At 61.2% G+C, this 115,343-nt stretch carries 106 protein-coding genes, 4 tRNA genes and 2 pseudogenes (2 of these 112 cut by a window edge); 58 read left to right on the forward strand and 54 right to left on the reverse strand.

Annotation, left to right across the window (positions count from 1 at the left end):
• Window positions 1-96, forward strand: partial view of a hypothetical protein gene (locus KIT79_10100; protein ID MCW5829653.1) — the final stretch only. Its footprint begins 165 nt before the window's first position; only the last 96 of its 261 coding nucleotides appear in the window; its start codon lies beyond the left edge, outside the window; it ends in the stop codon at window positions 94-96.
• 560 nt (window positions 97-656) lie between these two features.
• On the opposite strand, the gene KIT79_10105 is transcribed toward KIT79_10100, so the two are convergent.
• A complete protein-coding gene (locus KIT79_10105) occupies window positions 657-1,535 on the reverse strand; it encodes a succinylglutamate desuccinylase/aspartoacylase family protein (protein ID MCW5829654.1) in 879 nt (292 codons plus the stop codon).
• Between the two features lie 1,115 nt (window positions 1,536-2,650).
• Here KIT79_10105 and KIT79_10110 point away from each other — a divergent pair.
• The 3 genes and pseudogenes from KIT79_10110 (at window position 2,651) to KIT79_10120 (ending at window position 4,495) form a co-directional block, all read left to right on the forward strand.
• Window positions 2,651-3,133, forward strand: coding sequence for a hypothetical protein (locus KIT79_10110; GenBank protein ID MCW5829655.1), 483 nt, complete (start codon window positions 2,651-2,653; stop codon window positions 3,131-3,133).
• A 1-nt stretch (window position 3,134) separates the two neighbouring features.
• Window positions 3,135-3,506 carry a helix-turn-helix domain-containing protein gene (locus KIT79_10115; protein MCW5829656.1) on the forward strand — a complete coding sequence of 124 codons (372 nt, stop codon included), beginning with the start codon at window positions 3,135-3,137 and terminating at the stop codon, window positions 3,504-3,506.
• A gap of 11 nt (window positions 3,507-3,517) precedes the next feature.
• A pseudogene (locus KIT79_10120) lies at window positions 3,518-4,495 on the forward strand (site-specific integrase).
• A 221-nt stretch (window positions 4,496-4,716) separates the two neighbouring features.
• On the opposite strand, the gene KIT79_10125 reads toward KIT79_10120, so the two are convergent.
• Window positions 4,717-4,803 (reverse strand) — tRNA-Leu (locus KIT79_10125).
• An 85-nt stretch (window positions 4,804-4,888) separates the two neighbouring features.
• Window positions 4,889-5,326 carry a DoxX family membrane protein gene (locus KIT79_10130; GenBank protein MCW5829657.1) on the reverse strand — a complete coding sequence of 146 codons (438 nt, stop codon included), beginning with the start codon at window positions 5,324-5,326 and terminating at the stop codon, window positions 4,889-4,891.
• Between the two features lie 103 nt (window positions 5,327-5,429).
• Here KIT79_10130 and KIT79_10135 point away from each other — a divergent pair, with 103 nt between their 5' ends.
• From KIT79_10135 to KIT79_10165, 7 genes are all read left to right on the forward strand, one after another.
• Entirely contained in the window at window positions 5,430-6,272 is an 843-nt protein-coding gene (locus KIT79_10135) for a 1-acyl-sn-glycerol-3-phosphate acyltransferase (protein ID MCW5829658.1), read from the forward strand.
• Window positions 6,273-6,440: 168 nt separating this feature from the next.
• Window positions 6,441-7,331, forward strand: a complete 891-nt coding sequence (gene radC / locus KIT79_10140) for a DNA repair protein RadC (protein ID MCW5829659.1) — start codon at window positions 6,441-6,443, stop codon at window positions 7,329-7,331.
• A gap of 35 nt (window positions 7,332-7,366) precedes the next feature.
• Complete coding sequence (locus KIT79_10145) at window positions 7,367-8,110, forward strand: hypothetical protein (GenBank protein ID MCW5829660.1); 744 nt, start codon at window positions 7,367-7,369, stop codon at window positions 8,108-8,110.
• Window positions 8,094-9,266 (forward strand): DUF58 domain-containing protein, encoded by a 1,173-nt coding sequence (locus tag KIT79_10150; protein MCW5829661.1) that lies wholly within the window; start codon window positions 8,094-8,096, stop codon window positions 9,264-9,266. Before KIT79_10145 ends, KIT79_10150 begins: the two co-directional genes overlap by 17 nt.
• A gap of 35 nt (window positions 9,267-9,301) precedes the next feature.
• The gene (locus KIT79_10155) at window positions 9,302-9,973 is read left to right on the forward strand and encodes an adenine nucleotide alpha hydrolase (protein ID MCW5829662.1); all 672 of its coding nucleotides are present in this window, start codon (window positions 9,302-9,304) and stop codon (window positions 9,971-9,973) included.
• A 103-nt stretch (window positions 9,974-10,076) separates the two neighbouring features.
• Window positions 10,077-11,252 carry a 1-deoxy-D-xylulose-5-phosphate reductoisomerase gene (gene dxr, locus KIT79_10160; protein MCW5829663.1) on the forward strand — a complete coding sequence of 392 codons (1,176 nt, stop codon included), beginning with the start codon at window positions 10,077-10,079 and terminating at the stop codon, window positions 11,250-11,252.
• A gap of 47 nt (window positions 11,253-11,299) precedes the next feature.
• Window positions 11,300-11,608, forward strand: coding sequence for a hypothetical protein (locus KIT79_10165; GenBank protein MCW5829664.1), 309 nt, complete (start codon window positions 11,300-11,302; stop codon window positions 11,606-11,608).
• Between the two features lie 18 nt (window positions 11,609-11,626).
• Here the strand turns inward: KIT79_10165 and KIT79_10170 are convergent, their stop codons facing one another.
• The 4 genes from KIT79_10170 to alr all read right to left on the reverse strand — a co-directional run bounded on the left by KIT79_10170 (window position 11,627) and on the right by alr (window position 16,074).
• A complete protein-coding gene (locus tag KIT79_10170) occupies window positions 11,627-13,285 on the reverse strand; it encodes an MCE family protein (protein MCW5829665.1) in 1,659 nt (552 codons plus the stop codon).
• A 96-nt stretch (window positions 13,286-13,381) separates the two neighbouring features.
• Entirely contained in the window at window positions 13,382-14,125 is a 744-nt protein-coding gene (locus KIT79_10175; GenBank protein ID MCW5829666.1) for an ABC transporter ATP-binding protein, read from the reverse strand.
• 14 nt (window positions 14,126-14,139) lie between these two features.
• Entirely contained in the window at window positions 14,140-14,937 is a 798-nt protein-coding gene (locus tag KIT79_10180; protein ID MCW5829667.1) for an ABC transporter permease, read from the reverse strand.
• A gap of 3 nt (window positions 14,938-14,940) precedes the next feature.
• A complete protein-coding gene (gene alr / locus KIT79_10185; GenBank protein ID MCW5829668.1) occupies window positions 14,941-16,074 on the reverse strand; it encodes an alanine racemase in 1,134 nt (377 codons plus the stop codon).
• Between the two features lie 123 nt (window positions 16,075-16,197).
• Between alr and KIT79_10190 the strand changes: the two genes are divergently transcribed.
• The 4 genes from KIT79_10190 (at window position 16,198) to KIT79_10205 (ending at window position 23,745) form a co-directional block, all read left to right on the forward strand.
• Window positions 16,198-18,321, forward strand: coding sequence for a response regulator (locus tag KIT79_10190; GenBank protein ID MCW5829669.1), 2,124 nt, complete (start codon window positions 16,198-16,200; stop codon window positions 18,319-18,321).
• An 87-nt stretch (window positions 18,322-18,408) separates the two neighbouring features.
• Window positions 18,409-19,119: a glycosyltransferase family 2 protein gene (locus KIT79_10195; protein ID MCW5829670.1), complete on the forward strand. Its 711-nt coding sequence runs from the start codon at window positions 18,409-18,411 to the stop codon at window positions 19,117-19,119.
• Window positions 19,119-21,845: a methyltransferase domain-containing protein gene (locus tag KIT79_10200; GenBank protein MCW5829671.1), complete on the forward strand. Its 2,727-nt coding sequence runs from the start codon at window positions 19,119-19,121 to the stop codon at window positions 21,843-21,845. The genes KIT79_10195 and KIT79_10200 overlap by 1 nt, the downstream gene beginning before the upstream one ends.
• Window positions 21,829-23,745 carry a hypothetical protein gene (locus tag KIT79_10205; GenBank protein ID MCW5829672.1) on the forward strand — a complete coding sequence of 639 codons (1,917 nt, stop codon included), beginning with the start codon at window positions 21,829-21,831 and terminating at the stop codon, window positions 23,743-23,745. Before KIT79_10200 ends, KIT79_10205 begins: the two co-directional genes overlap by 17 nt.
• 13 nt (window positions 23,746-23,758) lie before the next feature.
• On the opposite strand, the gene lon is transcribed toward KIT79_10205, so the two are convergent.
• From lon to KIT79_10220, 3 genes are all read right to left on the reverse strand, one after another.
• Entirely contained in the window at window positions 23,759-26,209 is a 2,451-nt protein-coding gene (gene lon / locus KIT79_10210) for an endopeptidase La (GenBank protein ID MCW5829673.1), read from the reverse strand.
• 177 nt (window positions 26,210-26,386) lie between these two features.
• Window positions 26,387-27,925 carry a Do family serine endopeptidase gene (locus KIT79_10215; GenBank protein ID MCW5829674.1) on the reverse strand — a complete coding sequence of 513 codons (1,539 nt, stop codon included), beginning with the start codon at window positions 27,923-27,925 and terminating at the stop codon, window positions 26,387-26,389.
• Between the two features lie 120 nt (window positions 27,926-28,045).
• Window positions 28,046-28,990, reverse strand: a complete 945-nt coding sequence (locus tag KIT79_10220; protein ID MCW5829675.1) for a zinc dependent phospholipase C family protein — start codon at window positions 28,988-28,990, stop codon at window positions 28,046-28,048.
• Window positions 28,991-29,188: 198 nt separating this feature from the next.
• Between KIT79_10220 and KIT79_10225 the strand changes: the two genes are divergently transcribed.
• The 3 genes from KIT79_10225 (at window position 29,189) to KIT79_10235 (ending at window position 32,917) form a co-directional block, all read left to right on the forward strand.
• Window positions 29,189-29,437, forward strand: coding sequence for a hypothetical protein (locus KIT79_10225; GenBank protein MCW5829676.1), 249 nt, complete (start codon window positions 29,189-29,191; stop codon window positions 29,435-29,437).
• Between the two features lie 2 nt (window positions 29,438-29,439).
• Window positions 29,440-29,958 carry a 3-dehydroquinate dehydratase gene (locus tag KIT79_10230; protein ID MCW5829677.1) on the forward strand — a complete coding sequence of 173 codons (519 nt, stop codon included), beginning with the start codon at window positions 29,440-29,442 and terminating at the stop codon, window positions 29,956-29,958.
• 136 nt (window positions 29,959-30,094) lie between these two features.
• Window positions 30,095-32,917, forward strand: a complete 2,823-nt coding sequence (locus KIT79_10235; GenBank protein ID MCW5829678.1) for an EAL domain-containing protein — start codon at window positions 30,095-30,097, stop codon at window positions 32,915-32,917.
• Here the strand turns inward: KIT79_10235 and KIT79_10240 are convergent, their stop codons facing one another.
• From KIT79_10240 to KIT79_10260, 5 genes and pseudogenes are all read right to left on the reverse strand, one after another.
• Window positions 32,918-33,760: a 1-acyl-sn-glycerol-3-phosphate acyltransferase gene (locus KIT79_10240; GenBank protein MCW5829679.1), complete on the reverse strand. Its 843-nt coding sequence runs from the start codon at window positions 33,758-33,760 to the stop codon at window positions 32,918-32,920.
• A gap of 70 nt (window positions 33,761-33,830) precedes the next feature.
• Window positions 33,831-34,640, reverse strand: coding sequence for an SDR family NAD(P)-dependent oxidoreductase (locus KIT79_10245; GenBank protein ID MCW5829680.1), 810 nt, complete (start codon window positions 34,638-34,640; stop codon window positions 33,831-33,833).
• A gap of 64 nt (window positions 34,641-34,704) precedes the next feature.
• Window positions 34,705-36,975, reverse strand: a complete 2,271-nt coding sequence (locus tag KIT79_10250; GenBank protein MCW5829681.1) for a hypothetical protein — start codon at window positions 36,973-36,975, stop codon at window positions 34,705-34,707.
• 82 nt (window positions 36,976-37,057) lie between these two features.
• Window positions 37,058-37,483, reverse strand: coding sequence for an FKBP-type peptidyl-prolyl cis-trans isomerase (locus tag KIT79_10255; protein MCW5829682.1), 426 nt, complete (start codon window positions 37,481-37,483; stop codon window positions 37,058-37,060).
• A 45-nt stretch (window positions 37,484-37,528) separates the two neighbouring features.
• Window positions 37,529-37,948, reverse strand: a pseudogene (locus KIT79_10260) (FKBP-type peptidyl-prolyl cis-trans isomerase).
• Window positions 37,949-38,169: 221 nt separating this feature from the next.
• Between KIT79_10260 and KIT79_10265 the strand changes: the two are divergent.
• Both KIT79_10265 and KIT79_10270 read left to right on the forward strand, forming a co-directional pair.
• A complete protein-coding gene (locus KIT79_10265; GenBank protein ID MCW5829683.1) occupies window positions 38,170-38,991 on the forward strand; it encodes an NAD(P)-dependent oxidoreductase in 822 nt (273 codons plus the stop codon).
• Window positions 38,992-39,004: 13 nt separating this feature from the next.
• Window positions 39,005-39,532, forward strand: coding sequence for an AhpC/TSA family protein (locus KIT79_10270; GenBank protein MCW5829684.1), 528 nt, complete (start codon window positions 39,005-39,007; stop codon window positions 39,530-39,532).
• 1 nt (window position 39,533) lies between these two features.
• Here KIT79_10270 and KIT79_10275 read toward each other — a convergent pair whose 3' ends face one another.
• Genes KIT79_10275 through KIT79_10305 form a run of 7 tightly spaced genes read right to left on the reverse strand, consistent with a single transcriptional unit; the run spans window position 39,534 to window position 48,309 of the window.
• Entirely contained in the window at window positions 39,534-42,764 is a 3,231-nt protein-coding gene (locus KIT79_10275; GenBank protein MCW5829685.1) for a cyclic nucleotide-binding domain-containing protein, read from the reverse strand.
• Window positions 42,765-42,812: 48 nt separating this feature from the next.
• A complete protein-coding gene (locus KIT79_10280) occupies window positions 42,813-43,940 on the reverse strand; it encodes a GGDEF domain-containing protein (GenBank protein MCW5829686.1) in 1,128 nt (375 codons plus the stop codon).
• Window positions 43,941-43,983: 43 nt separating this feature from the next.
• Window positions 43,984-44,454 carry a hypothetical protein gene (locus KIT79_10285; GenBank protein MCW5829687.1) on the reverse strand — a complete coding sequence of 157 codons (471 nt, stop codon included), beginning with the start codon at window positions 44,452-44,454 and terminating at the stop codon, window positions 43,984-43,986.
• Window positions 44,455-44,466: 12 nt separating this feature from the next.
• Window positions 44,467-44,817, reverse strand: a complete 351-nt coding sequence (locus KIT79_10290; GenBank protein MCW5829688.1) for a hypothetical protein — start codon at window positions 44,815-44,817, stop codon at window positions 44,467-44,469.
• A 42-nt stretch (window positions 44,818-44,859) separates the two neighbouring features.
• Window positions 44,860-46,065, reverse strand: coding sequence for an ABC transporter permease (locus KIT79_10295; GenBank protein MCW5829689.1), 1,206 nt, complete (start codon window positions 46,063-46,065; stop codon window positions 44,860-44,862).
• A gap of 20 nt (window positions 46,066-46,085) precedes the next feature.
• Window positions 46,086-47,294, reverse strand: a complete 1,209-nt coding sequence (locus tag KIT79_10300) for an ABC transporter permease (GenBank protein ID MCW5829690.1) — start codon at window positions 47,292-47,294, stop codon at window positions 46,086-46,088.
• A gap of 22 nt (window positions 47,295-47,316) precedes the next feature.
• Entirely contained in the window at window positions 47,317-48,309 is a 993-nt protein-coding gene (locus KIT79_10305) for a BtrH N-terminal domain-containing protein (GenBank protein MCW5829691.1), read from the reverse strand.
• 169 nt (window positions 48,310-48,478) lie between these two features.
• Between KIT79_10305 and KIT79_10310 the strand changes: the two genes are divergently transcribed.
• Both KIT79_10310 and KIT79_10315 read left to right on the forward strand, forming a co-directional pair.
• Window positions 48,479-48,555 (forward strand) — tRNA-Ala (locus KIT79_10310).
• A gap of 45 nt (window positions 48,556-48,600) precedes the next feature.
• Entirely contained in the window at window positions 48,601-49,641 is a 1,041-nt protein-coding gene (locus tag KIT79_10315; GenBank protein MCW5829692.1) for an alpha/beta hydrolase family protein, read from the forward strand.
• Window positions 49,642-49,643: 2 nt separating this feature from the next.
• Here KIT79_10315 and KIT79_10320 read toward each other — a convergent pair whose 3' ends face one another.
• Both KIT79_10320 and KIT79_10325 read right to left on the reverse strand, forming a co-directional pair.
• Window positions 49,644-50,363 (reverse strand): hypothetical protein, encoded by a 720-nt coding sequence (locus KIT79_10320; protein MCW5829693.1) that lies wholly within the window; start codon window positions 50,361-50,363, stop codon window positions 49,644-49,646.
• 117 nt (window positions 50,364-50,480) lie between these two features.
• Window positions 50,481-50,843 carry a response regulator gene (locus KIT79_10325; GenBank protein MCW5829694.1) on the reverse strand — a complete coding sequence of 121 codons (363 nt, stop codon included), beginning with the start codon at window positions 50,841-50,843 and terminating at the stop codon, window positions 50,481-50,483.
• On the opposite strand from KIT79_10325, the gene KIT79_10330 reads away from it, so the two are divergent.
• The 3 genes from KIT79_10330 (at window position 50,836) to KIT79_10340 (ending at window position 53,984) form a co-directional block, all read left to right on the forward strand.
• Window positions 50,836-52,005: a tetratricopeptide repeat protein gene (locus KIT79_10330; GenBank protein ID MCW5829695.1), complete on the forward strand. Its 1,170-nt coding sequence runs from the start codon at window positions 50,836-50,838 to the stop codon at window positions 52,003-52,005. The genes KIT79_10325 and KIT79_10330 overlap by 8 nt on opposite strands.
• Window positions 52,006-52,164: 159 nt before the next feature.
• Entirely contained in the window at window positions 52,165-53,139 is a 975-nt protein-coding gene (locus tag KIT79_10335; protein ID MCW5829696.1) for a hypothetical protein, read from the forward strand.
• 110 nt (window positions 53,140-53,249) lie between these two features.
• A complete protein-coding gene (locus tag KIT79_10340; GenBank protein ID MCW5829697.1) occupies window positions 53,250-53,984 on the forward strand; it encodes a protein-L-isoaspartate(D-aspartate) O-methyltransferase in 735 nt (244 codons plus the stop codon).
• Between the two features lie 31 nt (window positions 53,985-54,015).
• On the opposite strand, the gene KIT79_10345 is transcribed toward KIT79_10340, so the two are convergent.
• Together KIT79_10345 and KIT79_10350 are read right to left on the reverse strand one after the other, a co-directional pair.
• Window positions 54,016-54,759 carry a phospholipase gene (locus KIT79_10345; GenBank protein ID MCW5829698.1) on the reverse strand — a complete coding sequence of 248 codons (744 nt, stop codon included), beginning with the start codon at window positions 54,757-54,759 and terminating at the stop codon, window positions 54,016-54,018.
• Between the two features lie 117 nt (window positions 54,760-54,876).
• Window positions 54,877-55,260: a hypothetical protein gene (locus KIT79_10350; GenBank protein ID MCW5829699.1), complete on the reverse strand. Its 384-nt coding sequence runs from the start codon at window positions 55,258-55,260 to the stop codon at window positions 54,877-54,879.
• A 508-nt stretch (window positions 55,261-55,768) separates the two neighbouring features.
• Between KIT79_10350 and KIT79_10355 the strand changes: the two genes are divergently transcribed.
• The 4 genes from KIT79_10355 (at window position 55,769) to KIT79_10370 (ending at window position 57,060) form a co-directional block, all read left to right on the forward strand.
• Window positions 55,769-56,020: a hypothetical protein gene (locus KIT79_10355; protein MCW5829700.1), complete on the forward strand. Its 252-nt coding sequence runs from the start codon at window positions 55,769-55,771 to the stop codon at window positions 56,018-56,020.
• A gap of 200 nt (window positions 56,021-56,220) precedes the next feature.
• Window positions 56,221-56,781: a hypothetical protein gene (locus tag KIT79_10360; GenBank protein ID MCW5829701.1), complete on the forward strand. Its 561-nt coding sequence runs from the start codon at window positions 56,221-56,223 to the stop codon at window positions 56,779-56,781.
• A gap of 68 nt (window positions 56,782-56,849) precedes the next feature.
• Window positions 56,850-56,925: transfer RNA gene (locus KIT79_10365), tRNA-Val, on the forward strand.
• 58 nt (window positions 56,926-56,983) lie between these two features.
• Window positions 56,984-57,060, forward strand: a tRNA-Asp gene (locus KIT79_10370).
• 104 nt (window positions 57,061-57,164) lie between these two features.
• Here KIT79_10370 and KIT79_10375 read toward each other — a convergent pair.
• The 5 genes from KIT79_10375 to KIT79_10395 are packed head-to-tail and all read right to left on the reverse strand — an operon-like array spanning window position 57,165 to window position 61,710.
• Entirely contained in the window at window positions 57,165-57,986 is an 822-nt protein-coding gene (locus KIT79_10375; protein MCW5829702.1) for a MaoC family dehydratase N-terminal domain-containing protein, read from the reverse strand.
• Between the two features lie 21 nt (window positions 57,987-58,007).
• Entirely contained in the window at window positions 58,008-58,817 is an 810-nt protein-coding gene (locus KIT79_10380; protein ID MCW5829703.1) for an SDR family oxidoreductase, read from the reverse strand.
• Between the two features lie 13 nt (window positions 58,818-58,830).
• Window positions 58,831-60,039 carry an acyl-CoA dehydrogenase family protein gene (locus KIT79_10385; GenBank protein MCW5829704.1) on the reverse strand — a complete coding sequence of 403 codons (1,209 nt, stop codon included), beginning with the start codon at window positions 60,037-60,039 and terminating at the stop codon, window positions 58,831-58,833.
• Between the two features lie 33 nt (window positions 60,040-60,072).
• Window positions 60,073-60,498, reverse strand: coding sequence for an OB-fold domain-containing protein (locus KIT79_10390; GenBank protein MCW5829705.1), 426 nt, complete (start codon window positions 60,496-60,498; stop codon window positions 60,073-60,075).
• Between the two features lie 6 nt (window positions 60,499-60,504).
• On the reverse strand, window positions 60,505-61,710 hold the full coding sequence (locus KIT79_10395) for a thiolase family protein (protein ID MCW5829706.1): 1,206 nt from the start codon (window positions 61,708-61,710) through the stop codon (window positions 60,505-60,507).
• 243 nt (window positions 61,711-61,953) lie between these two features.
• Here KIT79_10395 and KIT79_10400 point away from each other — a divergent pair, with 243 nt between their 5' ends.
• Genes KIT79_10400 through KIT79_10440 form a run of 9 tightly spaced genes read left to right on the forward strand, consistent with a single transcriptional unit; the run spans window position 61,954 to window position 71,622 of the window.
• Window positions 61,954-63,525 carry an AMP-binding protein gene (locus KIT79_10400; protein ID MCW5829707.1) on the forward strand — a complete coding sequence of 524 codons (1,572 nt, stop codon included), beginning with the start codon at window positions 61,954-61,956 and terminating at the stop codon, window positions 63,523-63,525.
• Complete coding sequence (locus KIT79_10405; GenBank protein ID MCW5829708.1) at window positions 63,518-64,309, forward strand: alpha/beta fold hydrolase; 792 nt, start codon at window positions 63,518-63,520, stop codon at window positions 64,307-64,309. Before KIT79_10400 ends, KIT79_10405 begins: the two co-directional genes overlap by 8 nt.
• 3 nt (window positions 64,310-64,312) lie before the next feature.
• Complete coding sequence (locus tag KIT79_10410) at window positions 64,313-65,110, forward strand: enoyl-CoA hydratase/isomerase family protein (GenBank protein ID MCW5829709.1); 798 nt, start codon at window positions 64,313-64,315, stop codon at window positions 65,108-65,110.
• Between the two features lie 42 nt (window positions 65,111-65,152).
• Window positions 65,153-66,157, forward strand: coding sequence for an acyl-CoA/acyl-ACP dehydrogenase (locus tag KIT79_10415; protein ID MCW5829710.1), 1,005 nt, complete (start codon window positions 65,153-65,155; stop codon window positions 66,155-66,157).
• Complete coding sequence (locus KIT79_10420; protein MCW5829711.1) at window positions 66,154-67,386, forward strand: acyl-CoA dehydrogenase family protein; 1,233 nt, start codon at window positions 66,154-66,156, stop codon at window positions 67,384-67,386. The genes KIT79_10415 and KIT79_10420 overlap by 4 nt, the downstream gene beginning before the upstream one ends.
• A gap of 7 nt (window positions 67,387-67,393) precedes the next feature.
• Window positions 67,394-68,518, forward strand: a complete 1,125-nt coding sequence (locus tag KIT79_10425; GenBank protein MCW5829712.1) for a zinc-binding dehydrogenase — start codon at window positions 67,394-67,396, stop codon at window positions 68,516-68,518.
• A 10-nt stretch (window positions 68,519-68,528) separates the two neighbouring features.
• Entirely contained in the window at window positions 68,529-70,001 is a 1,473-nt protein-coding gene (locus tag KIT79_10430) for an aldehyde dehydrogenase (GenBank protein ID MCW5829713.1), read from the forward strand.
• Window positions 70,002-70,024: 23 nt separating this feature from the next.
• The gene (locus KIT79_10435) at window positions 70,025-71,068 is read left to right on the forward strand and encodes an LLM class flavin-dependent oxidoreductase (GenBank protein ID MCW5829714.1); all 1,044 of its coding nucleotides are present in this window, start codon (window positions 70,025-70,027) and stop codon (window positions 71,066-71,068) included.
• Window positions 71,069-71,100: 32 nt separating this feature from the next.
• Complete coding sequence (locus tag KIT79_10440; GenBank protein MCW5829715.1) at window positions 71,101-71,622, forward strand: MarR family transcriptional regulator; 522 nt, start codon at window positions 71,101-71,103, stop codon at window positions 71,620-71,622.
• A 4-nt stretch (window positions 71,623-71,626) separates the two neighbouring features.
• On the opposite strand, the gene KIT79_10445 is transcribed toward KIT79_10440, so the two are convergent.
• The 4 genes from KIT79_10445 to KIT79_10460 form a co-directional block, all read right to left on the reverse strand.
• On the reverse strand, window positions 71,627-73,270 hold the full coding sequence (locus KIT79_10445; protein ID MCW5829716.1) for an acetolactate synthase: 1,644 nt from the start codon (window positions 73,268-73,270) through the stop codon (window positions 71,627-71,629).
• A 74-nt stretch (window positions 73,271-73,344) separates the two neighbouring features.
• The gene (locus tag KIT79_10450; GenBank protein ID MCW5829717.1) at window positions 73,345-74,271 is read right to left on the reverse strand and encodes a 4Fe-4S binding protein; all 927 of its coding nucleotides are present in this window, start codon (window positions 74,269-74,271) and stop codon (window positions 73,345-73,347) included.
• Window positions 74,268-74,564 carry a hypothetical protein gene (locus KIT79_10455; GenBank protein ID MCW5829718.1) on the reverse strand — a complete coding sequence of 99 codons (297 nt, stop codon included), beginning with the start codon at window positions 74,562-74,564 and terminating at the stop codon, window positions 74,268-74,270. The genes KIT79_10450 and KIT79_10455 overlap by 4 nt, the downstream gene beginning before the upstream one ends.
• A 256-nt stretch (window positions 74,565-74,820) precedes the next feature.
• On the reverse strand, window positions 74,821-75,216 hold the full coding sequence (locus KIT79_10460) for a hypothetical protein (protein MCW5829719.1): 396 nt from the start codon (window positions 75,214-75,216) through the stop codon (window positions 74,821-74,823).
• A 314-nt stretch (window positions 75,217-75,530) separates the two neighbouring features.
• Here KIT79_10460 and KIT79_10465 point away from each other — a divergent pair, with 314 nt between their 5' ends.
• Entirely contained in the window at window positions 75,531-76,235 is a 705-nt protein-coding gene (locus tag KIT79_10465; protein MCW5829720.1) for a hypothetical protein, read from the forward strand.
• A gap of 5 nt (window positions 76,236-76,240) precedes the next feature.
• Here the strand turns inward: KIT79_10465 and dapA are convergent, their stop codons facing one another.
• From dapA to KIT79_10495, 6 genes are all read right to left on the reverse strand, one after another.
• On the reverse strand, window positions 76,241-77,143 hold the full coding sequence (gene dapA / locus KIT79_10470) for a 4-hydroxy-tetrahydrodipicolinate synthase (GenBank protein MCW5829721.1): 903 nt from the start codon (window positions 77,141-77,143) through the stop codon (window positions 76,241-76,243).
• Window positions 77,144-77,162: 19 nt separating this feature from the next.
• A complete protein-coding gene (locus KIT79_10475) occupies window positions 77,163-78,272 on the reverse strand; it encodes a cupin domain-containing protein (GenBank protein ID MCW5829722.1) in 1,110 nt (369 codons plus the stop codon).
• Window positions 78,273-78,299: 27 nt separating this feature from the next.
• The gene (locus tag KIT79_10480; GenBank protein MCW5829723.1) at window positions 78,300-79,304 is read right to left on the reverse strand and encodes an ornithine cyclodeaminase family protein; all 1,005 of its coding nucleotides are present in this window, start codon (window positions 79,302-79,304) and stop codon (window positions 78,300-78,302) included.
• Complete coding sequence (locus KIT79_10485) at window positions 79,304-79,858, reverse strand: hypothetical protein (protein MCW5829724.1); 555 nt, start codon at window positions 79,856-79,858, stop codon at window positions 79,304-79,306. Before KIT79_10485 ends, KIT79_10480 begins: the two co-directional genes overlap by 1 nt.
• A 78-nt stretch (window positions 79,859-79,936) precedes the next feature.
• Window positions 79,937-80,455, reverse strand: coding sequence for a MarR family transcriptional regulator (locus tag KIT79_10490; GenBank protein MCW5829725.1), 519 nt, complete (start codon window positions 80,453-80,455; stop codon window positions 79,937-79,939).
• Window positions 80,456-80,521: 66 nt separating this feature from the next.
• The gene (locus KIT79_10495) at window positions 80,522-81,874 is read right to left on the reverse strand and encodes a hypothetical protein (protein ID MCW5829726.1); all 1,353 of its coding nucleotides are present in this window, start codon (window positions 81,872-81,874) and stop codon (window positions 80,522-80,524) included.
• Between the two features lie 254 nt (window positions 81,875-82,128).
• Between KIT79_10495 and KIT79_10500 the strand changes: the two genes are divergently transcribed.
• Entirely contained in the window at window positions 82,129-82,695 is a 567-nt protein-coding gene (locus KIT79_10500; GenBank protein MCW5829727.1) for a hemerythrin domain-containing protein, read from the forward strand.
• Between the two features lie 11 nt (window positions 82,696-82,706).
• Here the strand turns inward: KIT79_10500 and KIT79_10505 are convergent, their stop codons facing one another.
• A complete protein-coding gene (locus KIT79_10505) occupies window positions 82,707-83,192 on the reverse strand; it encodes a hypothetical protein (GenBank protein ID MCW5829728.1) in 486 nt (161 codons plus the stop codon).
• Window positions 83,193-83,353: 161 nt separating this feature from the next.
• Here KIT79_10505 and KIT79_10510 point away from each other — a divergent pair, with 161 nt between their 5' ends.
• On the forward strand, window positions 83,354-83,863 hold the full coding sequence (locus KIT79_10510; GenBank protein ID MCW5829729.1) for a hypothetical protein: 510 nt from the start codon (window positions 83,354-83,356) through the stop codon (window positions 83,861-83,863).
• An 8-nt stretch (window positions 83,864-83,871) separates the two neighbouring features.
• Here the strand turns inward: KIT79_10510 and recG are convergent, their stop codons facing one another.
• Window positions 83,872-86,343, reverse strand: coding sequence for an ATP-dependent DNA helicase RecG (recG, locus tag KIT79_10515; protein ID MCW5829730.1), 2,472 nt, complete (start codon window positions 86,341-86,343; stop codon window positions 83,872-83,874).
• On the reverse strand, window positions 86,340-87,065 hold the full coding sequence (locus tag KIT79_10520) for a hypothetical protein (GenBank protein MCW5829731.1): 726 nt from the start codon (window positions 87,063-87,065) through the stop codon (window positions 86,340-86,342). The genes recG and KIT79_10520 overlap by 4 nt, the downstream gene beginning before the upstream one ends.
• A 313-nt stretch (window positions 87,066-87,378) precedes the next feature.
• On the opposite strand from KIT79_10520, the gene KIT79_10525 reads away from it, so the two are divergent.
• The 14 genes from KIT79_10525 to KIT79_10590 all read left to right on the forward strand — a co-directional run bounded on the left by KIT79_10525 (window position 87,379) and on the right by KIT79_10590 (window position 100,830).
• Window positions 87,379-88,032, forward strand: coding sequence for a TetR/AcrR family transcriptional regulator (locus KIT79_10525; GenBank protein ID MCW5829732.1), 654 nt, complete (start codon window positions 87,379-87,381; stop codon window positions 88,030-88,032).
• Entirely contained in the window at window positions 88,029-89,666 is a 1,638-nt protein-coding gene (locus tag KIT79_10530) for a TolC family protein (GenBank protein MCW5829733.1), read from the forward strand. The genes KIT79_10525 and KIT79_10530 overlap by 4 nt, the downstream gene beginning before the upstream one ends.
• Complete coding sequence (locus tag KIT79_10535; GenBank protein ID MCW5829734.1) at window positions 89,663-90,814, forward strand: efflux RND transporter periplasmic adaptor subunit; 1,152 nt, start codon at window positions 89,663-89,665, stop codon at window positions 90,812-90,814. The genes KIT79_10530 and KIT79_10535 overlap by 4 nt, the downstream gene beginning before the upstream one ends.
• Window positions 90,789-91,490, forward strand: a complete 702-nt coding sequence (locus KIT79_10540) for an ABC transporter ATP-binding protein (GenBank protein MCW5829735.1) — start codon at window positions 90,789-90,791, stop codon at window positions 91,488-91,490. The genes KIT79_10535 and KIT79_10540 overlap by 26 nt, the downstream gene beginning before the upstream one ends.
• A 78-nt stretch (window positions 91,491-91,568) precedes the next feature.
• Window positions 91,569-91,940 (forward strand): hypothetical protein, encoded by a 372-nt coding sequence (locus tag KIT79_10545; GenBank protein MCW5829736.1) that lies wholly within the window; start codon window positions 91,569-91,571, stop codon window positions 91,938-91,940.
• Between the two features lie 112 nt (window positions 91,941-92,052).
• Window positions 92,053-92,784 carry an MBL fold metallo-hydrolase gene (locus KIT79_10550; GenBank protein MCW5829737.1) on the forward strand — a complete coding sequence of 244 codons (732 nt, stop codon included), beginning with the start codon at window positions 92,053-92,055 and terminating at the stop codon, window positions 92,782-92,784.
• Between the two features lie 19 nt (window positions 92,785-92,803).
• Window positions 92,804-94,114, forward strand: coding sequence for an adenylosuccinate lyase (locus KIT79_10555; protein ID MCW5829738.1), 1,311 nt, complete (start codon window positions 92,804-92,806; stop codon window positions 94,112-94,114).
• A 30-nt stretch (window positions 94,115-94,144) separates the two neighbouring features.
• Window positions 94,145-94,939, forward strand: a complete 795-nt coding sequence (locus tag KIT79_10560; GenBank protein ID MCW5829739.1) for a phosphoribosylaminoimidazolesuccinocarboxamide synthase — start codon at window positions 94,145-94,147, stop codon at window positions 94,937-94,939.
• Window positions 94,936-95,187 carry a phosphoribosylformylglycinamidine synthase subunit PurS gene (gene purS / locus KIT79_10565; GenBank protein MCW5829740.1) on the forward strand — a complete coding sequence of 84 codons (252 nt, stop codon included), beginning with the start codon at window positions 94,936-94,938 and terminating at the stop codon, window positions 95,185-95,187. Before KIT79_10560 ends, purS begins: the two co-directional genes overlap by 4 nt.
• Window positions 95,184-95,870 (forward strand): phosphoribosylformylglycinamidine synthase subunit PurQ, encoded by a 687-nt coding sequence (gene purQ, locus KIT79_10570; GenBank protein MCW5829741.1) that lies wholly within the window; start codon window positions 95,184-95,186, stop codon window positions 95,868-95,870. The genes purS and purQ overlap by 4 nt, the downstream gene beginning before the upstream one ends.
• 6 nt (window positions 95,871-95,876) lie before the next feature.
• Window positions 95,877-98,108: a phosphoribosylformylglycinamidine synthase subunit PurL gene (gene purL / locus KIT79_10575; GenBank protein ID MCW5829742.1), complete on the forward strand. Its 2,232-nt coding sequence runs from the start codon at window positions 95,877-95,879 to the stop codon at window positions 98,106-98,108.
• Window positions 98,109-98,161: 53 nt separating this feature from the next.
• Window positions 98,162-99,607: an amidophosphoribosyltransferase gene (locus KIT79_10580; GenBank protein ID MCW5829743.1), complete on the forward strand. Its 1,446-nt coding sequence runs from the start codon at window positions 98,162-98,164 to the stop codon at window positions 99,605-99,607.
• A gap of 21 nt (window positions 99,608-99,628) precedes the next feature.
• Window positions 99,629-100,180, forward strand: a complete 552-nt coding sequence (pyrE, locus tag KIT79_10585; protein ID MCW5829744.1) for an orotate phosphoribosyltransferase — start codon at window positions 99,629-99,631, stop codon at window positions 100,178-100,180.
• Entirely contained in the window at window positions 100,177-100,830 is a 654-nt protein-coding gene (locus KIT79_10590) for a hypothetical protein (GenBank protein MCW5829745.1), read from the forward strand. Before pyrE ends, KIT79_10590 begins: the two co-directional genes overlap by 4 nt.
• Window positions 100,831-100,857: 27 nt before the next feature.
• On the opposite strand, the gene KIT79_10595 is transcribed toward KIT79_10590, so the two are convergent.
• The 7 genes from KIT79_10595 to KIT79_10625 form a co-directional block, all read right to left on the reverse strand.
• On the reverse strand, window positions 100,858-101,478 hold the full coding sequence (locus KIT79_10595) for a hypothetical protein (GenBank protein MCW5829746.1): 621 nt from the start codon (window positions 101,476-101,478) through the stop codon (window positions 100,858-100,860).
• A 56-nt stretch (window positions 101,479-101,534) separates the two neighbouring features.
• The gene (gene pilQ / locus KIT79_10600; protein ID MCW5829747.1) at window positions 101,535-104,063 is read right to left on the reverse strand and encodes a type IV pilus secretin PilQ; all 2,529 of its coding nucleotides are present in this window, start codon (window positions 104,061-104,063) and stop codon (window positions 101,535-101,537) included.
• 87 nt (window positions 104,064-104,150) lie between these two features.
• Complete coding sequence (locus KIT79_10605; GenBank protein MCW5829748.1) at window positions 104,151-104,813, reverse strand: pilus assembly protein PilP; 663 nt, start codon at window positions 104,811-104,813, stop codon at window positions 104,151-104,153.
• A 3-nt stretch (window positions 104,814-104,816) separates the two neighbouring features.
• Window positions 104,817-105,455 carry a type 4a pilus biogenesis protein PilO gene (pilO, locus tag KIT79_10610; GenBank protein MCW5829749.1) on the reverse strand — a complete coding sequence of 213 codons (639 nt, stop codon included), beginning with the start codon at window positions 105,453-105,455 and terminating at the stop codon, window positions 104,817-104,819.
• A gap of 25 nt (window positions 105,456-105,480) precedes the next feature.
• Window positions 105,481-106,056, reverse strand: coding sequence for a PilN domain-containing protein (locus KIT79_10615; GenBank protein ID MCW5829750.1), 576 nt, complete (start codon window positions 106,054-106,056; stop codon window positions 105,481-105,483).
• Window positions 106,053-107,120 carry a type IV pilus assembly protein PilM gene (pilM, locus tag KIT79_10620; protein MCW5829751.1) on the reverse strand — a complete coding sequence of 356 codons (1,068 nt, stop codon included), beginning with the start codon at window positions 107,118-107,120 and terminating at the stop codon, window positions 106,053-106,055. The genes KIT79_10615 and pilM overlap by 4 nt, the downstream gene beginning before the upstream one ends.
• Before the next feature lie 45 nt (window positions 107,121-107,165).
• The gene (locus KIT79_10625; protein ID MCW5829752.1) at window positions 107,166-107,432 is read right to left on the reverse strand and encodes a helix-turn-helix domain-containing protein; all 267 of its coding nucleotides are present in this window, start codon (window positions 107,430-107,432) and stop codon (window positions 107,166-107,168) included.
• A 334-nt stretch (window positions 107,433-107,766) separates the two neighbouring features.
• Between KIT79_10625 and KIT79_10630 the strand changes: the two genes are divergently transcribed.
• Entirely contained in the window at window positions 107,767-109,779 is a 2,013-nt protein-coding gene (locus KIT79_10630) for a tetratricopeptide repeat protein (GenBank protein MCW5829753.1), read from the forward strand.
• 96 nt (window positions 109,780-109,875) lie between these two features.
• Here KIT79_10630 and KIT79_10635 read toward each other — a convergent pair whose 3' ends face one another.
• The 3 genes from KIT79_10635 to KIT79_10645 are packed head-to-tail and all read right to left on the reverse strand — an operon-like array spanning window position 109,876 to window position 114,078.
• Window positions 109,876-110,343 carry an energy transducer TonB gene (locus KIT79_10635; protein ID MCW5829754.1) on the reverse strand — a complete coding sequence of 156 codons (468 nt, stop codon included), beginning with the start codon at window positions 110,341-110,343 and terminating at the stop codon, window positions 109,876-109,878.
• Window positions 110,344-110,389: 46 nt separating this feature from the next.
• Window positions 110,390-113,272 (reverse strand): excinuclease ABC subunit UvrA, encoded by a 2,883-nt coding sequence (uvrA, locus tag KIT79_10640; protein ID MCW5829755.1) that lies wholly within the window; start codon window positions 113,270-113,272, stop codon window positions 110,390-110,392.
• Between the two features lie 56 nt (window positions 113,273-113,328).
• Window positions 113,329-114,078 (reverse strand): DUF1295 domain-containing protein, encoded by a 750-nt coding sequence (locus KIT79_10645; GenBank protein ID MCW5829756.1) that lies wholly within the window; start codon window positions 114,076-114,078, stop codon window positions 113,329-113,331.
• Between the two features lie 360 nt (window positions 114,079-114,438).
• Here KIT79_10645 and KIT79_10650 point away from each other — a divergent pair, with 360 nt between their 5' ends.
• Together KIT79_10650 and KIT79_10655 are read left to right on the forward strand one after the other, a co-directional pair.
• Window positions 114,439-115,110, forward strand: coding sequence for a MotA/TolQ/ExbB proton channel family protein (locus tag KIT79_10650; protein MCW5829757.1), 672 nt, complete (start codon window positions 114,439-114,441; stop codon window positions 115,108-115,110).
• Window positions 115,110-115,343 carry the 5' portion of a biopolymer transporter ExbD gene (locus KIT79_10655; protein ID MCW5829758.1) on the forward strand. It continues 204 nt past the right edge of the window, so 234 of the gene's 438 nt are visible here — the first part of the coding sequence; the start codon lies at window positions 115,110-115,112; its stop codon lies off the right edge, out of view. The genes KIT79_10650 and KIT79_10655 overlap by 1 nt, the downstream gene beginning before the upstream one ends.

Genomic DNA, 115,343 nt, shown 5'->3' on the forward strand with positions numbered 1-115,343 from the left:
CTACGGCAGGATCTGGACGACGAACAGGCTCTTGCGGCGGTGAGAGAAGTGGGGGGCGTCTACATTCGACGGACCTCTCGGCGATCGGCTGTTTAAACTACAGGACGGTCCGCGAGAACCCCGTTTTGGCGAGGACCTGGAAACGACGCGGCGTTTCGGGAAAAGTGCGAGGGTTCGCCCGTAGAGGAATCTGCCGAAATCTTCACGGTGATCCTTTCGGACCCGGATGGTTACTCGCTCCCGCGCGGAGAATCATTTTCAGCGCTCGCTGAGGTCGGAGAAAGATTCTTTGTTGGAATGAAGGCAGCGGTCGCAACCGGCAGGCGGCACTAAACCAGTTAATTTCGTTTGTCTCTGCCACCCGCCGAGCAAGGCGAAAAAATATTCGTTCCCTCAATATGCGTCAGAAATGTACGACGGGCCGTTCGCTTAATGGCTTGATTTTTGATGGGGGGGGGTATCGTCCCGATCTGACGAAAGTAATTCGGAGGATCGGGCATGCGTTCGCACAACCTGGTGGTCGCTGGCGATTGTGCCATTGGAGGCGAGGCTTTGGATTGGCACTGACGGAGCTTCAAGCACCTGTCGGCGAGTAATAGACTAGAGGCGGCATCCGTTGGTTCAGGTGCCGGGGTTATGGCTGAGAGCGCCCCGTTTTAAGGCAGTTCCGGCTCGATAATAAAAGAAAGCGCTTCGTTCTTGACGTAGGCGGCATCGGCGCAAGCAAACAGTCCGGTCCAGGGCCGTCTGGTGACGAGTTTCCCATTGGTGCGGATCTCAAACCAATCGGCAAACGGCTGCCTGCGTCCGCCGATGTTTACGGCCAGAGGTTTCTTGACGGATGCGTTCATGGCAATTCCGAGGGCGGTCCCTTTAGGAACTCTTTTCAGGTTCGCCAGTCGGTCAATATCCGCCCGGAAAATAACGTCCGCGTTCGGATCTGGAGCGAAGGCAAAACGGACCCCGTTACGGACACGGATACTGCCAGTAACCCGGTAAAGTGTGGGGTTCTTAGGCTCAGCGCGTTCTTTCGATGGCCTCGCGGACGCATGAGGAAAAGACCCGGAAAGCGATTTCCGGATCAGGCGAGAGCCGAACTGGATCCCTGCGGGATCATCGAAAAGACCAAGTTCGACCGTAAGGGACGGAACGCCGAGAGCGGGGCCCAGATCTCCACCCAGCGTCCCCCTTAAGTCTGTCTGGATCACCGGACATCCGATGAACCGGGCGAGAGCAAGTGTATCCGGGTCATGGCTGCGAATGATGGACACGACCGGATGCTGTCCCTCGCAGGCGTGCAGGTCGATCACGAATTGGGGTTTTACTGAACGAAGATAGCCTCGTACTCGAACCACTGCCGGCGACTGGCTGTTCCAGATCCGGTTTGGGTCAGGGACACCCCGGGTACCTCGCCTCAGGTTCCAGGCGTTGAAGACCATGAGCAACAGCGGTCGCCTTTGATTGCCACCGGTCATCTTGGCCATGGCGTTTCGGATTGCTTCCCAGCCATTCCGTTCGTTTCCATGAAGTCCCACGGATACAAACAGAGGCCGTTCATTGGTTGCGGTAAGATTTGGCGGCTGTACCCAGACCAGTAACGGCTGCTTTTTGCCACGACAGAACTTCCAGAGTTGCCTTGATGGGGTGGACCAGAACCGGGGTGGTGGTTCGGAGTAAATGACGAGCCCCGGAAAATGGCTCCACGGACCTTCCCGTGCCGGCACTGGAGTGGTGTTCCGCTTCACAGCATCAAACTTAGTTCCGGGTTCAAATGGCCACAAATGGCCTTCCAACTGAAAAGGCCGACCACCTGGATGGCTGTATTCTGGCCACTTCGCAGGTCTGTCTCACGGGTCGCCCCCGGCGTCCCCGTTCGTCGCACGCGGTTAACCAGTGGCGGCGTCTCCGGTCCCATGAGTCCTTCATGTGCCGTGTAGCGGTGCTGTAGGCGCTGGTTCACGGACTGGCGTGGCGCACTAGGTGCATGGCCACCACGGAGGCGGTTTGAGGGAAGGCAGTGAGGTTCTCAAGTCGGTAACCGGTTGAACGTCGCCGGTCTGAGCCTGTCAACCTTCTGATTCATCAAGATCTGACGTATAAACCGGCTGGGTCGGCTCGCTGCATCGATGTTCCACTTCCGGTCCGGACCAGTGGAACCTTAAAAGAACGCAAATGCACGAATTTAGCCTGAGCCCGCCACGACACAGCCAGCGAAACGGGGTAGGGCCACCTGTAATTCAGGGTAGGACCACCTGCTGAGCGAGGTAGGAGAGCCTGTACTTTGAGGTAGGACTGCCTGCGGAACAGGGTAGGGGTGCCTGAGCAAAAGGACGAACATGCACGAATCAGGTGTGCGTCAATGACTGGCCTCAATGAAGGAACCGTCAATATACCGTCGTTTTGAGGCCCGTACCCGCGCGGGTTTAACTTCTGGTCGCGTCATGGCTGAAGTTCCGGCGATTGTCGGATGTCACAGATAGACACCGATGCTCCCGGGATTATCCGCGACTATTGGTAGTTACATTTGGAGTCTGCCCGGATAATCGTCTGAAGCCCGGCGCAATCGCCTGCCTCGCCCGGTGCCGTATCTTTTTAGATAAAATAAATTGAACTAAAAAGAATGGCGTGATAAACGGTTAGTGGAGGTCAGATGACTAAACCGTTCCCCAAGCCGCCGGACACCATCGATAGCGAAGCCGCTGCCGAGCGTACTGGCATCTCGTACCCGCGTCTCATGCGGTTCCTGCGGAATGGATACGTCAAGCCTCAGGGCTATACGGGGAAGCCCCGTTCACCCGCCTGGTGGACCGACGATGACATGCACAGGGCCGAGATCGCCGACATGCTGCTGGAACTGCGGGTGGACCCGGCGGATATCCCCGGCGTCATTAGCAAGTACTGGGGGTTCTGGTCGGCGGGGTATCTCCCGATGTGGGCGTACGAGATGCGTCACCCGAAAACGGGCAAGCCGTACATGGGCTACATCGCCGTCTATCACGAAGACGGAGCCCGGCTCACCGGTAAAGAAAAAACGATCGAAGCCAACGGCACGAAGGGCTACCAGATGCAAGTCTATGCATTGCCATATGAATGGTCCCGCAAGCTGGTACCCTTAAAGAAGAGACGGGGCTGAAATGAATCCGGGCACACTGACGCTGGCCGATCTCCTGCAATCCCCGGAACGGATTGCGGACCTGCCGGTTGAATCGGTGCCGTCCTTTCTGGCTCAGCTGACCACGCTGCAATCCGGTCTGTATGCGAGGCTGCTGCTGCACCCGGCAAGACCACCGGTAGAGGCCGAGACGAATGAAGACGACCGGTGGCTGACTGCCGAAGAGGCGGCTCCGCTCCTCGGCGTGACGCCCCGGTGGCTCTATACTCGCTGGAGGCAGCTCCCGTTTTCCAGAAAGCTTTCCCACAAGGTGCTGCGCTTTTCGGAGAAGGGCATTCGCCGGTATCTGGCGGGAAAGGCCGGGAGACCGGTCGCTGTTGAGGTGAACCGGTGAGCGAACGCGGGATGGGGTCGGTGTACCGCCGGGGTAAAATCTGGTGGATTAAGTATCACTTCCGGGGGAAACCGTTCCGGGAGTCGTCGAAGTCGCCTGTTCGTAATGACGCCGTGAAGCTGCTTCGCAAACGTCAGGCGGACATGGGCAGGGGCCGGTTTGCTGGGCCGGACCCGGAACGAACCGTTCTCGGCGATCTCGCCCGGATGATGATCGATGATTACGAGGTGAACGGGCGAAAGTCGTTGAAGCGCGCCAAACTGAGCCAGGCCCATTTACTCGATTTCTTCGGCAACGCCCGAATCATCGATATCACCCCGGACACGGTCAAGGCCTATATCGCGCACCGGCTGCGGGAGAAGGCGGCGCATCAGACCGTCAAGACCGAACTCGTTACTCTTAAGCGGATGTTCCGTCTGGGCGAACAGGTCGGCCGCGTTGATAAAATCCCATATATCCCGACCATCAAGGTCGAAAATATCCGGCAGGGTTTCTTCAGCGACGCCGAATTTCGCGCGATCTGTTCAAACCTGTCCGACGACATTCAGCCGCTTGCGAAGTTCGCGTACCTGACCGGGTGGCGGCGCGGAGAAGTTCTGACGCTCACCTGGCGGCAGGTGGATTTCGACGCCGGGATTATCCGTCTCGAACCCGGCACGACCAAGAACAAGGAAGGCCGGATATTTCCGTTCTCGGTGTTGCCCGAGCTTTGCGACCTCATGGTTGAGCAACGGCAGCGTACCGACGCGATTGAGCATGAACTCGGCAGGATCATTCCTTGGGTGTTCCACCGTAGAGGGAAACCGGTCAAATATTTCTGCTCCGCATGGTATAACGCGGGCAAAAAGGCGGGGGTGCCGGGGAAGCTTTTCCATGATTTCCGCCGGACAGCCGTGCGCAGGATGGAGAGGGCCGGCGTTCCTCGAAGCGTCGCCATGAAGCTGATCGGTCACAAGACCGAAAGTATTTACAGGCGATACGCGATTGTGGACGAGGGCGACCTGGCAGCCGGAGTGGAAAAACTGGCGGTGCTCAGGGAAAAAGAAGCCAAACAGCCCCGCACGGTAGTGCCGATGGCCCCGGCGCGTCTGGCGGGGTCGGATCTGGGTTTGGGCACAATTTGGGCACAAAAGCCGGAAAAGATGAGGGAAAACCCGGCCCGCCGTGTCTGGAGTGACCGCGCACTCCGGCGATATTGTTCAGGGATTTATGGTGCCCCCGGACGGAATCGAACCGTCACGGCCGTGAAGCCAGCGGTTTTTGAGACCGCCCTGTCTACCAGTTCCAGCACGGGGGCATGGCGGGAAAAGACGCCGGTATGGAGCACGGCGCCGCACCCGGAGTCAACGATAGCCGGCAACAATGGCGGGAGCCGCCATGTGTCAGGCCCGCTCTCGGGCGATATCGGCCGGGGTGGACGGCAAGGGCTCGGCTTTCGTGTACCACCAGGCCCACAGGATGAAGATCGCCTGGAATGGCAGGCGTGCCCAGCGCTGGAGAGGCTCGGGCTGGTTCATCCATTCCGGCAGGCCCTCAAGCTGGACATTGCTCGTCGCCATGTAGATATTGGCCGGGAACACGGCGACCAGCAGTGCGATGATTCCCCAGGCCGAGAGCTGCGAGTAGCGGGGGAACAGCACTCCGGCGCCGAGAACGATCTCCGCCACCCCGCTCAGATAGACCAGTTCCAGGTGCCAGGGCAGCCAGGGCGGCATGATCTGGACGTAGAACTGCGGCACGACGAAGTGCATCACTCCCGCGAAGATGTATAGCGCCCCCATGACGTACCGGAGCGGTGTCTTGAAACGGCTGATGTTCATGGCAATCCCCCTGACTCCCCTGTGACAGCCGTATCATTGCCCGCCGTTCCGTTTCAGTCTAGGGATTTGGCGGACTGCCCTGACGACGAAAGGATGACCCGGGATGAGTGAACTGGCCAAATGGTACCGCACGTTCTGCCTTTACGGGGAACTGGCAGTGATGACGCCCGTCATGGGCGTCGGATCGGTACTGTTCGGCACGCTGGACAGGCTGGGGCTGAAACCCGAAGACCCGCACTTTTTCGGCAACTACCCGACCTACGGCTACTGCAATACTAACTTCTGGGCAGCGAACACGACCCACGAATTCATGGGCAAGAGGCCCGAAAAGCGTTCTCCCTACATCATCATGGCCAATCACCGCTCGCACCTGGACGGCCCCGCCATGCTGCTGGAACTGAAACCCATCACGTTCCGGTTCCTCGTCAAGCAGGAACTGCTGTACGTGCCGTTCATGGGACAGGCGTTCTGGGCCCTGGGTTTCATCTTCGTGAAACGGGGCAACAAGGAGTCGGCTGCCCAGTCGGCGGCCGAGGTGATCCAGAGGATCAAGGGCGGGGAAAACATCGTCGTCTTCCCTGAAGGAACGCGCTCGCGCACCGGCAAGATGCTGCCGTTCAAGAAGGGCGGTTTTCTCATGGCGATAGAGGGCGGAGTACCGATCCTGCCGGTGGGGATAGCAGGCTCGTCGCAAATGTACGGCTACGGATTCAGGGTTCGCGCAAACCGCGGGCATATCGTCGTCAACTGCGGAGAACCGATCGACACCACCGGCTACACCATCGATCGCGTGGATGAGCTGGTCAGGAAGGTCCGGGACCGGATTCGGGAGCTGGAACTGGAAGCACATATCGCCTGGCAGTCCCGTGCGAGAGAGATGAAGCTCCCCGTCCCTGAAGATATCATCCAGCGGATGCCTGGCGATTTCGCAGCAGAATCGGCCTGATTTTCCTGTTCGGAAACCGAACCGCTACCGAAGCGGACGATTGCCCCAAGTCACGGCTGGAAGCGGAAGAGCCCAAGCCAACTCTCTGATTTCATTTCGGTTTTTACCTTTTCCTCCTGGCATTGAAGCCAATCTGAAACCGGGCACCCAGTTTGCTCCTGTCAGGCCATGCCTCCAGCACCCACCACCGCTCGTGTGCTGCCGTTCCGCCAGAAAGGGCCAACGTCCGGGAATACAACAGATGACTCCGCACCTGATTTCGTCGAATGGCTAGAAACCCTGATCGAGCAACGAAAGGCGGCTAGGAAACCCGGCCAGAAAGCGGCCGGGCCATCCCGGCGACCCGCACAGCCGCCACCCACACCCAAACGCCCATCCATCCGGGAGTGGCCCGAAGACGACCGCCCCCGGGAACGGCTGCTCAGGTCCGGCCCGCAGGCGCTCAGCGACAGTGAACTGCTCGCAATCCTGATCCGGACCGGCGATGCCGCAAGGGGACTGAATGCCGTGGAGCAGGCCCGAGAACTGCTCCAGAAGGCCGGCTCGCTCGCCCATCTGGCGCGACGGTCCCCGGCTGAACTGAAAACCCTCGCCGGTCTCGGGCCGGCCAAAGCGGCGCAATTACTCGCGGCACTTGCCCTGGGCCCCCGGATCGACCGGTCGCACCTTGAGGACCGCCCGCAGGTGAGCGGCAGCGAGACTGCTTTCCGGATACTCCGGGAGCACTACGCCGACCCTGCCCTGGAGGAGGTCGTGACGCTTCTTCTGGACACCCGGAACCGGCTGATCCGTACCGTGCGGGCCGCCCGTGGTGGCACCAGCAGCGTCACCATTGAGCCGGCGGCTCTCTTCCGCGAGGCAATCCGCGAAGGGGCGGCGGCGATCGTGCTCTCCCACAACCACCCGTCAGGTGATCCCACGCCGTCAGCAGCCGACCGCCGGTTTACCAGCGACGCGCTGGCTGCCGGAAAAATGCTCTCTGTGCGTGTCCTGGACCACATCATCGTCGCAGGGCCCCGGTATTTCAGCTTTCTGGATGAAGGGATCATGGGCGGTTGACCCAGTGCCCTCCGGGGGCTGACAATGCATCCGGTATGCAGGTGGCCACAATTGCCGTTTATGCGGTTGTGCTTCTGACGGTAGCGCTCGCCGGGTGGTCGGCCGTCCGTGCGTTGCGCTACGGCCGGGGTTCCTCCCGTGCGCCGACACCCGACCCGTCCGTTCTGGCCCACCGTTACAGTCCCCGACTGGTCCGCATGAATGCCGGGCACCTGTTCACCATCCGGAGCGACAACAAGGAACTCCTCAGGTATGCGGAGCGCATGGGCCGGGTGCTGGGAATACCATCCCCGGACCTGTCGTTCGATAGCGGGGGCGAGCTCGTTTCGCTTGATGTGCGGGCACGCCTGTCGGCACATCTGGCCGAATGCCGCCGCCGTCTGGAAAGCGAACTGGATGACCTCGCTCAGCGGGTGGGAAAGCCGATCAACCGCCCATCCGAACGCGAATGGGGGCACGTGAACTTCTGCCCGGCCGGATGGCGCAGTTACTACCGGGCCGAGGATCATCCGGCGCTCTATTCACGGGATCCGGCAACCCTGCCGGAAGGCGATCTGGAGGCGATCCGGCTGGAGAGTCTGCGGTGGCTGTTCCCGCCGACCGATGACCTCCCCACCCTGCGGGGCCGCAACTGCACACCGGTGCAGGTACCCGAGGCCGACGCACGGTACATGCTTGCCCGGCTGAAAGTCCCCGACCCGGTGACCGAGGCCATTCTTGAGGCTGCCGGGCTTACCGAAGCGTCCGTTCCGAACCTGAAGCTTGCAAGCCGCGGCTGAGACGAACGGCCTGATGACTACCGTCTCCAGCACCGTTCCTGTCCTCCGGCGCGAGCCGTGGCGCGAACGGCTTTTCTCCCTTCTGGAGCCGCCCCGCCGCATCCGGCCGACGAAGGCCGGTTGGCTCTTTACCGCCCTGTCGGCGGCAATTGCTGTTGCCGCGATGAACACCGGCAACAACATCCTGTTCATCTTTCTCGGTATCCAGTTCGGGCTGGTCGCCGCCTCCGGCCTCTGGAGCGAAACCGTCCTCCGGGGCCTTTCGGCCAGTGCGCCTTCGCCCGGATGGGTGGACGCCGGCCGCCCTGCCGCCATCCGGTATGAACTCCGGGTGAAAAGTCGCCGCTGGCCGGCCTTCGTCCTGCAGGTGCTTCCGGACATTCAGCCGGTGACGGACGGCCCGCGCACGCTGCGCCTGCTCTGGCGCGAGAACCGCTGGTGGACCCCGCTTGAACGCAGGCAATCCGGCATCCGGATTGTCCGTTCCCCGTGGATACGCCGTATCCCACCGGCCGGCACCGCACAGGCGCACGTCGAAGTGAACTTCGCCCGGCGGGGTTTGTACCGGATTCAGCATCTGGAGATCGCCACCCTGTTTCCGTTCGGCCTGATCCAGAAACGAAAACGGATCGAGTGCGGGGTGGAGATCGTCGTTGCGCCGGAGCCGGTACCGGCCTCGGAACTGGGTAGCGTGCTGTCGGCTTCGTCTGATACCGAACAGACCGGCCTTCGGGTTGATCCTTCCGGGGAGTTTGACGGCTTGCGCCCCTTCTCCCCCGGCGATTCACCGAGAATGATCGCCTGGAAACTCACCGCCCGCACGGGGGCACTTACAGTCCGGTTGCACCGGGAAACGCTTGCCCCGCGTGTTTACGTGCGGATGGAGCCGCTCCGGGGCGGCCCGGCGGATCGTCCAGATCCATCCGAACAGCAGCGAACCGACCGGCAGGCACGGATCGCCCGGACGCTCGTCGAAACACTCCGGGCTGGAGGCCACGACGTTTTCCTTCAGGATGCGCCTCCGGTCCACGAGGGGCTATCAGCCGGAGAAGCACGGATGCTCGCCACCTGGGATGGCAACGAACTGCCTTGTGCCGGTACACCCGAGAAAACCTTTGTCGTCACGCGGCAAGGGCACGTCATTCGTGCGGGCTAGGGCCCGCGCTTCCATATCAAGGAGACCAGTAGGACATGCCGCCGGAAAAGATCGCCGTCGCCTGGAGCAGCGGCAAGGACAGCGCGATGACCCTGTACCGTCTCCGCCGAAATCCGGCTTACGAGGTTACGGTCCTTTTCACCACTGTCACCGGAACTTACGACCGTGTGAGCATGCATGGCGTCCGGCGCGAACTGCTGCTGAGGCAGGCCGAAGCGGCCGGGCTCCCGCTGATCATCTGTGAAATACCGCCCGAATGTCCCAATACTGTTTACGAGGCCCGTATGCGCGAGGGATGCGAGCGGCTCAAGGCCGCAGGCGCTGCCTCCATCGCCTTCGGCGACCTGTTTCTGGAAGATGTCCGCGACTACCGGATCCGCAACCTTCAGGGAACGGGACTGAAGCCGGTATTCCCCGTCTGGCAGGAACCAACTCCGCAGTTCGCACGCGAACTGATCGGTGCCGGAATCCGCACGACCGTCGTGTGTGTGGACACGCAGCAACTGCCCGCCAGTTTTGCCGGGCGCGACTTTGACCACCAGTTCCTTTCCGACCTCCCCCCGGAGGCCGATCCCTGCGGCGAACGCGGCGAGTTTCACACGTTCGTCTGGGACGGGCCATTCTTCAGCCGGCCGGTGAGGTTCACTCGCGGGGAAACCGTGACGAGGGAAAACCGGTTCTGCTTCTGCGACCTCATGGCAGCCTGACTGTTTTCCCGCAAGGGACACCGGTTGCCGCCGGGAACCCCAGCGGCCTAGGGTGGCTTTCGCGTATCAGCACGCTATTCCTGTCCGGCGGAGCGGCTCCAGATTGAAAACCAAACGGCTGTGCATACTCGGGTCAACCGGTTCCATCGGCGTGAGCGCCCTTGATGTGGTGCGCCAGCACCCCGGCCGCTTCGCCGTGGAGGCGCTCGTCGCCGGAACGAACGTGGAAATCATGGCCCGGCAGGTTCTTGAGCACCGCCCCCGCATGGCCGTCATGGCCACTGAAGAGAAGGCCGCCGAACTGAAGAAGGCCGCAGCAGGCTACGAGGGAGAGATCGCCTACGGGCCCCATGGCTACAGGGCGGCGGTCCAGCTGGCCACGGTCGATTCGGTCGTGTCGGCCATTGTCGGCGCCGCCGGGCTCGAACCGACGCTCTGGGCCATCGAGGCGGGCAAGGAGATCGGCCTGGCCAACAAGGAAACCCTCGTCACCGCCGGCGAACTGGTGAACCGGAAGGTGAAGGAACACGGCGTCACGATGCTCCCCATCGACAGCGAGCATTCGGCGATCTTCCAGGCGCTCGAAGGGAACAAACGCTCGCAGGTAAAGCGCCTCATACTCACGGCCTCCGGTGGCCCGTTCCGGACCTGGCCGAAGGAAAAGATCGCCCGTGCCACGGTCGACGAAGCCCTCAAGCACCCCAACTGGGCCATGGGCCGCAAGATCACGATCGATTCGGCCGGTCTGATGAACAAGGGGCTGGAGGTCATAGAGGCGATGTACCTCTTCGACATGACGCCCGATCAGGTGGGCGTCGTCGTCCACCCACAGTCGATCGTCCATTCAATGGTCGAATATATCGACGCCTCGATCATGGCACAGCTATCGGTTCCCGACATGCGGCTTCCCATCGCCTATGCGCTTGCCTGGCCGGACCGCATCGAGGCCACTATCCCGTTCCTGGACTGGTCGAAGACGGCACAGCTCACCTTCGAGGAAGTGGACCATGACCGCTTTCCCTGCCTTGGGCTCGCGTTCGCCGCCATCCGGGCGGGCGGCTCCATGCCGGCGGTGCTGAATGCCGCCAACGAGGTCACCGTCGAGGCATTTCTCGACGGCCGGATCGGTTTCTACGACATTCCCGCCATCAATGAGTCGGTTATGGGCCGCCATCGCACGGTGCGGCTCGACACGCTGGAGCAGGTCCGGAGCGCCGACCGTTGGGCACGCGAGGAAGCCGCCAGGCTGGTCGCCGAACGGACCACCAAAAGCGCCTGAGGCGGCTGGCCCCGCGCGCCACAAGCGGCTATCTTTCAGCGAACGCCATGCCCGTCATTCCCACCGGATACTGCCAGACCTGCCGCGATGAAGTGGTCCTGTGGACATCCGCCAGAAGCGGCCGCCTGCACCGGTTCTGCCTGAACTGCGACGAGCCGGTCTCACCAGCGCCAGGCAAGCTCCATTTCCGGCCGGAGCATGACCTCGAACGCCTGGGCTACTCGTTTGCCGAGCCGCCACCCCCGGTGGACACAACACGCCATTGCGGCTCCGGCGGATGCTCAAGCTGCGGCTCTGCAACGGGCGGCGGATGCTCGTCCTGCAGCAAGGCAGCCACCTGCCACGCCGTACACTGAAAATCTGTCCTGTTTTTCCTATTTGCCTGCAGCTACTGCGGCGCCCGTGCTGCCGCCGCCGGAGAACAGCAGCGGCTTGATATCGTCATCCGTGAAGGCGATTCCGCCGCCCACGAACGGGAGCGGCTTCTTGTCGTTGTTCAGGATGTCTTCCACACCAGCCGTCAGATAGAAATATTTCCAGAAATCGACCTGGACACGTGAACGCAGGTTGGGGTTCATCTCCCGGCCGAACGCCCCCTTGCGCGTGAAGTCGAACACTTCGGTCTCCCAGTACAGGCGGCGGAACCGGTCGGGGCTCAGGCGGATACCGGCACCGCCGGTACTCTCCAGCAGGCCGCCATAAAGCTCCACCCAGTCGAACACCCGCTTTCCGATACCGACCGAAAAGCGAAGTCCCGGCTGCTGCTGGGACGTGGTGGTCAGCGTATTGGAGCCAGGGAGAAGCGGCGTGGGCGAACTGTTCGTCTGGTCGGTCACGGTGGTCTTGAACCGGCCACCCCGCGGATCCGCCACCAGGGCAGCGAAGTAAAACTTGTCCGGCCGCGGACGCAGCGTGACGTTCACATAGCTCTTCAGGCCGCCGTTCTTGCCGATCTGTTCCTCGCCACGGTAGCCCACGATGAGCTGGATGTTGTTGGCGTAGTCGAGGAACCCGTTGATGTTCTTGACGGCCTTGTTGATCTCCTCGACAGTGGTGTCGTCGTTGATGAGCTTGCCGATGGTTCCTTCGCCCCGGTTGATCTTGCCCGTGATCTCGCGGGTGTTGTCGATCGTCTCGTCCAGCTTGCCCGCCGTCTCCTTGAACTTCACCAGCAGTTCGCGCACGTCATCCCCGCGGGCGGCCACCTGCTCATCGACCCGGCGCACGAGCCGCTGGACGTCATCAATCACCGCCGGCAGCTTGCCGTTCAGCATGGACGTGAGCTGCTCGATGTTTTCCGTGATGCGGGAAACCCGCTCGTCGTTGGTATCTACCATGTCGCGGAGCTTTTCCGTCAGTGCCGCGACGGCATCCAGCGTCCGCTTGAGTTCCTGGTTGCCGCCCGCCTGGCCTTTCAGCGTCATCTTGATGATGCGGGTGATTTCCTCGAGATTGTCAGCGACCCGGCCCAGTTTCTCGAACAGCTCCTCGCTGCCGGTCGCATCGTCCGCGTAAATGACGCGCGGGTTATCCGCCCTCAGGGTGAGCTGTGCACGCTCCTCGATCTCGAAAATCCGCTGGCTGTAGCTGCCGCCGGACACCGTTCCGCCTTGAGGGTCTTCCAGCGAATCGGTGCGTCCGGTTCCGCCCTCGTCAAACTCTTCCGGGGTGATGCGGGTCCGGTGTTCGGGGGTTTTCGCCGGGATGATCTCCAGATACCGCTCGCCCAGAAGCCCCTTGCTCCGGGCGACCACGCGGGTAGTGTTGTCGATCGGGATATCGCTCCGGACAGAGATCGTCACCCTTGCGAGGCGGCCCTCAAGCTCGATCTTGCGGATCATGCCGACCTTGACGCCAGCCATGCGGACACCGGTGCTTTCGAACAGGCCCTCGGCCGTGTCCATATAGACGATCACGTCGCTCGTACGGGTGAACGACATGGGGCGCAATTTCACGGATGCAAAGACGAGCATCGCCAGCGCTGCCGCCGCGAACACCCCCACCTTTACGTTATTGGATAACGACTGCGCCACCGGCTTCCGCCTTCTTCACGTATCCTGACCATTATAGACCATACCTTGGCCCATAACGGCAACCAGATTTCTTCCGTATCCAGTTATATAGAGGCTTCAGACGGCAATAGGCCCCGCACGCTGGCCATCCAGGAACTGCCGGACCACCGGATCCCGGGAGGCCTTGAGCTCGTCGGCTGTGCCGGACAGGTGGATTTTCCCCCTGTAAAGCACCGCAATCCGGTCCGCGATCTTGTAGGTCGCCTCGACATCGTGGCTGATGACCACGTTGGTCGTGTGGTATTCGGACTGGAGATCATTGATGAGGGCCATGATCACGTCGGTCATGACGGGATCGAGCCCCGAACTCGGCTCATCCAGCAGCAGGATGCGGGGTCGCAGCACCATCGCCCGTGCCAGTCCGGCCCGCTTGCGCATGCCGCCGGACAGTTCCGATGGCGCCTTGTGCCCCATCCCCTGGAGTCCCACCTGGGCAAGGACTTCCTCCACGCGAGCCTGGACCTCGGCGGCGGACTGGCGGGTGTGCTCGCGCAGAGGAAGCGCCACATTGTCGAACAGGGACATGGAGTCGAGCAGCGCGCCGTCCTGGAACAGGAAACCGAACTTGAGCCGTATGCGGTACAACTCTTCGCCCGCAAGGCCGGTCACGTCCTCGCCGTCCACCCACACCTTCCCGGCATCGGGCTTGAGGAGTCCGATCATGTGCTTCAGCATGACGCTTTTCCCGGCGCCGGAAAGCCCCATGATCACGGTGGTCTGCCGGGGTTCGATTTCAAGATCGAGACTGTCCAGCACGGTCTGCGCGCCGAACCGCTTGCTGACTTCCTCCATCCGGATGATGGGGCCGGAACTGCTCATGAGCGCGAACCGCCAATACCGAGATTCAGCAGCAACGACGTGATGAAATAGTCGCCCACCAGTACCAGCACCGAGGCGGTAACGACCGATCGCGTGGTCGAACGCCCGACCCCCCGGGCGCCGCCCGTCGTGAAGAACCCCACATAGCAGCCGACCGTCGCGAGCGTGAACCCGAAGATCGTCGACTTGATCCACATGTTGTTCAGGTCACCCATGTCGATCAGCTCGATGACATTCTGCCACCAGCCGCCCGGCGATATGTTCAGTATGACCGTGGAAACGAAGTAGCTGCCCACGCCGCCCACAAACACGAAAATGAGCGTCAGCACCGGAACCACCAGTGTCGTGGCGATGACGCGGGGAACGACGAGATATTTCACCGGGTCGATGCCCATGGCCCCCAGCGCATCGATCTGCTCGGTAACGCGCATGGTGCCCAGTTCTGCTGCCATGGCGCTGCCACAGCGGCCTGTCACCATCAGGGCCGTCAGCACCGGCCCCAGTTCGCGCACCAGGGCGAGCATGGTGGCGCCCCCGATGAGTCCTTCAGCGCCAAACCGCTGGAATGCGCTCCCCAACTGGAGGGAAAATACCATCCCGGTAAAAAGGCTGGTCAGCAGGATAATGACCGACGAATTGACACCGACGCCTACTGCCTGCTCGATGATCATGTGGACCCGGAACGGACGGCGGAAGGCCATCGTGATGCTCGCCCCGCACATCCGCCCGTACCGGCCGAGTGTTTCCAGCAGGTAGAGGATATATCCGCCCAGTGCGTCCAGTGCCGCCAGCATGACCTATCGTGCCATTCCCGTGTGCACCCGGGCCACCCGGCGCGACACATTGCAGAAGATTTCGTACGGAATGGTCCCGAGCCAGTCGGCCCATTCCTCCACCGTGACCGACACTTCGCCGTCCCGGCCGATCAGCACAGCCTCCAGTCCCGGCCGGGCTTCCGGAATCCCGGTGACGTCCACCGCCACCAGATCCATTGATACACGCCCGGCCAGCGGCGCACGGCGGCCAGCCACGGCAACGTATCCCCGGTTCGAGAGCGCACGGCTGAATCCGTCGGCGTAACCGGCAGCCAGCACGGCGATGCGGGAATCCTGGCTGGCGGTCCAGGTTCCGCCATAACCCACGGTTTCGCCCGCCTTCACGGCCTTCACCTGCCGGATCCGCGCCTTCCAGGTGAAAGCCGGTTCCAGTTGCACAAGCGTTCGTGTCGCATCGGTCATGTGCGCTCCGTACAGCATGATCCCGGGCCGGACGAGATCGTGCCGGGCCGCAGGGATGAGCAGCGCCCCTGCTGAGTTACACAGGTGGCGCAGCAGCCGCCGCCCCAGCTTCGCCTCACAGAGGGCGGCGGCCTCGCTGAAACGCTCCAGCTGGAGCCGGGTGAGTTCGCCCGCCGGTTCCTCGGCCGAGGCGAAATGGCTCATGACGCCATCCACCTCGACCCCCTCGCAGGCGACGAGCTGATCCAGAAGCGGCTCCAGTTCATCCATCCCGATACCGAGCCGGTGCATGCCGGTATCGATCTTGAGGTGTATCTGCACCGGCCGGTTCCACTTGCGGCCCTCCTCATTCAGAAACGCGATCATCTCGGCCGAACAGGCCGCCACGTGTATGCGGAACTCCCGGGCCGCTTCGGCCTCCTCCAGCTCCACGCCGCCCAGCAGCAGGATCGGCGCCTGGATGCCGGACATGCGGAGTTCCACCGCTTCCTCCAGCCGGGCGACACCGAGCCATTCAGCCCCGGCGCCAACCAGCGTCCGGGCCACGGGAACCGCGCCATGTCCATAAGCATCGGCCTTTACCACGCCCATGACCGCCACGTCGGGACCGAACTGCTCGCGCAGGCGATGATAGTTGTTCAGGATCGCCCGAAGGTTCACTTCGACATGGGTGGGGCGGCTCTGTTCATCCATAAGGGGAGTTGGAGGCGAGTCTACCACCCGCCGGACGAGAAACAATTTGCGGGAAGCGCGGCCGATTATCCAATTCATTCCCCACCGGCCCCCGGCTAGACTGTTTCCAGGACAGCTTTTCCGATGCTTATGGAAGGAGCGCGGCGGCTCGTGCGGGCACTCGTGATCACCGGCAACACACGGCTTTCGGCCAAGCTGGCCGAAGTCCTGCGGACGCTTCCCGCAGAGGTGGACGAGCGCGGCGACGGAGAAACCGCCCTGCACGCATTCGGCTCGAACTCCTACCAGCTGGTCGTCACCGACCTGATGCTCACCAAGGTGAGCGGTTCCGAACTGATCCGGAAAATCCGGGGCACCGAACAGGGCCAGACTGTTCCCATCCTGTTCATGAGTGCGCCGCTCAAGGACAAGGAACTCCCGGCCCGCATGGCCCGGAGTCTCCGGATCGGTCCCTATCTCCAGATGCCGTTCCCCTTCGACCGGTTCCTGTCCGCGGCGAAGCAGGCGGTGAGCCAAAACGGACGGTCAGCGGCTCCTGCAACAGGCAACCCGGCCCCAGCCGCCGCGCCGGTTCCGCCAACGGGCCCCGGCGGGCCAAGGACTTTCCGGTGGGGATCCAAGGCTACGGGCGGGTTCGCATCCTTTGAAGATGTCATGCACGCCCTCCGGCAGGAGGGATTCACGGGCAAGGGCCGGCTCCTGGGCGGCGGGAAGATCATCACAGTCAATTTCCAGAACGGCCTTCCACACGCGGAGTTTACCGGCGCGGGACACCCCCTGATCGATGATCTGCTGAAGGAGCAGCTTCTCACCGATTCCGAGGCCGCCGCCCTCCGCCGCGTGGCGCCACCCGCCGAGGTTGAACGCCTGATCACCGGAGCGGGAGTCCTCACACCCGGCGATCTCGCCCGCCGCAGGGCGGAATATCTCGGCGTCAGGCTGAGCGAGGTCATGCGCTGGCCCGACGGCGCACTTACCGCCGAGAGCCGGGCCGATGCATCCGGGGCCGAAGGCCGCTACGGCGAGGTCGCCATCGCCCATGCCATCGCCCATGACGTGAAGGCGACCACCAATCCGCTCAAGCTCGCCACGCTTCAGAACCAGCTCAAGGGCACCTGGTTTGCCCCCGCGAAGGAACTCAAGCATTTCGCCCGGCTTCTGCCATTCACGAGCGAGGAGGAAGGCGTTGTCGATGCACTTCGCGAACCCTGCAAGCCGGAATATCTGGCCAGGCTCACTCGCCAGCCCGAAGACGCATGGAACGTGATTCGCGTGTTGCTGGCACTCCGGCTCGTCACCCGGCACTCGCAGCAACCGTCCGCCGCCGAGACCTTTCCCCTTGCCTTCCGTTCCATGCACAAGCGCGCGGCAACCGGAGCGGCTGCAGGCACCGGCGACAGTTCCGTTGAACTGATCGACCTCAGCGGTGATCTCGCCGAGGAACTCGACGACTTCGTCACCGATCTCAGGGACAAGGGCGGTGAAGCCGCCCAGCAGATGGCCCAGGCCGGTACCGGCGACGCCCAGCGGCAGCTCGAAAACGAGCTGTTCGATGAACTGGAAAAGGTGAAGAAGCGCAACTACTACGAAATGCTCGGGACGAAGAAAAACGGCTTCAAGTTCCAGGATGCCAAGAAAACCTACTTCGACCTCCAGCGCAAGTTTTCCCCCGACAAGTTCATCATGTCATCGGGCGAGGTGATGTCGAAGGCGCAGGAACTGCTGGAAAAACTCTCGGCCGCGTTCGAGACGCTCTCCGACGTCCAGAAAAAACAGGCCTATGACCAGAAGCTCTCGAACCAGCAGATGCTGCAGGGTACCGGTGGCACCGGAGGCAAGGAGCTTCAGGCCGACGTCGCCTTCCAGAGCGGGCTCGCACTCATGGTGTCCGAGGAATGGGACTCGGCAATCCGGCAGTTTGAGATCGCCCGCCAGATCAAGCCTGGCGTCGCGCTCCATGAGGCAAGCCACGCCTGGGCCATGTACAATTCACCCAAACACCGGAAGAACGCCGTCTCGCTCGCGGAAGCCAAGAAGATGCTCAACTCGGTCTGCGTCCGCGACCCCCGGTGCGCGCCCGCATTCACCTACCGCGCCTGGATGCTGCTCGATGATGGCAAGCTGGACCTCGCCGCCATGGAGTTCGGCAAGGCGCTCCGGATCGACCCGAATCTGCGCCACGCCAGGCAGGGCCTCGACAAGGTGGAAATGCTGCGCAAAGGCCAGAAAAAAGGGCTGTTCGGATAGGCAAGCCATGCACCTTCCGTTCCAGACCTTCTATCGTTGCAATGCCGCGGTTGCTTTGCCTACGGAGGCCCGTCCCTGATTTCCATCGTGATACCCGCCTATAACGAGGAAGCACGGTTGCCCCCGACGCTGGACAGCTTCCTCAGCCATTTCCGCCAGCGCGGGGAACCGTTCGAGATCATCGTCGTCAGCGACGGCTCCACCGACGGCACAGCCCGCGTGGTTAAAGAGCGTATAAAGTCTGCACCCGAGCTGCACCTCATCGAGCAGTCACCAAACCAGGGCAAGGGGGCGGCCGTGAAAACGGGGCTGCTGGCGGCACGCGGCGACATCTGGCTGTTCAGTGATGCTGACGAATCGACCCCGGCAGACGATTTTGAAAGCCTCAAGTCCGCCCTTGATGCCGGTGCTGATTTTGTCATGGGCTCCCGCGCCATTCGTGGCGCGAAGCTGGAAGTCCGCCAGTCGCTGCCACGCGAACTGCTGGGCCGGTGCTTCAATCTCGTCGTGCGCCTGATTCTCTGGGTGCCGTTCCACGACACGCAGTGCGGCTTCAAGGCGTTCCGTGCCCGGACGATGCGGCCCGTGATCGAACGGCTTCAAACGCCGCACTTCGGCTTCGATTTCGAGATCGTCCACCGGACGCAAAAGGCGGGACTGAAGATCGCCGAAGTCCCTGTCCGCTGGCGCGACCGGGCCGGAAGCAAGGTGAACGTGCTGCGCGACGGCATCATCATGGTGATGAGCCTGTTCAGGGTCCGCCGGCTGGTAGCCCGTGACCTCCGGGGCGGTACCTGATGGAAACGGAACCCGGCGGAGCCGGACCGCCTGCCATGCAGCCGGCCGAGTTCGAGTCCATGGCCTCTGTCGAAGACCGTCACTGGTGGTTTCTCGGCAAGCGTTCGATCGTCATGCACCTGCTCAGGAAGGCGGGGGTCAGCGGTAAAATCCTCGACGCCGGTTGCGGAACGGGCGGGAATCTTCCCCAACTCTCCGCCCTTGGCGAGGCTGTCGGCGCCGAGCCCAATCCGCTGGCATTCAAACTGGCGCAGCAGAAGTTCTCCGGAACGATCGTCCAGGCGGAGCTGACCAATCTCCCCTTTCCTGACGGTGAATTTGGAGGCGCCATCACAACGGACGTCATGGAGCACGTCGCCGATGACCGGGCAGCGCTCGCCGAACTGACGCGGGTTCTGAAACCGGGCGGCACGCTCATCCTCACCGTGCCGGCACATCCCTTCATGTGGTCCGGCCATGACGTGGCCTTGGGTCACGTACGCCGCTACACGCTGCAGGGGTTCCGCGAACTGATGCGGTCGCAGCCGGAGCTGGAACTGGAAACTCTCTCTTACTTCAATGCCGTCTCGTTTCCCTTCGCGGCACTGCAGCGGTGGATCCGTGGCCGCCGGGAGCGGGCTCAGGGGTATCCCGATCTCGTTACCGATACCGCTTCCGTTCCGGCGGCTCCAGTGAACTGGATCGCCAGTCAGCTCTTTGCGGCCGAACGGTTCCTCCTTGGCTGGTTTCAGGTGCCGATGGGCGTTTCGATCATGGCCATCTTCCGCAAGAAGGAACCATCCGCGCCACCCCGCGAACTGCCAGAACCACTGACCCTGGGGAGTCTCCTTCTGGCGGCCCTGGGGCTTATTCTCGTTTCGCTTCCCTCCTTTACAGGAGAGTGGCTCGACGGACACGAAGGCCCCTCCTACCTGTTCCGGCTGGCGGAGTTTCACCAGATGCTCGCCCAGGGCGAGTGGTACCCGCGCTGGATGCCGGACTTCTACTGGGGGTACGGCTACCCGATCTTTGTTTTCTACTCGCCGGGCCTGTTTTTCGCGGGCAGCTTTCTGATGGAACTGGGCGCAAGCCCCATCTCCGCCCTGCATGCGCTCGTGGTGCTCAGTCACCTGCTGTTTTTGGCCGGCAGCTACCAGTTTGCCTCCCGCTTCACGCCGTCGCGGCCGGTTGCACTGGCGGGAGCGACCATCGCTGCTCTCACCCACTACCGTTTCGTCCAGCCGTATATCCGGGCCGACCTCAGCGAGACGTTCGCCACGTCGTTCGTTCCATGGGCACTGGCGGAAGCGGTCACGCTGGGACGCGGCTGGAACCACCGGGCATTTGTCCGGCTCGGTGTCTTCCTGGCCCTTGCCTGGTATTCCCACACACTGACCGGCTTTGCCCTGTCGGCCGCAATGCTCGTCATGGGCATTTACCAGCTGATACGCAGCCACTGGCGGGCATTTTTCAGAATTGGTCTCGCATCCTGGCTGGGGATGGGTCTGGCCGCCGTCTACTGGATGCCGGCTTCCCTCGAACGGCCCCATGTCAGCACCGAGCGGATGATCGAGGCTGATCACAATGGCGCAGAGATCGCCGACCATTTCGTCTATCCCCTCCAGCGCCTGAAGCCCGATTTTTACTACGGTGATTCCATACCCGGTGACGGCGACAGGATGTCCTTTGCAACCTCCTGGGTATTCTGGCTGTTACTGGTGTCAATGCTGTTCTGGATGACCTCGGAACCCGGCTGGCGGAAAAGGGCGGGCCCCCTGCTGCTGGCCTGGGGACTGATCAACTTCCTGATGATGAACGTCAGCAGACCCGTATGGGCCGCGCTACCGCTGATCGAGTTTTTCCAGTTCCCCTGGCGCCTCCTGCTAATAGATGCGGCCGTCATCGCACCAATTGCCGCACTTGCGCTGCACCGTCTCGCCCAGAAGCCGCTGAATCCCGCCATGACCGCCGCCGTCATCGCCGCCGCCCTCGGACTATTCGCCTGGCAGTTCAGTATTGTCGTCCATAACGAATATTTCGACACACTCGTCGGCCGCTATGCTGGTCGCACGAAAATCGGCTGGTACTGGCCATTGGCGATCGTGCTCGTGACGGGCGCCTATCTCGTCGTGTTTTCCCTGCTCTCCGCCCTTCGCGCGCCAGTCAAACTGGCCGCAGCAGCGGCCGTATTGTTCGCCATTCCGATGGCTGCCTCCACCTCCATGCGGGCCATGTACAACGGAGCGAGATTCGACCCCGGCCTGCTTGCCACGCTCGACAACCCGGCTGAAATGCAGCGGTACGGACTGGTTCTTCCCACGGGAGAGATCATCCCGGTAAAAACGGCCGCACAAGACGAATATCTTCCCAGGACGGCGAACGTCCCCCGCGACCGGCCGCCGGAACTCCCCGCCCGCATGCTGACGGGCAGCGGAATGGCCGTTCCCCTCTACCAGCGGGGCGATCTCCGGCACTATCGCGCAAAAATCGCCGAACCGGGCGTCCTTGAACTCGCCTATTTCTACTATCCCGGTGTGGAGGCATCTCTGAACGGGCTTCCCGCAGCCATCGCCATCAGTGAGCGCGGCCTCGTCTCGCTGGAGGTTCCTGCCGGTGAGCACCAGATCGACGTCTGGTACGGTTCCACGCCCGCGCAGGACGGTGGCGCGCTGGCTTCCATTCTGGCCCTGATTCTGGCCATCGCCATCTGGCAATGGGGCGGGAAGAAGAATGTCCGGTCCGCCTGAAAGCACGGTTCCTGAAGGCCGCCGGGAATGGCCCGTGGTCATTCTGGTATCCATCCTGGTTGCTATCGCTGCCAGTATCCCGGTGTTCTGTTTCCGCTGGTGGGCAACGCACGATTCGATTTCCTATCCGCTCAGGCTTGCCGAGTTCAGCCAGCATGTTTTCGAAGGCGAGTGGTATCCCCGCTGGGCGAGCAACTTTTACTGGGGATACGGCTATCCGCTGTTCAACTTCTACCCGCCTCTCGGCAACTACATCGGGACAGCCATTCATGCAGTGGGCGCACCTGTCCTGACGGCAACGAAATGCCTCGAACTTATCACCTGGCTCGTCGCCTTCGCCGGCCTGTACCGGCTCTGCCGTCTGCTGGTGACAGCCGATGCCGCCCTGCTGGCGGCAGCTACCGGAACACTGGCGCCCTACCGGTTCGTGGACATCTATGTCCGTGGCGATCTGGCTGAAACGCTCGCTTCCGCCCTCGTTCCGCTGGTTTTTGCGGAGGCGTTGCTGCTGGCACGGCAATCCTGCCGCGCAGCCGGCTTGAGGCTCGCAGTGCTGCTCGCGCTGGTATTCTATTCCCACACCCTGACGGCCTTCATGACCTCCATCGCGCTGGCCCTGTTCGGCCTCTGGCATCTGGCCCGGAAGAATCGCGCCGGGTTCATCCGTACGGCCCTCTGGAGCGGCCTCGGGCTCCTTTACTCGGCCGCCTACTGGTTTCCCGCCTTTGCCGAAAAGAAGTGGGTGAATGTGTCGGTCATGACCCAGAGGCGGGACAGCTACACCTTCTTCTGGGGCGATCATTTCCTCGAATGGTGGCAGCGGCTCGATCTCACCTTCGGCTTCGGTCCGTCCCTGCCGGGCCCGGAAGACAGAATGAACTTCGCCGCGAGTTACCTGATTCTCGCCGCCGTGCCCTACGCACTCTGCCGCCTGCGCGAGGCCGGAGGCCGCCGCCGCTACGGGCCACCACTTCTGGCGCTGGCGGCCGTGCAGCTGATGATGCTGCCGGTCTCGTCGCCGCTCTGGGCGAACCTGCCGCTCATTGGCTTCTTCCAGTTCCCCTGGCGGTTCCTCATTCTCGACACGGTCATCGGCACCGCCATCTTTGCACTCGCGGCCGGCGAACTATGGGACGAACGGCAGCCGTGGCTGGTCGGGGGGACCGCTGCCGCCGCCTCCATCGCGTTTGTGACGGGTGTCATCCAGAACAGTCTCACGACGGTTCCGGCCCCTTCGGTGATTCCATCGCTCTGGCTGCTGGCTGTCATTGCCGGAACCGCGCTCCTCTGCTGGAAAGCCGTACCCGGTCCTGCCGGGCGGCTCCTCCCCCTTCCCCTTCTGGCAGCCGCTCCCGTGCTGCTGGCGACCATCGTCCACGCACAGGCGACCGAATACCCGCGTAGCGTCACGGCGGATAACCCCGCTCTCTCCAGCGCGGCGGTCCGGCGCGATGCCTCCGTCCGGTTCTGGCAGGGAGCGCCGCGCCCCATTGAGACGACAGCACCGGACGAGTTCCTGCCCATCACCGTCCAGGAGATTCCGTCCTACAGGGAGCGGGGGCAGGTGCGTTTTGAATCGGGAACCGGCAGCTACGAGCTTCTGGAAACACGGGCCTCGCTCCGCCGCTGGCGGCTGGAAAGCCCCGGACCCCAGCCGGTCCGGCTGCCCGCGTTCTGGTTCCCCGGCTGGGAAACGATCCTGAACGGAACTCCCGTCCCCACTGCACCCGGCCGCGACGGACTGATCCGGCTGGAGATACCGGCCGGCGAAAACCTGATCTCGATCCGTTATGCCGGCAGCCGGATATCGCTGCTGGCGGAACTCATCACCGCGCTCTCGCTGGCCGGAACGGGGCTTATCTGGCTGTGGACGCGGCGGCGGTCCGCCGCCGCGTCGTGACCAGGATGCCCTCTTAGACCGCCTCGATGCGGGTCGGCCACCAGGCCGCCGGGCTGGCGGGCGGTTTCATAAGCATCGGGATTTCTGCCTCGGGCACCAGCACGTGCTGGAACAGCTCTTCCATCCGGCTCACGAAGATGAACTCCATATCCGCCTTGACCTGCGGATCCAGTTCCATGATATCCGGCTCGTTCCGCTTGCACAGGACGACCCGCTTGATGCCTGCGCGCCGGGCGGCGAGCATCTTTTCCTTGATGCCGCCCACCGGGAGCACCTGCCCGCGCAGCGTGATCTCGCCCGTCATGGCGGTATCGCTCCGCACGGGGCGGCCGGTCAGCAGCGAAGTGATTGCCGCCAGCATCGTCACGCCGGCCGATGGGCCATCCTTCGGGATCGCGCCCGCCGGCACGTGAATGTGAATGTCGTTTTTCTGGAACACCTCTTCAGTAATCCCCAGACGTGCTGCATTGGCACGGACGAACGACAGGGCCGCATGCGCCGACTCCTTCATCACGTCGCCCAGCTGTCCGGTCAGCTGGAGATTTCCCTTGCCGGACATGATCGTCGCCTCGATGAACAGAATGTCGCCGCCCACCGGCGTCCAGGCGAGGCCCGTCGCCACGCCGCTGGTTGACAGCCGCTCGGCCGTATCAAGGGTGAACTTCTTCTGGCCGAGATACTTGCTCAGCTCCGCCGGGGTGACGGTGATCTTTTCGGATGGAGCGCCTTCCTCGCGGCTCGCTACTTCCTTGGCGACTGCACGGCAGACCGAGGCGATTTCCCGCTCGAAGTTCCTCAGCCCGGCTTCCCGGGTGTAGGAGTGGATCACCTCGTTGATGGCATCGTCGGTGATCTCCAGCATGCCGGCAGTGAGGGCGTGATTCTCCATCTGCCGCGGGACGATGTATTTCTTCGCGATCTGGAGCTTCTCCTCGGACGTGTAACCGGGAATCTCGATCACCTCCATGCGGTCCCTGAGCGGAGCCGGAATCGGGTCGAGCTGGTTTGCCGTCGCGATGAAAAACACCTTCGACAGGTCGAACGGAACGTCCAGATAGTGATCCTGGAACGAGTTGTTCTGCTCGGGGTCGAGCACTTCCAGAAGCGCCGAAGACGGATCGCCCCGGAAGTCGGCGCCAACCTTGTCCACCTCGTCCAGGATGAAGACCGGGTTATTCGAACCGGCCCGCTTGATCCCCTGAACAACCTTGCCGGGCAGCGCCCCGACATAGGTCCGCCGGTGGCCCCGTATCTCCGCCTCGTCGCGGACGCCGCCCAGCGACATCCGGACGAACTTCCGGTCGAGCGCCCGGGCGATCGACTTGCCAAGCGAGGTCTTTCCGACGCCCGGCGGCCCTACCAGACACAGGATCGGACCCTTCATGTCGGGTTTCAGCTTGCGGACAGCCAGGTATTCCAGAATGCGCCGCTTTACCTTGTCGAGGCCGTAGTGGTCCTCGTTCAGGATCGTCTCGGCAGCCTTGATCTCAAGGGTGTCCTTAGTCGTCACGCTCCACGGCATGTCGATGAGCCAGTCGAGGTACGTCCGGCTGACGGTATATTCACTGGAGGCCGGCGACATCCGCGACAGGCGCTTCAGTTCATTATCGGCCGCCGTGCGGGCGTCTTCCGGCATCCCGGCCTTTTCGATCTTGGCCCGGAGCTCGTCCATCTCGTCGGCGCGGTCGTCGCTCTCGCCCAGTTCCTTGCGGATCGCCTTGAGCTGCTCGCGCAGGTAGTACTCCCGCTGATTCTTATCCATCTCCGAGCGGACCTCGAAGTTGATCTTCTGGGTCAGTTCGAGGACATGCACTTCATTCTGAAGCAGCGTCATCACCTTCTGGAGCCGGGTCATCAGGTCCACGGTCTCCAGAATCTCCTGCCGCTTGTCGATGGCGATGTTGATATGCCCGGCAATGAGATAGGCGAGGTAGTTCGGATCCTCGACGTTCTCAATCACCTGTCCGGCCTCGTCCGGAATGTTCGGCGACAGCTCGATGGCCTTCTGCGCGGCCTGCTTGAGGTTCCGCACGACGGCCTGGATATGAGCCTCGTAGCCCTGCGGCACCGTGTCGGGAATCACCTCGATCCGGGCGAAGTGGTACGGCTCGGTCCGGAGTCCCTCGACGATCTTGAACCGCACGAGCCCTTCGACCACGAGGTTCTCGGTATCCTGGTTGACCTTGAAGGTCTTCACGATTTTCGCGGCTGTTCCGTAGGCGTATACATCGGTCCAGAGTGGGTCTTCGGTCATGGGCGACCGCTGCGTGATGACACCGATGATCTTGTCCTTCTTGAGGGCGTCCTCGACCAGCGTGACAGACTTCTTCCGCCCCACCGAGAGCGGAATGTAGGCTCCCGGATAAAGGACCGAGTTACGGAGCGGCAGGATCGGGATTTCCGACGGAATGGAATTGGGATCCAGCTTGCCCTGGCTCTTGAAATACTGGTCGAATATTTTCATTTAGACTGTTTCTCCACGACATAGCCCGGCCCTTCCCGGCTACGTACAGCTTAGACTAACCACGGCCCGTGTCATTTCCACCCGGTAAAGTTCACATCCATAGGAAAATTCCGGATGACGCGCCGCACCGAAGCCGTGCTGCGCCAAATCACCATCAATTACAACCGGTATTCTGGCTTATTTCAGCCGGATCACCAGCAAACGTGGCTGTCCCTGCCGGAGCAGGCGCACCATGATCCGGCCCGACGGGCGGGCATCCTTGACCGCATCCACAAGATCCTTGCTGCTACGGATAGTCCGGTTTCCTGCATCGACAACCACATCACCTGGACGAATCCCGGCCTGGAAAGCTGCACTGCCCGGCTTCACGGAAGTGACGATCACGCCCTCCACATCCGGTCCGACACCCGCACGGGAACGGAGCTCGGGTGTGAGGTTCTGCACCTCGATGCCGATAACATCCGTGGGGGCCGGGCCCTGATCGGCTCCAGCACCCATTTCCACCGAGCCATCATCCTTCAGTTCCGTCAGGACCACATCCACCGTACGGACCTTCCCGTCACGAAGCACCTCGACCGGCATCTTCTGGCCCATGGGCGAATGGGCAACCACCCGCGGCAGATCACTCTGTTTTTCCACCGGCTGATTATTGAACTTGAGGATCACGTCCTTGTCCTTGATGCCGGCCTTGTCGGCGGGCGAGTCCTTCACCACCTGGGAAACAAGCGCCCCCTTGGGTTCCGGAAGCCCCAGCACCTCGGCCAGATCCTTGTCCATCGCCTGGATGAACACGCCGAGCCAGGCACGGCGAACCCGGCCCTCTTTCAGTTGCGGGAGAAGATCCTTGACGATGTTGATGGGGATGGCGAAACCGATCCCCTGCGCGGCGGCATTGATCGCCGTATTGACACCGACCACCCGGCCGTCGAGCGAGATCAACGGCCCTCCGGAATTGCCCGGATTGATGGCTGTATCGGTCTGGATGAAATCGTCATAGTTGCTCATGCCGATCTCGCGGCCCTTGGCCGACACGATGCCGAGCGTCACCGTGTTGGCGAGACCGAACGGGTTGCCGATGGCAACCACCCAGTCGCCCGGCTCGATCTGGTCCGAATCCCCGAGATCAACCATCGGCAGACCGTCAGCGCCTTCTGCCTGGATCAGGGCCACGTCGATCTTGGGGTCACGGCCGATGATCTTCGCATGGAACTCCCGGCGGTCCCGGAGCACGACGGTGATATCCTCGGCATTCTCGACCACATGATTGTTCGTCAGGATCAGTCCCGACGGGTCAATGATGAATCCGGTCCCGAGACTGTCACGGGGAATCTCGCTGGGCATCTGCTCCATGAACCGGTCCATGAAACCCGGCCCGAAGAACTCGTCGAACGGGGTTCGCGGACGCTGCCGCTGGCCCACCTGTGCCCGGCGAATCTTGGTCTGGACCTTCAGGTTCACCACCGACGGGCCCACCGATTTCACCAGTGGCGCCAGTGACGGCAGCCCCGCGGCTATGGACGGCGGCACCTGGGGGGCCTGTGCCGGAGCGGCAGGCGAGCCGCGGCGCTGCTGTGCCGAAGCGCTCTGGATTTCAGCCGGGCGTTCTGCCCCGGCCGGGACATCCGGCCTGTCAGAGCGGCTGAAGATCGCGGGGGAAAAGACCATCCCGGCCGCAAACACGCCAATAATACCAGCCAGTTGCAAGATTCTCCGCATGGGGTCATTCCTCACATGAACAGAAAAGGCGCGGACCGCGGCCAAAGCACGTTCCGCTGCCAGTCACTCTAATCATCCCGCCCGGGGGATCAACCTCAAGATACGCACTGTCCGTGCCGGTCACCATCCGGCCAGTGTCGCGGCAAACTCCCGCTCGACACCCAGCATGTCCCGGCCGTCCACACCAGGAGCGCCGGCGGGCAGCCGGCCGTCCCGCTTCAGCGCAATCCGGTAGCCGGTAGCCGCCGCAAGGTTGTCCTTGCCTGTCGGGTCGTTCTTCAGCGCCGGGGCACGGTCGGGGTTGCGGAAGAAATCGCGGGTCGCCTTGAGCGCCAGATGCCGTGCGCGCTCGGCCATCTCCCGGTCGGGCTGTCTGGCCGATACACGGTCCTGCCGTTGCACCCACTGGATGAACTTCGGATGCGTGTTGGCAATCAGCATCCCGCGAAACAGGGACTTGTTCGCCGAGAACGGGAGCACCGGCGTCTCGATGATGCTCTCCAGCCAGGGATCGACCTCGCGGTAATGCTGGTCGTGGGCCTTGAGCGCCAGCGGGCCCAGTCTTTCGAGAAGCGGCGCATCGAAACGCATCTCCCAGTATGGATGTGACGCATTGGGCTGGTTCCACGCCTTCACGAGCTGGGTGGGAACGAAGTAGTTGTGCGCGACGGTATCGGCGGCCAGATGCGCGAGGTAGCCCCACGCGAATGCGCGCTGCACGTCGGTCCGGGCACGCTCCACCAGAGGGAAGGCAACATCCCAGTTGTGCACATGCTTGTCCCACTTCTTCGTGCGCTTCCAGACGCATATGTCGGCGCCAACCGTCCCATAGATGAAGGCAAGCGGATTGCGTTCCAGGACCGGCCGTATCGAAGCGTAAACGAATCCAATCTGGTCCAGAACCGACTGGCCGTAGTAGACATGCGCCCCGCCACCCCAGGCGAACGCATCGGCCGGGAAGAGGAAAACAGCGGCGGCGATACCAGCCGCGACAGCCCATAGCCGCGAATATCCCTTCGACAACTGGCCCCTCGCCTCCTGATGCTGCCTATAACCGCTGTTCAATGAATTCTGCTCCCTCTTGCGGATGAAAATCCGCTCACCTTACCCCTGAATGCTGCTTTATTTAGTCTGTCCATGCTCTGACCTTTATCAAGGTGCCCGCCGCCCGGATTGAAAAAACCCGCTACCTCGCGTAACCGGTGGGATGACCGCCCGGGGTTTTGAGGACCAGCCACCCGGGACGGCTGGAGCCCGGTTTCCATGTCCGAACTCGCCTCACCCACCCTGGCCGAAATGTGCGAAAAACAGGGCCAATGGCACAAGGCCGCCTCCATCTGGGCGCAACTTCTGGCCCGCGACCCCCTGGATGAAACCGTCCTCGCCCGCTTCCAGAAGGCCCGCGACCGGGCCCGCGCCGAACCGAAACCTGTACCCGCCGCAGCAGCCGAACTGGAACGCTGGCTCACGCGGCTCCGGGGCCGGTTCCCGGCACTGGCCGGGAGACGCTGACAATGCCGGTTGCCAGGCACACCACGGGCCGGGAAAAAACCGCCTCATCGCGCGGCCGCAAAAGTCCCCCTGGCGGCCTTCGCGTACTGGTTCTCAGCGGCCCTAACCTGAACCTCCTTGGAAAACGGGAACCCGGTATTTACGGAAACCTCACGCTGGCGGAGATAATCGCCCGCCTGGTGGCCAAGGGGAAAAAGATGGGCGTGAGGGTCTCCCACTTCCAGTCGAACCATGAAGGTGCGCTGATCGACCGGATTCAGAAATCCGGTCCTGCAGTGGACGGCATTCTGTTCAATCCGGGCGGCTATACCCACACGTCGGTGGCGCTCCGCGATGCACTGCTTGCGGTCGGAACACCGTTTGTTGAGGTTCATCTTTCCGACCCCGAAAAGCGGGAACCCTTCCGCCGCCGCTCTTTTTTCACCGACATCGCCGTGGCCCAGGTGAAGGGCCTCGGCCCCGGTTCCTATCCGGAAGCCCTCGACCGGTTGCTTGCACACCTCAAGACCCGCCCCAAATGACTCATTCTGAAGCGGGTTCAGGCCGCCGGATGCGCCAGGCGGCACTTTCGCCGTAAAACAAATCCTTCCAGTCCCTGCACCAGCACCCTAATTCAGCCTATACTGCGCCCATCAACCTCAAGGGAACCGGTACTGCTTGAACCTGCGCTCCCCCCATTCCAATGGCTCGCGCCTCAGGCCGATCATCGAGAAATTCGATGACCCGTATCCGTGGTCAGATGCTCAAAAATGCCTGCTGGTCGCAGCGCTCATGCTGCCGGTCAATCTCTCCATCGTTGCCTCGGCCTGGCACGCGCTGAAGGTTCCGGATTCCGCGCCATTCGTTGATCCCGTCTATCTGCCGGTATTCCTCTGGATGGTCACGCTGAGTGTCGCGCTGAACTTTGGTGTCCTGACGGCGGGTCTGGTGCTGAGAAAAGTACGCGAGCCCATGAACTGGCTTGTGCACACCACCGTTCAGGTGTTCTCTCTCTCGATTTCCTATCTCGCCTACGCCATCGGCCTGTATACGAGTCCGGTCGGCTTCGCGTTCGTGGCGGCGCTCGTGGGCGGCGGGCTTGTCTTCAACTGGAAACCCATTGCCGGCGCCACGGCATCCGCCCTCGTCATCGGGGCCGGAACCACCATCGCGTCCCAGGCGGGCTTTATTCCCTATGCGCCGCTGTTCCGCGGCCCGGTCGTACTCGACCAGCATCTGACCGGCTGGTGGCTGTCACGGGTGGCCTCTCCGGCGCTGTTCGTCGCCGTGCTATGTGTCTCGCTTTTTTTCCATATCCTATCCAAGTGGCGGACCCGTGAGGACCGGCTGCAGGCGGCTTACGCCGAACTCCGCGACCGGGAAGAGCAGCTTGCCGCCGCCTATGCCGAACTCCGCGAGTCGCATGGACAACTTGCCCAGCTCGAAAAGGCCATCGCCACCGCCCAGGTCGGCATCACCATCACCGATCTCGACGGCAAGATCGCCTACACCAACAGGGCCGAGGCGGAGATGCACGGCTACCGCCCGGAGGAACTGCTGGGCCAGCCCGTTCGTATCCTCGCCCCGCCCGTTTCCGCACGGCCGATGACGAAGGAGGAACTCCGTCGTGCCAGAACGCTACGCCGGGAAAGCGTGAACGTGCGGAAGAACGGTTCACAGTTCCCCGTGCATCTGGTCTCAGACGTCATCAGCGATGCGGACGGAGAGCCCGTGGGCCTTGTGACCATCTCGGAGGATATCACCAGCCGAAAACAGATCGAGGAAGCCCTGCGCCGGAGCGAGGAACGATATGCACTCGCCATCCGGGGCGCGGCCGACGGCATCTGGGACTGGGACATCGAACGCGACGAGGTTTTTTACTCCGACCGCTGGAAGGCGATGCTCGGCTTCGAGGATCACGAGATCGGCTCCACCCCGGACGACTGGCTGAACCGCATCCACCCCGACGAACGCGAAAGCGTGAAACTGAGGATTACGGCCCACCTTGAAGGCCATACGCCCCAGTTCGAATGTGAATACCGGGCTCTCCACAAGGACGGCGACTACCGTTGGATGCTGGCCCGCGGGCTAGCGGTGCGGGATGAGCGCGGCAACGCCCGCCGGATGGCCGGATCGCAAACCGACATCACCGAACGGAGCCTGCTGGATCCGCTCACCGGGCTCCCCAACCGGACGCTGTTTATGGACCGGCTTCACCGGGCGTTCGAGAGGGCATCGCAGCCGGACCGGCCGCCGTTCGCGCTCCTGCTCCTGGGCCTCAACCGGTTCAACAACGTCAACGAGACTCTCGGCCGTCAGGTGGGTGACCAGCTCCTGTTCATGGTCGCCGCACGTCTCCAGCAACGCGTCGGGAAAGGCAATTCCGTCGCCCGCCTGGGCGGAGACGAATTCACGATTCTCCTCGAAGACCTGACCGAACACGGCCGCGTGGCACGGGTGGCCGACCAGATCCTCGAGGAACTGAAAAACCCGTTCAAGCTGTATGGCCGGGAGCTGTTCATCACCGGCAGCATCGGCATCGCCCTGTACGACGGCAAGGCCGAAACGCCCGAGGTGATGCTGCGGGATGCCGACACGGCCCTTCGCCGCGCCAAGCGGTCCGGCACCGGCCGCCATGAACTGTTCGACGCTGACATGCGGCGCGTGGCGCTCACCCGGTTCGAGCTGGAATCGGACCTCCGCCGAGCGGTCCAGCGCGGGGAACTCATCCTCGAATACCAGCCGATCGTCCAGACCCGGGACAGCCGGGTGGCGGGGTTCGAGGCCCTGGTCCGCTGGCGCCATCCCGTTCGCGGCCTCCTGGCACCAGCGGAGTTCATCTCGCTTGCCGAGGAGACCGGCCAGATCAACGCCGTCGGACAGTGGGTTCTCCAGGAAGCCTGCCGCCAGATGCAGATCTGGTATGTCCGATACCCCGAGCAGTGGCCCATGTCCGTGAGCGTGAACCTTTCAGGGATCCAGTTTACGCAGCCCGACCTTGTGCAGCGGATCGACGATGTGCTTCGGGAAACCCGGCTCGACCGCAGGAGCCTGCGAATGGAGATTACCGAGAGCGTGCTGATGCACGATGCCGATTCGGCCGCGCTCACGCTGACCCGGCTGAAGGAGCTGGGCATCACGCTCTGCATGGACGACTTCGGGACCGGCTACTCGTCGCTGAGCTATCTCAACCGCTTTCCCTTCAACACGATGAAGATCGACAAGAGTTTCGTCCAGAAGATCGGCGAGACCGAGTCGGACATCGAGATCGTCCGCGCCATGATTGACCTCGCGCATAATCTCAGGATGGACGTGGTGGCCGAAGGGGTGGAGACCGAGGAACAACTTCTGGCGCTTGCCGAATGCGGGTGCGACGCGATCCAGGGGTTCTACTACTACCGGCCCCTCAGCGCCATTGAAGCTGAAAAGCTGCTTGCCCGGCGTCAGGGACGGCCTACGGTCGAGGTCAGCTCCACCACGCGCAAGCGGCTGGAGGAATAGTCAGGCCGCTGTCTTGACGGCAGCGGCGGAGCTGCCGGAGAGCGCCGGCACCGCGAGTCCCAGCTCCTTCGCCCGCTGCTCCCACACGACGTGGGCCTCAGCCCGGAGCCGCCCGATTTCCGCACGCACGCAGTCAGCCAGGGCATCGATCTGGTCTTCGCTATAACCCGTGGTTTCGATCGGTTTGCCCACGTTGATGACGATGTGTCCCTTCCACTGCCGGGCGAACCACCCGTGTCCGTAGATTTCAGCCGACCCCGCAATGCCCACCGGCAGGATCGGAACCCCGCCTTTCTGGGCCATGATGAAGCCACCCTTCTTGAAGTGGAGCATCTCGCTTCCGTCCAGACCGCGGCTCCGCGTCCCCTCCGGGAACACGACCACGTTCCCGCCGCGGGCGACCCGTTTCACCACGTTATCAATGGATTTCCGGGCCGACTCCCGGTTGCCGCGCTTCACGAACACCATCCCGATGGCCCAGAAACCCGCGCCGATGAATGGCACGTAGGCCAGTTCCCATTTCACCAGGAACCGGAAGCTGACCGGTTTCAGTGTGACGAGCAGCGCCGGGCCGTCCAGATGCGAGCGGTGGTTCGACATGATGATGAAGGGCGAGGCTTTCTCCGGCAGGTGACCGATGCGCTCGAAGGTCGTGTTGCCCGCCCAGAGCAGCCCCCGGCTCCAGTGCCGCGTCGGAAAGTCACCGAAATAGGTCATCGACGGCGACCACCCGAGCCTGTCCAGCATGCTGAGAATGACTGCCGCCGTCACGCATACGGGCGTCCACAGGGCAAGGTAAACCCACAGGCAGAATGTGCGAATAATGGCGGAAATGCTGACCACGGCTACCGGGGAGCCATTCTGGACAGTTTTTCCGATTTTTGTCCAGTTCTGGCCGGGTAACCCGTGAAATTTAGTTCCGCTTGAGGATTTTCACCGCTTGCGGTCCCAGCCGGCGGAGCACCGGCCCGGCGGCCGGACCCAGAAGGGGTGCGACTCCATAAACCGCCGGATAATGGAGCGAATCCCGGCCCTTTTCGAGCGCCTCGCGGAGCTTGCGGGCCAGTTCCACCGGGGTTCCGGTTGGCACTGGCGGCAGGCCGTCGGAACCCAGGGCTTTCGCCGTACCGCGAAGCATGTCCGTATCAACCGGACCGGGATAAACGCTGAGAATCCCGACCCCCGTCCCGTGGGTTTCGGCGCGAAGCACGTCGTCCAGCATCGACAGCGCCCGCTTGGTCGCGCAGTAGATCGCCGATCCCGGCACGGCCACGAACGCAAAGCCCGATGAAACCGACACGATCACCCCCTTGCGGCGGGAGATCATTCCCGGCAGAACGGCGCGGGCCAGTTCCACCGGCGCGGCGAAGTTCACCTCGATCGCGTCGCGGAGATCTTTCGGGTTCGCGTCGGCAAAGGTCGAAACCCCGCCCGAAATCCCGGCATTATTAACGAGAATATCAACCGCTCCGGCGGCCTGCTCAATTCCGGTGCCGAGGGGCCCGGCCGTCCCCGCCCTGGAAAGATCCGCCGGGAACACGGACGCCGAGGGAGCCCCCAGGTTCCGGGCCTCGGCGGCGAGTGCCTCCAGCCGCTCCTTCCGGCGTGCCACCAGCGAGAGCTTGGCTCCGGCTCGGGCCAGTTCACGTGCCACTGCCTCGCCTATTCCGGACGACGCACCGGTGACAACGACATGCAGGCCGGACAGGTTGAGCTTGGGCATGACAGGAACTCCTGAAACACGGGATAGTGCGGGTACGCCGCAGTAAGCAGGGATATACGGCCTGCTATCTCAGTGCCCGCTGGGCGGCCTTGACGATATCGGCCACAGCGAGGCCGTACCGGTCGTAGATCACGAGCGGGCTCTCGCTCATGGTCTGGCCGTGGGGACTACCGGTCTTCCCAAGGCCGGGGAGTTTCTTCTTCCCCTTGCGCCCCGAAAGGATTTTCGCCGCGTTCTGGGCAAGGCAGCCAGCCACAAGGCCCGCCAGCCCCCTTGCCGAATCGCTGCCGCCCACAAATCCGTCCTCCACCGTCACCACCGAGTCGTACGACTGGAGGATCTTCACGATTCTGGAGATGGGGAACGGCTTCACCTGCCCGACGAAGTAGACATCCACCGGCTGTTTCTTCTTTTCCAGCGCCTCGCGGGCCATCAGCGCACGGTAGAGAACCGGGCCCGTGACCACTATTGCCGTCTTCGCCTTCGGCGACGACCGCACCAGCGTCACCGGCTCGAACTTCCAGCCGGGACCAAAAAGCGGCTCGCCGGGTTTCCCCTGCCTGGAAACCGTCGGGACCACATCCCGCGGACCGATATACAGGGCGAAGTCGTTGAGCCGGTACATCTCGCGAATCACATGGACAGCATGGTTGGCATCGGCCGGAACGAACGCACGCCGCAGTCGCGGCAGCTCGAACGCCAGATCAATCCCGTGAAGGGCATGGGCCGTGATGCCGTCCTTGCCGGGATTGAGGCCGTTGTGGCTGGAGATCACCTTCACCGGAACGCCGACGGTCAGGCCCGGCTCGTCGTGGCCGGAAATGTCCTGCTGGTAGTCGGCGAACTCAAGTCCCTCGCGCCCCACGCCCTGGATGAAGGCAGCGAACGTCGAGGCCGCCACGGTGGGCAGCTTGCCCTTGCCTCCGCCATTGGCAAGCTGCGTGAGTCCTTCGTAGATATACCCCGCCGCCGCGAGGAATGCCCCGCGCTCGCGGATGCCGGCCTGGATGAATCGCCTGCCGAGCGGCTTTTCCAGCACGCCGAGCTGGGTCGAGCCGCCAAGGTCCATGTCAACCGCGGCCATGTGCTCCGCGTTTTTTGCGGCGAGCGCTTTCAGTGCCACATTCACGCCCTTTCGCGGCGATACCCAGTCGGCCCCGTGATCTCCCTTCACCAGCAGTTCGCTCGCCGACGGCGGGAATGTCTCCGGCCAGTCGAACTCGTAGTTCGTGGCCGACGACGGTGCCGGGCGGGCGCGGAACGTCACTTTCCGGGCAGGCGGCGCGGAGAGCGCCTCTTCCCCGGATGTCAGCGCCAGCGCGGCCCGGATCGCCTGCACGTTTTCCTTCTTGAGATTGCCGTCATGGTGATTGACCGGCTTCTCCAGCGGTTTGCCCTTCCGCTCGGCGTTGATCGTGGCGATGATCCCGTCTTCCCAGGCGCGGATACCGCGCCCCATGATCGAACCGGGGACCCACAGTTCCTCGTCCGGCGAGAACCCCCACTTCGACGGATTTTCCAGGACCTGCCTTGCCGGTTTCGTCTCACCGGCCGGGTAGATGAAAACCGGCCCCTCGCCCTTGCGGCACAGGAGTGCCGCCTCGCGGAGCGCACGGTAGAACCCCTCGAAATCGTGCAGTGAAACCGTTTCGATCACCTGCACACCGGCCGCCCTCGCCTTGGCGGCAGGATTGCCGCACGGGTCCACCGACTGCGTGGTGCCGGAAAGCTGCATGGCATTCAGCGCCGGGATGAACACGCACGGGGCGCGGCGGTTTGCCGCGATCTCCAGCGCCTCCATCGCCGACCCCTCCTGCATGGAGCCATCGCTCGTGAAAACGTAGGTTACTCCGTCCCGGCCCGCTCCCTGGTTCCACAGCGCCATCCCGACGCCGCCTGCATCGTTCCCAAGGCGGCCCGTGTTCATGCTCCCGCCTGCAATCGGCGTCACATGGCCGCCGATGGGCTCCGAGGTTCGGAAACCGTTGATGACGTCTTCCGGCGTGATGTAGCCATGCTGGGAGAGCGCGGCGAAATAGCCCGCCGCCACGTGGCCCTGGGCGATGAAGAAGTCGTCTCCGCGGGAGCGGTCCATCACCGAGAGGACCAGTTCCAGCGGGTCGATGATCTCCAGCGCGCCGCCCAGGTGGTCCTCGCCCACGCGGGCCACGCAATCGACCGCCGTAAGGCGCGCCCTCTTGGCGCGAGCCGTGAGTTCCGTCACCAGGGACGGGGACAGTGACGGAGTTTCCTCAAGGCGGATGCGAGGATCGATGATCTCACGGACAAGCGCGGCACCGGTATTGCGGCGGGTGATCGGATCGCTGGTGTTCATGGGGCCCCTTTGGATGCTGAAGGACTACCGGCCGGGGGAAGTAATACTCCCGGACGGGCGCAATCAAGGGCAATGGGACCGCTTACTGGACGCCGAGCAGCTCGACCTCGAAATGGAGGTTTGAGTAGGCCTTGATCTTGGGGCCCATCGCCCGTTCGCCGTAGGCGAGCCCCGCCGGGATAAGCAGCAGGCGCTTTTCGCCCACCTTCATCCCCTTCACGCCCATGTCCCAGCCCTGGATAACCTGGCCCTGCCCGAGCTGGAACTCGAACGGCTGGCCGCGGTCCAGGGAGGAGTCGAACTTGTCACCAAGCTGCCCGTTTTCCCAGATCCTGCCGGTATAGTGGACCGACACCTTCTGGCCCAGTTGCGCCTCCGCGCCGGAACCCTTCTTCACGGTCTGCCAGAAAAGACCGCTTTCCTCGACCGTCCATTTGGACTTTTCCTTTTCATCCATCGTGATGGGCTTGGCATTGGCCGCGAGCTTGGCTGCCCGTTCTTCCATCATCCGCTGGCGGGCCGCCTCGCGTTCCTTTTTCACTTCTTCCTGGTTTTTCACCGCCACCAGCTCGGTCTCGAAGAACAGGGTCGAGTTGGCCGGTATCTTGGGCCGGCCCTGCGGTCCGTAGGCGATATCCGGCGGGATGATGAGAAGACGCTGCTCCCCCACCTTCATCCCGGCAATCCCCTCATCCCATCCCTTGATCACCCGCCCGGTGCCGACGGTGAACTGGAGCGGCTGCCCCCGGTCACGGGACGTATCGAACTGGTCGCCCTTCTTCCCGCCAACCCAGAGCCAGCCGGTGTAGTGAACCGACACCTGATCGCCCTTTTCGGCCACGCGGTCGCCCGTTCCGGGCTTTGCGATCTTTATCTTGAGGCCGCTCGGACGGGTCTCGAAACCGTCGGAGCAGGCAGCCATGAGGGCCAGTGAACCGATGACAGCAATCGAACGAACCAGAATCCTGCGCATGTGGGGTCTTTTCCTCTCAGGCGGCATGCGTTTGGTTGCAAAGGCACGCCACCATCAAACCGGTGTGGATTTCATCAACGGACGCCGGAATCAGTAGGTGGCCGGAACGGGCGATTGCAAGAAGCCCCCCCCTCTCGCCTTCCCGCGTCAAAACGGATAAGGGAGTGACGGCTGCGGGCACCGTCACCACCAAAGACGGGCTCGACCGGAAGGAAACCACCATGAGCCTCAAGGGGAAAACGCTGTTCATAACGGGTGCAAGCCGCGGCATCGGGCTCGCCATCGCCGTCAGGGCGGCCAGGGACGGAGCCAACGTGGCCGTTGCGGCCAAAACCACCGAGCCGCACCCCAAGCTGGCCGGGACGATCTACACGGCTGCCAAGGAGATCGAGGCAGCCGGTGGCAAGGCGCTGCCGCTCGTTGTGGACGTGCGGAACGAGGAAGAAGTCGAGGCGGCCGTGAAAAAGACGGCCGAAACCTTCGGCGGCATTGATATCCTCGTCAACAATGCCAGCGCGATCAGCCTGACCGGCACGCTCCAGACGCCGATGAAAAAATTCGACCTCATGCACCAGATCAACCTGCGTGGCACGTTCCTTTGTTCGCAGAAGTGCATCCCCTTCCTGAAGAAAGGCAACAACCCCCACGTCCTCAACCTCGCTCCCCCGCTCAACATGGAAGAAAAGTGGTTCCGTCCGCACGTGGCCTATACGATGGCCAAGTTTGGCATGAGCGAGTGCGTGCTTGGCATGGCAGGCGAGTTCCGGTCTGACGGCATCGCGTTCAACGCCCTGTGGCCCCGGACGGCCATCGCCACGGCCGCCATCGGCAACATGCCGGGCGGCGAGATGATGATGAAAAGCTCGCGCAAGCCGGAGATCATGGCCGACGCCGCCTACATCATCTTCAACCGGCCCAGCCGCGAATGCACGGGCAAGTTCTTCATTGACGATGAAGTGCTCGCCTCCGCCGGAATCACCGACCTGGAGAAATACTCCGTCACACCGGGCGCGAAGCTGATGCCGGATTTCTTCATCGACTGAAAGGGGATTACCCATGCGCCTCAAGCCCGGCACCAGGGCCCCCGACTTCACAGCCGATGTGTGGAACGGAACCACACTGAAGCTGTCGGACTACGCCGGCAAGAGGGTCTGGCTCGCGTTCTTCCGCTATGCGTCCTGCCCGCTCTGCAACCTGCGGGTTCATGACATCATCAGGCGTCATGACGAGTTCACGTCGAAAGGCGTACAGGTGCTGGCCGTGTTCCAGTCGCCGAAGGAGTCGATCTCCGGGTATGTGGGCAAGCAGGCCCCGCCCTTCCCGCTCATCAGCGACCCGGAGGAAAAGCTCTACAGGATATACGGGCTGGAGTCGGGCCTTGGCGCATATCTCTCGCCCGGCAACCTGCCGCACCTCGCCCGTGCCGCAAAAGAAGGCTTCATGAGCACCTACTCCGAGGGAACCCGGACCCGGATCCCCGGCGATTTCCTGATCGGGCCTGATGGGGTGATCCAGGCGGTGTTCTACGGGGAGAAAATCTCCGACCACATCCCGTTCGAAACCGTCGAAAAGTGGATGGGCTGAGTCAGCCTGTTCCCTGCCGGGAAGCGATCAGTTCCCGTATCCGCTCGTCGGACTTGCGGAGCCGTGCCGTGAGAACGGCAAAAACCCCGCGGGAAATCTCGGGCCGGTCGACGAGGATCTCGAAAAAATCCTCCTGCGTGATGCGAAGCGCGAGCAGCGGTTCGGTGGCCGCCACGGATGCCGAGCGCATGGCATTGTCCAGGATCGCCATCTCGCCGAAGCACTCGCCGGGACCGAGCTCGGCGAGGTCGTTCCCGCCCAGATAGACCCGGACCTTGCCGTGTACAATGAGGTACAGCGCATCGCCGGGATCGCCCGCCTCGAATACGGTCTGGCCCGCCTCGTAGGTGACGGCATGGGCCGCCTCTGCCAGGCCGACGAGATCATCTCCGGCGACCTGCTGGAACAGCGATACGCCCTTCAGGAACAGGACCCGTTCAAGAGTGGTAAGCATGCGGTATGGACCTCCAGGCAGGCTGCGGGACTGATCGTGCTCGATCACCCGCCGGACGCGCCATTTCCGGGCGGCCTCCAGCAGGGAACCGGCCGAACTGCCGTCACCGGCAGCGGCAAAATAGAGTTCTTCGATGACAAGCGGCGACAGGAAACTGTCATCTGCCGGCAACCCTGACTGCGCCGCACGGGGCAGGGAACGTACCCAGACAGCCGCCAGATATGGATCGCTGCCGCCCGTCAGGAACCGGCGTGCCGCCGCCTCATCCTCGGCAAACCGGGGATACCTGTCCCGAAGCGCCTCGTATGCTTCACCGCGCGACTGGGGATCAATCAGCGGAACGATCCAGCTCCGGTCGTCCTGATCGAGCAGGTTGTCGAGTGCCTCAATGGCCGTGCCGGCACGGATGCGGTCGCCGCTCTCGATCCCGTACCGTATCCTCGATATCGATTCATAAGGATATTTCAGCCTGAGCAGGGAGAATACCCGCCGCCAGCAGAAGCGGATCCGCTGCTCGACCGCTTCCGACAGGAGCCTGTCACCATCCTCCAGATACTGCATGCGGGACAGCCAGCGGCAGGCCGTTTCACCCTCCAGAGACAGAAGACGGTTGATCTCGGCCCGCGCCACCGGGAGTTTCCATCTTTCACGAAGACGCGCGACATGGTGGAGCACTTGGGTGCGGAGACTCTCGTCCGGTGTACCTGCAACATTCCACAGGATTTCGGCGGCGCCCGGCCGGTCAATCCGGCGGATGAGCTGCGGTATCCGGAGCCGCGTGTCGACCGGGAGGCTGTTATCCTGCAGTGCTCCGCCCAGTCCGTCCATCGCCGCCTCGCCATACCGTTCGATTGCCCCGGCAGCGACCGAACGCAGGTGGAAATCCCCCAGCGCGTCGATAAGGCGGGGAAGCAGTCTCGGATTGGCGAGTTTTCCGGCGGCAGCGAAAGCCTCCCGGCGGACGACGGTGGATGCGTCATCCATCAGTCCGAGCAACGAACGGCCGAAGGCCTTCACCTCCGATTCGCCGATGATCCGGGCAGCCCGGATTCTCTCGTTGTCGCCTCCCGACAGCAGCCGCCGGATGTGGTCGGCCGAGGCCAGGACTCCCTCCAGTCCGGCATTCCGGATCAGGGAAACCACGGCGGCATCGATTTCACCGGGATCGCCTTTCAGAAAGATGCGGCCAAACCGCTCGATTGCCTCCTCGCTCCGCAAGGCACCATAGGCCGCGATGGCCGCAAGGCGGACTTCTGGATCGGGGTCATCCAGAAACGGTTCGACCCTTGCTGGCGGGACATCAGCCCCCTGTATCCGGCGAAGGGCGAATCCTCTCCGGGCGGGATCGCCCAGCAGGGATTCCAGCACAGGGCCCGCCTGCGCCGGCGCGATTTCCCTCAGTTCGTCCAGGGCGAAGCCGGCCTGGAAATCGTTTCCGGTCCTGATGCTCGCCGTCAGCTCGCGGATGATCTCGGGTGTCGCTGCCAGATGAATCTCCCCGGTTTCCAGCCGCCGCCGGGCGAGCGACTGGACCAGCGAATCGAGATACCGCTTCCGGAGGACCGCCACCGTCACGATCCACAGGGCGATGAGTGGCAGGGCCACCCAGGCGAGCCGGACCGGGCCAAGACCCACGCCGATCGCGGCCACGAGGAGCCCGCCCACGCCGTAGCCCACCGGCTTCACGACGCCCTCGATCAGCGATTTCAGCCGGGCCTTCACCTGCGGACCGAACGGATAGTACAGAAGCTGGATCGCCGAATCGTTGATCGTGAACTGGAATGCATTGTCGCTGAACTTGATGGCGGTCGCCGCCGCAAGGCTCCCTGCCGTGAGCCACAGCCAGAGGTTCCCCGCCCCCATGAGGACCGGCATCACGATCAGGCCCGCCGCCATGCCGAACGCCGCCAGCAGCCGGGACGAGACAAAAAACTGGAACACGAACGCCAGCGCGCCAGTGGCCCCGTTAAAGAGGGCGAAGTAGGCGGCCAGCTTCTCGCCCGTATAGTGCTCCCGTGCGATCACCTTGAACTGGTAATCGCCGATGGTGGCGACCGTGTAGGTGACGATGAACAGCGCCACGATCCATCCGACATAGGCCGATCGCCAGAGGGCTGCTGCCGGGGCTGCTCCACTCACCCGCGTGGCCGGTGCGGCCCGGACAAACCGCCGGCCGGTCACGGTGATGGTCCAGGCGGTGAGCACCAGCAGTCCGGCGATGATAAGCAGGATGGCGCTCGTGCCGGTCATGCCGACCACGGCTCCGACCGCGAGACCACAGAAGACGGTCCCGATCATCCGCCCGCTGCCAATCACGCCAAACAGCCGTTTGGCTTCCCTGGGGTCGTGCAAGTCGCCCGACAGGGTCCAGAACTGCACAAGCAGGAGATTCGAGCTGATCTCCACGAACACGTACAGTCCCGCCACCGCCGGACGGAACCCGATCAGTTCGATCAGCGCCCAGGCCAGCCCGTATACGCCCGCGACGGCGAGCGCGAATCCGGCATTGAGACGGTCCCGGCGGTACCGGTCCGCCACCGCGGCGTAAAGCGGCACCACTGCCGCTGATACTGCGGCATAGGCCACCGACATCCACGGGAGCCATCGCGTCGGGTAGGTGTCGAGGAAAAGGGCGTCCCGGGCGGTCCTGCCGGCCGTGAAAATCACTCCGACCAGAAACAGGTACAGGAACAGCAATAGTGTCCGGGGGAGTTCTCCCGGCCGGATGTTGAGCCTTTCAGTCAGGCCGGAATGCGTACCCGGCGGGTGCTGGTTCACGAGGGTTCAGGCTAGGAGGTTTGCCACGGGTCGCCAATGACCGGCGTCCTATTCCCCGACCCGGTTCCTGCCCGCGTTCTTGGCCCGGTAGAGTCCCTGATCGGCCAGTTCCAGAAGTGCCTCCGGATCGTTGTGCTCACCCGTATGCTGGGCGACCCCGAGGCTGATGGTCTGGCGCAGTTCAAGGCCGTTCTGGCTGAAGACCGTCTCCTCGACAGCCCTGCGGAGACGCTCGGCGAGGCGGCGGCCGCCAGTGATGTCAGTTGAGGGAAGCAGGATGACAAACTCCTCGCCGCCGTACCGGGCGAACACATCGCCCGTCCGGAGGAGTGGACGGATCACCTGCGATACCCCTTTCAGGATTTCGTCCCCCGTCCGGTGGCCGAATTCGTCATTGACCCGCTTGAAGTGGTCCAGGTCCAGCATGATCAGGCTGAGCGGCTGCCGGTGCCGTCCGGCGAGGCGGAACTGCTCCTCCAACCGCTCGCTGAAGTAGCGCCGGTTCCCGGCCCCTGTCAGGGGATCATAGTGCGCCGAACGCTTGAGGATCTCATTCTGGTCAAGGATCTGCTTTTGCGCGTCGTATTCCCGGTGGCGATGGAGTTCGAGAACATGCATGCCGGCAACGGCCAGCCCGAAAAGGACCGGCATCGGCTCGTTCGCCTGCAGAATCTGGTACACTGTAAACGGGTTTGGCCAGAAGATCTGCGGTATGAGATTGGCGCAAAGCATGGCCGCAAAGTAGAGAAAATTGTCGCGGGCGCCGCCCGGCATCATGATCATCCAGCCGAGGAAGACGGCCGCCGTGTGCCCGGCTGCGGCTCCCATGACGCCGCTCGTGATGTAGATCCAGCGGTCATAGCCAAGCAGCATCAGCAGCATCATCACCAGTCCCCAGCGCCGGGACTGGAACTGTCCCAGCGGAACGGTGCTGGCCCGCCAGGCGAGCAGGAAGAAGCAGGCCGATATCGCAATCCGGTACAGGGTTGCCTTGTCGTGCCCCGCAGACGGGATTTCAGGATAAAGGAATCGCCCGGTCAGTGCGATGAACAGGTAGCCAACGCCACCGATGGCCGAAAAAATGCGGAACCGCTCCTGCGCCACTCGGCGGGAGTAGTCATCGAACGTGGAGGGTAGGTCGTCCCCCTCCGGGACGATTTCGCCAGTCGGGACCATTCGGTTTGGAGAAACTGTAACCGGTTCCGGTGCAGGGCTCCAGCTATTTCTGCGTATCCCCGCCGTACCGGTGCAGGCGCGGGAAGTTGAGCACATGCACCAGAACCCCGGCACCGAGATAGGGAAGGAACAGGGGGAAGTTCCCGGCAAGAATCATCATGACAAACCCCATGAGAACCCCGGCCTCGCCAAGCCCCCAGCTGACGGCAAGCACCATTTTGCCTGTCTTCACCTGCTCCTCCGGAGTCTGGTGCAGGGCCCTGACCTTCTCGGGTGACTTGAGATAACGCGGAAGGGCCAGCGCCAGCAGCCAGAGCACAAGGGCTGACACGTTGAGCGTTGACTGCACCGCGGGAGCCAGCCGGACTTCCGTACCCGCCAGTCCCTGGCTGACCACAAACCAGCCCACTACGGCAAAAAGAAGCATGCTGGAGAGGATTGCTCCCCAGAGGATGATCTCGACATTCGGCTGCATTGCCGGGATGGGGCTTCCGGGACGATGCCTGTCGTTCATGGGACCCGCCTCTCAGCGTTTTTTCCGGTTCAGGGGTCTTCCGTCTTCGTCCAGCGGCTCGAACAGCCCTATGAACTGCTGCACCCGGGCCTCGAGCCCGGTCTCCCGGTAGATGGCGCTCACCTGCCGCACCGTAACCCGGGCGAGGAGTTCCTGCGGGATGGCGAGGTTCGACACTTCCTTCAGCTCACGGGCTGCACCGTCGGAATCGCCTTCCGTGTAAAGCCGCCGCGCCCGGTCGAGCTTGCGGTTGATCACCGCCTCGGCCAGCCGGTGCCGGAATATCCAGTAACCCGCCGTCGCCGCCACGAGGCCGGCAGCGAATGCGGCACCCATCACACTCCACGAGCAGGTTCCCGTCATGGCGTCCTTATATCACATGCTGCAGAAGCAGTAACAGCAGTCCTACTCGTACCGCAGTGCCTCGATCGGATCGAGCGATGCGGCCTCCCTCGCCGGATAGACGCCCGATATGAGGCCGACGGCGATGGAAAATCCGAGCGCAAGCGCCACATGGCCCGCCGACATGGTCGCCGGAAATGCAGGTGCTGCCAGCGCGAGAATGCCTATACCGATGCCACCCACCATAACGCCGATCAGTCCGCCCACGCCGCTGATGGTGGCGGCTTCGATCACGAACTGGATCATGATATCGCGCCGGGATGCACCGACCGCCTTCCGGACGCCGATCTCCCGGGTCCGCTCGGTGACTGACACCAGCATGATGTTCATGATCCCGATGCCGCCGACGATGAGCGAGATCGAAGCGACTCCCGCCAGCAGGTAGGTGAGCACCTTCATCACGCGATCCATTGCGCCCAGGATCGCATCCTGCGTCGTGATCGTGAAATCCTCCTTGTTGCGGTGCCGGTCCATGAGCACCCGGCGGATATCCTCGATCGCCGTGGGCATCATCTCCTTGGACGCCGCCTTGGCAAATATCTGCGTGACCGAATCGGTCTTGAAGACGGTCATCGCCGCACCGACTGGAATAAGTGCGATCTCGTCCATGTCGAATCCGAGGGATGTTCCCTTGGGCTGCATGATTCCGATCACCCGGAACTTGGTCTCTCCGATCTTGATGAACTGTCCGAGCACCTGCCCGGTGCCGAACAGTTCCTGGGCCAGCTTGTAGCCGATCGCCACGTAGTTCCGGCCGGCATCCACCTCCTCCTTCGTGAAAAACCGGCCCTGCGCCACATAAAAATCGCGGATGTCGGGATAGTCCTCGCTCGCGCCGACGATCCGTGTCGTCCGGCCCCGGTTTTCCACTTTGACGTCGGTTGACGAAAAGATGATCGGCGTGGACTTGATCACCGAACGGGTCCGCTGGGTGAGCGCCCACGAATCCTCAAGGGTCAGCTTTTCCGGCGCAAGCCCTGTCACCGGAGGCCCGCCGGTTGTCTCGCGCTTACCCGGAGAAATGATGATCAGGTTCGTCCCCAGGTTGGCGAACTTCTCCTGGACAAAGATCCGCGCCCCGTCGCCGAGGGAGACGAGCCACAGGACGCTGGTGACGCCAATAATGACGCCGAGCATGTTGAGTCCTGACCGGAGCCGGTTCGACGTGATCGAATCGGTCGCCATGTTCACGCTCTCGAAAATGTCCACCGTCCGCGATACTCCGTCCGCTATTCGTATCTCAGGGCTTCAACGGGGTCTTTCGCCGCCGCCGACCAGGCCGGATAAACCCCGGCGATAACTCCGATGGCCCCCGTGAAGCCCATCGCCAGCGTCACGTTCCAGACGCTGACCTGAACGGGAAGCCCCGGTATGTACAGGAAGAACGCACCCACCACCAGCGCGGCGCCTGCCAGTCCGATCAGGCCGCCCACGGCCGAAACGGTCATCGATTCGACCAGGAACTGCATGAGAATATCCCGGCGTGAGGCTCCCACTGCCTTGCGAAGCCCGATCTCCAGTGTCCGGCGCTTCACCGAAACGAGCATGATGTTCATGATCCCGACTCCGCCCACCAGCAGGGATATCGAGGCGATGCCGAACAGGACGTAGGTGAGGTAGCGGGTAATCTCGTCCAGCCGGTCGATCATGTCCTTCTGGGTATCGATCGTGAAGTCTTCCTTGCCGTCATGGCGTTCCATCAGCACCCGCCGGATATCGGCCGCCGCCCGGTCAATAGCGGCCGCCGAACTGGACCGTGCGCTCGCCTGGATCGACATGATCTTGTCGGTCTGGAAAATCCGCATCGCCGCCCGCACCGGTACCAGCACCAGATCGTCCATGTCGAAACCCATGTGCTCGCCCTTGGGCTCCATCAGGCCGATTACCCGGAACTTCACGTCGCCCACCTTGACGTGCTCGCCCAGGGGATTGCGCCGGCCGAACAGCTCGCGAGCGGCCGTCTGGCCGAGCAGGACGAAATTTCTTCCGGAGTCCGACTCCGCCTTGTTGAAGAACCGCCCCACGGACGGACCGAAATCCCTGACTGCCGGCCAGTGCTCGTTGGCCCCGATCACGAACAGGTTGCGCGACCGGTTGCCGTATTTGACCTCGACGGCGCCGATCACGATCGGCGTCACGCCGCTCAGGGACGGGACGCGCATCAGCATGTCGGAATCCTCGATGGTTAGCTGCTCCGGCGTGGAGGCGATGATCGGCGGGCCGCCCCGGGTCTCAAACTTGCCCGGCGTCACGATGATGAGATTGGTTCCGACGCCCGAAAACTCGTTGATGACGAACTGGCGGGCGCCTTCACCGATGGAGATGAGCAGGATAACGCTCATCACGCCAACGATGATGCCAAGCATGTTGAGCAGCGACCGCCCCTTGTTCGCAGACAGGGACTGGGTAGCCATCGAGAAGGATTCGAATACGTCCACTTCCGGTCCGGCTCTCCCCCGCCTACCCAAGCCGCTGGCGGGCGGTTTCAAAAATGCGGGCCTCGCTCTCGTGAATCGACCGGAGCATTCCCGCCGCCTCGGCAAGGAGCGCTTCCGGACTGGCGCCTTCCAGCGCGGAGACAGTCTTGAACACCCCGGACAGCCGGGTCCACTGGGCCGCGACTTCACTCATCTCTGCGGAAAGCCCCGCCAGTTCCGGCACCAGACACCCGGCCTCCTCAAGGAAATCCGCATACATCTTCCGGAATGCTCCGCCGCCAGTCCCGCGCTTTTCGATAATCTGGTAGGCGAAACGGGCCGACCACGAAAGGTCCGGGATCGCCGCCCACCCCGGAAGATCTGCCGCAGCCCGCTCCATGGCCGCCAGGCTGTCCGGATGCCTGGGGTCCAGGAGCATCTCCGCCTGCGCCCGCACCGCCTCGCGCACGGGGCCGCTCCAGTCCGGCGGCGGATCCGGAAAGGCGATCTCGAACCACGGGCTTCCGGCACCCATCGACGGCTGCGCCCTGGAACCACGGGCGCGGGCGAGCGATTCGAGCGGTTCCTCCTGTACCTCGTCGAACTCCGAATCGCTGATCACGGCCGACTGTTTTTCCTCGTCGTAACCGAACACCACGATCTTGTGGGCGTTGAAGTGGGTCTTCGACTGGAAATAGCCAAGATCGAAGATATCGCAGTTCACGATCACCGGATGCCCATGGTCCAGTTCGTCACGCACCGGTTTCCACGGATCGCCGTCGGTGCAAACACGCAGCTTCCATTTCGCCCCGGAACGCCGGAGGAAGTCCTGCTCAAGCGAGTGATTTCGGGGGAAAAATGCCCGTGAGGGGCTCATGCCGGGCAGCACCACATACCGGAACGCAAGGCCCGCGCCGAGTCCGAGACAAAACGGTTCGGACAGTTTGAGGCCCCAGAACCGGCAGACGTTGGACAGCGCCGTCGAACCGCAGTGGTTGCCAGGGTGATGAACGTAGTTCCCGATGACTTTCCGCAACGGTTTTCCGGCCTCCGGAGGCAGTCTAGCGGCCCTTGACGGGGCTTCCCAATACGAAACGCTTTGCGCCGGCTGCCCGCTCTTGACAGACGGGACGCACTATTTCATCTTGCGCCCCGGCCGGAGGCACCTGTTCAAAGGTTCCTCCCGGTTCTCCCGCGTTAACGATGGGGCTGTAGCTCAGTTTGGGAGAGCGCCACAATGGCATTGTGGAGGTCGTCGGTTCGATCCCGATCAGCTCCACCATCCTCTGATTATGTTTCTGGCCAGCCCCTCAGATACACTTTGCCCATGAACTTCCACACGGGCTTCGACAATTTCGTCGGAATCATCACTGCGGCGCAGCAGAAAACCCTCAGCCGGAAGACGAACACCCTCCACTGGATAGACCGGTACCTGAACCGGAACCGTGAGGAACTCTTCCCGGCTCCGCGCCCGGAACCGGCCGTGCGAACCGGGCACACCCGCTCAATCGCCGGCTTTGACTACCAGACGCTCTTTTTTGAAAGCGACCATCTGCCGCTCGTCGAGGAAACCCTCGGCGACTACCGCAGGCATCACGGACCGCTGCACACGTTCAAGGCCCGCAAGGTGTCGCGCCGCGGTTTCAGTCCCCGGCGGGCCATTGTCCATGTCCACGGCTGGATGGAACCCGGCTCCATCCTGGAAGACGTGCTGGTGGGGCCGCTCATGTGCCGCGGCCTCGACGCTGACCTCTACCATTTCCAGTTGCCGCATCACGGCGAACGCCAGATCCGCGAATCGCGCTACGACGGGGCGATGTTCGTCACGGCCGACCTGATGCTGACCTTTGAAGCGATCCGGCAGTCGGTCATGGATACCCGGACGGTCATCCAGCATGTGCTGAACCTGGGCATTTATGACGAGGTGGGCGTCACCGGCATCAGTCTCGGGGCGATGGTCACGAAACTCACGGCCTGCACCGAGTCACGGATCTCCTGGGCCGTGCCGATCATCGGACATCTCGACCTGACCGACGTGATCGACAAGGCGCCCATCCTCGACGAGGTGAGAAAAGAGATGGCCTCCTTCGGCATCTCGACGCAGAAACTCGGTGAACTGATCGAACTGGTGGGCTTTACCCGCGTCATGCCGGTGATCCCCCACGAGCGGATCATCGTCGTCGCCGCCAGGGATGACGTGTTTGTCCGGGCCGACTCCATGCGTCGGCAACTCGACCGCTGGCCCGGTGTGCAGGAGGTGTGGATCCCCGGCGGACACCTGACCTCGCTCATCCGCCTGCCCGGCCTCTTGCCGGACCTGCGCCGCCGCCTGGACCGCCTGCCAGCGAGGGCGGCGGGAAAACTGTAGGATTATCTCAGCTCGACATCCCGCATGGCGTCTTCGATCTGCTTCTGGGTGTCGACCATCTGCGGACGCGCGTAGGCTGGCAGCTCCATCATCGGCGGATTGGCCTCCTTCACGCGGTCCCGGATGCGGGTGATCACGGCCGGGAGCACCGTCTCGGTCAGCCAGTCGGCGCCGGTGTCGAGCAGCGGATTGCCGATCTCGAAATAGAGCTGGTAGGTGAGTTTGGTGCGGTTGCCATTGGCATCCGGAAACGGCGCCAGATCGTAGCTGCCATAGGTGTTCTTGATGTCGCCCTCCACCTGCTGCCAGTCGATGTGGTAGATCCCCGGATTGTGGTTGTAACGGAGGATGCACCAGTAGATCACCGGAATGGGCTTGATCTGGAACTGGAGCCGCGCATCGGCCTTGTTCCCCTCCGAACCGATGAGATCGCTCTCCCAGATGAGCGGCATGAAATGCTTGTACGATCCGTAATCGACGACTACCTTCCAGACATCGTCAACCGGCGCATCGACAACGCCGATCACCTTGCCGAGCCGCGAGGGCGTGCCACCGATCGGAAGGGCAGAGGTGTAGATCTTCCCCTTGGCGAGGTTTTCCTGGAAGTTCGGCTGCTGTTCGGGAATGAGCGAATGGTCAATCGACTTCGCACAGCCGGTTGCGAACAGCAGCAGGCAGGCTGAAGATGCGGCGATTCCCCTGAGCACGGCTGAAGACCCCATGCCCGTATTATGGGGTGCCGGACCGTCCGGGGGAAAGCCTTTCTACCAGTGATTGCCGGAGGCATCTGAACGACGCTCATTCTGAAACGGCACCATGACGGGCGGTGCCAGGATGCTTCAGGAAAGGCCCATCAGCTTCGAAACCCGCGCCTTCAGGTCGCTCGGGCTATAGGGCTTGGCAAGGAAGTCGTCCGCACCCGCCCGCTGGGCTTCCTTCTGGTCCCCAGTGGCCGTCAGGATCAGGACCGGGATGTGCCGCGTTTCAGGACTGGACTTGATCGCCCGCGTGGCGTCGTAGCCGTTGATTTTGGGCATGCCCACATCCATGATGATGAGGTCGGGATGCTCCGAACCGGCCTTGCTGATCGCCTCTTGGCCATCTGACGCCTCGATGAAATCGGCGTCAAGCGACCTGAGAGAGTTCCGAATGAGTTTCGAGAGGGTTTCGAAATCTTCCGCAATGAGGATCCGTTTGCGCACGGCAACTCCCAGCCCGTTCCGTTTAAGCACAGGCTACCATGCAGAATTACGCCTGCAAGCGGCGCGCATTCTGGCCGTCCTCGTGATCATGCTGGCCACCGCCTGCGCGCCCCGGACCCAGCCCTCGGCGCCGCCGGTGAACCCCGACGACCTCATCTCCGACGGCCGTCTCTACGAGGCGATCGTATTCCTCAAGGAAAATCCCGGTTATGCCGATGCCGCCGGGCGGACCCAGCGCGCCGAGACGATGCTCGCCCGCGAGGTCGGCAGCCGTGTCACCCAGGCGAAGGATCTCGCCTCCAAGGGGCGGCTCGCCGAATCGATCCGCCTCTACCGCGAGGCGCTCAAGCTCGACCCCCGCCGTTCGGACCTCGCTGAAACCGTTGCCAGCCTGAACGCCGAGCTGGATAGCCGCCGCCGCGGCCTCTTTACAGTGCTGAACACCCAGATCGAAAAGAAGAACTACACCGAAGCCCACACGACGCTCCTCAAGCTGGAACGGCTCGACCCGTTCCACGATGAGGTGGGCACCCGCCTGAACGAGGTCGAGACCCAGATCGCCGCGCAGTATTCGAAATCCATGGAAGAGGGTATCGCACTCTACCGCAAGCGCGAGTACCAGAAGGCGCTCGCCGTCTTCAACCGGGTGCTACGCACCTGGCCCGCCCACCCGCAGGCGCAGAACTACAAGAACCGGATCACCGAACTCTACGCCGAGGCGGCGAAGGTCAGTCCGAAGAAGTCCGCCGCCAGGACTCCCGCCGGCAAGACGGCAGCCGCCCCGGCGCCGGCTGAACCGGCCGCCGCATCGTTCGATCAGATCACCGCCGTTCGCCTCAGCGAGGGGCAGGGCTATCTCGCCAGAGGCGAGAACGCCAAGGCGCTGGAGCGGTTCAACAAGGCGCTCGACCTGGATCCCAACAATGAGGCCGCCCAGAAAGGCCGCCAGCAGGCGATCGCGAAGATCGGCAAGACAACCGAAGACTTGTTCCGCGAGGGCGTCAATTTCTACCGGAACGAACAGCTCGACCGGGCCATCGAACGCTGGAACCTCGTCCTCCTCATGGACCCCGCCCACGACCGCGCCCAGAAATACCTGGAGCGGGCCCAGCGGCTCCTGGACAAGTTCCGGGAGGTCACGGGCGGCAGCGGCTCGGGCTGACCTTTTCCCCTTCAGGCTTTTCCAGCAGCTTTCCCGCGTCAGTTTTCCCTGCCGGTTTTCGTCGCTTTTTTTTGCTGGCCTTCGTCATCGCCGTCGCGTTAGGCTGACGCCCGCGTCAGTCTTGCGCTTAATCTTCTGACAGCGGGGGACAAAAGGATCATGGCTGCATTCGTGCCCGAACAGTACAAGCCCGAGGACGACACCACCCACGAACCGGGGCCGGAGTCCAACTACAACGAGTCGATGTATTTCAACTTCTACGACCGCCGTGAGAAGACTGGCGGCTGGTTCCGGATCGGCAACCGCGTGAACGAGGGCTACGCGGAGATGACCTGCACGATCTATCTCCCCAACGGCCATGTCCTGTTCCGGTTCGACCGGCCGAAGATCGCCACCAACCGGGCCTATGACGCCAGCGGCATGAAGTTCGAGACGATCACCCCCTGGCGCCACCAGCGAATCACCTTCTCCGGCAAGCTGCACCGGCTCACCCAGCCGATGGAGATGGTGGACCCGAAGAAGGCATTGTCGCAGTCGGAGCGCATCCCCGCCGAACTTGTCCTCGACGTGAAGGGCTGGAGCCCGATCCAGCGGTCCGAGCGCGAGGACACGGCGGCGGCGAAGATGGATTTCTACAAGGAACACTACGAACAGCACTGCGCCGTCACCGGGACACTCTCCTTTGACGGAAAGACCATCAGCCTGGAGGGTGTTGGCCTGCGCGACCACTCCTGGGGGCCGCGATACTGGCAGGGGCCGAAATGGTACCGCTGGTACACCATCGACTTCAGCCCCACGTTCGGTGGCATGATCACGGTGATCTGCTTTCCCGACGGCTCGGTCCACCGCTACGGAAAGTTCTACCGGGGTGAGACCGAAGCCTTTACCGTCACCGATTTCACCGCCGAGGAGATCTGGGACGATGACGGCCCGGAGAAGATCATCAAGGCGTTCACGCTGAGGGCCCAGACCACCGCCGGCCCCAGGGAGATCACCGGGAAAGTCCTTAGCATGCTCCCTTTGAGGAACCGGCGCGAGGGCATGGTCACGCGCATCACCGAGGGGATGACCGAATACCGCCTTGGCGACGAGGTGGGTTACGGGCTCGCCGAATACCTGGATCAGATGCAGTGATATTCCGGGGCCTGGAAACGGCCACCCGAATCCAGATGACCTTGGCCCGCCAGCAGGACTAGACTGGGGGAATGACCCGGCCCGCATTTTTTCTGCTCACGGCGGCCTTCATGGCCGTTTCGGCCGCCTGTACGGCCCCGCGGCCCGCCACCGAGGCCCAGCCGCTGGCCTCCACCGGCCCCCGCTGGCCCGAAGGGGGGTTGTCATCCGAAGAAACAGACTTAGCTAGAAGGCGTATGATCGAGACGCAGATCATGAGCAGGGGAGTAAAGGACGCCCGGGTGCTGGAAGCCCTGGAGCGGGTGCCCCGGCACGATTTCGTGCCGCCCTCGCTCCGGCAGCAGGCCTACACCGACCGGCCGCTTCCGATCGGCCTCGACCAGACGATCAGTCAGCCCTACATCGTCGCCCTGATGAGCGAACTGGCCGGGGTGAAACCGGGGAGCCGCGTGCTGGAGATCGGTACCGGCTCCGGCTACCAGGCGGCCGTGCTGGCCGAGATGGGCGCCGAGGTCTACTCGGTCGAGATACTGGAACCCCTCGCCCGCCAGGCCGCCGGCATCCTGGAGCGGCTCGGCTACCGGAACGTCCATGTCCGCCACGGCGATGGCTATCTGGGCTGGCCCGAGGCCGCCCCGTTCGACGCCGTGCTGATCACCGCCGCCCCGCCCCGTGTGCCGGAACCCCTGAAGGAGCAGCTGAAAACCGGCGGCAAGCTGATCGCCCCCGTCGGCGTGGGGGAGCAGGAACTCATCGTCATCACCCGCACCGGCGAAAAGACCTTCGACACCCGCCCCGTCATCCCCGTCCGCTTCGTCCCCATGACCGGCAAGGCGCAGGAGTAGGTGTGCTTTACAGCCGCCCGTAATCTTCCCCCTACAGCCTCTTCTCCAGCCAGTCGGCGATCCACTCCAGCTCGTCCTCGCTGATGCCGTGGGCGACGGGGAACTCGCGGTAGGTGAAGTCGGGATGGAAACCCTCGAAGGCGGCCTTCGTCCGGCGGCCGTTTTCCACCGGCAGCACCTCGTCATAAAGGCCGTGGGCGGCGAGCACCGGGACACGGGCAATGGCCTCCCGGCCAGCGGCGAGGGGAAAAAGATCCTCCGAATGGCGGCCGCTGAGAAGCATCACCCCGGCGAGCCTTCCGGGTGCCGTGTGGAGCGCGCCGAGGCTCATCATCGCCCCCTGGCTGAAGCCGAGCACGAATGTCCGGGCAGGGTCGGTCCCGAACAGGGCGGGGGCCATCTCCAGCGCGCTCACGAGTTCAGAGAGCGATGCCCGCGCCTGCCCGGTGTCCGGTATGACGGTGCCGTCCGGCCGCCATTCGATCTGAAACCATGCGCGGCCGGTGTAGTAGCCGTGCGGGGCGCGGAGGCTCACGACTTTCAGCTGGGGTGGCAGCATCCCCGCGAGCGGAGCGAGGTCGTTCTCGTCGGCGCCGATCCCGTGCAACAGGAGAAGGAGCGGCGGCCTTTGGTCCGGATTGCTGCCTGAAATACCGGACGACAGATCGCGGGGTTCGATGACCCGGTGGTGGAAGGGGAACGGCATCCCCCCTTTTGTGGCCGGAGCCGTGGGGCGCTGGCAACCGGCGGCTGCTACGAGTGCCAGCAGCGGCACGAGGGACGCCAGCACTCCAGACGCGGAAAGGACAGCCCGCCAGTTTCGCCCGGCCGGCTGTCCTCCCGCCATCCTGATGGTCACGCCCCGGCCGGAGACGCCCGGCGCGTGCGTGCCCTACCCCGCCTTGCGGACAGAGCGGACGCGGGTCTGGAGCGACTGGATGTAGTGGTTCACGCCATCCACGAGCCGGGTCGCCGCCTGGCGGACGCCGTCGGCGCCGGGGTTGTTCTGGAACGACAGGGCATCGCGGAAGCCGCTGAACGCGCCGAGCAGGTTCCGGGATGACGAGACGACGGTCGCCTGGAAGTGCGACAGCTCGCCGCGCAGCTCGTGGAGCGACTTCTCAAGACCGCGAAGCTGCGCCTCAAGCGCGGTACGCGGATCCTGCTTCGTGACGGCGCGCTTGGCCGGAGCCTTTTTCGCGGCCGTCTTTTTGACCGGCTTCTTCGCGGGTGACTTCTTCACTGCCTTCTTCTTTGCGGGGGCTTTCTTCGCCATGACTATCGGTTCTCCTTGGCTGTTGTTGACTCTTATGGTTATGAACGCTTGGGCTGCGGCGGCCCGTCTTTGACTTACTGCGTTATAACACCGGGTGCAAGGAAAAAGTGACAGGCCTAGAACGTTTTATTAAAACGGCCACGCCTCGCCACGGCTCACCACGCCTCGATAGTGGTCCAGCCAGTTGTCATCAGGGATCGTTGATAGTCCAACCACGATAGTCCAACCACGCTTCACCACGGCTCACCACGCCTCAACTTTGGGACTGGCTGCCGTTTTTCGGCTCTGGCCGCAACGGTTGCACGCAAAGTTTTGCTTAAAGTGTGATATAGAGCACAAACTAGCCCACCGAAGGCGCAATCCGTCGCACGAGTGCATACGTCACATCCGGTAAAACAACGCTATTACAGTTAGTTAGATCAATTACCCCACCGATGGCATGGACCGTGCGTAACCAGTTTCAGAGAACGTACCGGGCAGCACCCGGCGCGTTCGGGACCAGCAGATCATGAAGACGAAAGGGAACAAGCAGGTGTCAACCGTGACGAGCCTCCACCAGACGGAACCGGGGGAGATTCCCCAAAAGTCAGCCAAACCCGCACGCAACTACCGTGACCGTTTCGTGCGCTACTCCAGGGCCCGCGAGCAGAACCGGAAAGCGGCCTGCCGCACGGCGGGCGAAAAACTGCGGGAAGCGGTCGCGGGCGGCGCGAACCTCCGCGGCGACGGCAGCGCAGCCACGGGCGGCGCGGCTCGCTGATGACCTGACGACGGCCGGGGCACCTTTAAGGAGAAAAAGCGCGCCGGGTTTCTTCCCGGCCCTTGTTCCCGCCCCGGTCTTTCTGACTGTCTCTTTCCGGCCCGCCAGTTCCCCGGACCGGGCCATCCAAAAAAATCGCCGAAAGCCCGTGGACGTGTTTACAACCGGTTACGACCCGGATAATTAACCCCGTAACCCTTATGGAAAATCCGCCCGTCATCTACCGTGCGCGGCTGCATCCGCTGGAGATCGCCACTCCGCTGGCGGTCCTGTTCACGTTCCTGGCGTTCACGATGCCCAACTACCTGTCATTCGCGCCAGGGGCCGCGCTGGATCAGGCCTCGGCCCGGATCGGCCAGCTCATCGTCGCCGCACGCCGGGCCTCGGTCGACAGCGGACGGGCGCGGCTCGTTTTCGATGCCGGCAAGCGGCAGGTGGTCCTCACCTCCGGCAGGCCCGGTTCGGAGAAGACCGAGGGCACCTACTCGCTCCCCGGCGGCGTGCGGTTCGGTTACGACCAGAACGTGACGCCCTACCCCGGCCTCAAGCTCCCCAACGGGACGGACCTCGCCGCCACGGAAAACGGCATCACCTTCGACAACGACACGCTGGTGATGGAGGATGGCCTGCTGACGGGGTTTCCCGGGCTCGTCTACCTCAGGAACGACCAGGGGCAGGTCCATGCCATTTATGTCCGCATTTCCGGGGACTACGACCTCAAGGCCTGGCAAAGCGGCGGCTGGACAACAATCCGGAACTGATATTTGCGGTCCGCTCCGCGGTCCGTTATTGACTCGGACGGGCGCAGGCGGATAGACAACCGCTCCCCGGGCGGTTAGCTCAGCTGGTAGAGCACCGGTTTTACACGCCGGGGGTCACAGGTTCGAGCCCTGTACCGCCTACCAGATGCAGCAAATGGCGGCCCGCAAGGCCGCCCGTCCCCTCGCTAATGATGAACTGAACGGGGTGGTAGTTAAGTTGGTTATAACGCCGGCCTGTCACGCCGGAGGCCGCGGGTTCGAGTCCCGTCCACCCCGCCAACTTTTGTCTTCCTGAAGACACGAAAAGCCCCCGGTAAGGGGGCTTTTCGTTGCCGGGGAAGCTGGTCGCCCGGCTAACCGGCACCGCCTGTACGGGATGCGGGCTACTCCCGCCACCTCGCATGGCCCCGGCTAATCACAGTAACGCCGTTCTGGTTCACGACGTCGAACTCGCATACCCCCGCCCCGGTCTTCCGGATCCGGGTCGTCACAGTGTCGCCGGGCAGCACCATTTTCGAGAACCGTGCGCCGAACTCCGCCAGGCGCGGCGCCTCACCACGCATGCAGCTATCGACCACTGCCTGCGCCGCGAACGACAGCGTGCATAGCCCGTGCAGGATGACGCCGGGAAGCCCGGAGGCCTTCGCCGCGTCGTTGTTCATATGGATGGGATTCTTGTCGCCCGAAGCATTCCCGAACCGGGTCGCCTGATCTGGAGCCACCTTCATCGGGACTTCAAAGTCGAACTTCGCAGGTTCTGGAACCGGTTCCGCCGGAGCACTTTTCCCGGAACCGGAGCCACGGATAAAGAACAGTGCCTCCGACTGGCTGACCTCTTTCCCCTCGCTGTCTTCGCTCGTCACCAGAATAGTGACTGTCTCGCCAGTGGGTTTTTCCTCGATGGAGAGGATTTTTCCCCTGGACACCAGTCTCTCGCCAGCCTTCACCGGCCGCCGGTACCGGAACACATGTTCGCCGTGGACGAGCCGCATGATATTCGCACCGAGTTTCGGATGGAACATGCACTTGCCCATGGCGGGCAGACCGACCGTGAAGGCGAAACACGGCGGTGCGACCGGATTCTCCCCAAGGAAAAGAGGGTTGCCCTCGTTGACGGCCGCGGCGTAGGCCCGCACCTGATTGGCCTCGACCACAAATTCAACGGGCTTTCCTTCGTATCCTGCCAGTTCGCGGTTCATTCCCATGCCCATCTGCCTCCCTTGTGCCTACTGGACCTTTCGCGGCAGGAACATCGGATGCGCCCACCGTGCGCCGCCATCGACCGTGAAGGTTTCGCCCGTGCAGAAATCGCAGGCCGGAGAGGCCAGGAACGTGATCACCTCGGCGATCTCCTCCGGTGTCCCGAACCGCCCCCACGGAATGCCCTTGCGGAGCGATTCGATCAGCGGCGGCGGATACTGCTTCAGGCCGCCCGTGTCGATCGTTCCCGGCGCCAGACTCACGACCCGAATGCCAAACTGCGCCCATTCGGTTGCAAGCGATTTTGTTAGGTTTGATACGGCCGCCCGCGCCGCCGAGGTGTGTGACACCCCTGGCATCCCCCGGTCGGTCGGCACGATGATGTTGATGATCACCCCGCCACGCCTGAGCATGCATGCCTTGGCCACCGCCTGCGTCATGTTCCAGGTGCCGTTCAGGTTGGTGTCAATCACCGCCCGCCAGCCCTTTTCTTCCATGACCGCCGCCGGAGCCGGAAACTGGCCACCCGCGTTATTGATCAGGATGTCGACAGTGCCATAGGCGTCCAGAACGGCCTTGATAAATCCGTCTACTGAAGCCCGGTCGCGGATATCGAGAATGGCTCCGAGAGATTCCACTCCCGCTTCGCGGAGCTTCTCCAGACCGGCGTCCACATGGTTCTGCTTGCGCGATCCGATGGCGATTCGCGCTCCGAGACGTCCCATTTCAAGCGCCGCCGCCAGCCCGATCCCCGTGCCGCCGCCAGTCACGATCACCACCTTGCCCTTGAACAGGCCGGGCGCGAACAGGCGGGATGGCGGACCGGAATGGGACAACGGCACTTTCCTTTCAGTCGATCTCGAGTCCCGGCATCATCCGCCGGGCGATGATGAGCCGCTGGATCTGGCCCGTGCCCTCGAAGATATCAAACACCTGGATGTCGCGGAACAGTTTTTCGACGAGTTGTTCCTGTTCAGTGCCCGTGCCGCGCATGAGATCAAGAATTTCCCTCAGAATCTCCTTGGCGTGCTTGCAGGCATATGACTTGGACATCGATGCCTCGCGGGTATTGGGGATGCCGAGATCCGCCATGGATGCTGCATTCCAGATCAGGAGCCTCGCTGCATGGATACGGCGGTCAAATTCAGCCACCTTCCGGCGCAAATGGGCTGACCAAGGAGCCGCTGTCCGGTGTTCACGCCGGACCCAGTCGGCAAACTCCTCATAGCCAGCCCGCGCCACTCCAAGTCCCATGGCCGCAACAAAAGGCCGGGTGGAGTCAAACGTCTTCATGGCTGTCCGGAATCCACCCTTGGACGTTTCCGAATAGCGGCCCGGCCCTCCAAGAAGGTTTTCTTCCGGTACGCGGACGTCATCGAATACGAGTTCCGCCGTCTCCGAGGCACGGAGCCCGAGCTTCTTTTCGATCTTGCCAATGCTGAAACCGGGAGTCCCCTTCTCGACGATGAATGCACGGTGCCCGGCGCGGCCCAGTTTCGCATCCATCGAGGCGAACACAATCACCCAGCTCGCCCGGCCGCCGTTGGTGATAAAGCATTTACGGCCGTTAATTACCCACTCGTTCCCTTCCTTCCGGCAGGTGCTCCGGATCCCGGCGACATCAGAACCGGCGCCAGGCTCCGTAAGTCCGTACGCTCCCCACCGGGCCGGTTCCTTCTTGCTGAAGATGCTGAAATACTTCTCCCGCTGCGCCTCGGTCCCCATGAAACCGAGCGGCGGGCCGCCAAGGCCAGGCCCTGGCAGGCTCATCAGGAGCGCCGCATCCCCCCACGAAAGCTCCTCGGCGGCAAGCGCACTCAGGCGGTTCACATCCGAGGGTCCTTTGGGTTTTTCCGATACCGCCTTTTTCTTCCTCGGTGCAGCATCCGCGCCAGTTCGCATGGTGATGCCCATCTTGTTCATTTTTTCGAGGAAAGCGTCATCGGCACGGCTCTCCCGGTCGCACCTGAGCGAGAGTGGACGAAAATCGTTCCTGGCGAGCTGGTGAAACATGTCCCGCATCATCTTCTGCTGCGGGGAAAGCTCCAGATCGATCATTTTGCAAGTCTCCTGGCGGCTGAACGCGCTGGTTCAGTCCACCGGCGTGAACGAATGGGTATGCAGCTTGCCGGAGATCGGGCACGGAACGAACTTGAGTTTCTGACCGATCCGGAGATCGCCGAACTTTCCATTGATCTTGGAAAGGATCCGGCCCGGACCCGGAAGTGCGGGCAGCTCCACGAGGCCGATCACTTCCGGCGCCATAAACCGGACCGACCTCGCCTGCGTGGTAAAGGCATAGAGAGTGGCGCTTTCATGAATATCAATCCACTGGACGCTGACTCCCCAGCATCTCGTACAGAACGCCCGGGGCGGATAGTCTACATGTCCGCACTTTTTGCACTTCGTTGAACAGAGCCGCTTTTCATCACGGAGAAGCCGTACATATTCGCCGAACATTGAATCGGCGTCATTGTTCATCGCCTGCCAGGAAAACTTGTCAATCAGGTCTTTCATTGGCCGCTACGCCCCCATCCGTTCGAAAGTCATCACGATCGAGCCGTTGAGGCAGCCATGCTCGGCATGGATCAGCCCGAGGCGTGCATCCGGAACCTGCCGGCCGGGCGCCCGCGCCGTCAGGTGGCGGGTCACTTCGACCACTTCCATGAGCGGCGTCGCTCCAGCCGGGTGGCCATAGCAGATACGCCCGCCCGTCGGATTGACGACGATATCTCCACCCCAGGTATTGCGTCCTTCTGCAACCCAGCGGGCAGCCTTCCCCTTTGCGCACCAGCCCAGATCCTCATACAGCATCAGTTCTGTAGGCGCGAAAACGCCGTAAACCTCGGCCACATCCACATCGGTGGACTTGATACCCGCCTGGGTGCATGCCTCGGCAACGGCCATCTGCGCGGATTTGTATTCCGACATGGAACCAGTGACCGGACAGAAATGCTCCGGCTCGTGCCATTCGCCGACGCCGGTTACTCTTGCCACGGGTTTTTTCAGCCCTTTGGCGACGTCGAGCGAGGTTACCACCGCTGCCGCCGCTCCAGAGCTGAACGGACAGCACATGGGCAACGTCAGGGGCGGCGACTGCATCGGTGCATTCAGGATGTCATCCTGCGTGGCCGGCTCCCGGAACTGGGCCCCCGGATGCTGGGCCGCGTGCTCGCGCAATCGCACCACACAATCAGCGACCTGTTCGATCGTCGTGCCGGTTTCATGCATGTAACGCTGCCCGCTCATGGCATAGAACGGGATGGGCGCGCCGGCGCCGAATGCCCCGTCATAGGATCCCTGCAGACTCACCTGCGCGTAGGCTCCCTGCCGCAGCGTCTGCTGGAAATCACTGGTATCGACGACGCTGGTACGGTGATCAGCGGCGATGACGAGCGCCGCACGGCAACGGCCAAGCGTCACTTCGTCAACTGCGAACCTCAACGCCAGCGCCGCCGTGACCCCGCCGTTTTCCACCAGCGTCAGCGTTTTCGTGGGGATGCCCAGGTATTTCCCCATATGCGCCGCGAACATCATGAACAGCTCCGGGTTGAGCCCCGGTGGCGTCAGAAAGAGTCCATCGATGTCTTTCGGATCGAGACCCGAGTCCTCCACCGCTTCCCGGGCCATCTCGAACATGACGTCCCGTATGGGCCGTGGGCCTTTCTTCGTAACCGGAGTTGCGGCCACCCCGGCAATTACAGCATCAATACTGGCGCGTACAACCATGATTTAATGAGCTACCAAATATAGCTATTTATCGTCAAGATATATTTACTGAGCTTTATTCATATTAAGTGCAAAATTTCAAAATATATGACTATTTTATTAATAAAATCAGAATATTATATTACAAATCTCTCCGTGATCAGAACTTCTATAAATTATTTTCTTGTGTTACTTCGTATACTATGTATTATTTGGGTCAATCGAGGGAGCACGAAGGCGGGCTCCTTCCGGAGGCGACCACTGGTGGCGGTTCTGGTGCCCGATATCCTGCGCGAACAGGCGGCCAAGACCACGGGCCAGACAGCCATCGATATCATCGGTTCTGCCTCGATGACCTATGGAGAATGGGAAGCGCGCAGCAACCGGCTCGCCCGCGCCCTGGTCAAGGCTGGCCTCAAGCCGGATGACCGGGTCGCCCTCTGGTTCACCAATGAGGATGCACTCGATTATGCGGTCGGCTACTTCGCCATCCAGAAAGCTGGCGGCGTTACGGTGCCCGTAAATGCCCGGCTCACGGCCCGCGAGTCGGCCTGGATCCTGGAGCATTCGGCCTCCCGTTTTCTGCTCGCCCAGAGCCGCCAGTCCCCGGAACTCGCTGCCATCCTGAAGCTCGCCCCGGCAGGACTGAAAGCAGTCACCCGAGGGGGGCTCCCCGGCACATTCGGCTGGGATTCCTTCGAGTCCGGACAGAGCACGGATACCATTCAGGTGGAGCGCGCCCCCGACGATCTCGCCGATATTCTTTATACCTCCGGAACCACCGGGTTTCCCAAAGGTGTCGCCAGCACTCATGCCAACGTAGCTCTTGTCACCAAAGGACGTCTCGGTGCGATGTTCGCCGGACAGACGTTCCTGCATGCTGTCCCCTACTACACCTTCGCCGGCACCCACGCGATGCTGATGCTTCCGCTTACAGGTGGCATGACATCCGTAGTCCTGCCGAGGTTCGATGCGGCCCTGTTTCTGGAACTGATCGCCGAACGCAAGGCGGCCTTGCTATATGCGGTACCTTCGATGCTGATGCTGATGCTCCGCGATCCATCCATCGGCGAATACGACTACCGCTCGCTCAAAATGATTCTCTACGGAACGGCGCCAATGCCGCCTGAGGGTATCCGCGGACTCGCCCAGAGGTTCCCGCAGGCGATGCAAATCAATGTCTATGGTCTCACCGAAGCCGGTGGAGCGGGTTGCACACTGCCGCCCACCGAGGCCCTCAAGCGGCCGGGCAGCATCGGCAAGCCTCTGCCTCCGACCGAAATCAGGATCTGTGACGGAAACGGCCACGAACTCCCCGCCGGCGAGCAGGGTGAAATCTGGCTTCGCACACCGGGAAACCGCCGCCGCTATTTCAACAACGAGCAGGCGACGCGAGAAACCTGGACCGAAGACGGCTGGCTGAAAACAGGCGATGTGGGTCACTTTGACACCGACGGTTATCTCTATATCGACGACCGGCTCAAGGACATGATCATCCGGGGTGGGCACAACATCTTCGCCCTAGAGGTGGAAAACGTGCTCTATGAGCATCCGGCTGTCGCCGAGGTGGCCGTGGTCGGAGTACCGCACACGATCCTGGGTGAGGACGTGAAGGCATTCATCGTTCTGCGCGACGGCTCCAGTCCAGATGCCGATGAACTGCAGGCGTTCTGTGCCGGGCGGCTCGCCGATTACAAGCGCCCCCGTCAGATCGAATTTGTACGTGAGCTTCCACGCAATGCTCTTGGCAAGGTCTTGAAACGCGTCCTGCGAGGCGGCGATACAGCCGGTGCCCAGACCGGAAGCCAGCCGCCGGAAGGGGCTGCCCATGCCTGACGCCCTTTCCGGCCTCCACCGCATTCACTACACCGATGCAGGGTCCGGTTATCCCGTTCTGTTCGGGCATTCCCTCACTTTCGATGGCACGATGTTCGAGGCCCAAACAGCCGTCCTGTCGAAGAAGTTCCGGTGCATTTCCATCGACTTCCGGGGACACGGCAAGAGCTCGAAACTGGACGAACCCTATACGCTGGACGACAACGCCGCCGACGTGCTGGCTGTGGCCGACACCATTGGTGCGAAGCGGTTTCACTACGTGGGCCTTTCCATGGGCGGAATGACCGGCATGCGGGTGGTGCTCCGGGCACCGGAACGGATGACGGCACTCGCGCTTCTCGACACCAGCGCTGGCGAGGAAGACCCGGCAAAACGAGCAGCTTATTCGGACTACGCAAAACAGTCCCGGGACAAGCCGCCCATGCCCCCCATGATCGAAATGACCCTCGGCCTCATGTTTTCACCTGCCTTCATGAAGCGCGAACCGGCTGTAACGGATCGCTACCGTAAGATTCTTCTTTCCAATGACGTAAATGCCATCTCGCAGGCAACCCTGGCCGTCACAAACCGCGACAGCATTCTGGAGCGTATTGGCTCGATCAAGTGTCCAGTGCTCGTTATCGTGGGATCACAGGATATCGCCACGCCGCCAGCCCAGGCCCGTGCCATCGCCAGTTCGATTCCCAATGCCGCACTCGAAGTCATTGAAGGTGCTGGTCACATGACCCCGGTCGAAGCCCCCGAACAGGTCACACGTCTCTTACTGGAATTCCTGGGAGAATAGCGCATGGACGATGCAGTCATCCTTGAGCGGCAGGGCCATCTGGCGGTTCTCACCTTGAACCGTCCTGATAACCGGAACGCCATGACTGTGGAACTCCTCGATGCCTTCAGAACTCGCGTCGCGGAGGTTAAAGGGGACAATGCAGTCCGGGTACTCATTGTCACTGGCAGTGGCAAGAACTTCTGCTCCGGCGCCGATTTCAAGGCCACGGCAGATCTCATGACCCGGAGCGGCATGGCGGGCACTCCCGGCATGCGTGAATCGGCCAAATGGGTCTACGGATCGTTCCTAGCACTTCTCGAACTGGACATCCCGGTCATCGCTGCCATGAATGGACATGCCATCGGGGGCGGACTGGGGCTGGCGCTTGCCTGCGATCTTCGTGTTGCTGCTGTAAGTGCCAGGATAGGCGCGAACTTTGTCCGGCTGGGGCTGCATCCCGGCATGGCAGTTTCCTATCTTCTGCCAAGACTTACTGGCCTACCCATTGCCGCGGAACTGCTCTTCACCGGCCGGATCATTAACGGTGACGAAGCGGCCCGGTTCGGTCTGGTCAACTACGCCGTTCCGGAAGCTGAAGTCATGGACCGGGCAAAAGCCCTCGCCACGGAAATCGCAGCGTGCGCCCCCTACGCCGTCAGGCTGACCAAGCGATCCCTTTACAACGGGCTTCAGATGAACCCGGCGGCTGCGCTCGAAACCGAAGCCTACGCGCAGGCCCTGTGCAGCCAGACCGACGACGCCAAGGAAGGCGTTATGGCCCTCATGCAGAAGCGCGAACCGGTGTTCAAGGGGAAGTAGGGAACGGGCATGTTCGGCTTTGCACTAAGCGATGAAGAGGAAATGATACGGTCGACCGCCGAGGCGTTCGCCCGCTCCGAACTGCTTCCCAAGGTACGCGACCACGAAGCGGCCCAAGCCCTTCCCGCTCACCTCTCGAAGAAGTTCGACGACACCGGTCTTGGGCTGGCCGGTGTTCCGGAAACCGCTGGTGGCGCGGGACTCGGTGCATTTGCCGATACACTGGTTTACTACGAACTGTCCCGCGCCGATGCCGGTGCCGCCTTCGCCCTAGGACTTTCCGGTCTTGGGTTACGGATTTTTGGCCTGAATACCGGCCCTGTCCATCTGGCGAGCGACATTGACCAGAGGCTGGAGGCCTCTGGCGGCTTTGTCAGCGGGAAGTGGCCCCTTTCGTTCGGACGCGAAACGGGCCGGGCACTTGTACTTCTGTCAGGTTCCGACTCCGCCGTGTTCATCGAGACCGGAGTTTCAGCCACTCCCTGCCGGCCAGCGGCACTGGATACGGCACAGGGATGGACACTCTCGTTCGACAAGGCCCCAGTCAAGAAAACAGTTCCTGCGGCCGCATTCCAGAACCACACCCGCCAGCTTGCCGCCACACTGCTGGCAGGCCTTTCGGCCTGCGCACTGGAATATGCCCGCGCCTATACGATGGAACGCAAGACCTTCGGGCGCACACTGGCACACCATCAGGGAGTCGCCTTTGTTCTGGCTGAGATGGCCATGCGGACCGAGGCATCAAGACTGGCTGTCTGGCGATCGGCATGGCGCATGGACAGCGGGAAAGAGGCCCGGTTCGACACGGCTGCTGCCTTTGTCGAAGCGGCACAGAACGCCCTGTTCGTCTGCGATCAGGCCCTTCAGCTCCTCGGCGGTCATGGCTACATGAAGGACCATTTCGTGGAGAAATATTTCCGCGAGGCACGTGTCCTTTCGCAGCTTTGGGGCGGCGTGGACGGCGCCCTGATGACAGCCGGGGCTTTCTCAACCTCGCTGAGCACCGAAATCGGGTTTCCGGAGCTGGTAGAGGGTCGAACCCCATGATCGACCTTTCCCTCGACAATGCCAGCCGCGCACAGCTCACCATGCTGAAATGGCTGGGGGAAAAGTATCTCCGGCCCCTAGGGATAGAGGCGGACCGGCTGGAGCGTCCCATTCCACCGGACCATGAGTTCTTCCTGAAAGTGCTCGAGATGGGCCTGGGTGGACGCGGGCTGAATGATGAGGAGGACAACGGGAAAAAGAGCCGCGATCCAGACAAGCCTTCCTCGGGCGCCCGGCGGGGAGTAATTTTCGCTGAGGAAGCTTCCTACTGGGATCGTGGCTCTGCCGTTGCCTTGCCGGGACCGGGTCTTGGTGGCGCACCCATTCACCACATGGGAACGCCCGAGCAAAAGGAGCGGTTCCTGGGGCCATTCCGCCAGAAAGACCGCCCTCGCTGGGGTGCTTTTGGAATGACCGAGGCAGGTGCGGGCTCGGATGTGGCCGGCATACGCACGACGGCGGTGAAAGACGGAGATCACTATGTCCTGAACGGGTCGAAGACCTTCATATCCAACTCGCAGCGGGCTGAATGGGTTGTGGTTTTCGCTACGGTGGACCCGTCGAAGGGACGCGATGCTCACCGCGCCTTTGTTGTTGAAAAGGGAACGCCGGGATTTTCCATCACACGCGTGGAAAAGAAGATCGGCCTGCGGGCCTATGAAACCTGCAGCTTCACGCTGGACAACTGCCGCATCCCGGTGGCGAACTTGCTGGGTGGCGAGGCGTTCTACGAAGGCCGGGCAGGATTCAAGGGTGCCATGAAATCATTCGATTCCACCCGCCCCATTGTCGCCGTTATGTCGGTCGGCATCGCCCGTGCAGCGTGGGAACATGCCCGCGATTTCATCCGGCAGAACTACGTTACAGATCGCCCAGTTCCCCGCTATCAGCGAATTCTTGAGCGGCTGGCGCTCATGCGGATGAAAATAGACCATGCCCGGCTTCTCTGCTGGCGTGCCGCCTGGCTCGCTGACCACAAGAAACCCAATACGCTGGAAGCCTCCATCGCAAAGGCCTACGCGCCGCCGGTAGCACTCGAAGCAACCCGTCTTGGCCTGGAGATAATGGCCGACGCCGGTATCACTGGCGATGCGTATCTCGACAAGCTGTACCGCGATGTGAAGGTACTCGACATCGTCGAAGGCACCCAGCAGATCCAGAGAATCGTGATCGCGAGACGGATCGTGGATTATCCCGGCGTGTCCGGAGAACCAGCCGACAAGGAGTAACATTTCCATGCCCGAAAAAGGCCGCGCCGCCATATTCCGTGAAGCCCAGAAACCGATGGAGATCCGGGAGTTCGACGCTCCGGAACCCAAGGAAGGCGAGCTGCTCGTCCGGAATCTTGTCGCCAATATCTGCGGGTCCGATCTCCACATCTGGCTCGGCCATACACCCATTGGTACCCAGCTCAAGATGGACATGGTACTGGGACACGAGATGGTGAGCCGGGTCGTGAAATCCGGGAAAGGCCGGAGCCGGGACGCATTGGGCCGGTCCCTCAAGGAAGGCGACCGGGTGGTATTCGCCTATTACAAGCCTTGCGGTCACTGCTATGCCTGTCTGGATGGCGCCTTTCACACCTGCGAGATATCCCTCAACACTGTCTTCATGCCAGTGAGCCCCCAGAACGCCTTCGTAGGCGGTTATGCAGACTACTACCTCATCTCGCCCAAGCAGGTGGTCCTGAAGGTACCCGACGAACTCGGCGACGATGAGGTGGCCGGCGTCAACTGCGCCTTGAGCCAGGTGATCCACGGACTTCTGGACGCCGATTTGAGGTTTGGCGAAACGGTAGTCATCCAGGGTGCCGGCGGGCTTGGCCAGTATGCCACCGCCGTCGCCCGTGAGATGGGAGCTTCCCGGGTTATCGTGATAGACGGCATCGACAGCCGGATAGACATGGCGAAAAAGATGGGGGCCGACGCGATTATTGATATCCGGCAGTTCCCGGACGGACAGGCCCGCGTCAAGGAGATCAAGAAGCTCACCGATAACTGGGGTGCCGATCTCGTGGTCGAAGTGGTTGGAATACCGGATGTCATGCCCGAAGGCGTCCGCATGATGGGCCGCCGGGGACGCTACCTGACGATGGGAAACGTGATGCCGCGGGCCTCCTACAAGGAAGACCCATCAATCCTGGTAGGCGGCAACCGCTCGATCCTGGGCCGCTCGCTCTATCCCGCCTCGGTGCTCCGTAAGGCGCTCGATTTCCTCGTCCGGGCAAAAAACCGGTATCCGTTCTCGACAGTGCCGGTCCATTACCCGCTGGAAAAGATCAACGATGCGTTTTCCGACGCTGAAACGTTCGGCAAGAGCCACAAGGACATTACTCGCGCCGCCATCAAGCTGGCTGCCTGAAAGGACAGAAATGCCGCTCGATCACGCTGCCGCCATCCAGGAACTGGACGCTACACGTCCCGGCCGCCTTTATATCAATGGGGAGTGGAGAGACGCCAGCGACGGCCTTGCGGTCACCGACCCGGCCACCGGAAAACTATTTGGCCAGATAGGCCAGGCATCACCCGAAAACGTGTCCGATGCCGTAGCCGCCGCCCGCGAGGCGTACTGCGGCAGCTGGCGCAAGCTTTCACCGGGAAAACGCCGTGAAGCGATTCTCAGGCTGGCTGCTCTCACCGAACAGCACGCTGCCGAACTAAACAGACTACTCACGCTGGAAATGGGCGTACCGGCCCAGATCACGTCCCGGCTGGGAGCCATCTCGCTACAGAAAAACCTCGAGTATTTCGCCGGGTGGATGGACAAGATCTATGGCGAAGTGATCCCGGTTCCGGGAGCGTTCGATTATGCGGTCCGGGAACCCATCGGTGTCGTCGGGGCAATCATTCCCTGGAACACGCCGCTCCTGTTCGTCGGCAGCAAGCTTGGGCCGGCTCTGGCAACCGGGAACACTGTGGTACTCAAACCCAGTGAACTGGCCTCACTCGCCATACTCCGCTGGGCAGAAAAATGCCTTGCCGAGTCGGGTATTCCGCCCGGCGTCGTGAATATCGTTACCGGTGACGGACGTACTGGTTCCGCCCTGGCAGGTCATCCTGGCATCGACAAACTCTCTTTCACCGGCTCGGTGGACACCGGCCGGAAGGTGGCCGAACTGGCTGGCAGAAACCTCACCAAGGTGCACATGGAACTCGGCGGCAAGTCACCCACGATCATTTTCAAGGACGCCAACCTTACCAAGGCGACCATGCAGACCTCTTTCGGCATTTTCGGGCTGTCCGGCCAGACATGTGCCGCCTGCAGCCGGGTATATGTGGAAGATCCGGTCTATGAGCAGATGGTGGGCAACATCGCCTCATTCTCGAAGGGGCTGGCACCAGGCGACCCACTAAAAAAGTCCACCATCCTGGGCCCGCTTGCCGCCGAGCGGCAGCTCCAGCGCGTTCAGGCCTACATTGAGGCAGGGAAAAAAGATGCACGGCTCGTTGCCGGCGGCGAGCGGCTCGGCGGAGATCTTTCAGAAGGATTTTTCCTCGGACCGACAGTATTCGCCGATGTGAAATCCGATTCAGTGATTTCCCGGGAGGAGATATTCGGACCGGTAGTGGCGGTAACTCCGTTCAAGAAGACGGACGAAGCCATCGAACTGGCCAACGGGACCGAATACGGTCTCGCTGCCGGAATCTGGACGGAAAACATCACGACAGCGCTCAAGACATCGCAGGCGATCGATGCTGGTGTCATCTGGATCAACAGCTACGGAAGCCTTCCGGCTGCTGCGCCATTCGGAGGCATGAAAAAATCCGGTTACGGCCGCGACGGCGGTCGTGATGCATTGCTGGAATACACCCAGGTCAAGAACGTCTTTGTCGATCTGGCCTGAGAACCAAGGGAGGGAATGAAACCATGAAAAGCGGAATGTTCTATCTGTTCGAAACCCTGGGAAAGAAAAGCGTCACGGATCTCTACCATCAGGCACTGAGCGAATGCTGCTATGGCGAGGAACTGGGCTTCACGGGCGCACATCCCGCCGAGCACCATTTCTCGACCCATTACGGGATCATGCCGCGAGTCGAACTGTTCCTGGCGGCGCTTTCCACCCGGACGACAAGGCTCCGTCTCATCCCCAGCGTCATTGTGGCAGCGCTCTCCGATCCTGTCCGGCTTGCCGAAGATTCCGCCATGCTGGACATCCTCAGCAACGGGAGGTTCACCTACTCCATCGGCGCGGGTTACCGGAAATACGAATTCGCCAAGCTGGGTGTGGACGTGGAGGAAAACAGGTCACGTCTCCGCGAAGCCGCCGAGATCGCTGAACTCGCCTGGAAACAGGAGAAGTTCTCTTACAAGGGTCACCACCACCAGATCGAGGATCTGCAGATCGTCCCCAAGCCCGAACGGAAAGACGGCTCGGTCCCTGAAATCTGGATCAATACCGGCACTCCGGACCAACTCGTCTGGGCGGCACAGCGGGGTTATGTGGTCCTGCCAACGGCGGGGTTTTCGGTCGCCTCGTTCAAAAAGGACCGCGATACCTATGTCGCCGAATCGAAACAGGCGGGGCACAACCCGGCAAAAATAGAGGCCCCGTTCTTCAAGTGGATCTATGTGGGGGAGACCGACCAGAAGGCTCAGGAAACTGGCCAAAAAGCTTTCCTTGAAACCATTCAGGCGTTCTTTGTCGGTGGGGAAAGGCTCATTGCCCAGCTCACCAAGCGTATCCAGCTTCCGCCCGAAATGATGGGGGATCCGAACAAGTTGCTTCTGTCGCCGGATCTGGGCGCTTTCGTTTGCGGGTCGCCAGAAACGGTCGCCAGGCAGTTGCGTTCCTTCAGGGATGCGGGGGCAACCTACTTCATCGGTGGATTCAATATCGGTGCGCTGCCCACCGAGAAAGTGCGGCGTTCCATGGAACTGTATGCTAAGGAGGTCGCACCAGCGCTGGCATAGTTACCCCAGCCCGATGCCAGGATTTGAACCCGATGGCCAATAGCCCAGACAGCACCACGCCGCGAAGCCGCTCCGAGACCGAGGAAGCTCTGGTTGACGGGGTTATTCGCATCGTCGCCGAAGTCCGCAAGCGTGCCGACCGGATGGGCCGGGAACACGGCGCAACGATGCTCCAGATACAGGCGGTCAAGATCCTGCACGAAAAGGGGTCAATCACCATTTCCGAGCTTGCACAGGAACTTCACCTGAACCAGAGCACCGTGAGCAGTCTCGTTGACCGCATGGAGGCGAACGGGCTGGTCCGACGGCTCACAGCCAACGACGACCGCCGCAAGGTCAAGCTGCGGATTACGGAAAAGGCGGACGACCTGGCCATGACCACACCGGTATCGCCGATCGACATGTTCCGTCAGATCCTCAAGCCGTTAACCGGCGACGAGATGGCCCATCTTTCACGGATGCTCGCCAAGATCGAAAAAGCCTTCTTCGAAAGCGTCGAGGCAATCGACCGGGAAAAACCGGCCAGGCAGAAGAAACAGTCCGCAGGGGGCTGAACTTCTAGATCGATATCGCGCCCTTGCGGAAATCGCTGCCGCCAATCTTGACGTTGACCAGCGCCGGCCTGGGACTCTCGAAAGCGCGTTTCAGTGCCGGATGGATCTGGTCCGGAGCTTCCACCCACTCCCCGTGACAGCCCAGCCCCTCGGCAACCTTGTCGTAGCGCGTGTAGTCGAGTGTCGTCGCAAACAGCCGGTCCTTCCCGTACAAATCGCGCTGCCCCCGGAGTATCTGCGTCCAAGCAGCATCGTTGCCAATCACGCCGACAATCTTGATTCCCTGCCGTGCCATTGATTCGAACTCGAACCCGTTAAGGCCGAAACTCCCATCTCCGTACACAATGATGACGTCATGGTCCGGGCGGGCGAGCTTGGCTGCGATGGCATAGCCGGGACCAACGCCAAGTGTCCCAAGGGGGCCGGGATCCATCCAGTGCCCGGCACCCCGCACTTTCAGCGTATAGGCCGCCGTCGCCACGAAATCGCCGCCGTCTCCAACAACAATTGTCTTGTCGCCGATAAAGCGGTTCAGCTCGTGACACACCCGGAGCGGGTTGATCGGATTATCATTGGAAGTGAGTTCCGCCTCCATCTTGGCAAGATGTGCCGCCTCGATGGAGCGCATCGATTCCAGCCACTTGGCTACATCCGTCCGCTGGCGGCCTTTCAGCGCCTTCGCCAGTGCATCCAGCACCCAGCCGGTATCGCCGACAATCCCCACTTCAACGCCCCGGTTGTGGCCAATGATTCCCCCGTCGAGGTCGACCTGAATCAGCTTGGCGTTCTTGTTGAACGTTCCATCGCGGCCATAGTTGAGCCGGAAGTCGAGCGGCGTCCCAAAAATCAGGATGACATCGGCCTGTTTGAGCGCGTCCTTGCGCGACCGGGAGAAAAACGACGGATGATCCGGACCGAGCGCGCCCCGCGCCATGCCGTTCAGGAAGCACGGGACGCGGAGCACATCCAGAAACTCGTCCAGCGCCTCGCGCCTGTCAGACCAGTACCATTGGGAACCGACGATCACCATCGGTTTTTCGGCGGTGGAAAGGAGATCAGCTGCTGCATCTATAAAGACCGGCTCGCCAGCGGGCCGCGCCTTTGTTCGGTAATTCCTGGGAAACACGCAGGTCGCCTCGTTCACCGGGCTGATGAGATAGTCGACCGGCATCTCCAGGAATACCGGACCCGGCACGCCGCTCGTCGACACCCGGAATGCCATTGCCACATATTCAGCAAGACGCCGTGGCTCCGGAACCGACGTGGACCACTTGGTGATGGGTCGCATCAGTTCCACATGGTTCATGTCCTGCAAGCTGCCCATGTCCTGGAGTGCACGGGGCCCCTGTCCGCCAATCACAATCATCGGCACCGCTGCCCGCCAGGCGTTCGCCACGGCCGTCACTGCATCGGTGACGCCGGGGCCGGCCGTGACGACGGCAACGCCGGGCGTCCCCGTCACCCGCGCCCAGCCATCGGCCGCATGGGCGGCTGACTGCTCATGCCGGAAATCCACGGTACGAATTCCCTCGTCATGGCAACCGTCATAAATGGCCATGACATGACCACCGCACAAGGTGAAAATATGCGAGATGCCCTCAGCCTTGAGCGCCTTGGCGACTACCCGGCCCCCGTGAATCATTCCCATAGATTGCTTTCTCCCGTCGAGGAACTGCGGTCAGCCTAGCAGCCTTCCGCCCATATCCGGAAGCCGCGGATTTTCTATGCGGCATTCCGTTTCAGGTCCGATGCAGCCTGGCGAGCTGACGCGGATCGCTTGATGTGGTTCAACCCGGCATTCAGGACGTCGCGATTATCCACACCCAGCCGGATTGGCGGAGTGAACGATGGATCGTTGGGGTTCCCGAAGGCATCGCACGCCTCGATGCAGTCACCGCACCGGATGCAGCGGTCGAAATCGGTGGCCGCGAACGGATAGAACATCGGCTCCCCCGACTTTTCCAGCAGCCGTACCGGATCCAGCTCCATGGGGCATACCTTGGCGCATATTCCGCAATCGGTGCAGTCAGCACCCCGGATCAGATGCACCCCGCCCCTTGCGCTCGATGAGGTAAGGGAAAAATAGATTCCGGACGGGCAAAGCCCTACACAAAAATTGTGGCCCAGCCATAGAATCTGCCCCGCCACCGAAATCGTGAGGAATACCCATACCCCCACAAATGCGGCCATCTGGCCGGCCGTCAGAAATGGGACATGAATCGGATCGAACATCCAGGTGATCATTCCCAGTCCGATCGCAACTCCCAGCGCCCCGGCCACCCCTATCCGTGCCCATTTCGGCAGATTCCGGCGGCCCCACTCGCCAATCCGGTTCAGTGTCGCCACCGGACAGAACCATCCGCACAGGAACCGCCCCATCGTCGCATTCACGACCAGAATCACAACATTGACGATGATAAATCCGATGACGAACGCGCGAATGGATTCAGCGAGCGTAACCGGTTCCCCGAGAACCCAGTATCGGCCGGTATAGATATCCATGTGCCAAAGATCGAACGCCGGGCCAAACACAATCAGCAGGGTGGCGAAGCTGAGCATGATGACCCGGATATTCCGGTACCGGCCACCCTGCATACGGGCCCGGATCCGCTCCCGCGCCCGCTGCGAGACCATCCAGTCGAATGTCACGTCACCCGCCCCCAGGCGATGGCGACCCAAGCCATCAGGGAGGCGACAACCATCCCGCTCACGACAATGGCAAGAGCAAGAAAAAACCGCCGCCGCCGGAGCAGTTCCATGTCGGATGCTTCGCCGGTAAAGTCCGCAGATGCCAGGACTGGCTGCCTGGCGATGGCTTCGCCGCCTGCACGGAGCCCCTGCCGCTTGCTGCGAACAGCCAGAGCAACAGCCACAAGAGAGGTAAACAGGACCACTTCAAGCACGATCGTGAGCATATTAAAGGCCGTCTCGGTATCCGGCATGGTCCGGTCCTCCCATAGGTGGCAGCGCGCAGGGAATGCCCGCCCTTTATTCTCTAACCTCTTGGTACCACTGGCACTATGACCATGCTCATAGGCTGCACCCAGCATGGCCGTTCATAGTGACATCCCTGTGCAGCGGAGGGATACCACCCTGTTTCGCCTGTTCCAGCCATACTTCCAGTGCCTATCAACACTTGCTGCCAGCCTGTTGCTGACTGCTTTCACCGCACGGGCAGCAGCACCGGCTATCAGCCTGTCAGTAATACCGGAACAGCCCGCCATTTTTGCGCCAGTGCAACTGATTCTGGAAGCCACGGGTTCCACTGCCCGGGCTCCCGGTGAGGGCCAGTTTCACGTCGAAATCCGGCCGGACGATCCCGCGCTCCGCACCCTGCCTGCTGAAAAGCACCCTGTCACCGAGCGGCTCAGTAACGGTAAATTCCGGTTGATCCACAACTTCCGGATTGCCGGCACCTACCAGATCACTGCCCATTTCAATGGTACTGACGGCCAATCGGCTACCTTGAGCCAAACGGTCCAGGTGCAAGAACAGGCAGGCATAGGGTTCTGGTCCGAAACCATCCTGAAAAGTATCCTCTTTGTTCTGGCTGTTCTCGTGCTTATTATCGCAATCCGCCGAATGACCCGTCACGATGATGGCACTCCCTCATGACCAGCCAATTGACCATCAATGGCAGGTTATTGCCAAAACTGCCGGTTTATCCGGCACCCTGCACGGTTGAGCAGCAAAACGCTATCGGCCGCATTTCACTGTAATCATATAACTATTTGTAATTATTGGATAAAAATACGTGTTATGGTGTGGAACCACGCTTGCTTTACCGTGACGGGGCTGGGAAACCGTATCGCGGTAATGACTAGGCGCGTCACAGACATGCTACGGGAAGGGTGGAAGGAGCGTACGACCAAGTGTCAAAATTAGCGGCAGCCTGTGCCAACCCCATAATGTCTACACTGGAAACCGAAATACCCGCTGACGAATCCCGGCGAATCCATGACCGGGAACTCGGCTTTATGCCATCCGACTACCTCCGGCGCGTCAGCCCCGAACGGATGAGCCGGCACATGAACCTCATCTGCAGCCATCCGGGTTATCCCCTGAAAACCTTCGTACAGCATCCGGTGTCATGGGACGTGACCCGGATGGGCAGAAGTGCACGGCTCATGACGTTTTCAATGAACTCACCCCGTGCACTGGTCCATGTTACAGCCGCCATTGCGCTCACGGGTGGCTCGATTCAGGCAGCAGAGCTTTACCCGCGAACCGATGGCACCCTGCTGATCGACGTCGAGTTTCATGGCCCCGCAAGCCCGGAAGCGGTTGGAGACTCTCTCGTCACCCAGTTCCAGGCCCGGATCGCCGACGCTCCGGCGCCGGACTGCGAAGCGGTGCGTGAACTGGAACTCACCACCCGCACCGATACGGCAACCTCGGCGAATGTGATCGAATTAAGGGCGGCGGATACCAGAGGGCTTCTTTACCGGACTGCCCGGGCCTTCGCCATGCTTGGCATCAAGATCGTGCGATGCGACATCCGCACAACTGGCGGAAAGGCCTACGACACGTTCCAAGTAACCGACAGGCTCGGCCGACCGCTGGACCTCGACCGCGAGATGAACTTCCTGCGCCGGGAAATAGAGGGGGGCTAAAAACCCTATTTCAGCATTCCGGACCGGTTCAGGATATCGTCGAGGATTTTCTCCTGCTCCGGCGTGGCCGGGACCATCGGCAGGCGGTGCTCGTTCGACGCCAGCAGGCCCATCCGTTTCATCATGTATTTCATCGGGATCGGGTTCGTATCGAGGAATACGGCCTTGTTCAGATCAAACAGCTCGTAATGAATGCGGCGGGCCCCTTCCAGATCGCCCGCAAACACCCGGTTACAGAGCTCGGCCACCTGTCCCGGAGCGATATTCCCCACGGCATTCATCAGCCCCTGCGCCCCCACAGCCATCATCGGGAAACTGAGGCTCTCCAGCCCCACGAATACCCGGAAGTCCGGCCCCATTTTCACAAACAGTTCCGACACATATTCCAGATCATTCACGGCGTGCTTCATCCCCACCAGCGTCGGAACCTTCTCGGCAATGCGCGCAACCGTTTCCACCGTGACGTTCACCACCGCCCGCCCGGGTATATGGTAAATCATGAGCGGCAGACCGGTTTCGCGTCCCAGTGCCGAATAATACTCAACCAGTCCGCGCTGTGGCGGCTTGATGTAATAGGGCGTCACGACAAGGAGCGCATCCGCGCCCAGCTTTTCGGCACGCTTCGTCAGTTCCAGGGTCGATGCCCACGACTCGCATCCTGTCGCAGCCACGACGGGGACACGCTTTTCTGCCGCCCTGACAGCGGTTTCCAGCAGGCGGGCGCGCTCGTCAATGGTGAGAGTGCTGGGTTCTCCCGTTGTTCCAGTAACGAGTATCCCATGCGTTCCATTCGCAATCTGGTATTCGACCAGTTCAGCATATTTGGCATAATCCACCTCGCCGCCGCGAAATGGCGTCACGATGGGTGGATAGGATCCTTTCAGGAAATTCCTGTCGAGTTTCATCATGTGCCAGTCCAGCCCCTGCTCAGCCAGCCAGCTTCGCCCGGTTGGTTTCAAATCCCTTCTGCGAACCGAGCATGGAAAACGGACGTCCGAGGTCTTCCTGCCACATGAGCGAGTCCATTGAAATGTTCAGCGGGCTGTCCTGGATAGTCAGCTCGTAAACGGGCTCATCGTTCGAGGCGTGATTGTGGATCGCCCAGCCGGGTGCGGTCAGCATCAGATCTCCTGCCTTCCAATGATACCGCTTTCCGTCCACGAGGCTGTGCCCGCTGCCGGAGAAGAAATAGTTGATCGCCGATGAAGAATGCCGATGGGGCCTGTCCACGATCTTTGGCGGCCGAAGCGTAATGGTGGCAAAAAATGTGGGTGACGTCCCGTTCAGACGTCCTGAAGCCGGATGATATAAGAGGTAAAGCCGCCTCCCCCGGTATTCCTGGCCCAGACCTGCCAGCCGGTCCAGGTTTGCCTTCACCTTCTCCCACGGCCAGTGAAGTACAGGCCACTCGACGACATCCGGATTCACCAGTTTTTCATATGGCATCAGCCATGCGCCTTCGTCGGTAATCTGGAATGTCCCGAACGGATTTTCCATATTCCCGCCGTGACCTTCGCCACCGGCGGGACGGTGTTCAGATACTGTTTTAGGACCATAAGGATCGTCATCAACCACGTGGATGTTCATCTTCTCCAGCAATGCGGCATTGCTATAGGCAAGGCGGACCTGGAGTTCTTTGGTATCGTTCACGTGCTCGTAGATATTCATCGAGGGGGTGTTCCAGACGTCATACTGCCTGAATACCACCCGCTTGCCATTGATGACCGAGTGTCCGCCGCCACGAATGCAGAAATTAACCTGCGATGAATTGTGGCGGATCGGTTTCGTCCGCTCGCCCGGTTTCAGCACGGAAATCGTCACCTGGGTTCCCGGTGCCAGTCCGTCGCCCACGCCCGTATGGGGATGGGCAATAACCGACATCCGCCGGCCGTTTGCCGGCACCGGCAACGACGCCAGCCGTTCCATCTCGGCTTCAAGTTCCTCTTTTGTTATGAGGACCGGGTCGATCAGCTTCAGCTCCGGCGCAGAAGCACCTGTTCTATTGATGAATTTTGCCTTCAAACGCTCGTCGCTCATGACATCTCCATTTCCGGTTACCCCGGCTCAATCAAAGCGGATTTCCGCGCGCTGGGGAAGCGGCAGTTCCCTGCCGAATTTGCCGGCGTGGGCGGCACGCAGCACCTCGATACCGATCGAAAGGTCCGAAATACCCACTCCCATCGCCTTGAACAAGCTCAGGTCATCGCCCGGCGAGCGCCCTTTTCCGGAGGCAACCACCGAGGCAAGGCTTTCGAGACTTTTCCAGCCGGTCGCATCCTCTCCGAAATGGTCCTGGAATTCGCGCGAGAGTTTTTTCATCTGGTCCACGCTGTCAGCCGCCATGCGGTGAGCTCTGGGAAACAGGTCCTGATGAAATTCGGCCCGCTCGGGCGTAATAGCACCCACCGCATTCACATGTGTCCCGGCAGCCAGCATTCTCGCTCCCAGAAAGGGTTCGGTGGCTCGTGTAACCAGCGTCACTGCCGGCGCCCCCTTCACTGCCTCCGCCACTGAGCCAGCAACCACGACCTCGGTACCGGGGAACCTTTTTCGGAGAATGCCGCCGAATGCTTCCCGCTTTTCAGCCGTCGGGCTGAACACCCGGACCCGCTTCAGCTTGCGCACACACGCAACAGCTGCCACCTGCGGAAGCGCCTGCTTGCCAGCACCGATTACCGCCAGTTCGTCCGCTTCCGGGCTGGAAAGCCACTTGGTGGCCACACCGGAAATACCGCCCGTACGCAGTTGGCCCAGCGCGAAGGCTTCAATAACGGCGATCAGGGCACCATTAGCGCCATCAATCATCACCAGAACCGGCATGGCTCCGCCCGGAGTGTGGGCCCATGTCTTTGTGCCAACTACGGCAGGCGAAAGCTCACTCTCGTCAAATGCCGCCCCGATCGCGTGCAAATTCCCGTGGCCGCCAAAATTTACATGGGTTTTGACCATGTTTCGGGCCTTCCCCTGGGCCTCTATCCTGAGCCCGCGCTCCAGGGCCGCAATGGCGCCAGACATGCTGACGGCACCGGCTACTTCCTTCTCGGTAATCCAGAGAAAGGTTCCGCCCATCACCCAGTCTTCTCCGTGAAAATGGACGGAACAGGTGGCGTCAGCCCCAGACTGTTCACAAAAATCGCATGCGTCAGATACCGGCCAATCAGCATCAGTACGGCAACCGTCTTTTCCGGACCAATGCTGCCAACAGCCTCGTCCAGTTCAGCACGGCAACCCCGGCCGAGTGTCCTGATGGCGGCCAGTGCAAGACGCTGTACCGCCGCCTCATCAGCCTTCAGCAGGCCGGCGGCGGGGTGGAGGGAAATGACTCCGGAAATCCATTCCCGGCTAAAACCGAGCTTGAGGCATAAACGCTCGTGCTGATGCCGCTCATAAGGGTTCCCGGCCTCGGTGGCCGCCGTCAGGGCGACAATTTCCGTCAGATTGTCGGGGAGCGCGGCCTTCAGTTCGTCTGTCAACTGCATGAACGACAACAGGACGCCGGGCTGGCTTGCTGCACATTTGAAAAACTCCCCCAGATACCCGAGACGCTCGACCCGCGGAGCAAGGCGACGGGAGAGTTCTGGCGACATGTCCGGCATTTCCAGACGTGGAATCTGATTACTCATGTAGATCATCCGTAAATTGCGTGATGGAGCCAAGCCTAGCGGGACTGGCTGGTCCTGTCGAACGCTGGATACCGGGGATCAGGCGCTGTTATCCGCCTTTGGAAGTTCGTCGGAATCGGGATTGCACCGCAACTTGTACATACCCACGGCAGCAGCCTCCGCTCGCATATGGAGTATTTCCAGGGATTTGAGCAGATGGCGTACATCGTCGTCAGTAAATGCCTGGAGAAACTCGGCGATACCGTCCAGATGAACCTTGTGTGCCTGCTTGAATTTGCTGCGGCCTGCCGCCGACAGATCAATAAGGCGCACTCGCCCGTCAGCAGGATTCGTCTTGCGCTTCACAAGTCCCTGCGACTCCATCCGGTCAATAAGGCCGGTCACATTGGCGTTGGAAACCACCAGCATCCGGGACAGGTCCGTCAGGCTCATGGGGACCGAGCGATCGGCCAGAATACGCAGCACTTCGTACTGGGCGTTAGACAGGTCGAACTGCCGGAAGACCTGACGGTTGACCACTGTCTCCATCAACCCCCCGATATTGAACAGCAACGCAACAAGCCGTTCTCTCGGTTCCTTGATATGCTCCACGGACATAGGCGCAGTACCTTATTTCCAAACTATCAAAGCCGGCTCCAATTGCAAACCCCTGCCCCAGAAAGATTAGTGCGCCAAATCCCACCGGGCGAAAGGGAATTCAGCTTCGGAAGGGCACTCGGATGCCACATTCACCCGGCGGGGGTATATCAGGCAGGGGAATTGCGCTTCATCAGGGCAATGCGGTTCAAATCGAACCGCTACCGGCAGACGATGATCGTATTCCAGTATGTCGGTATGACGTACAACCGGTGGCCGGTTTATAACTGTCAGTCCACCGGCATCCCGGATCTTTTCCATACTGGCAGCCAGCAGGTTTCGGGCTTCGATATTCAAAAGGCCGCAACGCTGGTTTGTTGCAGCATCGCGCACATAGAGCCCTGCGTTCACCGCCAGCCACAGGCCAACACCAGCCATGACGGCTTTCCCGGCGAGTGGGGTGCGCTCGCGCACCCACTCAATCAAGGCACCGACAATCAGGATGGCACCAAAAGCCGCGGCATACTCGTAGCGAGGCTGCGCGATACCCCGGACGATTACCGGGAACGACAAGAGCGCCATTACCCACACAATGCCCATCCGGGCAGCCGGGCTTCCCCTCCAGATTACCCATCCTGCGGCAGTGAACACACCCAGCGTCAATGCCAGCACCGGATACGGGCCTGGAAATCCTGACGGATTAACCAGCAGGAAAAGCCGGAGGATTGATCCTGCCAGCACCGGAAGGGCACTAACCCCTGCCACGCCCTCGGCCATGGCGCTTGCCGCATGAAGTGAGTCCGATCTCCAGACAGATACCACCAGCAAAGCGGCGTTCACCACCGCAAGTATCGCCACCCATGCACCAAGCCGCGGCCATTCTGTTCGGCGGGCCAGGGCACACGCCGCAGTGGCCAGCACGGCGGGAAATAGAAGTGCGGATATCTTGAAGATCATTGCCATAGCGGCAAGCCCAACTGCCGGCCAGAGCAGTCTGCCCCTGCTGATACCATTCATCCACAAGAGCAGCGACCCCAGGAGCAGCGTGGTCATCTGCACTTCCAGGCTTCCAGCGGCCCATAGCACCGATTCGCTTCCTGGCCGGTGCATGACAAACAGGATGGGAAGCCAGAGGGCAATCGATCCGTCAAACATCCGCTTCGCCAGCAGGAAAACGAACACGCCGTTCAGTCCGTGCATGCAGGCAATCCATACCCGAACCCACCGGTACGGTTCCTCAGGGCTCAGCCAGATGGCGATTTTCCAGTAGGGTGGTACCGACGGATATGTTCCCAGTTTCCAGAACAGGATTTCAGTCCAGCTCCAGCTACGGGCGAAATTCGCACTATACAGGTCATCGACGAGGAACCCTGGACCGCCACCGATCCAGATCAGTCCGGCAATGAAAAGGCCCGCCACGGCCACCCATACGGCTTTCAATCGCGGGTCTTCTCCGGAACACACTGTGGCAGTCTCCCGCCCGAGTTTATCGAAAGCAACCGGGACAGTGACTCTCCATATTGCTGATGGCTTTGGGAAAATTTTCCCATCCCCATAGGGAATTTTCCGTCGTTCCTGACCCTAATAGGCTGGCCATACCTGCACAATGGCCCCGGAATTATGCGCCTTCTGCCAAGTCGTGGCTGGCCCGGTATTTGCTGCCCCTTCCTGCGGAAGAAAAAGGGGAAGTACCAATGACAGTGAAACAGCAACGCCGCGCCAAGGCGGAAAAGGCGGCAGAAATTGCCAGCCGCATAAAAACCTCCCCCTCGGCCCATCAGCTTCTCCTGGAGGGGAAAGAACCGACAAGGCTGCTGGAAGACCGCTCTGAAAACGCCGCCACCCAGGCTCTGATCGAACAGCACCACGACATCGTGGCAATCGTGGACCGGCTGGGAGCCGTTATCCGAACCAGTATCGGGCTGCTACCGGAAGCTCAGAAACGGCGGTTGTTCAATGAACTAATGGGGACGCTCATCCAGAAACTCGAGCGGCATTTCCAGTATGAGGAACGGGGCGGATTCATGACCGATGTCGTGAAGCGCCGCCCAGCACTTGCAGCCGACGTAGAGCGGCTGCTCACGGAACACGGCAACATGATCGGCCAGCTCCGGTGGATACGTGCGCGGTGCATCGAACTGGATCTGGAAACGCTCCAGAAGCATGTCCAGAGCTTCGTTGACAAGTTCTCTCATCACGAACATCACGAGACTGACCTGATCCAGGGGGTCTATTATGGAGAAACCGGGGCCGGGGACTGAGGTGGACCGGATCAAGCCTCTTTGACTGGCGTCACCTCAAACTCGCCTTCCACGGCAAGGATTGCTTCAGCGGCACACTCCGCGACTACAGCGGCGATATTCGTACAGAATTGCTGGCGATCCGGGCCCATAAAGTCCGCGAACTGCCCGGTCAAATCATTGCAGACAATCGACTGGGCCCGGCCCCTGTCCATCCGCACGCGCACGATCTGCTGATAGTGGAGAATTGCCTGTCGAAGCCGGTCCGTAACCTTTCCCGCAGGATCCGGGTCGCCCAGCAGTTCGCCCAGGACCAGTTCCCCCGCCTTGACCGCCCCGCACTCCCCTTCACCCGTGATACCGCCCTTCCGCAATGCCTGATAGGGCCGCGTACCAAGGCCGAATGTCTCGGCAATGGCAATGCCACAGGAACGATGCGGGGTGATCCTGCCCTCATAGAGCAGAAACGCCTTTTCCCGGGCCCGCCGGATCAGATCGGCTTTTCTGGCATCGTCCATACAGGTTTGCAGGATAGCCTATCCGGACATTCCGGAAGAACCCGGCCGCCGCCGGGAAATAATAACACCATTTTCACATGCCGAACTGACATGGAATCTTGCTTCCGCCAGCCTAGTACACATAATCCCACCACGCGTGGCGGCGGCAAGGAGTTTTTCCAATGAAAACTGTCCGTCTGGAACTGGTGGCCCCGATCCCCCGTGAGCAGTTCATGACCATCTATGATGGGGACGAGTTCCGGAGCTACGTGATCCAGCACCATCCCCATGTTTCCGCCATCGAGGTGATCGAGCGGCGCGAGGATGAGACCACACGGCTCATCCGGACCCGCACCACCATGTCCATCGAGGCACCCGGTTTCCTCAAGCTGCTGACCTCGGCCGTCCAGCCGCAGACCGAAGAGGAACAGGTATTCTTCAAGAAGGAATGGCGGTACGAATTCCGCGGCAGCAGTTCTGTTTCCCGCAGCCGGGCCCGCATTGAGCTTGTCCCTGAGGGTGAACAGGGCACGCGCCGGATCGTGAATCTTGAGCTTGAAGCAACCCGGGGACCGGGGTTCCTCCGCAGCCGGGCTGAAGACTATTTTGTCGAAAAAGCCCGCGAGCAGATGGGCTATTATGGAGATATCGTCAAGAAATATATCGCCGAGAAGTTTGGCGTCAGCTACTGACCCTGATCTTACGCCACACCTGAAAATTCGATCTTCCCTTTCCACCGTTCCAGCAGCAGAGTCCGGATCTGGCCGTTTTCGCGTTTCTGGAGCCCGGGATCGGCCTCCAGAAGCCGTGCGGCTGCCTCCCGGCAGGATTGCAGCAGGTCCAGGTCGCGGGCGAGATTCAGGACACGGAACTCCGGCAAACCAGACTGCCGGGTTCCAAGAAACTCCCCAGGACCGCGGATTTCCAGATCTGCTTCCGCGATCCGGAAACCATCATTCGTTGAAGCAAGCACCTGAAGCCTGCGGTGGCCCTCGGCCGAGATCCCCGCACTGGGAACCAGGAAGCAGTAGCTTTGGGCTCCTCCCCGGCCGACACGTCCCCGGAGCTGATGGATTTGTGCGAGTCCAAACCGTTCGGCGTGCTCGATTACCATCACCGTAGCATTCGGTACGTCTATTCCGACTTCGATTACCGTTGTGGACACAAGAACCTGGGTACGCCCGGCACGGAAATCCCCAAGGGCCTTGTCCTTGTCGGCTGGCTTCATCCTGCCATGAAGCAGCCCCACTCTGGCACCGGGGATGTAATGGGACGTGATCTCCTTTACGCCGCGTTCGGCGTCCTTGAGATCGATCAGCTCGCTTTCCGATACCAGCGGGTAAACCACATATGCCTGACGCTCCTCTGCGAGCTGGCGGGCCACCGCGTCCCAAAGTTTCATCTCCGAGCCATCGCCGGCGATCACGGTCTGCACCTGACGCCTGCCAGGAGGCAGTTCATCCAGCGTTGAAATCTCCAGATCCCCATAAACCGTCAGGGCCAGCGTGCGCGGGATCGGAGTAGCCGTCATTACCAGCACATCCGGCATATACCCCTTGCTCAGCAGTGTTCGGCGCTGCTCGACACCGAACCGGTGCTGCTCGTCAATAATGACAAATGCGAGTTTCCCGATCGTCACCTTTTCCTGAATGAGCGCGTGAGTACCAACGGCAATCATGGGCGTCCCACGCGCCAGTTCGTGATAAACCCGCGCCGGAACGAGGCTTTCGGTAGAGAGCTTCTGCGAACCGGTCAGCAATGCGACGGGTACATCCAGGCCCTGCACAAGCTTGGTCATCGTCTGGAAGTGCTGCTCGGCGAGTATTTCCGTCGGTGCCATGAGCGCGGCCTGATAGCCTGCCCCGACGGCAACCAGCGCGGCGGCCAGCGCAACAACGGTTTTCCCTGCACCCACATCGCCCTGCAGAAGCCGGTTCATCGGCCGAGGCTGGACAAGGTCCCTGCGGATTTCGGCAATCGCCCGCTTCTGGGCGCCAGTCAGCTCAAACGGGAGATTACTGATAAACGGCGCCAGCAGGGTGTCGTTGTCCGGAATACTGATACCTGTCACCTCTGCCGTTTGGCGGCGGCGAATGGCGAGCCCCAATGCAAGGAAAAATGCCTCGTGCACCCGGAGCCGTTCATGTGCCTCGGACATGCGGACAAGATACTTTTCTATATCGCTGTCATCGGGTGGCTGGTGCAGACGGCGCACCGCTTCGCCAAGCGGAATCGGAGGCAATGAAATACCTTTCACTGTTTCCAACCCGTCACTCAATCCCTCAACGCCAAGCTGAAGCGCATTCGCTATGGCCGCACGAAGCTGCTTGGGGTGAAGCCCCTCGGTAAGGGGATAGACGGGGATAATTCCGCCTGGGACATGTGATGGTTCTTCGGCAAACTCGATGTCAGGGTGATGAAATTCCCGCTGGGCGCGAAACTGACGGCAATCCCCGGTTACCCGAACCTGGTCACCCGGTTTGGCCCGTGCAGCACGGACACGCTCAAACCCCTGGAACCATTTGCAGGTGAGTTCTCCTGTGCTGTCACGGACGACCAGTTCCCGCCCGTTGCGGCCAAACCGCCCCATCCGGGTCACTTCGCCCACCACGACGGCCTGCATGCCGGGCACAAGATCCCGGATAGGTGTCACATGACGAAGATCGTCATACCTGACCGGCAAGTGAAACAGCAGATCCTCCACTGTGTGGATATCCAGGCGTTCCAGAACACCCGCCAGCTTGGGGCCAACACCCTTCACCCATTTCACTTCATCCTTGAGACCGGGGCCGCTTCCGGAGGATGCTCTCTTCGCCGCTGGAGATTTCCTGGTTGCTGGGGGGGCGGGCACATTTGCCGGCTTCGCAACAGGCCGGGCTGCCGGCCGGCTCACCTCAAACATCGCCGGGCTGCGCAGCCTTTCCACAATCGCCTGCATCCGCTCCAGACGGTTTCGCCGGGCAGCCAGCGGCTGGGTATCCAGTCCTTGAGCGAGCTTCAGGATTTCACTGAAGCTTTCCGGCGCAGCTGGCGCTTCCTCCAGTCCCCTCTGGGCCGCACCAGCCAGGGTTTGCTCAAGTCCATGAGAACGAGCCAGCGAGGCATAACCGCCCCGGGATATCGCCCCGAGCACAGAATCCAGAATCTCCAGCGGTGAGCGGTTTTTGGTCATGTACCGGCCTTGAGATCCAGGGCGAGCAGCTTTGCGGGGTCATCCGTGATGATCGCCCTGACACCCAGCTTTGCCACCCGACGTGCGTCTTCCGGGCGGTTTACCGTCCAGGTCCAGACCGAAAGATCGTCCCGGGCCGCATCGCGCATCATTTCGATGCCGATATTCTCATGGAACGGCGCCAGCAGTTTCGGCTGCACCAATGGCTCTGTCCATCGATCCCGAATCCACCGGGGGTTTCCGTGATAAAAGAGCATCCCGAGCGGCAGCGACCAGCCATGGCGACGGAGCCGCAGCAGACGGACAGGGTTGAATGACGTATAAATAACCCGGTCCCCGGCTCCCATCCGGCGGACGAGACGAAGCAACTTCGATTCCAGCCCGTCAGGTTTCCCTGCCCTGCCTTTCAGTTCGATATCGATAAGCATCTCCGGTCCGAGCGTTTCGATCACCTCCTCCAGTATGGGTATGCGCGAGGAAGTCGGTTCGGGAAGTCCGCTCTCCGGCATGTCCGGGGGCCGTGGCCCACGAACTCTCAGTTCCCGGAGTTCACCCAGCGTCATTGTTTCCAGACGCCCTTCCCCATCGGTCAGCCTTTCCACCTTTTCATCGTGAAAAACCACGACTTCGCCGCTGGCGCAGACATGAACATCCAGTTCCACACCGTGAGCCCCCGTCTCCCGGGCATAACGGAACGCCTCCACGGTGTTTTCGGGCCTCATATGCCGGGCTCCTCGGTGCCCCAGCACCAGGACCGGATCACCCGTACGAGGCGGCGAAAGCAGTTCAGCCAGATGAAGCATAAAGCAGAGCCGTGTCCATCCCGGCGGGCAACGCCAACAAAACCTGCTCCTCCACGTTAATCCCCAATGCGGCTTGGGCGCAATCGGCTGTAACTTACTGAAGAAACAGGCGTTTTAGTCCAAGAAGCAATACGTGTTATCCAAGCCCCATTGACTCCCGCCTATGATATCCTAGACTGGTAAGTCATAAAAATGACCGGATGGTCATTTCCCGCCTGCCCAGAAAGTCCCCATGTCCCACCGTCCTTCCACTGCTACCTCCCGGCCGACCAAATCAGAACTGGTGAAAGAGTTCCGCGAGCGGGAAATCATCGAAGCCGCCCGCCGGGTTTTCACCCGTGAGGGGTTCCAGTCTGCATCCATGGAAAAGATCGCCGAGGAGGCGGGACTGGCGAAGGGGACAATTTATCTTTATTTCCCGAACCGGGAGCAACTCATCATAGAAACACTCGGGGCGGGTGCCCACCGGTTTTACAGCTACTGCCGCGAGCAGTCGCCACCCACCTTCGAACCCGAACAGCGGGTCCGCGCCCTGGTCCGGGCGATGTTCCAGCATGCTGAAGAAGAGCGGGATTTCCAGCGCGCCCTGTTTATCGAACTGAACGAATGGCTATTCACTCCCGCCCGGCAGCATCTTGTACAGGGACTCATCACCGCACACGAGGAGTTCATGTCCTATATCGCATCCATCCTGGAGGAAGGTGCCCGGTGCCGGAAGTTCCGCAAGGCCGACCACCGGCAGCATGCCGGTTATCTGTTCAGTCTGCTCGGCGGGCTGTTCCGGGAACGGCTTATGGGCCTCAATTCGAGCCCGGTCGAGGAGATATCGGCCGGCGTCGCTGACTTTTTTCTGGCTGCCATCGGCACCAAGGACCGTAAACCATGAAGCTACCGATTTCCTTCGTCACCGCCATCACCTTAAGCCTTGCGCTTGGCCTAGTGCCGCCAGTTTCGGCTGTCCATGCAAGCGAACCGGAACCGTTGCCCGAGCTTCTCAGTACAGGGACTGCCCGGCCGGTGACCTTGAGGGAAGCGGTCCAGATGGCACTGGAAAAGGCCGAAGAGATCGAACTCGTGCGGATAGACTATCGCAAGGCTATCCACGCAGTTCAGTCACAGATGGGCGTGTTCGACCCCACCCTTTCGGCCGCATATACCTACACCAACACCGACTCGATCTCGCCGAACCTCTTTAACCTCAGCAGTCCGATCGTGAAGAACAAATCGCACCAGCTTACCTTTGGTCTGGGCGGGCTCATCCCCACCGGTGCAACTTATGACCTGTCTATTGTCAATGAGCGGACCCGGAACGCCAGTCCCTTTACAACCCTGGTTCCGCAGAACTCGGTCAGGCTGGCCGGCACCCTCAGGCAGCCGCTCCTCAAGAATCGTGGACTCAGCGTCACCCTGACCCAGCTCCGGATTGCCCGTGGGCTTGAAGAAGGGCAGAAGTCGGTCCTGCTTCAGCGGATACAGGGCACCGCCTATAACGTGATCCGTTCCTACTGGGATCTGGTGTTCAGGCAGAAGGATCTGGAGGCCAAGCTCGACTCGCTCAAGGCGGCAGAGGATCTGGTGCGGGTAGCGGAGAACCGGGTTCGCGTGAGAGTCGATCCGCCGATCTACCTGACCCAGGCAAGAGCAGGGGCGGAAATCCGGCGCGAACAGGTGATCCTTGCCCGGGAACAGCTCGAACTGGCCCGCGACAGCCTGCGTCAGCAGGTGATGCTGGTTGAATCCGCCCGGGAGCTGGCCGAGCCCGAAAAATTCGAGCCTGCCGATTCCCCGGCATATGTACCGTTCGATCCGCCCTATGAGGAGTCGGTTCGCAAGGCGATGGACCAGCGGCCGGAGTTCGTCATATCCAGGGTCACACGCGACAACGCGAAGTCCCAGGCCGTTGCGGCCGCCAACGGCCGCTGGCCGGAACTGAATGCGACCGTTACCGGCGGGCTCGCCGGCCTTTCAGGAACAGCCCGGCCCGCACGGCCCAGCGATAGCCCCCAGACAGGAACCGCTCTACAGCAGCTGCAAAACCAATGGGGCGGCGGAATGGGTTCCGCATGGGAAAGCGCCCTGGGTGCCGACGGGCCTTTCTTCGCCCTAGGGGCGGAGTTCCGGATGCCTGTCCCGAACCAGAGAGCGAGAGCAGCCAATGCCCAGGCGCAGCTGGATCTCGACAACGCCGAGATCGGACTTCGCAAAACCGAGGAAACCGTGCTGATGGATGTCCGCCGCACAATCCGGTCGCTCCAGGCAAGCGCGCAGCGAATCCGCTCAACCGAACTGAACGTCAACCTGGCACAGGAAAACGTGACCGCCGAACGGCGGCGTTACGAAGTCGGGATTTCGACCAGCTGGGACGTGCTGGAACGGGAAAAGGAACTTACCGAAGCCAGGGCCGGCTACTACCGGGCGCTTGCCGACTACAACACGGCTCGGGCCGCCTATGAACTGGCGGTGGGAACGATTCTTGAGTTCGTCGGCATAGACGTTGATGTGGCAGGAGAGCGTACATGACCATCACCCAGAAGCGATGGGCAATTGTCGGCGGTGTCGTGGCCATTCTGGCTGTTCTGGGCGTATTCGGCGCCCGGAAAAAACCGCTTGAGGTAAAAACAGTCCGTGTTTCCCGCGGGCTGGTGGAACGGACCGTCAGCTCCACCTCCAGCGGCAGCGTGAAAGCCCGTCTCGCCGCTGATCTCAAGAGCGAAATAGTCGCCAAGGTGCTCCGTCATGAAGTGAACGAGGGCGACAAGGCTAAGAAAGACGATCCTCTGGTCACACTGGATACGGCTACTTTCGCGGCCAGCCTGACACTCAATGAAGCCTCCCGGCGGGCGCAGCAGGCCCGGGTGGAACAGGCCCGGGCCCGCCTGGAGAATGCCCGGCAGGACCATGACCGGATTCAGAACCTGTACAAGGAGCAGATCGTGGCAGAAGACCGCCTGCAGGCGGCAAAAACCGCCCTGGATGTGGCCGAACAGGAATTGTCGGCAGCCCGGTCACTGGTTGAGCAATTGTCGGCCCAGATAGAAATGGACCGTGTCAACCTGTCGAGAGGCGTTATCCGTGCTCCGTTCGACGGGGTCATCGTCAGCCTGGACATGGACCCGGGAGAAACTGCCATTGTCGGCACACGGCTCGTACGGATCGTCAACAATGAGGACGTATATGTCGAGGCACCGATCGACGAATCCGACCTGGGGCTGCTCAAGCTGGGGCAGGACGTAAGGGTAACCTTCGACGCCTTCCCGAAGGAGACTTTCACCGGAAAACTCTCCTTTATTTCACCGTCGGTGACCATCGATTCGACTGCTGTCCGGACGGTGGCGGTCCGGGTAATTCTGGATAGTGTCACTGGCCGTATGCGAGATGGCATGTCGGCCGATGTGGAAATCATTGTCGAAAAGCTCGAGGCCGTTCCGTTCGTACCGACTCAGGCCGTCATTGCCACTGCCGACGAGACCTACGTTTATGTCGTCGAAAACAAGCGTGTGGCCAAGAGGGTGATCCAGCCCGGTATCTCCAACTGGGACCGGACGGAAGTCCGCTCGGGACTTGGCGACAGCGATCACGTCATCATGGCCATCGACCGCCGCGAAATCAGCGAAGGCAACCGGGTCAAGGAGGAACTTTCGGGTGATCCGGGGCACGCAGCTCGTTAAACGCTACCAGATGGGCGAAGAATTCCTCGACGCCCTGAAGGGTGTCGATATCTCAGTCGATGCAGGCGAGTACATCGCCATCATAGGTCCATCCGGATCGGGAAAATCGACACTGATGAACATTATCGGCTGCCTCGATTCACCGACGTCAGGAACGCTCTGGCTGGACGGACAGGAAGTGTCCGGAATGAGTGACACCGAACTCGCCCAGCTCCGGAACCAGAAGATCGGGTTCGTTTTCCAGTCGTTCAACCTGCTCCCGCGGTTTTCGGCCCTCAAAAATGTGGAACTCCCGCTCATCTATTCGGGGATTTCACCTGAAGAGCGCCTCCGGATGGCTGAAGAAGCACTCACCAAGGTCGGCCTCAAAGACCGGATGCTCCACAAGCCGAATGAACTGTCGGGTGGCCAGCGCCAGCGGGTCGCCATCGCACGGGCTATCGTGAACCGGCCGGCCATCCTGTTCGCCGACGAGCCCACAGGCGCACTCGACACCAAAACCGGCGAGGAAATTGTTGCCCTCTTCGAGTCCCTGAACGAAAAGCTGGGAACGACCCTGATCGTCGTTACCCATGAGCCCAACGTCGCCGAAAAGGCACGCAGGATCATCAAGATCATGGACGGCAAGATTCTTTCCGATGAGCGTCTGCGGCCCGAGCCTGTCCGGGCGGCCTGAGCCCAAAGTGGCCTTCTGTCCCCGTTTCATCTAAAAAACGCGCTCCTTCCAGACTCCCCACCGAAAGGGCCTTTTGCGATGTACCTCGACGACATGACCCGTGAGCAGTTCAAAGAGCTTCTGCGTGAGGCTTTTCTCGAATCGAGCGAAACCCGGCCAATCCGCATGGCCCGTAAATGGGACGGTGGAACAATCGTGATCAAGCCGGCCAATGACGCGCAGCAGCCCAAAGAAATTCCGGTTGACGTGTTTTTCCACAAGGTCGTGATGGTCCGCGACCGGCTGAGGGTGATGGAACAGAAAATCAACGCACATTCCGGACTCTCGGATTCGGAAAAAGTCGAGTTGCAGCAGTATCTGACCCGCATCTATGGTTCCCTGACGACGTTCAACGTCCTGTTCGCCGACGAGGCGGACCGTTTCAAGGGTGAGGCTGGCAAGGGCGAATAAGCCCATAGAGACGCACGTTCCGGTGTCGCTACCACTACAGTTTAAGGAAAACCCCGTGCCGGCGGTCCGGATATGGCTGCTTGGCTCCGGTTCATCCGGAAATGCCTGTTATGTGGAATCAGCAGGCTTCGGCATTCTGATTGACTGCGGACTTCCGCCGATGACGCTGCGAAAACGGCTCCGCTCCATCGGCCGTGACTGGGATTCAGTACAGCACATCATTCTGACCCATGAACACGCCGACCATGCAGGGGGCATCACCAAACTATCCGAAAAGCACCCCGCCCTCTCCGTTTATGCCACCAAGGAAACCGGACGGGCCGTTCACCGGGAAACGGGATTTGAACGGCTGCGCCCCCTTGTCCCGCTGGACCCGTTTGACCTGGGACCATTCCGCGTCACCGGGCTCCCCGTTCCGCACGATGCCGCGGGCCCCGTGGCCTTCCGGATCGAGGCGGGTGCGGCCCGCTTCGGATACCTGACGGACCTTGGTTCAATCACGGATACCCTGGCCGAGCGGCTTTTCGACGTTCAGACGCTGATCTGCGAGGCCAATCACGATCTGGACCGGCTGGAAGCCGGACCATACCCCTCGTTCCTGAAAAAACGCGTCAGTTCCGACATGGGGCACCTGAACAATGACCAGTGCGCCGCCTTCGTGGGCCGGATTGCCGAGCAGGGACACCTTGAACGCGTGGTGCTGGCCCACCTCTCGGAAGTCAACAATACGCCGGAACTGGCCTACGGAGCCGTCCGGGCGGAACTTGACGCCTGTGGGGCAGAAACGGTTAGCGTCGCCTGCGCCCGGCGCCGGGAGATCAGCGACGTGATCGATCTGCTGTAGCCGGCCAGAAAGAGCCATCGTGATCCCCCGCTACGCCCGCAAGGAGATGACCCGTATCTGGTCCGACGAGACCCGTTACGACTACTGGCTCAAGGTCGAAATCCTGGCGACGGAGGCCCAGTCGAAGCTGGGACTGGTGCCCCCCGAAGCAGTCGAAGCAATCCGCCGGAAGGCCCGTTACGACATCGCCCGCATTCAGGAAATCGAGGCCCAGACCAAGCACGACGTCATTGCATTTGTCAGTGCCGTGGCCGAGAACATAGGCCCGGAAGGCCGCTACCTCCACCTGGGAATGACCAGCTCGGACGTGCTTGATACCGCCCTCGCCTGCCAGATCCGCGATGCAGGGATACTGCTTCTGCAGGATATCGAGGATCTCATGGAGGCGATCAAGCGCCGGGCCTATGAGCACAAGGATACGGTGATGATCGGCCGGTCCCACGGTATCCATGCCGAACCGACAACCTTCGGCCTCATGCTCGCAACCTTTTACGAGGAATTCCGGCGGCACCGGCAGCGGCTCTATTGGGCGCTCCAACGTGTGGCAGTGGGCAAGATGTCCGGAGCCGTGGGGACATTCGCCAACATTGATCCCTCCGTGGAGTGGCATGTTTGCAAGAGCCTTGGCCTCGCCCCCGATCCGGTTTCCACGCAGATCGTGAACCGGGACCGGCACGCGGAGTTTTTCACGGTAATGGCGCTGATCGCCTCGAGCATCGAACGGCTGGCAACCGAAATCCGTCATCTCCAGCGGACAGAAGTTTACGAGGCCGAGGAATATTTCAGCCCTGGCCAGAAGGGCTCCAGCGCCATGCCGCACAAGCGCAACCCGGTTCTGACCGAGAACCTGACCGGCCTTGCGCGTCTCGTCCGGTCGATGGCTTTCCCGGCTCTTGAGAATGTCGCGCTCTGGCACGAACGGGACATCTCCCATTCATCCGTGGAACGGAATATCGGCCCCGATGCCACGGTCACACTCGACTTCGCCCTGGCCCGGCTTACCAGCGTCATTGAGAAACTGCTTGTGTACCCCGAGAACATGAGGAAGAACCTGGAACGTCTCGGCGGGTTGCATAATTCCCAGCGGGTACTGCTGAAGCTGGTCGAGTCCGGCTTCAGCCGGGAGAAGGCCTACGAGATCGTCCAGCGGGCCGCCATGAAGATATGGACCGGCGGGGCGAAGGACTTCCGGACTGAACTCCTCAACGAGCCCGCCATCAGGGAAACACTGGGGGAAAAGGGCATAGACGGCTGTCTCGACATAGCCTATCACCTCAAGCACGTAGGCACCATTTTCCGGCGCGTCTTTGAGCGCGACCGTCTCCAGTAACCGGAACAGCGGAAAGGTATCCTGCAATCCATGAGCAACGGCGGCATTCTTCCCGGCGCGGCGGCAGAGCTCCCCAAAGGTCTCCGGCGCGGCGCCAAATTCTATGAGGGCAAGGCGAAAATCCTGTTCCGGACCAATGACCGGAAGTTCGTCATCCAGTATTTCAAGGATGATGCCACCGCCTTCAATGCCCAGAAGCGCGGAACCATTGTGAACAAGGGCGTAATGAACAATGAAATCTCGTCGCTCATCTTTGCCTGGCTGGCGAAAAATGGCGTGCAGTCCCATTTCACCGGCCGCCTGTCGGAACGGGAAATGCTGGTGAAATCCCTCGACATCGTTCCGGTCGAGGTCGTCATGCGTAATATCGTGGCCGGCTCCCTTTCCAAGCGCATGGGGATTCCGGAAGGCCAGCCCCTGAAACGGCCTATTCTTGAGTACTATTACAAGAAGGACGAACTGGGTGATCCACCCATCAACCGCGACCATGCGCTGGTATTCGGGCTTGCCACAGCGAAAGAACTGGACCAGATCGACCGGACAGCACACAAGGTGAACCTGCTTCTTCTCAGGCTGTTCCGGTCCATCGGGATCAAACTTGTCGACTTCAAGCTGGAGTTTGGACGGCACGGCGGAAAAATCCTGCTCGGCGATGAAATCACGCCGGACGGATGCCGTCTCTGGGATACAAAAACCAACGAAAAGATGGACAAGGACCGGTTTCGCCGTGACCTTGGAAAGATCGAGGAATCCTATGAGGAAGTCCTCCGGCGGGTCCGCGAAAAAATCGGCCCCAGGCCAGTCCGGAAGGGAAGGAAGCAGTGAAAGCACGAGTTTTCGTTACCGTCCGGAAGGATGTACTGGACCCCCAGGGGAAAGCCGTCGAACGTGCCCTGCATCAGAGCGGTTTTTCGGCTGCCGGTAACGTCCGGATCGGCAAGGTGATCGAGATGAATCTCGATGCCACCAGGGGTCTTACCCCCCAGCAGGCAGAGGCAGAACTGAAGAAGATGTGCGAGAAGTTCCTGGCCAATACGGTGATTGAAGACTACCGCGTGGAGATCGAACCCTGAAAGCCGCCGTTATCCAGTTCCCCGGCTCCAACGACGACCGGGATACGGTCAACATGCTCCAGTCCGTATACCGCGCCGATGCCCGGCTTGTCTGGCACCAGGAAACCTCGCTCGGAGGTGCAGAGCTGGTCATTCTTCCCGGCGGATTTTCCTATGGCGACTACCTTCGCACCGGAGCAATGGCGAAGTTTTCGCCTGTCATGGATGCTGTCCGGTCCCATGCCACACAGGGGAAACCGGTTCTTGGTATCTGCAACGGGTTTCAGATCCTGTGTGAAGCAGGACTGCTTCCGGGCGTGCTCATACGAAACCGTCAGCTCAGGTTCATCTGTGACGATGTCCGGTTACGCGTGGAGACCACCGACTCGCCATTTCTGGGAAGCGCGAAAAAGAGCCAGGTTGTCTCCATGCCCATCAAGCACGGAGAAGGGAACTACTTCGCCGATCCCGAAACGCTGAAGCGGCTCGAAGGAGAGGGACAGGTGGCTTTCCGCTATGTGGATGCCAGCGGCCAGCCCTCCCCGGAAGCCAATCCGAACGGTTCGCTCAACAACATAGCCGGTATCGTGAGTGCCGGACGGAACATTCTCGGCCTTATGCCCCACCCTGAACACGCCTGCGAAAACGTTCTGGGGTCCGAGGGCGGCCGTGTAGTGTTCGATACCCTGATGGGTTCGAGGTAACCGCCTGTGGCCGATCCCGAAATCACTCCCGAAATCGTGAAGGAACATGGCCTCACGCCGGATGAATACCAGAAGATCATCAGGTCGCTTGGACGCGAACCCACATGGCCCGAACTGGGTGTCTTCAGCGTCATGTGGAGTGAGCACTGCTCCTACAAATCATCCCGCGTCCACCTGAAAAAGTTTCCGACGAGCGGTCCCCGCGTCCTTCAGGGTCCGGGTGAGAATGCCGGCGTGATCGATGCAGGTGATGGCATTGCCCTTGTTTTCAAGATGGAGTCCCACAATCACCCCTCATTTATCGAGCCTTACCAGGGAGCGGCGACGGGGGTGGGGGGTATCCTCCGTGACGTGTTCACGATGGGTGCCCGCCCTATTGCGAACCTCAATTCGCTCAGGTTCGGCGCACCGGATCACCCCAAAACGGCTCATCTTCTTTCCGGTGTTGTCTCCGGGATCGGCGGCTATGGAAACTGTGTCGGCGTGGCAACGGTGGGGGGCGAGGTGTATTTCAACCCCTGTTACAACGGGAACCCTCTCGTAAATGCCTTCACGATGGGCGTTGCCAGAACTGACCGCATCTTCAAGGGGCTGGCCGAGGGCGTCGGCAATCCGGTCATTTATGTTGGCTCCAAGACCGGCCGGGATGGCATCCACGGTGCCACCATGGCTTCTGAATCGTTCGACGAAACGAGCGGCGAGCGCCGCCCCACTGTCCAGGTTGGGGATCCGTTCACCGAGAAACTTCTTATTGAAGCGTGTCTGGAACTGATGGCCAAGGACTCGATCGTCGGGATTCAGGACATGGGTGCGGCTGGGCTCACCAGTTCGTCAGTCGAAATGGCCTCCCGCGCCGGCAGCGGCCTTGAACTCGATATCGACAGGATACCCCGCCGTGAAACCGGCATGACACCTTACGAAATCCTGTTATCGGAATCGCAGGAACGGATGCTGATTGTGGCCCGCAAGGGGCGCGAGCAGGAAGTGATCGATATCTTCCGCCGATGGGATCTCGACGTGGAAATCGTGGGCAAGGTGACCGATTCGGGCCGCTGGGTTGTGACTGAAAATGGCAAGCCTGTCTGCGACATCCCCGTCCCAGTGCTGGTGGACGACGCTCCGGTTTATAACCGTCCGGTCACTCGCCCTCCATGGCAGGATGAAGTCCAGAAACTGGACCTCGATTCAATCCCCCTCCCCCGGAACTACAACGACGTACTGCTCAGGCTGCTGGCTTCACCGAATATCTGTTCACGGGAATGGATCTGGCGGCAGTATGACAACTACGTCGGCAAGGCGACAATCCTTCCTTCCGGTTCTGATGCCGCACTCGTGAAGTTGCCCGGAGTGAACCGGGCCGCCGGCCTGACGGTGAACTGCAATTCACGCTACTGCTACCTGGACCCACGAACGGGCGGAGCCATCGCCGTTGCCGAATGCGCCCGGAATCTTGTTGCCTCTGGCTGCGAACCGGTGGCGCTTACAGACTGTCTCAACTTCGGCAATCCCGAACGGCCCGAGATCATGTGGCAGTTTGCTGAAGCGATCGAAGGGATGGCCGAAGCCTGCCGGGTTCTGGAAACACCAGTAGTGTCGGGCAACGTGTCCCTCTATAACGAAACCCTCGATGTGGGAATTTACCCTACACCGTCCATCGCCATGGTCGGGCTGCTTCAGGATCTTGGACACCGCACCGTACAGTGGTTCCAGAAGCCGGGCGACCGGATAGTCCTGATCGGCCGCACACGGGAAGAACTGGGTGGCTCCGAGTATCTCCAGGTGATCCATGGGCTCGAAAAGGGAATGCCCCCGGCACTCGACCTTGCTCACGAAAAAGCCGTCCAGAAGGCCGTTCTGGAGGCCATACGGGCCGGGCTGATCCGCTCGGCCCATGACTGCTCCGAAGGCGGGCTTGCCGTGGCCCTTGCTGAGTGCGGTTTCGGCGACCCTCGCCAGCACGGCGAGCGGCTTCTCGGAGCAGCGATTGAAATCGAAGACTATATCCGCGAGGACGCCCTCCTGTTCGGCGAATCCCAAAGCCGAATGGTCGTTACCGTGGCCAATGAGACAGATTTCGACCGGTTGCTGGCCATCTGCACCCGGCTGGAAACGGGCTGCCGGGAGATTGGCGTCGTCCAGGAGGGCACACTGGTGATCAATGGACTTGTCAATGTGCCGGTAAAGGATCTGTACCAGGCCTGGCGAACCCCGATTGCAAAGATCGCCGGAGAAAACTAAAGAACATCCGTTCAGCCGCGTTACCGGGATTTTTTGACGTTTGGCAGGGCCGGATGGGCGATCACAGTTTCCACGATGAATGCGGAGTGTTTGGCATCTTCGGACACCCGGAGTCGTCCAACATCGCTTACCTTGGTTTGTACGCGCTCCAGCACCGGGGGCAGGAGTCGGCGGGCATCGTTTCCAGCGATGGCGAATCACTGCATACCCACCGCGGTATGGGCCTTGTCGCGGATGTATTCAACGAACAGACGTTCAAGAATTTGCCCGGCCAGAGTGCCATCGGCCATGTCCGCTACTCGACGACAGGGGCTTCCCATGTCCGGAACGCCCAGCCTTTTGCCATGGACTACCGGCATGGTGCGTTTGCCATGGCCCATAATGGCAACATCGTTAACGATGTCCAGCTCCGCCGCGAACTGGAAGATTCCGGCTCGATTTTCCGTACCACGACTGATACCGAAATCATCGCCCATCTGATCGCAGCCAGTGAGGCCAAAACGACGGCCGGTCGCATCATGGAAGCCCTCGCCCAGGTACAGGGCGCCTACTCGATGGTATTCCTTACCGAAACACGGCTCATTGCCAGCCGGGATCCGCTGGGTTTCCGACCGCTGGTGCTAGGCAGCCTGGATGGGGCATGGGTTGTGGCGAGCGAAACTTGCGCCTTCGACCTCATAGGCGCCCGCTATGAACGTGAGATTGAGCCCGGTGAAACCCTGGAAATCACTGCCAGCGGGCTCACGTCCTACCGGGCTCCCGCCCCGGCCATGCCGCGCCGGTGCATTTTTGAATACATCTATTTTGCCCGGCCCGATTCGATTCTCTTCGGTGCCAATGTCTACCGGGTCCGGAAATCGCTGGGGTCGCGCCTGGCCGCGGAGCAGCCGGCGAAAGCGGATATTGTGATCGCAGTTCCCGATTCAGGAGTTCCGGCGGCAATGGGCTTCTCAGAGGCATCGGGCATTCCCTATGAGAACGGCCTCACCCGGAACCACTACGTCGGCCGTACATTCATCGAGCCGACCCAACAGATCCGCCACTTTGGTGTCAAGATCAAGCTGAACCCGAACCGGGGTGTCCTGGATGGCAAACGGGTGGTGGTGGTGGACGATTCAATCGTACGGGGCACGACATCACAGAAGCTCGTGAACCTGATTCGCCACGCAGGAGCCACCGAAGTCCATATGCGGATATCGTCACCCCCCACGACGGGCCCCTGCTTCTATGGAGTAGCCACGCCAACGAAGGAAGAACTCATCGCCTCAAGCCAGTCAGCCGCCGAGATATGCAAGTTCATCGGCGCTGATTCGCTCGGGTACCTGTCCATCGGCGGCCTCAAGGAGGCTGTTAATCAGGCTGATGGCGGGTTCTGTGATGCCTGCTTCTCAGGTGACTATCCGGTCACGGTTAATAATTCCGACCGCCGGCAGATGCGGCTGTTCGAGGATATCTCTTCCGGCAGCCGACGATGGCCCCGGGGCCAGACCGCTGGTTGAGAGAAAGGGAATGTTCCTGTCTTGAACGAACGCACACGGTTGCTGGAACTGCTGAAAACCCGGTCTTACGAACGCCGGAAGGTCAAACTCGCCTCCGGGGCGGAAAGCGACTTCTATATCGACTGCAAACGGGTGACTCTGGATGCGGAAGGTTCGGCCCTTGTCGGCGCTGAACTGCTGAAAAAAATCCGTGAAGAGACTCCTGGTGTCCAAGCCGTGGGTGGACCGACACTTGGCGCCGACCCCATCGCCACAGCTGTCAGCCTTACTTCGTTCCTCAAAGGCAGCCCCATGCCCGCCTATATCGTCCGGAAAGAGCCCAAGGGCCACGGGACCGGGCAGTGGATAGAAGGCACCGAAAACATTCCCGCCGGTGCCAAGGTTGTTCTGGTGGAGGACGTGGTCACTTCCGGCAGTTCCTCCCTGAAGGCCATCAGGCATGTCCGCGATGCGGGATATTCGGTCAACGATGTCTATGTACTCGTGGATCGTGAAGAAGGCGGCCGCGAAAACCTCGCCCGCGAGGGAGTAACCCTGCACGCACTCTATCGCAAGGGGGATTTTGTCTCGTGAACGGGAGGCGCTGGCTGCTGGGCCTTTCGGCTGCCGGCCTTGCCGGTGGTTGCGCCGAAACCATGACCACCCCGGCAGCCCTGCCCCAGTCTGGACCGGAAGGCGGCAGCACGGAGATACGGACAGTTGGCGGCTCCGAACTGGACGCCGCCAGAAACGCCTACTACCGGGCACTGGACAGCGGCACCAGGCGGGTACGCATCCAGGTGGACCGGGTGGACACTGCTGCTATCTACTGGGCAACGCTCGAGACCCCCGCCCTCCGCTCTCTGCGCCGCGATGCACTCGCCCTTTACGAGCTCTGGACGCCCGAACAGCGTGCTGCCGAGAACATCAAGGATACCGAGGTCCATAACGGACGCTGGACCTTCTCCGTCGTCCTTTATACGCAGGATTCCAGGGATAACCTGGTTTCCCGGTCGGGCAGTTCCGGAGTCCGTGCTTTTCTCCTTACCCAGAACGGGGACCGGCTGGAACCGATCGAGGTGCGAAAGCACGAAACCCCAAGATCCCGGATCGAATGGCTCTACCCGCACAAAGACCGCTTCTCGACTGTCTGGCAAATCGTCTTCCCTGAACCTCAAAACCCAGGCCCGGTGGAGCTTCAGCTCACCGGGCCCGGTTTCGTCAGCGCGACATCCTGGGAGTAGCGGGAGTTTCAGACCGCCGTCGACAGATCATCCATCATTCACGATCGTGCCGGTCATTGTCAGGTCACACGACGCACTGGCTATTCCCAGGCTGGACTGGAACTGGAGGGCGACATCCACTGAAAAACCGTCGCCAATAAAAATGTCATCCGCCAGCCGTATATCAACCTCGATCCTGCCCGCATCGTCGGTAAAAAACACGGTGGGCAGGGTTTCCGGCGCTGATCCCACCACATTGGCCATCAGGAATGCCCCGCCGGGGTTGGGACTGTCGTCAATCGCAATCAGCGATGAGAGATAAATCGGTGCCCCTGCAGCCGGAACATTCGTGACATTTCCGTACCGGTCCAGAATCGTGTTATTAGCGAAAGTCGTCCTCTGGACCCCGTTCGGCTTGGTCGCCACAACAAATGCCCGTCCAAACAGATACCCCGCAGGCAGCAGGATCACTTCATTCTTCGTATTCGGATCACCATCACCAGGGATAGCGAAACCCAGGTCAATCGTTGCGCAACTCGCAGCCAGCGATATGCCTGACGAGCCCACACCTGGATCACCGCAACTGGCGAGCACAAGAGCCGCCGCCAGGAACGGGGCTGCCGCCAACTGGCGAATCCACTTTCCGCCGGTATGCACTGTTGTTTTCATGGCCATGGTCTCCTTGACAGTTCTCACGTACATCTCGTTCCGCTTCCCTGGCTCACTTATTCCATCAGGATAGTCGGGGTGATGAAGAAGAGCAGTTCGGTCCGCTGGTCGCTGTACCGGTTGGTCCGGAACAGATAGCCCAGCAGCGGAATCTTGCTCAGGTAGGGAATGCCGATTTCGCCAAAGCCGCCGGTATAACGGGCGACACCGCCAATAACGGCCGTCTGCCCGTCGCGGACCAGGAGCTGCGACTTGGCTTCATTCTTGTTGATCGCCGGGTTGCCGAATGCGGTCGGAATGCCAGGGTTGATCTGGTTGTCCGAGATTTCCAGCTTCAGGATTACCGACTTGTCGCTGGTGATCTGCGGGGTCACCTTGATCCCCAGCGTGGCATCCACGAAGGTCGTGGTGATCGAACCGCCACGGAAAGTAGTGATCGGTACGGAAACACCCGTCTTGATTTCAGCCTGATTATTGTCGATCACGCTGATCCGGGGCGTGGCGATAATACGGCTCTGGCCGGTCTGCTCGAATGCCGACAGCACCACGTCCAGATTGAACGATTCCGACAGGGTGCCGAAGCTGAATCCGATCGACTGGCCCGACCGCTGGCCGACAGCCGTCACGGGCAGGTCCACCAGGAAGTTGTTGCGGAACACGGAATCTCCGAACGAATTGCCCGTGTTCGGGGATGCCAGGAAACGCCCGCCCCACTGGATGCCAAACTCGCGCTGGAAGTCGAGTGTCGTCGTGACAACCCGGGCCTCAAGCAGGATCTGGCCTGTCTGGGTGTCGAGAGCCCGCACGGTCTGGACGATCTTGTCGATCGCCCGCTGCGTGTCCTGCACGAGCAGGCTGTTGCTGCGCGTATCAACGGAGACAGTGCCCCGGGGCGTCATGATCTGCTTCACGCGCTCCGACAGTTCGCCTGCATCCGCATAGTTGACCGGGATGATCTGGAACTGGAGCGGCTCAAGCTGCTCCTGCTGCTGGATTGCCGCCAGCCGGGCCTCTTCCTCGACCTGGAGATCCTTCTTGGGCGCGATCCGGATGACATTCCCCACCCGGCGGCGGCCGAGACCATTGGTTTCCAGAATGATGTCGAGCGCCTGGTCCCATGGAACGTTCTTGAGAACAATGCTGATATTGCCCTTCACTTCCGGAGAAGCGATCAGGTTGAGCTGGGCAACTTCGGCGATCAGAGAAAGCACGTCGCGTATATCGGCCTCCCGGAACTCCAGCGACATGCGCGTCCCGGTATATCCCTCGGCAGCAGCGGTAGCCAGGCGACGTCCGCCACCCGCAACCGTGGAGGCAGAAGCCTCGACAACGCTGTGCGACTGGACTGCCATGCCCGTATCGGCCTGCTCCAGATCCGCTGCCTTGACAGGCGCAGGTGCCGCTTGAGCTGCTGGTGCCGCAGCCACGACCGCCGCCGGTTTGGCTGACGGCAGTTTCGAAGGCAGGCGGATTGCTACCGTTCCGGCCTTCGGATCTGTTGCAACGGTATGATCAACCGGCGAACGCAGCGCAATTTTTACGCGGGTCATCGGCTGGATATTCGTGGTATCGGCAATGGACGTTACCTTCGAGATTGTCGAAGTCGCATCATCTACAACCTGAACGGACACCAGTTCGGGCGGCATTTCCACGCCGACCATCCGGACTTCAATCTCGTCCGGGGCGGGCTTCGACACATCCGGAGTCACGATCTTCTCCGCCTTGATCGTCACGGAGACCTGGTCACCCTTGGTCTGGATCGTCACAGCCGTGACTTTCGGGTAGACCGGAGCCGCAGGAGGAGGTGGAGGCGCTGCCACAACCGGCGCCGGAGCGGGCGGGGGTGGCGGTGCGGCCGGAAGTTCTGGCTCAACCTCAATCAACTCTTCCGCCGCAGCGGTTTCGGCAGGAGCCGGAGGAGGAGGAGGCAATTCCGAAGGGGTAGCCGCCGGAAGTGCTTCCGGCTCCGGAGGTATATCGACCTGAGCCACCTCTGCAGGGACTGCCGGGAGTGCTTCGGGTTCCGGGGGAGGCGGCGGCAACTCGTCAGCAACCGGGGCCTCCGGAACGGGTGCAGCCGCCACCGGCGGAGCCGTGAAATCGGAGGGCAACTGCGGCACCACACCGCCAGCGGCAAGACTGATCAGTATTTTGCCGCCTCGAGCGGTGGCTGCTGGTTCAAAATCCTCGGCTGTCAGCTCGACAATTATCCGGACCCGATCAGGACTATCCACAACGCGAATGCTGGAGATGAGCTTGCTCGGCCCGGGATCAACGCTCGTAAGACCCGATTCATTTCGCACATTGCGGACATCGATGACCAGGCGGGGCGGGCTGTCAAGCGGGTAGTTATCAAACTCGATTTCCCGGCCGTTCGTGTCGATGACGATATCGGAGAAATCTCCCCGCTGTTCGACCCGGAATCCGGTAACCGCTGTGGCAAAGCCGGATACGTCAGCCTGGGCTACCCAGTTGCCTGGTACCTGCTCACGCGCCGAAAGGTTCAGCAAAGGAAGCAGTGACACCGCCGCCGCGATGGCAGCGATCCTGCGTGTCCGCCTCTTGAGGCCTGTTGCTGACTGCATTTGTGACATCTCCTGTGTTCCCGGTCTTGTTCGGTTCCCGAACCTTGCCTGTCATTCGCACGGGGTGACGAAAGTGCTTTCGCCGCCCTACATGCTCATTATCGTCGTCACTCTCTGATATGCCCTGAGATTCTCATCCCAATAGCGTTCTTCAACTTCGATTTCGCCCTCGCGGATCGCCCTGATGCGTCCGCGGTGTTTCCCGATTTTCTGTCCTACCCTGACTGTCCAGTAGTTGTTCTGGGGATCTTTCAGTTTCGCTCTGGAGTCCCGGATTCCCCAGATGATTCCAAGCACCTTCAGATCCTTGAGCTCGAACAGTTCCAGCGGCTCCTTCATCTCTTCGCCGCATTCTTCCGGGATGACCGTACCCGGCGGGAGATATTCACCCGGTTCTGGACACTTGATGACCGGCTCACGGTAAGGAAGGAACGGATCAGGCAGGGATGCATCGTACTGGAATGCCGGCTTGATCTGGACCAGTTCTGGCACGGCTCCGACAATCTGTGTGGTATCAACCGGGACGCCTGTGGCAGGCGTTGTTTCCGGAATGGCGCCCGCTGGAGGCGCTGCCGGAGCCACCGGTGCAGCCGGTACCGGAGCATCGGGAGTCACAGCCTGGGCTGCCGGCTCCGTCACCACAGCGGCGGGAGCATCCTGTGCAGCCGGTGCCTGTGCGTTCGCAATGCCCGCAGCGCCTGCGAGCAGGACGATCAAGAAGCTTGTCCGTATGGAAGCATCGGCGTACATGGATTACCTGCCTCCCTTCTTCGTTGGCACGGCCTTCTGTTCAGCATCGGTAAGAAACCGGAATGTCGTGGCCGTGACGGTGGCCTTGAGCAACGCACCGCTGTCATCGACTGGCTTCAATGTCAGGTTCTCGATGTTGATGATCCGCTGCTGGTTCGCCAGTTCATTAAAGAATATCCCCAACCCGTGGTAACGGCCTTCCATTTCTAGCGTCAGCGGAATGCTCGCATAGAACTGGATCGGCTTTTCCGCCTGAGGAGCCATCTTGTCAAACCGGATTCCGTTATCCTTTCCGATACGGTTTACCTGGTTCATGAATTCGGGGACCTTTGCCTGAAGCGGAAGACGCGTCTGTGCTTCTGCAATTGCCTCACGCAAACGGTTGATTTCATCCAGGAACTTGTCTCTCTGGGCCGCCAGCGCCTGCGCTTCAACCAGACGCTCATCCAGCTTCTTGTACTGGCCTTTCAGGCGGGTAATCTCGATCTCAGTGGCATCGTAGAGTCCGAAGTGGAAGGCGGCGCTGATTACAGCCACCACAACCACATGGAGCCCGACCTTCTGGCCAACAGGCCACTTCAGGTAGACATTAAGACCCTTCTTAATGTCTTCGATGGGAAGGTTGTCCAGCACTCCAGCCATGACTTCTCTGGTATCCTTCCTGCTCTCAGGCCCGGGTCGAAACCCGCGCCCTGAACTTGAACTCCACGGACTTCCGTAGCCCGCTGGCCTTTGCTGAGGCAGTTTTGGGATCGCCTTCGCTTTCCTTGAGCTCGGGCGCATCTACCGATTCAAACGTCGGCTGCTCACGAAGGCGATTGATGAAGTCGATGACCGTCGCGCTTTCGTCGGCAACACCGGTAAGTGTCAGCGAATTGTCTTTCTGGGTGAACCCCGTAAGCCACAGCTTTGTGGGCTTGATCCGGGAAATATCCGACATGATCCGCGCCGGACCCGTGCGGGCATTAACCAGCTTCTCAATGGTTTCCTGCCGCGACTTCAGCACTTCCCGCTGCTTCTTGAACTCTTCGATTTCCTTTTCGACCGGCTTCAGAACTTCCAGATTCCTGGTGTGACTCTGTATCTTCTTCTGCCAGTCATCGCGTTCCGAAGTGATCTGGGCAACCCGGTAAATCCAGATCGTGAGCGTCAGGAAAACCACCAGGGCAAAGATTGCCAGCTCGGAGCGGAGCTGAAGCTCGCGCTTGGATATGCGAGGGGGGATAAGATTGATCTTGATCATTTGTCACCCACCCGCCGCATGGCCAGCCCGACCGATACGGACATCTGGGCCGCATCCCGTTCCAGAGCCGCAGCGTCAAACTCCTTTTCGGAGTAGATGATGGAGTTAAAGGGATTCACAAATTCACAAGGGATGCTGAGGCGCTCCTGCAGGAGACGAACCAGCCCCGGAGTCTGCGAAGCGCCGCCCGACAGGTATATCTTGGAAATGGTCTCGTCAGTCGCCTGTCCAATGAAGTAGTCCACTGACTTCTGGATTTCCGTCACGATCTGCTCGCCAACGCCGGCAATGATCGACTCTACTTCCTGGGGGATCACCTCGTCAGAGGCCTCATCCGCCCGCTTGCCGATCTTGAAGGCCTCGGCCTCGGAATAAGAGACATTAAGCTGCTTCTGGATCTCCTCGGTGAGAAGATTGCCGCCGATTGCCGCGTCACGCGTAAAAACGCTGCGGCCGGACTTGAGAACGTTCAGATTCGTCACGGCCGCCCCCACGTCCACCAGCGCGACGATCTCGCCTTCGGCCAACTCGTAGTTGGCGCAGAACATGTTCTCGATCGAAAACGCATCGTGCTCGACCACCTCGCAGGCATAGCCCGCCTCGGCAATTACCGTTGCGTAGTCATTCACCATGTCCCGCTTGGCAGCGACCAGAAGCACGTCCATCTTGCCCTGTGAATCGGCTTCCTTGCTCAGTATCTCAAAGTCGATGTTCACGTCGTTGATATCAAACGGGACGTACTGTTCGGCCTCGAACTGGATTGACTCACGGAGAGTTTCCGCAGTCATGAACGGCACCTGGATGATCTTGATGATAACGGAGTTGCCGGAAATCGAGGTGGCACAACCCTTCAGCTTAGGCTTGATCTCGGCCAGAAGCTCAGTGATCACTTCGCTCACGGCAGCACCGTTCATGATCGCCCCGTCGACAATACATTCGGATGGAAGCTCCCGGACGCCGTACTTGACCAGCTTCCAGCCCTTCTTGGCCGGTTTCAGCACACAGGCCTTCACCGAGTGCGACCCGATATCCAGGCCGATCAGCCGCTTTTCGCCGCCAAACAAGCTGATCACGGTGTCATTACCTCCACGCTCGTTCCAGCCGCCATCTCAGGCCGCATCTTCCTGGTCCGCGAACACCTTGTGGCGTTCAGTGAGTTTCAGGCCAAGTGCAAGAATTACCTTGCGCTTGGTATCCATGCGGCAGTCGTGTCCCGCTTCGATACGGTCAATTGTAAGCGAACTGACACCCGCTCGGCGAGCCAGTTCCGCCTTTGACATCAGCAACGCTTCCCGCAACTTGCGAACATTGTTGCGGGAAAACGGAAACTTGTGACGGGAGGGCTCGCCCCCCAGGGCGCTATTTACTTGAGACATAGCTGCGCTCTGCTTTACTCGTTATCCGAGAAAGGTGTGGGGGGAAGGTGAGTGAATTATGAATCATTCACGGGAACTGTCAAGAAAAGAAATGCCTTTGACCGTGAATTTCGCACTTAAAGAAGTATAATTATCTATAGTTTACCCTCATTCACATATATAAATGACAAGAAAACAAACCGAAAAAATACGTTTAATATCAACAAGTTAAACCTTATCAGACATCGCGAGTGAACCGCCAATGAGAGTTAATAACCCCCTGAATCGCACCGGATTATTTTTTGAGATAATGCGAAAGTTGTCCTCACATCTCCAGTAAGGAAATATGCCCTCCGTGAACACAAGAATACTCTGGATCGGGCTCTCTGGCCTTCTGCTCCTGCTGATAGCGGGCACCTTGCTCATGCTGGGCACCACTGATGACGAGACCGGCAGCAAATCTTCCAGCGCCCGGACCGCGGAAGAACAGGAGGCCGGCCGCGGCCCTGCCAGCCGCTCCAGCCGTGGCCCTGCCTATCGCGGCGAACTTCCGGGGGGGGCCCGGCCGGGAGGTTTTTCAGCAACTGGTCCAGCAGAAACCGATGCCCGGATGGTCTACGAGACTGCCATGCAGACGTGCCAGACCGTCGTTCAGAATGAACGGTCGGCATTCGTCCCCGACTGCAATCTTGAAAATGCGATTCGCCCCCGCGGAGACATGGCCAGCGCGAGCGTGGCCATCCAGCGCGCGTTAGATCTGCATCCGGACAGTGCAGATGCCCAGCGGTGCAAGGGGGAACTGCTCCGACTGCAGGGCGACATCAATGGCGCCACCGGCCTGCTGGAAGAATCTGCGCGGAGCAACCCCTCGGATCCCGCCACGTTCCAGAGCCTTGGGGAGGCGCTTTCAAAACAGGGCCGCACCGATGAGGCGCTGGATGCATTCCGCCGGGCAGCCCGTCTGGATTCCCGAAACCCCGAGCCGGAGCTGGCCCAGGCGCGGCTGCTTCAAATGCTGCGTCAGCATGCGGAGGCCGAAGAAGCCTTCCAGAGGGCGCTGGATCTCGATCCCGAATCGGCCGAGGCACTAAACGGATTGGCCGCCATCTCCATGGCAGGTGGCAAGCCCCAGGTCGCACTGGATTACCTCTTCAAGGCAATAGACGCGAAGCCCGACAACCCCGATGCCTACAGCAATATCCGTAAACATGGACTTTACGCTCCGGCACGAAGACGGCTGGATACGCTTGCAACCCTGCTTCGTGAGGCCGCCGCCAAAAACCCCGGCGATGCAGATGCCCAGCATCGCCTCGGACGGGTTCTTCTTGTCCAGGATAAACGCGAAGAAGCGGTAGCCCATCTCAGGAAATCTGTTGAGCTGGCTCCAAACTTCGCCTGTGCATATGTAAATCTCGGTTCCGCCTTGCTCGCTGCCGGCAAATCCGGCGATGCCATGGAGATATATCGCAAGGCGGCCGAGATGGATCCCTCCATCGCCGAACGTTATCCCGAAATGCAGCGGATGCTCACCCATCAGGAAACCCGCGAAGACAAGCTGGCCGAGGCACGCCGGAAAGCCGAGGCAAGCCCTGGAGACCCCGCCATCCAGAACGAGCTGGGCCTTGCCCTGCGGGCGGCCGGAAAGTTTGACGAAGCGATGGACGCGTTCCGGAAAGCAGTCGAACTGGATCCAAAGAATATCGGCGCACAGAACAACCTCGGCAATGCACTCCTCAGCAAAGGCAAATTCGCCGATGCAGAAGCTGCCTTCCGGGCTGCCATCGAAGCCGATCCCCGGAACGTCGAGGCGCTCGCCAACTTGGGCAAGACATACAACATCCTCGGTAAACGGGCTGAAGCCGAAGAGGCGTTCCGGAATGCACTCAATAACGACCCCACCAATGGCTCTGCGCTCGCCGGGCTTGCTGATGCCCAGCGTGCCAGCGGCAAGCTGGGTGATGCCGTGGAATCCTACCGGGCCGCAATCCAGAACAATGCCAATGATCTCAGCTCACGCTTCAATCTTGGCAATACGCTGGACCAGATGGGCAACTTCAACGAAGCGGTGCGCGAATGGAACTCCCTGATCGAGAAACATCCGAACTTCGCTGAAGGATACTCTGCCCTCGGACAAAGCCTCGAAAAACAGGGCAACTACCGGGAAGCGATCGACGCCTACCGCCGGGCGATCGAACTCCGTCCTTCGAACCCCTATAACTACCGGAATCTGGGTTCTGCCTTGGCTGGCCAGGGTCAGACCGCTGAAGCCCGCGAAATGTTTGAGCGTTATGTGAAGTTTGCGCCCAATGAAACGGCCGAAACACAGCGGCGCAGGGAAGTGGAAAGGATACTGGGTGGAGGGCAGTGAAACCGCACGCTGCATTCGGGACTTCAGCTTCCGGTGAAGCATGGACTTTCCAGCAGTCAGCCGGTTCGCCGGGATTACCGGGTCATGCTGCTGCGGCTACTCTCCTCCACTGCCTCCAAAGGACAGCGGAAACACGGCCTTGGTCTCGCCTTTGGGAATCGGCTGGAACTTTGCCTTACCGGCCTTGGCAATAATTTCCTTCTCGAATTCCGGGTATTTGGAGAAATCGGACTCGGTAATCTTCACGTCCTTGACCGAACCGGCCGGAAGAATCGCGAACTCAAGGATCAGTCCGCCCTCGCCGGCCTTGCCCTCCGGCACGTGACGCTTGTGCGCGGCCTTGAAGAGCGGCGTGTAACGCCGCATCACGGCGTTGACCGTGGCAAACCCGCGAAGCTCGTGGCTTGCACCCTCCCCCGACACGCCCGGTTTTTTGCGGTTCGAGGCATTTTTTGCCGTCGGCCGGGGTTTTTCCGGACGCCCTTCGTCCTGCGCCCGAAGGGCAGCCGGGGCCGCCAGAAAACAGATTACAGCAACTACATTCAGAAAGCGTGCGATATTCATGGCGGGGCAAGTTAGCGCGGATGGCGCATGAGGGGAAGTAATGCGCTCATTCTCCCATCCCGAGGCTCACTTGACGGCGCAGGTCCGTCGGAAGACCAAGGGTGCCGGTCCGTGCTCCCTTGAGGGCCGCCCGGATGAACTTGCCCGTGTGGCTTGCCTCCACGGCGGCGACCATTTCCGGCATTCCCGCAGCGATAATATCACCGCCACGATCTCCGCCTTCCGGTCCCAGATCGATCACCCAATCCGCTGTCTTGATGACGTCGAGATTGTGTTCGATGACCACAACGGTATTTCCCTCATTCACCAGCCGGTGCAGCACATCCAGCAGCTTGTGAACGTCGGCAAAATGCAGTCCCGTGGTCGGTTCATCGAGAATATACAGCGTCTTGCCTGTCGAACGGCGGGCAAGTTCACGCGACAGCTTGACACGCTGGGCCTCGCCGCCTGAAAGCGTCGTCGCCGCCTGACCCAGCCGGATGTAGCCCAAGCCAACGTCCATCAGCGTTTGCAGTATCTGGATGATCCGCGGATAGGCCGAAAGAAACTCCAATGCCCGTTCCACAGGCATGTCCAGCACGTCTGCAATGCTCTGGCCCTTGTACTTTACCTCCAGCGTATCCCGGTTATACCGGCGGCCTGCGCACGCATCGCACCTGACGTAAATGTCCGGCAGGAAGTGCATCTCGATCTTGACGAATCCCTCGCCGCCGCAGGTCTCGCACCTGCCACCCTTCACATTAAAGCTGAACCTGCCAGGCTTGTACCCCCGCAGTTTCGCTTCGGGCAGCTGGGTAAACATGTCACGGATCAGCGTGAACACCCCGGTATAGGTGGCCGGGTTCGAACGGGGAGTGCGACCAATCGGGCTCTGGTCGATGTCGATCACCTTGTCGAACTGGTCCAGCCCCTTGATTGACCCAAATGCCCCCCGTGGTTTTTCATCCCGGAGGATTAGGTCGGTAGCCGCTGGATACAGCGTATCAATCACCAGCGTGCTTTTCCCTGACCCGGAGACGCCTGTCACGGCAGTGAAGGTTCCCACCGGGAACCTGGCATTAACGGTCTTGAGGTTGTTCCCGCGTGCACCCTGGATCTGGATCCACCCGCGAGGAGTCCGCCGTTCGGCTGGGACGGGTATGCCAAGTTCGCCGCGAAGATATGCACCAGTGAGACTCTTGCGCTCCGCCAGCACCACCTTTGGGGGACCGGCGACGACGATTTCTCCGCCGTGCTCGCCTGCCCCTAATCCCATATCCACCACGTAGTCGGCCTCGCGGATTGTTTCCTCATCGTGTTCAACCACAATGACGGAGTTCCCGAGATCGCGCAGCCGCTTCAGTGTGGACAGAAGGCGCGCATTATCCCGCTGGTGGAGGCCGATACTCGGCTCGTCCAGCACATACATGACACCGACAAGCGAGGATCCTATCTGGGTGGCGAGCCGGATCCGCTGCCCTTCCCCGCCGGAAAGCGTACCGGCAGCGCGGTCCATGCTGAGGTAGTCGAGGCCAACAGCATCAAGGAAATCGAGCCGGTCGCGTATTTCCTTCAGGATCCGGCTGGCGATCTTCTCTTCCCGTTCGGTCAGTTTCATTGCCGCAAAGAAGGGCCGCAGGTCTGCGACCGTCTTCTTTGACAGGCCTGGAAGCGCTGTTCCCGCCACCATCACCGACCGGGCCTCGATGCGAAGGCGTGCACCATCACACGACGGACAGTTCTGGAAACTCATGTACTGTTCCAGTTCCTCGCGCACGCTTTCCGATTCAGTCTCCTTGTAGCGCCGGTCCAGCCACGGCACGACACCCATGAACGCCTCGGTGAATTCATACGATCGGGATTCGCGGGTCTTCAGCTTGAACTTGACACTTTTGGTGCCAGACCCGTGGAGCAGCACCTTGCGGATCCGTTCAGGGAGCTTGCGAAACGGGGTTTCCAGGTCGAACTTGAAGTGCGAGGCCAGGGATTCGAGCATCTGGCCGTAGTAGCCCTGTATATTCGACCAGGGCTGGATAGCTCCCTCGGCCACGGAGAGGGACGGATCGGCGACGATCCTGTCCGGATCGAAGAACATCTTGTGCCCCAGTCCTGAACACTCTGGGCAGGCCCCCTGCGGTGAATTGAACGAAAAAAGCCTCGGCTCGATCTCCGGATAGCTGATATTGCACCAGGCGCAGGCCATGTGCTCGCTGTATATCTGCGGCTCCTGCCCGTCCGGCTCGATGATGACAATGCCATCGGCGAACCGGAGCGCTGTCTCGACCGAATCCGACAAACGCCGCTCCATCCGCGCCGGCTGCACCTTCATCCGGTCCACATGCAGATCGATGTTGTGTTTTTTCTGCTTGTCGATGACCGGGAGCCGTTCCAGCTCATGAATGACGCCATCGATCCTGACCCGGGCAAAACCCTGCCGCTGCAGTTTTTGGAGGTCCTTGGCGTACTCTCCCTTTCGCGCACGAACGATGGGTGCAAAAACCGAGAATACGGTCCCTTCTGGCATTTCCATCACCCGGTCCACGATCTGCTGGGGCGTCTGCGACCGCATCGGCCGGCCGCAGGAATAGCAGAACACGTTTCCTATTCGCGCATACAGCAGGCGCAAGTAGTCATGGATTTCGGTAACAGTGCCTACCGTAGATCGCGGGTTGCGCGAGGTCGATTTCTGTTCAATCGAAATGGCAGGCGAGAGACCTTCGATCGATTCGACATCCGGTTTGGACATCTGGTCGAGAAACTGCCGTGCATAGGCCGACAGGCTCTCCACATACCGGCGCTGACCTTCGGCATAAAGAGTATCAAAGGCCAGCGAACTCTTGCCCGATCCTGACACGCCGGTAATCACGACGAGCTGGTCCCTGGGGATATCCAGGGAGATATTCTTCAGGTTGTGCTCGCGGGCGCCGCGTATGGAGATTGCCGAACTCACGGGACGTTGGGTTAGCCCATTGCGGCGGGGGCGCCAACTGGAGCAAACTTGCGCCCCTAGAACAGCTTGTCGGCGAACCACCCGGTCACGTAGCCAAGCCGGGGAAGAATATGGGTAAGCCAAACCAAGGTGTCGTGGAGAAGCACGATCCCGAGATAGCAAATGGCGAGGACGGCAAATGCCCGCCGGGGCATTTCGTCCCAGACGAACTTTTCCTTACCCATGAGAATGGACACGAACGGGAACCAGTGAACCCGTTTCTGGTACGTGTCGAACTCCTCACCCCATTGTGCCCGGACGCTCGGAGTCTCAAATACCCAGACACCGATAATGTTGTATGCCAAAAGCCCTACTGACCAGATGAGTGCGGCCGCATTTCCGAACACCAGTGTCTTGGCAACCAGGCACAAGAAAACCGCCACATAGAGAGGGTGCCGGGTGATCCGGTACATCCCCGACTGAATAAGGGTAAACTTTTCCGGAGGCCGGCCAAGCCCCCAGAATGACCGGCCCATCGGCGCCACTCCGGCAAGAAAGAACATGACCAGCCCCATCAGGATATAGATAAGGGGTTTGAACCAGGGTTCACCCCGGAAGTTCCAGAGCTGCGCGGTCTCCGGTCCCTTCTGGACGAGATACAGGATCGAGGCTCCGAACAGGAAGATGACTCCGAAATTGTAGAAAAACCGGTATCCGACCCACCCCATCAGCGGTTCCAACCGGCTCTTGATGAACGGCCGGGGCCATAAACTCGACCAGACGGAGAACCCCAGGACATGGAGCGCCATCCCGAGATAGGGGTTCATGGCAGTGTCGGCGGCGATGGAATCCAGCTTGGGCTCCTTGGAAACGGCTGGCCCTTCCGGGCCTGAGGTCCTGAGCAGTGGCGACTCTAGCCGATTTCCAGCCTGTAGATAGAGGTGAACAAACCTTCATCCACCCAAGGGGCCAAATTCGTTGACTTGTGCAGAGGCTTGTCGTTTAGTGGAGACGCAGGGGTTGCGGCAACGCGCCCGTATCCGGACGACGGATGCAGGCGAGGGCATGACAGCCGCCAAGGTCGTCTTTTCTGGCCGTGTGGCGGCACAGAACTATCTCTCTTGCAGCAAGAAACCAGCATCGTCCGTCTCATCACGACACCTTCAGCCGCGGGTGACCTGTCACTCATGGATCTCGTTTCCGGCAGCACCGGTGTCGGCATTTTCGTACTGCTGATGCTGCTCGGCATCTCGGTCGTCTCCTGGGGAATCATTTTCCTCAAATGGCGCCAGATCCAGAGCGCCCGGCGCGATACCGCCAGTTTCATAGACCTGTTCTGGAAAGTCCGCGACCTAGACCGCCTGGGGCAGGCAATACAGGCGGGCGAGACCGGCGGTCCGGCGGCCCGTGTATTCAAGGCGGGCTATGGAGAACTTCTGTCTATGGGCGTCGGCGACGAAACCTCGCCCGCTGCCAAATCTCCGCAATGGTCGCCAAATCTGGAGCGCGCCCTGCAGCGGGCATTGAACGCCGAACAGACACGCCTCGAAAGCCTGCTGATTTTCCTCGCCACCGCCGGCAGCGCGTCACCGTTTATCGGCCTGTTCGGGACTGTCTGGGGGATCATGGCCAGCTTCCACGCCATCGGACAGCTCAAGTCCGCGGACCTTGCCGTCGTTGCACCCGGTATCGCCGAGGCACTCATCGCCACCGCCGTGGGCCTGTTCGCTGCCATACCGGCAGTGATCGCCTACAACTTCCTGGGAACGAAGGTCCGGGTCCTGATGCGTGACCTGAACGGTTTCGGGGCCGATCTTCTCAACGCTATCCAGCGCCATTTCATCCGGAAGGGAAACTGATGGCGTTCGGCAGCACAGGCGGCAGTGACCAGGGCCCCATGAGCGATATCAACGTGACACCGCTGGTGGATGTCATGCTCGTCCTGCTGGTCATCTTCATGGTGACGGTACCGGCCCTGGTGGGTGGCGTCAGGGTAGACCTGCCCAAGACCCGTGAGGCGACACCGGCAGCAGCGAAAGACGCAATCATTGTGTCTGTTACCCGCGGCGGCGAAGTATTCCTTGGACGCGAA

The sequence above is a fragment of the Deltaproteobacteria bacterium genome, from assembly GCA_026129095.1.
GTDB lineage: Bacteria > JAGRBM01 > JAGRBM01 > JAGRBM01 > JAHCIT01 > JAHCIT01.

Coding starts and splice junctions, on each gene's coding strand:
- KIT79_10510 (MCW5829729.1), top strand. CDS start 83,354: ATGAAAACTGTCCGTCTGGAACTGGTGGCCCCGATCCCCCGTGAGCAG.
- KIT79_10415 (MCW5829710.1), top strand. CDS start 65,153: ATGATACGGTCGACCGCCGAGGCGTTCGCCCGCTCCGAACTGCTTCCC.
- KIT79_10340 (MCW5829697.1), top strand. CDS start 53,250: ATGGCCGTTTCGGCCGCCTGTACGGCCCCGCGGCCCGCCACCGAGGCC.
- KIT79_10255 (MCW5829682.1), bottom strand. CDS start 37,483: ATGATGGAAGAACGGGCAGCCAAGCTCGCGGCCAATGCCAAGCCCATC.
- KIT79_10440 (MCW5829715.1), top strand. CDS start 71,101: ATGGCCAATAGCCCAGACAGCACCACGCCGCGAAGCCGCTCCGAGACC.
- KIT79_10110 (MCW5829655.1), top strand. CDS start 2,651: ATGACTAAACCGTTCCCCAAGCCGCCGGACACCATCGATAGCGAAGCC.
- KIT79_10205 (MCW5829672.1), top strand. CDS start 21,829: ATGTCCGGTCCGCCTGAAAGCACGGTTCCTGAAGGCCGCCGGGAATGG.
- dapA (MCW5829721.1), bottom strand. CDS start 77,143: ATGATGAAACTCGACAGGAATTTCCTGAAAGGATCCTATCCACCCATC.
- KIT79_10230 (MCW5829677.1), top strand. CDS start 29,440: ATGCCGGTTGCCAGGCACACCACGGGCCGGGAAAAAACCGCCTCATCG.
- KIT79_10290 (MCW5829688.1), bottom strand. CDS start 44,817: ATGACGGGAACCTGCTCGTGGAGTGTGATGGGTGCCGCATTCGCTGCC.
- KIT79_10410 (MCW5829709.1), top strand. CDS start 64,313: ATGGACGATGCAGTCATCCTTGAGCGGCAGGGCCATCTGGCGGTTCTC.
- KIT79_10475 (MCW5829722.1), bottom strand. CDS start 78,272: ATGAGCGACGAGCGTTTGAAGGCAAAATTCATCAATAGAACAGGTGCT.
- pilQ (MCW5829747.1), bottom strand. CDS start 104,063: ATGCAGTCAGCAACAGGCCTCAAGAGGCGGACACGCAGGATCGCTGCC.
- KIT79_10200 (MCW5829671.1), top strand. CDS start 19,119: ATGGAAACGGAACCCGGCGGAGCCGGACCGCCTGCCATGCAGCCGGCC.
- pilO (MCW5829749.1), bottom strand. CDS start 105,455: ATGGCTGGAGTGCTGGACAACCTTCCCATCGAAGACATTAAGAAGGGT.
- KIT79_10435 (MCW5829714.1), top strand. CDS start 70,025: ATGAAAAGCGGAATGTTCTATCTGTTCGAAACCCTGGGAAAGAAAAGC.
- KIT79_10535 (MCW5829734.1), top strand. CDS start 89,663: ATGACCATCACCCAGAAGCGATGGGCAATTGTCGGCGGTGTCGTGGCC.
- KIT79_10635 (MCW5829754.1), bottom strand. CDS start 110,343: ATGAATATCGCACGCTTTCTGAATGTAGTTGCTGTAATCTGTTTTCTG.
- KIT79_10130 (MCW5829657.1), bottom strand. CDS start 5,326: ATGAACATCAGCCGTTTCAAGACACCGCTCCGGTACGTCATGGGGGCG.
- KIT79_10320 (MCW5829693.1), bottom strand. CDS start 50,363: ATGGGGTCTTCAGCCGTGCTCAGGGGAATCGCCGCATCTTCAGCCTGC.
- radC (MCW5829659.1), top strand. CDS start 6,441: ATGCCTCCAGCACCCACCACCGCTCGTGTGCTGCCGTTCCGCCAGAAA.
- KIT79_10215 (MCW5829674.1), bottom strand. CDS start 27,925: ATGCGGAGAATCTTGCAACTGGCTGGTATTATTGGCGTGTTTGCGGCC.
- KIT79_10615 (MCW5829750.1), bottom strand. CDS start 106,056: ATGATCAAGATCAATCTTATCCCCCCTCGCATATCCAAGCGCGAGCTT.
- KIT79_10580 (MCW5829743.1), top strand. CDS start 98,162: ATGGGCGATCACAGTTTCCACGATGAATGCGGAGTGTTTGGCATCTTC.
- KIT79_10190 (MCW5829669.1), top strand. CDS start 16,198: ATGCTTATGGAAGGAGCGCGGCGGCTCGTGCGGGCACTCGTGATCACC.
- KIT79_10285 (MCW5829687.1), bottom strand. CDS start 44,454: ATGAACGACAGGCATCGTCCCGGAAGCCCCATCCCGGCAATGCAGCCG.
- KIT79_10560 (MCW5829739.1), top strand. CDS start 94,145: ATGAGCAACGGCGGCATTCTTCCCGGCGCGGCGGCAGAGCTCCCCAAA.
- KIT79_10430 (MCW5829713.1), top strand. CDS start 68,529: ATGCCGCTCGATCACGCTGCCGCCATCCAGGAACTGGACGCTACACGT.
- KIT79_10115 (MCW5829656.1), top strand. CDS start 3,135: ATGAATCCGGGCACACTGACGCTGGCCGATCTCCTGCAATCCCCGGAA.
- KIT79_10390 (MCW5829705.1), bottom strand. CDS start 60,498: ATGAAAGACCTGATTGACAAGTTTTCCTGGCAGGCGATGAACAATGAC.
- KIT79_10530 (MCW5829733.1), top strand. CDS start 88,029: ATGAAGCTACCGATTTCCTTCGTCACCGCCATCACCTTAAGCCTTGCG.
- KIT79_10360 (MCW5829701.1), top strand. CDS start 56,221: ATGGAAAATCCGCCCGTCATCTACCGTGCGCGGCTGCATCCGCTGGAG.
- KIT79_10250 (MCW5829681.1), bottom strand. CDS start 36,975: ATGAACACCAGCGATCCGATCACCCGCCGCAATACCGGTGCCGCGCTT.
- KIT79_10500 (MCW5829727.1), top strand. CDS start 82,129: ATGACAGTGAAACAGCAACGCCGCGCCAAGGCGGAAAAGGCGGCAGAA.
- KIT79_10480 (MCW5829723.1), bottom strand. CDS start 79,304: ATGGGCGGAACCTTTCTCTGGATTACCGAGAAGGAAGTAGCCGGTGCC.
- lon (MCW5829673.1), bottom strand. CDS start 26,209: ATGAAAATATTCGACCAGTATTTCAAGAGCCAGGGCAAGCTGGATCCC.
- KIT79_10485 (MCW5829724.1), bottom strand. CDS start 79,858: ATGAGTAATCAGATTCCACGTCTGGAAATGCCGGACATGTCGCCAGAA.
- KIT79_10135 (MCW5829658.1), top strand. CDS start 5,430: ATGAGTGAACTGGCCAAATGGTACCGCACGTTCTGCCTTTACGGGGAA.
- KIT79_10405 (MCW5829708.1), top strand. CDS start 63,518: ATGCCTGACGCCCTTTCCGGCCTCCACCGCATTCACTACACCGATGCA.
- KIT79_10315 (MCW5829692.1), top strand. CDS start 48,601: ATGAACTTCCACACGGGCTTCGACAATTTCGTCGGAATCATCACTGCG.
- KIT79_10355 (MCW5829700.1), top strand. CDS start 55,769: ATGAAGACGAAAGGGAACAAGCAGGTGTCAACCGTGACGAGCCTCCAC.
- KIT79_10270 (MCW5829684.1), top strand. CDS start 39,005: ATGCGCCTCAAGCCCGGCACCAGGGCCCCCGACTTCACAGCCGATGTG.
- KIT79_10625 (MCW5829752.1), bottom strand. CDS start 107,432: ATGTCTCAAGTAAATAGCGCCCTGGGGGGCGAGCCCTCCCGTCACAAG.
- alr (MCW5829668.1), bottom strand. CDS start 16,074: ATGGATGAACAGAGCCGCCCCACCCATGTCGAAGTGAACCTTCGGGCG.
- KIT79_10545 (MCW5829736.1), top strand. CDS start 91,569: ATGTACCTCGACGACATGACCCGTGAGCAGTTCAAAGAGCTTCTGCGT.
- KIT79_10350 (MCW5829699.1), bottom strand. CDS start 55,260: ATGGCGAAGAAAGCCCCCGCAAAGAAGAAGGCAGTGAAGAAGTCACCC.
- KIT79_10650 (MCW5829757.1), top strand. CDS start 114,439: ATGGATCTCGTTTCCGGCAGCACCGGTGTCGGCATTTTCGTACTGCTG.
- KIT79_10385 (MCW5829704.1), bottom strand. CDS start 60,039: ATGATCGATCTGGAGCTTTCCCCGCAGCAGAAGATGATGCGGGACATG.
- KIT79_10245 (MCW5829680.1), bottom strand. CDS start 34,640: ATGCCCAAGCTCAACCTGTCCGGCCTGCATGTCGTTGTCACCGGTGCG.
- KIT79_10520 (MCW5829731.1), bottom strand. CDS start 87,065: ATGAGGCCCGAAAACACCGTGGAGGCGTTCCGTTATGCCCGGGAGACG.
- KIT79_10505 (MCW5829728.1), bottom strand. CDS start 83,192: ATGGACGATGCCAGAAAAGCCGATCTGATCCGGCGGGCCCGGGAAAAG.
- KIT79_10165 (MCW5829664.1), top strand. CDS start 11,300: ATGCCCGTCATTCCCACCGGATACTGCCAGACCTGCCGCGATGAAGTG.
- KIT79_10595 (MCW5829746.1), bottom strand. CDS start 101,478: ATGAAAACAACAGTGCATACCGGCGGAAAGTGGATTCGCCAGTTGGCG.
- recG (MCW5829730.1), bottom strand. CDS start 86,343: ATGACCAAAAACCGCTCACCGCTGGAGATTCTGGATTCTGTGCTCGGG.
- KIT79_10335 (MCW5829696.1), top strand. CDS start 52,165: ATGGCTGCATTCGTGCCCGAACAGTACAAGCCCGAGGACGACACCACC.
- KIT79_10425 (MCW5829712.1), top strand. CDS start 67,394: ATGCCCGAAAAAGGCCGCGCCGCCATATTCCGTGAAGCCCAGAAACCG.
- KIT79_10265 (MCW5829683.1), top strand. CDS start 38,170: ATGAGCCTCAAGGGGAAAACGCTGTTCATAACGGGTGCAAGCCGCGGC.
- KIT79_10155 (MCW5829662.1), top strand. CDS start 9,302: ATGCCGCCGGAAAAGATCGCCGTCGCCTGGAGCAGCGGCAAGGACAGC.
- KIT79_10605 (MCW5829748.1), bottom strand. CDS start 104,813: ATGTACGCCGATGCTTCCATACGGACAAGCTTCTTGATCGTCCTGCTC.
- KIT79_10225 (MCW5829676.1), top strand. CDS start 29,189: ATGTCCGAACTCGCCTCACCCACCCTGGCCGAAATGTGCGAAAAACAG.
- KIT79_10645 (MCW5829756.1), bottom strand. CDS start 114,078: ATGAACCCCTATCTCGGGATGGCGCTCCATGTCCTGGGGTTCTCCGTC.
- KIT79_10180 (MCW5829667.1), bottom strand. CDS start 14,937: ATGCTGGCGGCACTGGACGCACTGGGCGGATATATCCTCTACCTGCTG.
- KIT79_10375 (MCW5829702.1), bottom strand. CDS start 57,986: ATGGGAATGAACCGCGAACTGGCAGGATACGAAGGAAAGCCCGTTGAA.
- KIT79_10395 (MCW5829706.1), bottom strand. CDS start 61,710: ATGGTTGTACGCGCCAGTATTGATGCTGTAATTGCCGGGGTGGCCGCA.
- KIT79_10420 (MCW5829711.1), top strand. CDS start 66,154: ATGATCGACCTTTCCCTCGACAATGCCAGCCGCGCACAGCTCACCATG.
- KIT79_10525 (MCW5829732.1), top strand. CDS start 87,379: ATGTCCCACCGTCCTTCCACTGCTACCTCCCGGCCGACCAAATCAGAA.
- KIT79_10145 (MCW5829660.1), top strand. CDS start 7,367: ATGCAGGTGGCCACAATTGCCGTTTATGCGGTTGTGCTTCTGACGGTA.
- KIT79_10490 (MCW5829725.1), bottom strand. CDS start 80,455: ATGTCCGTGGAGCATATCAAGGAACCGAGAGAACGGCTTGTTGCGTTG.
- KIT79_10455 (MCW5829718.1), bottom strand. CDS start 74,564: ATGCCGGATACCGAGACGGCCTTTAATATGCTCACGATCGTGCTTGAA.
- KIT79_10465 (MCW5829720.1), top strand. CDS start 75,531: ATGTCTACACTGGAAACCGAAATACCCGCTGACGAATCCCGGCGAATC.
- KIT79_10445 (MCW5829716.1), bottom strand. CDS start 73,270: ATGGGAATGATTCACGGGGGCCGGGTAGTCGCCAAGGCGCTCAAGGCT.
- KIT79_10280 (MCW5829686.1), bottom strand. CDS start 43,940: ATGGTCCCGACTGGCGAAATCGTCCCGGAGGGGGACGACCTACCCTCC.